Annotated in this window: 93 protein-coding genes, 3 tRNA genes and 7 pseudogenes (2 of these 103 running past the window's edge); 42 read left to right on the forward strand and 61 right to left on the reverse strand. The window is 44.7% G+C overall.

Features of this window, described 5'->3' with window-relative positions; genetic code table 11:
* Positions 1–5, forward strand: partial view of a linear amide C-N hydrolase gene (locus AC6I8Y_RS18455; protein WP_498022583.1) — the final stretch only. 1069 nt of this gene lie to the left of the window's left edge; the window shows 5 of its 1074 coding nt (coding positions 1070–1074); the start codon falls outside the window, past its left edge; it ends in the stop codon at positions 3–5.
* Positions 6–140: 135 nt separating this feature from the next.
* Positions 141–530, forward strand: a complete 390-nt coding sequence (locus AC6I8Y_RS18460; protein ID WP_498018988.1) for a 3D domain-containing protein — start codon at positions 141–143, stop codon at positions 528–530.
* Between the two features lie 84 nt (positions 531–614).
* Here the strand turns inward: AC6I8Y_RS18460 and AC6I8Y_RS18465 are convergent, their stop codons facing one another.
* From AC6I8Y_RS18465 to AC6I8Y_RS18480, 4 genes are all read right to left on the reverse strand, one after another.
* Positions 615–1994, reverse strand: a complete 1380-nt coding sequence (locus AC6I8Y_RS18465; RefSeq protein ID WP_498023054.1) for a TRAP transporter large permease — start codon at positions 1992–1994, stop codon at positions 615–617.
* 26 nt (positions 1995–2020) lie between these two features.
* Positions 2021–2200 (reverse strand): hypothetical protein, encoded by a 180-nt coding sequence (locus AC6I8Y_RS18470; RefSeq protein ID WP_197058689.1) that lies wholly within the window; start codon positions 2198–2200, stop codon positions 2021–2023.
* A gap of 46 nt (positions 2201–2246) precedes the next feature.
* On the reverse strand, positions 2247–2642 hold the full coding sequence (locus AC6I8Y_RS18475; protein ID WP_498022585.1) for a TRAP transporter small permease subunit: 396 nt from the start codon (positions 2640–2642) through the stop codon (positions 2247–2249).
* A gap of 79 nt (positions 2643–2721) precedes the next feature.
* Positions 2722–3732 carry a C4-dicarboxylate TRAP transporter substrate-binding protein gene (locus tag AC6I8Y_RS18480; protein WP_498022586.1) on the reverse strand — a complete coding sequence of 337 codons (1011 nt, stop codon included), beginning with the start codon at positions 3730–3732 and terminating at the stop codon, positions 2722–2724.
* A gap of 411 nt (positions 3733–4143) precedes the next feature.
* On the opposite strand from AC6I8Y_RS18480, the gene AC6I8Y_RS18485 reads away from it, so the two are divergent.
* Positions 4144–4326 carry an ATP-binding protein gene (locus AC6I8Y_RS18485; protein ID WP_498023055.1) on the forward strand — a complete coding sequence of 61 codons (183 nt, stop codon included), beginning with the start codon at positions 4144–4146 and terminating at the stop codon, positions 4324–4326.
* 3 nt (positions 4327–4329) lie between these two features.
* Here AC6I8Y_RS18485 and AC6I8Y_RS18490 read toward each other — a convergent pair whose 3' ends face one another.
* Together AC6I8Y_RS18490 and AC6I8Y_RS18495 are read right to left on the reverse strand one after the other, a co-directional pair.
* A complete protein-coding gene (locus AC6I8Y_RS18490) occupies positions 4330–4572 on the reverse strand; it encodes a hypothetical protein (protein WP_498022587.1) in 243 nt (80 codons plus the stop codon).
* Between the two features lie 127 nt (positions 4573–4699).
* Positions 4700–5530, reverse strand: coding sequence for a hypothetical protein (locus AC6I8Y_RS18495; protein WP_498022589.1), 831 nt, complete (start codon positions 5528–5530; stop codon positions 4700–4702).
* Between the two features lie 235 nt (positions 5531–5765).
* Between AC6I8Y_RS18495 and AC6I8Y_RS18500 the strand changes: the two genes are divergently transcribed.
* Complete coding sequence (locus AC6I8Y_RS18500; RefSeq protein WP_498022590.1) at positions 5766–6602, forward strand: ion transporter; 837 nt, start codon at positions 5766–5768, stop codon at positions 6600–6602.
* 122 nt (positions 6603–6724) lie between these two features.
* On the opposite strand, the gene AC6I8Y_RS18505 is transcribed toward AC6I8Y_RS18500, so the two are convergent.
* A complete protein-coding gene (locus tag AC6I8Y_RS18505; RefSeq protein ID WP_498022591.1) occupies positions 6725–7639 on the reverse strand; it encodes a LysR family transcriptional regulator in 915 nt (304 codons plus the stop codon).
* A gap of 122 nt (positions 7640–7761) precedes the next feature.
* On the opposite strand from AC6I8Y_RS18505, the gene AC6I8Y_RS18510 reads away from it, so the two are divergent.
* Positions 7762–8949: an MFS transporter gene (locus AC6I8Y_RS18510; RefSeq protein WP_498023056.1), complete on the forward strand. Its 1188-nt coding sequence runs from the start codon at positions 7762–7764 to the stop codon at positions 8947–8949.
* A gap of 105 nt (positions 8950–9054) precedes the next feature.
* Here AC6I8Y_RS18510 and AC6I8Y_RS18515 read toward each other — a convergent pair whose 3' ends face one another.
* A complete protein-coding gene (locus AC6I8Y_RS18515) occupies positions 9055–10020 on the reverse strand; it encodes a ParB/Srx family N-terminal domain-containing protein (protein WP_498023057.1) in 966 nt (321 codons plus the stop codon).
* Positions 10021–10023: 3 nt separating this feature from the next.
* The gene (locus tag AC6I8Y_RS18520; protein WP_498022592.1) at positions 10024–10194 is read right to left on the reverse strand and encodes a hypothetical protein; all 171 of its coding nucleotides are present in this window, start codon (positions 10192–10194) and stop codon (positions 10024–10026) included.
* A gap of 911 nt (positions 10195–11105) precedes the next feature.
* On the opposite strand from AC6I8Y_RS18520, the gene AC6I8Y_RS18525 reads away from it, so the two are divergent.
* Entirely contained in the window at positions 11106–12371 is a 1266-nt protein-coding gene (locus AC6I8Y_RS18525; RefSeq protein WP_498022593.1) for a hypothetical protein, read from the forward strand.
* Between the two features lie 270 nt (positions 12372–12641).
* Here AC6I8Y_RS18525 and AC6I8Y_RS18530 read toward each other — a convergent pair whose 3' ends face one another.
* The 5 genes and pseudogenes from AC6I8Y_RS18530 to AC6I8Y_RS18550 all read right to left on the reverse strand — a co-directional run bounded on the left by AC6I8Y_RS18530 (position 12642) and on the right by AC6I8Y_RS18550 (position 18167).
* Positions 12642–13121, reverse strand: coding sequence for a hypothetical protein (locus AC6I8Y_RS18530; RefSeq protein ID WP_498022594.1), 480 nt, complete (start codon positions 13119–13121; stop codon positions 12642–12644).
* 12 nt (positions 13122–13133) lie between these two features.
* On the reverse strand, positions 13134–15527 hold the full coding sequence (locus tag AC6I8Y_RS18535; RefSeq protein ID WP_498022595.1) for an EAL domain-containing protein: 2394 nt from the start codon (positions 15525–15527) through the stop codon (positions 13134–13136).
* A 158-nt stretch (positions 15528–15685) separates the two neighbouring features.
* Positions 15686–15883, reverse strand: a pseudogene (locus AC6I8Y_RS18540) (IS5/IS1182 family transposase); the annotation flags it as partial.
* Between the two features lie 106 nt (positions 15884–15989).
* On the reverse strand, positions 15990–16661 hold the full coding sequence (locus tag AC6I8Y_RS18545) for a DUF3299 domain-containing protein (RefSeq protein WP_498022596.1): 672 nt from the start codon (positions 16659–16661) through the stop codon (positions 15990–15992).
* Between the two features lie 177 nt (positions 16662–16838).
* A complete protein-coding gene (locus AC6I8Y_RS18550) occupies positions 16839–18167 on the reverse strand; it encodes a metal-dependent hydrolase family protein (protein WP_498022597.1) in 1329 nt (442 codons plus the stop codon).
* A gap of 326 nt (positions 18168–18493) precedes the next feature.
* On the opposite strand from AC6I8Y_RS18550, the pseudogene AC6I8Y_RS18555 reads away from it, so the two are divergent.
* Positions 18494–18700: pseudogene (locus AC6I8Y_RS18555) on the forward strand (transposase); the annotation flags it as partial.
* A gap of 117 nt (positions 18701–18817) precedes the next feature.
* Here AC6I8Y_RS18555 and AC6I8Y_RS18560 read toward each other — a convergent pair.
* Positions 18818–19033: a hypothetical protein gene (locus AC6I8Y_RS18560; RefSeq protein ID WP_498022598.1), complete on the reverse strand. Its 216-nt coding sequence runs from the start codon at positions 19031–19033 to the stop codon at positions 18818–18820.
* Positions 19034–19228: 195 nt separating this feature from the next.
* Between AC6I8Y_RS18560 and AC6I8Y_RS18565 the strand changes: the two genes are divergently transcribed.
* On the forward strand, positions 19229–20488 hold the full coding sequence (locus AC6I8Y_RS18565) for a serine hydrolase domain-containing protein (RefSeq protein ID WP_498022599.1): 1260 nt from the start codon (positions 19229–19231) through the stop codon (positions 20486–20488).
* A gap of 973 nt (positions 20489–21461) precedes the next feature.
* Here AC6I8Y_RS18565 and AC6I8Y_RS18570 read toward each other — a convergent pair.
* A protein-coding gene (locus tag AC6I8Y_RS18570; RefSeq protein WP_498022601.1) for an IS3 family transposase occupies positions 21462–22621 on the reverse strand; the annotation gives its coding sequence in 2 pieces (ribosomal slippage) (positions 21462–22357 and positions 22357–22621; 1161 coding nt in all).
* A gap of 87 nt (positions 22622–22708) precedes the next feature.
* Here AC6I8Y_RS18570 and AC6I8Y_RS18575 point away from each other — a divergent pair.
* The 5 genes and pseudogenes from AC6I8Y_RS18575 to AC6I8Y_RS18595 form a co-directional block, all read left to right on the forward strand.
* Entirely contained in the window at positions 22709–23695 is a 987-nt protein-coding gene (locus AC6I8Y_RS18575; RefSeq protein ID WP_498022602.1) for a helix-turn-helix domain-containing protein, read from the forward strand.
* A gap of 216 nt (positions 23696–23911) precedes the next feature.
* Positions 23912–24706 (forward strand): hypothetical protein, encoded by a 795-nt coding sequence (locus AC6I8Y_RS18580; RefSeq protein WP_498022604.1) that lies wholly within the window; start codon positions 23912–23914, stop codon positions 24704–24706.
* Positions 24707–24815: 109 nt separating this feature from the next.
* Positions 24816–26330, forward strand: a complete 1515-nt coding sequence (locus AC6I8Y_RS18585) for a M20 family peptidase (protein WP_498022605.1) — start codon at positions 24816–24818, stop codon at positions 26328–26330.
* Positions 26331–26391: 61 nt separating this feature from the next.
* Positions 26392–27042, forward strand: a complete 651-nt coding sequence (locus tag AC6I8Y_RS18590; RefSeq protein WP_498022606.1) for a DUF3299 domain-containing protein — start codon at positions 26392–26394, stop codon at positions 27040–27042.
* A 161-nt stretch (positions 27043–27203) separates the two neighbouring features.
* A pseudogene (locus AC6I8Y_RS18595) lies at positions 27204–27455 on the forward strand (hypothetical protein); the annotation flags it as partial.
* A gap of 54 nt (positions 27456–27509) precedes the next feature.
* Here the strand turns inward: AC6I8Y_RS18595 and AC6I8Y_RS18600 are convergent.
* From AC6I8Y_RS18600 to AC6I8Y_RS18610, 3 genes and pseudogenes are all read right to left on the reverse strand, one after another.
* Positions 27510–28013 (reverse strand): annotated as a pseudogene (locus tag AC6I8Y_RS18600) (IS5 family transposase); the annotation flags it as partial.
* Between the two features lie 91 nt (positions 28014–28104).
* Positions 28105–29514: pseudogene (locus AC6I8Y_RS18605) on the reverse strand (MFS transporter).
* 72 nt (positions 29515–29586) lie between these two features.
* Complete coding sequence (locus AC6I8Y_RS18610; protein ID WP_498022607.1) at positions 29587–30657, reverse strand: cellulase family glycosylhydrolase; 1071 nt, start codon at positions 30655–30657, stop codon at positions 29587–29589.
* Between the two features lie 211 nt (positions 30658–30868).
* Here AC6I8Y_RS18610 and AC6I8Y_RS18615 point away from each other — a divergent pair.
* Positions 30869–31895: pseudogene (locus AC6I8Y_RS18615) on the forward strand (LacI family DNA-binding transcriptional regulator).
* Between the two features lie 15 nt (positions 31896–31910).
* On the opposite strand, the gene galM reads toward AC6I8Y_RS18615, so the two are convergent.
* The 8 genes from galM to AC6I8Y_RS18655 all read right to left on the reverse strand — a co-directional run bounded on the left by galM (position 31911) and on the right by AC6I8Y_RS18655 (position 40775).
* Positions 31911–32975, reverse strand: coding sequence for a galactose-1-epimerase (gene galM / locus AC6I8Y_RS18620; RefSeq protein ID WP_498022608.1), 1065 nt, complete (start codon positions 32973–32975; stop codon positions 31911–31913).
* Positions 32976–32983: 8 nt separating this feature from the next.
* Positions 32984–34144 (reverse strand): galactokinase, encoded by a 1161-nt coding sequence (gene galK, locus AC6I8Y_RS18625; protein ID WP_498022609.1) that lies wholly within the window; start codon positions 34142–34144, stop codon positions 32984–32986.
* 116 nt (positions 34145–34260) lie between these two features.
* Positions 34261–35313 carry a UDP-glucose--hexose-1-phosphate uridylyltransferase gene (locus AC6I8Y_RS18630; protein ID WP_498022610.1) on the reverse strand — a complete coding sequence of 351 codons (1053 nt, stop codon included), beginning with the start codon at positions 35311–35313 and terminating at the stop codon, positions 34261–34263.
* Positions 35314–35366: 53 nt separating this feature from the next.
* Positions 35367–36377 carry a UDP-glucose 4-epimerase GalE gene (gene galE, locus AC6I8Y_RS18635; RefSeq protein WP_498022611.1) on the reverse strand — a complete coding sequence of 337 codons (1011 nt, stop codon included), beginning with the start codon at positions 36375–36377 and terminating at the stop codon, positions 35367–35369.
* 651 nt (positions 36378–37028) lie between these two features.
* Positions 37029–38018 carry a DUF2955 domain-containing protein gene (locus tag AC6I8Y_RS18640; RefSeq protein WP_498022612.1) on the reverse strand — a complete coding sequence of 330 codons (990 nt, stop codon included), beginning with the start codon at positions 38016–38018 and terminating at the stop codon, positions 37029–37031.
* Complete coding sequence (locus AC6I8Y_RS18645) at positions 38008–39072, reverse strand: HlyD family secretion protein (RefSeq protein WP_498022613.1); 1065 nt, start codon at positions 39070–39072, stop codon at positions 38008–38010. Before AC6I8Y_RS18645 ends, AC6I8Y_RS18640 begins: the two co-directional genes overlap by 11 nt.
* Positions 39073–39579: 507 nt before the next feature.
* A complete protein-coding gene (locus AC6I8Y_RS18650; RefSeq protein WP_498022614.1) occupies positions 39580–40023 on the reverse strand; it encodes a hypothetical protein in 444 nt (147 codons plus the stop codon).
* A gap of 365 nt (positions 40024–40388) precedes the next feature.
* Positions 40389–40775, reverse strand: coding sequence for a hypothetical protein (locus AC6I8Y_RS18655; protein ID WP_498022615.1), 387 nt, complete (start codon positions 40773–40775; stop codon positions 40389–40391).
* 937 nt (positions 40776–41712) lie between these two features.
* On the opposite strand from AC6I8Y_RS18655, the gene AC6I8Y_RS18660 reads away from it, so the two are divergent.
* Positions 41713–42204, forward strand: coding sequence for a hypothetical protein (locus tag AC6I8Y_RS18660; RefSeq protein WP_498022616.1), 492 nt, complete (start codon positions 41713–41715; stop codon positions 42202–42204).
* A 384-nt stretch (positions 42205–42588) separates the two neighbouring features.
* Positions 42589–43491, forward strand: a complete 903-nt coding sequence (locus AC6I8Y_RS18665) for a helix-turn-helix transcriptional regulator (protein ID WP_498022617.1) — start codon at positions 42589–42591, stop codon at positions 43489–43491.
* Positions 43492–43628: 137 nt separating this feature from the next.
* Here AC6I8Y_RS18665 and AC6I8Y_RS18670 read toward each other — a convergent pair whose 3' ends face one another.
* Positions 43629–44066 (reverse strand): AMP-binding enzyme, encoded by a 438-nt coding sequence (locus AC6I8Y_RS18670; protein WP_498022618.1) that lies wholly within the window; start codon positions 44064–44066, stop codon positions 43629–43631.
* 153 nt (positions 44067–44219) lie between these two features.
* Here AC6I8Y_RS18670 and AC6I8Y_RS18675 point away from each other — a divergent pair.
* Positions 44220–45379, forward strand: a protein-coding gene (locus AC6I8Y_RS18675) for an IS3 family transposase (RefSeq protein WP_498022619.1) whose coding sequence is annotated in 2 segments (ribosomal slippage) — positions 44220–44484 and positions 44484–45379 — 1161 coding nt in all. Because the reading frame shifts where the segments join, the coding sequence is not laid out codon by codon here.
* A 284-nt stretch (positions 45380–45663) separates the two neighbouring features.
* Here the strand turns inward: AC6I8Y_RS18675 and tdh are convergent.
* Entirely contained in the window at positions 45664–46695 is a 1032-nt protein-coding gene (gene tdh, locus AC6I8Y_RS18680) for an L-threonine 3-dehydrogenase (protein ID WP_498022620.1), read from the reverse strand.
* 61 nt (positions 46696–46756) lie between these two features.
* Positions 46757–47953 (reverse strand): glycine C-acetyltransferase, encoded by a 1197-nt coding sequence (locus tag AC6I8Y_RS18685; protein ID WP_234496672.1) that lies wholly within the window; start codon positions 47951–47953, stop codon positions 46757–46759.
* A gap of 166 nt (positions 47954–48119) precedes the next feature.
* Between AC6I8Y_RS18685 and AC6I8Y_RS18690 the strand changes: the two genes are divergently transcribed.
* From AC6I8Y_RS18690 to AC6I8Y_RS18710, 5 genes are all read left to right on the forward strand, one after another.
* Positions 48120–49043: a LysR family transcriptional regulator gene (locus tag AC6I8Y_RS18690; RefSeq protein WP_498022621.1), complete on the forward strand. Its 924-nt coding sequence runs from the start codon at positions 48120–48122 to the stop codon at positions 49041–49043.
* Positions 49044–49058: 15 nt separating this feature from the next.
* Positions 49059–49451: an SMU1112c/YaeR family gloxylase I-like metalloprotein gene (gene gloA2, locus AC6I8Y_RS18695; protein WP_498022622.1), complete on the forward strand. Its 393-nt coding sequence runs from the start codon at positions 49059–49061 to the stop codon at positions 49449–49451.
* Between the two features lie 339 nt (positions 49452–49790).
* The gene (gene pdhA / locus AC6I8Y_RS18700; protein WP_498022623.1) at positions 49791–50885 is read left to right on the forward strand and encodes a pyruvate dehydrogenase (acetyl-transferring) E1 component subunit alpha; all 1095 of its coding nucleotides are present in this window, start codon (positions 49791–49793) and stop codon (positions 50883–50885) included.
* The gene (locus tag AC6I8Y_RS18705; protein ID WP_498022624.1) at positions 50878–51906 is read left to right on the forward strand and encodes an alpha-ketoacid dehydrogenase subunit beta; all 1029 of its coding nucleotides are present in this window, start codon (positions 50878–50880) and stop codon (positions 51904–51906) included. The genes pdhA and AC6I8Y_RS18705 overlap by 8 nt, the downstream gene beginning before the upstream one ends.
* Positions 51903–53051 (forward strand): dihydrolipoamide acetyltransferase family protein, encoded by a 1149-nt coding sequence (locus AC6I8Y_RS18710; protein ID WP_498022625.1) that lies wholly within the window; start codon positions 51903–51905, stop codon positions 53049–53051. Before AC6I8Y_RS18705 ends, AC6I8Y_RS18710 begins: the two co-directional genes overlap by 4 nt.
* A 63-nt stretch (positions 53052–53114) precedes the next feature.
* On the opposite strand, the gene AC6I8Y_RS18715 is transcribed toward AC6I8Y_RS18710, so the two are convergent.
* The 4 genes from AC6I8Y_RS18715 to AC6I8Y_RS18730 all read right to left on the reverse strand — a co-directional run bounded on the left by AC6I8Y_RS18715 (position 53115) and on the right by AC6I8Y_RS18730 (position 59835).
* On the reverse strand, positions 53115–56207 hold the full coding sequence (locus tag AC6I8Y_RS18715) for an alpha-amylase family glycosyl hydrolase (RefSeq protein WP_498023058.1): 3093 nt from the start codon (positions 56205–56207) through the stop codon (positions 53115–53117).
* A gap of 116 nt (positions 56208–56323) precedes the next feature.
* Entirely contained in the window at positions 56324–58636 is a 2313-nt protein-coding gene (locus AC6I8Y_RS18720; RefSeq protein WP_498022626.1) for a starch-binding protein, read from the reverse strand.
* A 414-nt stretch (positions 58637–59050) separates the two neighbouring features.
* Positions 59051–59416, reverse strand: a complete 366-nt coding sequence (locus tag AC6I8Y_RS18725; protein WP_394151125.1) for an MmcQ/YjbR family DNA-binding protein — start codon at positions 59414–59416, stop codon at positions 59051–59053.
* 23 nt (positions 59417–59439) lie between these two features.
* Positions 59440–59835 carry an ACT domain-containing protein gene (locus AC6I8Y_RS18730; protein WP_394151126.1) on the reverse strand — a complete coding sequence of 132 codons (396 nt, stop codon included), beginning with the start codon at positions 59833–59835 and terminating at the stop codon, positions 59440–59442.
* A gap of 195 nt (positions 59836–60030) precedes the next feature.
* Between AC6I8Y_RS18730 and AC6I8Y_RS18735 the strand changes: the two genes are divergently transcribed.
* Entirely contained in the window at positions 60031–60240 is a 210-nt protein-coding gene (locus tag AC6I8Y_RS18735; RefSeq protein WP_128650124.1) for a hypothetical protein, read from the forward strand.
* Positions 60241–60285: 45 nt separating this feature from the next.
* Here the strand turns inward: AC6I8Y_RS18735 and AC6I8Y_RS18740 are convergent, their stop codons facing one another.
* Both AC6I8Y_RS18740 and AC6I8Y_RS18745 read right to left on the reverse strand, forming a co-directional pair.
* Complete coding sequence (locus AC6I8Y_RS18740; RefSeq protein WP_394151127.1) at positions 60286–61227, reverse strand: electron transfer flavoprotein subunit alpha/FixB family protein; 942 nt, start codon at positions 61225–61227, stop codon at positions 60286–60288.
* 10 nt (positions 61228–61237) lie between these two features.
* A complete protein-coding gene (locus AC6I8Y_RS18745; RefSeq protein ID WP_498022629.1) occupies positions 61238–61987 on the reverse strand; it encodes an electron transfer flavoprotein subunit beta/FixA family protein in 750 nt (249 codons plus the stop codon).
* Between the two features lie 137 nt (positions 61988–62124).
* Between AC6I8Y_RS18745 and AC6I8Y_RS18750 the strand changes: the two genes are divergently transcribed.
* Positions 62125–63792, forward strand: coding sequence for an electron transfer flavoprotein-ubiquinone oxidoreductase (locus AC6I8Y_RS18750; RefSeq protein ID WP_498022631.1), 1668 nt, complete (start codon positions 62125–62127; stop codon positions 63790–63792).
* A 146-nt stretch (positions 63793–63938) separates the two neighbouring features.
* Here the strand turns inward: AC6I8Y_RS18750 and AC6I8Y_RS18755 are convergent, their stop codons facing one another.
* Positions 63939–65600, reverse strand: coding sequence for a mechanosensitive ion channel family protein (locus tag AC6I8Y_RS18755; RefSeq protein ID WP_394151130.1), 1662 nt, complete (start codon positions 65598–65600; stop codon positions 63939–63941).
* Positions 65601–65943: 343 nt separating this feature from the next.
* Positions 65944–67137, reverse strand: a complete 1194-nt coding sequence (locus AC6I8Y_RS18760; RefSeq protein WP_394151131.1) for a C45 family autoproteolytic acyltransferase/hydrolase — start codon at positions 67135–67137, stop codon at positions 65944–65946.
* Positions 67138–67272: 135 nt separating this feature from the next.
* On the opposite strand from AC6I8Y_RS18760, the gene AC6I8Y_RS18765 reads away from it, so the two are divergent.
* The 3 genes from AC6I8Y_RS18765 (at position 67273) to AC6I8Y_RS18775 (ending at position 68567) form a co-directional block, all read left to right on the forward strand.
* Positions 67273–67686, forward strand: coding sequence for a helix-turn-helix domain-containing protein (locus AC6I8Y_RS18765; protein ID WP_394151132.1), 414 nt, complete (start codon positions 67273–67275; stop codon positions 67684–67686).
* A 133-nt stretch (positions 67687–67819) separates the two neighbouring features.
* Positions 67820–68182, forward strand: a complete 363-nt coding sequence (locus AC6I8Y_RS18770) for a hypothetical protein (RefSeq protein WP_498022633.1) — start codon at positions 67820–67822, stop codon at positions 68180–68182.
* A 28-nt stretch (positions 68183–68210) separates the two neighbouring features.
* The gene (locus AC6I8Y_RS18775) at positions 68211–68567 is read left to right on the forward strand and encodes a hypothetical protein (protein WP_498022635.1); all 357 of its coding nucleotides are present in this window, start codon (positions 68211–68213) and stop codon (positions 68565–68567) included.
* Positions 68568–68690: 123 nt separating this feature from the next.
* Here the strand turns inward: AC6I8Y_RS18775 and AC6I8Y_RS18780 are convergent, their stop codons facing one another.
* The 8 genes and pseudogenes from AC6I8Y_RS18780 to AC6I8Y_RS18815 all read right to left on the reverse strand — a co-directional run bounded on the left by AC6I8Y_RS18780 (position 68691) and on the right by AC6I8Y_RS18815 (position 77138).
* Positions 68691–69326, reverse strand: coding sequence for a hypothetical protein (locus AC6I8Y_RS18780; protein WP_498022637.1), 636 nt, complete (start codon positions 69324–69326; stop codon positions 68691–68693).
* Positions 69327–69537: 211 nt separating this feature from the next.
* Positions 69538–70296 carry an SDR family oxidoreductase gene (locus AC6I8Y_RS18785; RefSeq protein WP_042470355.1) on the reverse strand — a complete coding sequence of 253 codons (759 nt, stop codon included), beginning with the start codon at positions 70294–70296 and terminating at the stop codon, positions 69538–69540.
* A gap of 13 nt (positions 70297–70309) precedes the next feature.
* On the reverse strand, positions 70310–71224 hold the full coding sequence (mmsB, locus tag AC6I8Y_RS18790) for a 3-hydroxyisobutyrate dehydrogenase (RefSeq protein ID WP_498022639.1): 915 nt from the start codon (positions 71222–71224) through the stop codon (positions 70310–70312).
* 33 nt (positions 71225–71257) lie between these two features.
* Positions 71258–72383, reverse strand: a pseudogene (locus AC6I8Y_RS18795) (enoyl-CoA hydratase/isomerase family protein).
* 8 nt (positions 72384–72391) lie between these two features.
* On the reverse strand, positions 72392–73174 hold the full coding sequence (locus tag AC6I8Y_RS18800; RefSeq protein WP_498022640.1) for an enoyl-CoA hydratase: 783 nt from the start codon (positions 73172–73174) through the stop codon (positions 72392–72394).
* A 37-nt stretch (positions 73175–73211) separates the two neighbouring features.
* Positions 73212–74366, reverse strand: a complete 1155-nt coding sequence (locus AC6I8Y_RS18805; protein ID WP_498023059.1) for an acyl-CoA dehydrogenase family protein — start codon at positions 74364–74366, stop codon at positions 73212–73214.
* A gap of 50 nt (positions 74367–74416) precedes the next feature.
* A complete protein-coding gene (locus AC6I8Y_RS18810; protein WP_498022642.1) occupies positions 74417–75910 on the reverse strand; it encodes a CoA-acylating methylmalonate-semialdehyde dehydrogenase in 1494 nt (497 codons plus the stop codon).
* 22 nt (positions 75911–75932) lie between these two features.
* On the reverse strand, positions 75933–77138 hold the full coding sequence (locus tag AC6I8Y_RS18815) for a thiolase family protein (RefSeq protein WP_498022643.1): 1206 nt from the start codon (positions 77136–77138) through the stop codon (positions 75933–75935).
* A 178-nt stretch (positions 77139–77316) separates the two neighbouring features.
* On the opposite strand from AC6I8Y_RS18815, the gene AC6I8Y_RS18820 reads away from it, so the two are divergent.
* From AC6I8Y_RS18820 to AC6I8Y_RS18840, 5 genes are all read left to right on the forward strand, one after another.
* Positions 77317–77685, forward strand: coding sequence for a MerR family transcriptional regulator (locus AC6I8Y_RS18820; protein WP_128650128.1), 369 nt, complete (start codon positions 77317–77319; stop codon positions 77683–77685).
* A gap of 67 nt (positions 77686–77752) precedes the next feature.
* Positions 77753–78922: an isovaleryl-CoA dehydrogenase gene (locus tag AC6I8Y_RS18825; protein ID WP_498022644.1), complete on the forward strand. Its 1170-nt coding sequence runs from the start codon at positions 77753–77755 to the stop codon at positions 78920–78922.
* 9 nt (positions 78923–78931) lie between these two features.
* On the forward strand, positions 78932–80536 hold the full coding sequence (locus tag AC6I8Y_RS18830; protein WP_498022645.1) for a carboxyl transferase domain-containing protein: 1605 nt from the start codon (positions 78932–78934) through the stop codon (positions 80534–80536).
* A gap of 9 nt (positions 80537–80545) precedes the next feature.
* Positions 80546–81334 carry an enoyl-CoA hydratase-related protein gene (locus AC6I8Y_RS18835; RefSeq protein ID WP_498022646.1) on the forward strand — a complete coding sequence of 263 codons (789 nt, stop codon included), beginning with the start codon at positions 80546–80548 and terminating at the stop codon, positions 81332–81334.
* 2 nt (positions 81335–81336) lie between these two features.
* Positions 81337–82269 carry a hydroxymethylglutaryl-CoA lyase gene (locus AC6I8Y_RS18840; RefSeq protein ID WP_498022647.1) on the forward strand — a complete coding sequence of 311 codons (933 nt, stop codon included), beginning with the start codon at positions 81337–81339 and terminating at the stop codon, positions 82267–82269.
* An 8-nt stretch (positions 82270–82277) separates the two neighbouring features.
* Here the strand turns inward: AC6I8Y_RS18840 and AC6I8Y_RS18845 are convergent, their stop codons facing one another.
* From AC6I8Y_RS18845 to AC6I8Y_RS18865, 5 genes are all read right to left on the reverse strand, one after another.
* A complete protein-coding gene (locus AC6I8Y_RS18845; RefSeq protein ID WP_394151146.1) occupies positions 82278–82628 on the reverse strand; it encodes a DUF3147 family protein in 351 nt (116 codons plus the stop codon).
* 43 nt (positions 82629–82671) lie between these two features.
* On the reverse strand, positions 82672–82950 hold the full coding sequence (locus tag AC6I8Y_RS18850) for a putative quinol monooxygenase (protein ID WP_394151147.1): 279 nt from the start codon (positions 82948–82950) through the stop codon (positions 82672–82674).
* Positions 82951–83028: 78 nt separating this feature from the next.
* Positions 83029–83895: a diguanylate cyclase domain-containing protein gene (locus AC6I8Y_RS18855; protein WP_394151148.1), complete on the reverse strand. Its 867-nt coding sequence runs from the start codon at positions 83893–83895 to the stop codon at positions 83029–83031.
* A 203-nt stretch (positions 83896–84098) separates the two neighbouring features.
* Positions 84099–85292 (reverse strand): acetate/propionate family kinase, encoded by a 1194-nt coding sequence (locus tag AC6I8Y_RS18860; protein ID WP_394151149.1) that lies wholly within the window; start codon positions 85290–85292, stop codon positions 84099–84101.
* A gap of 279 nt (positions 85293–85571) precedes the next feature.
* Positions 85572–87479, reverse strand: a complete 1908-nt coding sequence (locus tag AC6I8Y_RS18865; protein ID WP_042470333.1) for a DEAD/DEAH box helicase — start codon at positions 87477–87479, stop codon at positions 85572–85574.
* 432 nt (positions 87480–87911) lie between these two features.
* On the opposite strand from AC6I8Y_RS18865, the gene rnb reads away from it, so the two are divergent.
* Complete coding sequence (gene rnb, locus AC6I8Y_RS18870; RefSeq protein ID WP_498022648.1) at positions 87912–89927, forward strand: exoribonuclease II; 2016 nt, start codon at positions 87912–87914, stop codon at positions 89925–89927.
* A gap of 71 nt (positions 89928–89998) precedes the next feature.
* On the opposite strand, the gene AC6I8Y_RS18875 is transcribed toward rnb, so the two are convergent.
* On the reverse strand, positions 89999–90346 hold the full coding sequence (locus AC6I8Y_RS18875; protein WP_042470331.1) for a DUF3024 domain-containing protein: 348 nt from the start codon (positions 90344–90346) through the stop codon (positions 89999–90001).
* 179 nt (positions 90347–90525) lie between these two features.
* On the opposite strand from AC6I8Y_RS18875, the gene AC6I8Y_RS18880 reads away from it, so the two are divergent.
* Positions 90526–91341, forward strand: coding sequence for a phosphate ABC transporter substrate-binding protein (locus AC6I8Y_RS18880; RefSeq protein ID WP_394151151.1), 816 nt, complete (start codon positions 90526–90528; stop codon positions 91339–91341).
* A 198-nt stretch (positions 91342–91539) separates the two neighbouring features.
* Positions 91540–91860: a heavy metal-binding domain-containing protein gene (locus AC6I8Y_RS18885; RefSeq protein ID WP_042470328.1), complete on the forward strand. Its 321-nt coding sequence runs from the start codon at positions 91540–91542 to the stop codon at positions 91858–91860.
* A gap of 87 nt (positions 91861–91947) precedes the next feature.
* Here the strand turns inward: AC6I8Y_RS18885 and pulA are convergent, their stop codons facing one another.
* Positions 91948–95955, reverse strand: coding sequence for a pullulanase-type alpha-1,6-glucosidase (gene pulA / locus AC6I8Y_RS18890; protein ID WP_498022649.1), 4008 nt, complete (start codon positions 95953–95955; stop codon positions 91948–91950).
* A gap of 1004 nt (positions 95956–96959) precedes the next feature.
* Between pulA and AC6I8Y_RS18895 the strand changes: the two genes are divergently transcribed.
* Positions 96960–99302, forward strand: coding sequence for a hypothetical protein (locus AC6I8Y_RS18895; protein WP_498022650.1), 2343 nt, complete (start codon positions 96960–96962; stop codon positions 99300–99302).
* 120 nt (positions 99303–99422) lie between these two features.
* On the opposite strand, the gene AC6I8Y_RS18900 is transcribed toward AC6I8Y_RS18895, so the two are convergent.
* The 4 genes from AC6I8Y_RS18900 to AC6I8Y_RS18915 all read right to left on the reverse strand — a co-directional run bounded on the left by AC6I8Y_RS18900 (position 99423) and on the right by AC6I8Y_RS18915 (position 104373).
* Complete coding sequence (locus AC6I8Y_RS18900; protein WP_498022651.1) at positions 99423–102140, reverse strand: Ig-like domain-containing protein; 2718 nt, start codon at positions 102138–102140, stop codon at positions 99423–99425.
* Positions 102141–102977: 837 nt separating this feature from the next.
* A complete protein-coding gene (locus AC6I8Y_RS18905; protein WP_498022652.1) occupies positions 102978–103769 on the reverse strand; it encodes a DsbA family protein in 792 nt (263 codons plus the stop codon).
* Positions 103770–104175: 406 nt separating this feature from the next.
* Positions 104176–104249: transfer RNA gene (locus tag AC6I8Y_RS18910), tRNA-Cys, on the reverse strand.
* A 37-nt stretch (positions 104250–104286) separates the two neighbouring features.
* Positions 104287–104373: transfer RNA gene (locus tag AC6I8Y_RS18915), tRNA-Leu, on the reverse strand.
* 324 nt (positions 104374–104697) lie between these two features.
* On the opposite strand from AC6I8Y_RS18915, the gene AC6I8Y_RS18920 reads away from it, so the two are divergent.
* On the forward strand, positions 104698–106152 hold the full coding sequence (locus AC6I8Y_RS18920; RefSeq protein WP_498022654.1) for a cryptochrome/deoxyribodipyrimidine photo-lyase family protein: 1455 nt from the start codon (positions 104698–104700) through the stop codon (positions 106150–106152).
* A gap of 59 nt (positions 106153–106211) precedes the next feature.
* Here the strand turns inward: AC6I8Y_RS18920 and AC6I8Y_RS18925 are convergent.
* The 4 genes from AC6I8Y_RS18925 to viaA (AC6I8Y_RS18940) form a co-directional block, all read right to left on the reverse strand.
* Positions 106212–106285: transfer RNA gene (locus tag AC6I8Y_RS18925), tRNA-Cys, on the reverse strand.
* Between the two features lie 191 nt (positions 106286–106476).
* The gene (gene viaA, locus AC6I8Y_RS18930) at positions 106477–107922 is read right to left on the reverse strand and encodes an ATPase RavA stimulator ViaA (RefSeq protein ID WP_498022656.1); all 1446 of its coding nucleotides are present in this window, start codon (positions 107920–107922) and stop codon (positions 106477–106479) included.
* Positions 107923–108003: 81 nt separating this feature from the next.
* The gene (locus AC6I8Y_RS18935; RefSeq protein WP_498022657.1) at positions 108004–109674 is read right to left on the reverse strand and encodes an ATPase RavA domain-containing protein; all 1671 of its coding nucleotides are present in this window, start codon (positions 109672–109674) and stop codon (positions 108004–108006) included.
* 173 nt (positions 109675–109847) lie between these two features.
* Complete coding sequence (gene viaA / locus AC6I8Y_RS18940) at positions 109848–111371, reverse strand: ATPase RavA stimulator ViaA (protein WP_498022658.1); 1524 nt, start codon at positions 111369–111371, stop codon at positions 109848–109850.
* A gap of 165 nt (positions 111372–111536) precedes the next feature.
* On the opposite strand from viaA (AC6I8Y_RS18940), the gene AC6I8Y_RS18945 reads away from it, so the two are divergent.
* The 5 genes from AC6I8Y_RS18945 to AC6I8Y_RS18965 all read left to right on the forward strand — a co-directional run.
* Positions 111537–112055: an NUDIX hydrolase gene (locus tag AC6I8Y_RS18945; protein WP_498022659.1), complete on the forward strand. Its 519-nt coding sequence runs from the start codon at positions 111537–111539 to the stop codon at positions 112053–112055.
* A gap of 10 nt (positions 112056–112065) precedes the next feature.
* Positions 112066–113070 (forward strand): low-specificity L-threonine aldolase, encoded by a 1005-nt coding sequence (gene ltaE / locus AC6I8Y_RS18950; RefSeq protein WP_498022660.1) that lies wholly within the window; start codon positions 112066–112068, stop codon positions 113068–113070.
* 90 nt (positions 113071–113160) lie between these two features.
* Positions 113161–113475 carry a c-type cytochrome gene (locus AC6I8Y_RS18955; RefSeq protein ID WP_498022661.1) on the forward strand — a complete coding sequence of 105 codons (315 nt, stop codon included), beginning with the start codon at positions 113161–113163 and terminating at the stop codon, positions 113473–113475.
* Between the two features lie 109 nt (positions 113476–113584).
* Positions 113585–114823 carry an L-methionine/branched-chain amino acid transporter gene (gene yjeH / locus AC6I8Y_RS18960; protein ID WP_498022662.1) on the forward strand — a complete coding sequence of 413 codons (1239 nt, stop codon included), beginning with the start codon at positions 113585–113587 and terminating at the stop codon, positions 114821–114823.
* 86 nt (positions 114824–114909) lie between these two features.
* Positions 114910–115343 carry the 5' portion of an MFS transporter gene (locus AC6I8Y_RS18965; RefSeq protein ID WP_498022664.1) on the forward strand. It continues 865 nt past the right edge of the window, so only the first 434 of its 1299 coding nucleotides appear in the window; it begins with the start codon at positions 114910–114912; its stop codon lies off the right edge, out of view.

Raw genomic sequence — 115343 nt, forward strand, 5'->3', positions numbered from 1 at the left:
GATAATCCCTTGATTAGGTGCATAGCGCATGAAGCCGCTATGTGCCTTTCCTCTCCTTCGTCAGACGCTTGCCTGACAGGCACAGCACAATACAAGGCTATACTTAATTCAACCTTCCCATTTTAAGTACACGGTTTTAGATGAAGAAATCGCTTAGCTATCTAGTCCTAACTTTACTTGTTCCTTTAGTGACATTCGCTTCTACTGAGAAAAAGCTCCGAGTCACGGCGAGTGCCTACACCTCTGCCGTCGGTGAAACAGATTCAACCCCAAACATTGGGGCTTGGGGAGACACGCTCAAGCCAGGTATGAGGTCAATTGCGGTATCGAGAGATCTAATTGAGCTTGGCTTAGACCATAATCAAGAAGTCACCATCGAAGGGTTTAAAGGAACCTATCGAGTGCTAGACAAAATGAACAAGCGATGGACTAAAAAGATTGATATCTACATGGGGAATGATGTTGAGAGCGCCAAACAATGGGGTGTTCGTGAAGTCACGATTATTTGGCGAGAAAACAAAGACAATTGATTTATCGCAAGACGAAAAACAAATGCCTCGACTTAATCGAGGCATTACTGTTGTTTAGCGACTAACACTCGAGTCTAGATCGAACTAGGTATACCCCATTAAGCTCGGCAACCATAGAACAATTCCTGGCATCACTAACAACACGGCAATAGTGATCACGTCAGCGACAAAAAACGGTAAGCAACCTCGAAATACATCTTGTACCGAGCATTCAGGTCTAACGCCCGCAACAACAAAGCAGTTCAAGCCAATTGGCGGAGTAATTAGACAAAGTTCAGCCATCTTCACAACGATGATGCCAAACCAAATTGCACATCCTACTCCTGACACACCAAATGCCGAATCTACCGCCGCGACATCTGCGCCACCATTTAGAGCGATGACCGCAGGATAAACAACCGGAAGCGTCAACAAGAGCATTCCAATCGCATCCATGAACATCCCTAAAACGGCATAGGCACAAAGTATGAGTAGAAGCGTGAGCATTGGGCTTTGTTCCAAACTGACAATCCAATCCGAAAACGCTGTGGGAAGATCTGCAAACCCTAAGAAGCGCACGTAGATCAGTACACCCCAAATTATTGCGAAGATCATGGCTGACAACTTAGCCGTTTCCATCAAAGAGCTTTTAATTTCTTTCCAACGACTGCCGTGGAAAATAGCCAAGGCCAGAATCAATGACGCACCTAACGCGCCAGCTTCTGTAGGAGTCCCGACGCCACCATAAATACATACAACGATTATGCCTACTACTGCGAATATAGGTATCGCCCCCGGGAGGGTTTCAAATCGCTCTTTCCATGTAAAACCTCTCACAGGTGGACCAAAGTTTTTACGTGTTAGAGCAAGAAATACAACTAACCCACCATAAATCAGCGCAGAGACAGCGCCTGGTAGAAAGCCAGCCATTAGCAGTGCGCCTACATCCTGTTCAACAATAATCGCGTAGATAACCAATATCGCAGAAGGCGGGATCAACGAAGCCAACGTACCACCAGCAGCAACAACCCCTGCCGCAAAGCGTTTATCGTAGCCAAGTTTGAGCATCTCAGGGACGGCAATTCGGGCAAAAACTGCTGATGTTGCAACAGATGCACCTGATACAGCGGCAAACCCCGCGGTTGAAAACACCGTAGCCACCCCCATACCGCCTGGAAGCCAGCCAACCCAACGTTTTGCGGCCTCAAACAATGAACGTGTCAATCCTGCATGGTAAGCGAGAAATCCGATAACTATAAAGGTCGGGATTAGCGATAAGGCAAGCGATGACACTTTAGAATGCGGAATGGTGCCAGCCATTTTAATCGCAACTAAAAGCCCCCTCTCAAAGCCTAGTTTTGCCGAAAAGATCCACACTAAGCCTAAGAAACCAGCAATCGCAGCAGCAAAAGCGACTCTTACCCCGATGATCACCATGACCAACATAAAACCCGAAACCCACAAGCCGATTTCAATAGAGTCCATGGCACCCATAACTTCAAACAAAGACATCATTTTGAAGCCCCCTCATCGCTGGCACTCACAGTTTCAGCTTCTTTCGCTGCAACTTCGGCAGCAGACTCGATCATGGGAACGGCGACTGGCTTAGTATCACCTCGCTTAATCGCTCGCAAATACGCCCAGATTTGCAAAATCAATCGCAGTGCTAACACCGATAATGCAAATGGCACAACTAACTTTGCAGGCCAGGTGGGCAAATTGATATCAACAGAAGAGTCACCAATAGAATAGGCTCGCCAAAAAGTGAAGGTAAGAGCCGTAAATAAGTAGCAAAGTGACGACTAGCATCAATACACTTGATAGGAACTCAGTGAACCACAACCATCGACCTTTGAAACGTCCGACCAAGATATCCATCCTAATGTGTCCGCCCATACGTTGTGTGTATGCAATCCCTAAAAAGGCGATAAACGCCATCGCCTGTTCTACCCAGTCGATGTAACCGCTGATCGGCATTGAAAACAGCCAGCGCCCTAGGATGTTGGTCGTGGCCAATGCCACAAGTGCAACGATCACGCACCCTGCGGCAAGATTTAATAATGATTCAAGCTTGAAGAATACCTTGTCGACCCGACTTACCGCCGAGCTGTCCTCTAAAACTGACGCAGACATACTCGAAATCCTTTTGGTATTGAAAAAACCAAGCGCTAGTCACGACTAGCGCTTAATAGTTTGAGTGTTGAAATGAGTATTAATTCTGCTGTTTGAATAAGGCTTCTGTGTAGTCAAATAAAGCCTGAGAGTCGAACTGACCTTTGTACTTGTTCACCCAATCTTCACGCACTGAAGCCGCTAAATCATTAAGTTCTGCAGTTTGATCTGCCGTGAAAGTGACTTGTGTGACGCCCTCATCTGCGATTGCTTTATCGAACTTCGCCGTCGTGTTTTGCTCGTAATTCGAAACATAGTAATCCAGTGCTTCTGGCACCGAGCTCAATAACGCTTCTCGATGTTCAGGTTTAAGCATTTCTAACGCTTCTGTGTTAACCACTACCGGGCAGTTCGCTGAGCCTAGGTTCAAGTTGGTCGTCACCCAGTTTGCTACCTTATATGTATTTGTCGCTAGATGGGCGTGCGGGGCAAACGATGCTGCATCGATGACACCGGAGTCCATTGACTGCCTAACCTCAGAAAAGGGTACTGTAGTTTTGACTGCATCGAGCTTTTCTAGCACACTCATAATCCCACCGGGACCGCGAACTCTCAGCCCTTTAAAGTCATCCAAGCTTTCTAAATTGTCACTCTTACTTGCAATGTTGTATTGCGGTAAGGGTGTTGGCATCAGTAACGTTGCGTTCCATCTAGCAAGATCTTTCTTTACTTCTGGGTGGTTAAAGACCTCGGTATAGATTTCACCGACTCTTGCCAAAGATACATCTTGAGAGAAGGGTAATTCCGTTACCGTAATCGTTGGATTCTTGTCTGTATGATAGAAAGAGCAGAACTGCGCCATTTCAAAGGCACCAAATGAGATTCCATCTAAGTTTTCTCGCGCTTTCGATAAACCACCGTAAGACAATACAAGCTTAAATTCACCATTGGTTTTCTGCTCAACTAGCTCCGCCAGTTTTTCCACATTCTCTGTGAAAGCTCTGCGCTTACCCCACAAAGATACATTCCACTCGGTCGCAGCATGTACTTCGGCTGCCATAAACCCAGTTATAATAAGTGATACCGTTAACGCCGTTTTTGTCGCTTTCATGGACAACTTCTCCTGATTTTATTCCTTTTATACAGCGAGTGCTTGCCCCACTAGGTTCCCAGATACCGACTCCATTCTGGGGATAGAGCTAACTCAATGATAAGCATAGATTATTGTTTACATTTCGCTCAAAACGATAACAATTTTGCAAGACAGAACACGTTATTCGACGGAAAGGATATTTTTGACTGCCCCACCTTCTATCTATCGTGAATCAATCACAAGAAAATTGAGGTGTCGCCTTCTTAGACATTACGCGCCACTATGAGAATTCGGTAGCTGAAGGTCTTTAGTGATAGCTTTGACAAGCGTCTCTACCCTATCGGTTAGCTGGGTTGACAGGCGTAAATTAAGGTTGATGACAAGGTCATCATTGATTATCAAGATAATGGTGTTGGAATTGATGACGCAATAGCCCATCAGGTTTTTACCCCCTTCTATACCACAAACAGAAATCAAGGCGGAACGGGATTGGGGCTTTCTATTGTCTACAACTTAGTGACTCAAAAGTTGAAAGGCGATATTCGAATCGTAGAGCAAGATGCCTCCATTGGAGCTCACTTTCAAATCAGACTACCTATCAATGCTATTTGACAACTAGCTCTCTACTGTAAGCTCAAAGGTACCTGAAACACTGTTACCGATAGTACAGATTTTCTTGGCATCTTTGACCAACAATTGAGCGACTTCTATTTCTGGATGAATTTCTCGACTTAACTCGAGCTCATAGCTCGCAAAGTGAGCCGGCAAAGTTAGGCCCTTATGCCCTATCACTCGGATTTGAAATGGATTGATGTCGACTTTTCTTCGCTTCGCCAGTCTTTGGACAGAAATAGCCATACAAGAGCCTATTGAATAGAGGTGGATAACAGCGGGGTCGTTTAACAAAGGAGCATTAGAAAATGGCTCGTTACCCCTCCTAAACTTCAGACCTTCACTTTCGCTGAATGAGACCGTTATTGGCCCTTCACTCGATGGCTTCACTCTCAACGTCATATTCTTGCTCAACAAAGTTAGTTTCTGAAAACACTACTGGATCTTTGGCCTGATGTATATATTCATCGTCAGAGTCTAAATAGGCAACAAACTGCTCGGTAAGTGCTGAGCTGTTTTCATCTAATTGGACTTCTTGCTCATCGACTGCATAGTTTTCTAACCGTCTTTCTAGCTCATCAATCAAATACAAATGAGCAAAGTCTAAAATGGTCCCATTCGGTACTGAGTAGCTTTGGTGAATATCTTGCACTGAGAAGTCCATTACTTGCTGGAACGTCAGTCCGGCTTCATCACGAAAATAGGTTATAACATTACTCGCTAGCATCTCGACAAGTATTGAATGTGGCGATACCGATGGGTCTGGATCACTCGATTTTTGTTGATATTCGTCAGACATAGACTGGCTACGAAGAGCAATCATGGCGGTGATATCATCCTCGTCATAACCAAGGGACAAATAGAAGGTCAGCCAACATGTTTCATCATAATACGCCTCCAGATCCGCGATAGATTCTGATAGTCCTCTCTGATAGGTTCGTAATCTAGTTTCATTTAGTTCTTTTAACTGCGCGCTGATTTGAATCAGCTGTTGATTGCTAGTCACTGGTTTGATGATCTGTGAACGGTTCTCCTTCACAACTTCTTCTGGAACCTTATAGAACGTCGAATTACTCGGCTGTTGATATGCTTTCGTTTCAACTTCTATTTGCATTGCTTTTTGCCTTACGTCTACATTAGGTAGTGCATATATAAGCGCAATTAACACCAGTAGAGGAATCAGTGTCCAGTAGTAACTTCTCATTTCGTCCCCTCTCAAAGTCCCAGCCACAAGCAATAGTTACATGAAACTATCGATGATTAGCGTAATTATCCGCCGCTAATCGTAGGCATAGAAGTAACAAGGGGGACTCGGGAGTATTATACTTTTGACAACAACTTGATTAATGAAATGTCGCAATTCTCCACTGGCGAAAACCAACAAAGTCAACATAACATTTAGATAACAATAAATTCTTCGACACGAGGGAGCGCCATCTATGATCTCCTCTTTGCACCACAAGTTAAACGCAATCAACAACAATAAGTACTTTCAGTCGTTAACTGTCATTGTGATCATACTGGCAGCACTAACAATAGGTGCTAAGACGTTTGAACTACCCGATGCTCTAGTCGAAACTCTTCAATGGTTAGATGCATGTATTTTGCTGTTTTTCTTAGTTGAAATCGTCATCAAATTCTTCTCTTATCGAAACAAACTCGATTTCTTCAAAAGTGGTTGGAATCTATTTGACGCTGCCATCGTCATCGGCAGTTTAATTCCTGCTGCAGGTCAAGGCATCTTAATCGCCCGTTTGCTAAGAGTATTTCGAGTATTGCGACTGGTATCAGCAATCCCACAACTCAAGCTACTCATCAATGCGCTAATTAAAGCGATTCCCAAGATGGGCTACATCGCCGTTCTCATGTTTATCATCTTCTATATCTATGCGGTCATCGGTAGCTTAGTCTTCTCGGACATCAACGATACACTGTGGGGAGATGTGTCAATCTCCATGCTCACCCTGTTCCGCATTGCCACTTTTGAAGATTGGACTGACGTCATGTATGAAACAATGGAAGTCTATCCTATTAGTTGGATTTACTACCTTACCTTCATTTTTCTCACTGCCTTTGTCTTTTTGAACATGATGATTGGTGTCGTGATTGAGACGATGACGGCCGAGCACGCTATTGCAGAGCAAGACAAGGAATCGGAGCTTCCCCTATTAACACCTGATAATAATGGAAGGCAGATATTCGCTACCCACGAACAAGTCCGAGAGATTCATAAGGACATAGAGGAAATTAAAGCCTTGCTGCAATCAAAACAGTAGACGCAACAGCTAAAGAGGTTTTAAAAACTTGGAGTCCAATGACGTCTAGGAGTGGGGACAAGCACCCCCTCGAAAACTCAGCGTTGCTGAATGGATTTTGTAGGCAGCACAATCTAAGTCACCTATATGTCACGAAAGTGATCAATCAAGTGCTCTACAAACAATCGAAGACGTTTCGGTTGATGCTTTCTACTCAGATAAATCACATTCAAATCGGCCCCTGCAGAAGAGGTCGATGAATTGAAATTCTTCACGTAACCATCTAGCACGGTAACTAGGCGTTTTTTCTTAATATCTTCTTGTACATCTAGAAATGATTTCATCGCAATACCAGCATTATCTAGCGCCCATTGACGAATCACCTCACCATCATCTGAAAAACGCTTTGGCATTACCGTTACAACATCATGTTGCCCATGCTCCTGAAAGTGCCAAGTCTTCATTTCTTCACTACTACGAACCATGGCTAAACAATCGTGGTGTTGTAAATCTCTTGGAGTGATTGGCGTACCTTTTCTGGCTAAATACTGAGGAGACGCGCACAGCACTCGATGACTGGAAGCAAGTTTGCGAGAGACAAGACTGCTGTCCGCTAATTCACCGTATCGAACAACAATATCTAGGCCGGACTCCGTCAGGTTGGATAAATTGTCATTCAAAAACAGATAAGGAATCACTTGAGGATATTGCTCAGTGAACTTAGAAAGTAGTGGTGAAATATGTTGCTTACCAACATCTCGAGGTGCTGATATTTTAAGGGTTCCTCGAACCTCTTTTGTGCCTGTTTGAAGCAAGTTTTCCGCCTCTTTGACACTATCGATAATTTCGAGGCAAGCTCGATGATACATTGCTCCGGAATCCGTTAGCGAAATATGCCTTGTGCTGCGGTTAAGCAATTTGACGTCATAGCGCTCTTCTAACGACTGTAATCTTGCAGTCACTGTTGCAGGTGACAATCCCAGCTCTCTACCAGCGGCTGCTAGCCCTTGGTTCTTTACAATACTGACAAACAGCGTCATATCTGAAAACTTGTCCACGGCTTTTCCTCAAATAGCATTGTTCAGTAAATATAAATAATGAATTCGATTATCGCCCAATTATCAAATTTTATTCAACCAATATACTGGCTTCATCGAAACTATGTTTGAAGAGATAAATGATGAAAACAGAAAAAATGCCGCTTCAGGTATGGATTTTAACCCTTGCAGCTTTCGCTATCGGTACCGCGGAATTTGTGATTGCGGGAGTTCTTCCTCAAGTCGCCAACTCGTTATCAATCACTGAAGGACAGGCCGGGTACTTAATCAGTGCCTATGCACTTGCCATTGTGTTTGGCGGTCCACTACTCACGATTTACTTGGCTCGCTTTAACAAGAAGGCTGTCCTTGCTGGGCTAATGATGTTGTTTATCTTCGGAAACATATTGTCAGCCTACTCCCCAAACTATTTTGTATTGATGGTGAGCCGCGTGGTCACTGGCTTAGTTCAAGGGCCTTTCTACGGTATCGGTGCAGTGGTAGCGACCAATTTGGTTTCAGAAAAAATGGCAGGCCGTGCAGTCGGTCAGATGTTCGCAGGGTTAACACTGGCTAATGTTTTAGGTGTGCCCGGCGGTACATGGCTTGGCTTGCAATTCGGCTGGCACATTACTTTTTTGGCTGTTGCTGCTTTTGGCTTAGTCGCCCTACTCTTCATCGCTACAACGATCAAATCGTCTGGTCATGGCGAAACAAAAAATGTAAGAGCACAGCTGGCAGCATTCAAAAACCCAATGTTACTGATCAGCCTTGCTATCACTGTGTTCGCTTGGTCAGGGTTTATGAGTTTGTACGGCTATATCGCCCCAATCGCCATGCACGTCACTGGCTTTGGTGAAAATGCGGTAACTTGGATATTGGTTATCGTTGGTGTAGGTCTAATAGTTGGGAACATCATAGGTGGTCGTTCATCAGACAAAAATCTGCAAAAAGCCTCCATGTTTTGGGCTATAGCAATGGTTGTTTCGCTCGTACTCGTCGGTACAAGCGTTGATAGCAAAGTGTTGTTTATAGCTACTGCTTTTGTGTTTGGTATTGCTTCATTCGCTAACGTACCAGCAATGCAACTTCGAGTCATGAAGCATGGCGGTGAAGGTCAAGAGTTAGCAGCTACAGCAAACATCTCTGCATTCAACCTAGCAAATGCGTTCGGCGGCTTCTTAGGTGGAATGGTACTAGATAGTCAAGTAGGCGCAGGGATGATTCCTTTCGCAGCTATCATTGTCCCTGTGTTTGGTCTGTTATTTATCGCCAAAGCTAACCATGAGGAAAACAAACGGCTTGAATTGGCTCAAAGTTTCAATAGCTAAATTTAGCTCTTAAAACTAGGCTAATCACGGACATTGATTTGCTACAGTTACGGACCTCACGATAGTGAAGGTCCGTAACTGCGCTTAATAAAGATTGCTGATGCGTTAACGAGTTAAATCATATCGATTCTCGTAATCGCGTACGTTGTTACATGGATAAGGGAAATCTTCTATATTGGTGCCGGATTGATAAAACGCCCAGCCTAGCTTTCCAAGTTTCAACTTTCCTTCTGCCGAATTATCCTGGTCCCATTCACAAATGATTTCTTCAATAACGCCTTGTGTATTATTAATCCCTAGCTCAGGCAGTTGACCTAATTCTGCTGTTGTTTTACCGCTATCTCCGAGTAGATAGTAGCTTGGTAAGCTCACCATATATCGCGATGCATCTAGAACAACCTGAACATATTTTTCAATCGTATCAGCATCATCTACGCGGATAGTATCGCGAAGTTCTTCTGCCCAGTAGTACTCAAGAAATGGGATTGACTCTGCGTCTCCTTTATCCCATCCAATATCACGGGTGTAATATACAAGGGTTCGGTAGTCATCGTTTACTAATCCATTGGGGTTCTCGTCATTCGCTTCCCCGAGATCTTTGGGTAGGTCCGCGGGATTGATAGCAACGCCGTTATCGAATAAGTAGACATTCTTCGTTTCTTGCATCTTGTGCCAGAATGCATCCATCGTGAGGCTGTTATTGTCAGCATCAAAAGCATAATTGTCTTCTACGCGCACCAACACCTTTGTCTCTTTTCCACCATTAGCCATATCGTGAAAGCGGCTAAAGGTGTGATGACCGTCGGTCAAGTAAAGCGAACCATCCGGCCCAACAATGACAGTATTGATCCAATCCATGATTCGCTCATCACCATTTTGATCTTCTGAAATTACTCCATCGGATTCTCTTGGGTCTTTACATTTAAAGCTGCCTGGATCATTAAAGTCACTATTGTCATCATAGTAATCAACCGAATCTCTTAGGCCGTAGGTTTCACAAAACACCTCAAAAAGCTTTTCTTCTTCTAACTGCCAGCGACCGAGTTTGTAGTCGTTTTGTAGAAAACCTATTGTTCATTGTGTTGGCATTAGGTCACCAACTGTAACCCAATGCACTTCTCCAGCTGAAAAAGCTAAATGCTCCACTTTTCCTTTCTGACCTAGAGGAGTAACTCCATTATTATTACTGCTGTTACAACCAACCAAGAGACTTGCAAATAGCAATCCTAACGCTGTTTTATTCATCTGTTTTCCATGACTTGTATTAAAATCAGCATGCACTTTAGTTGGTTTGTTTAAAGCTTTTTTACAGAAACACTAATGTTTACAATTAAGTATGGGAAGGGTGTCGTCTCAAGTTGATAGCAGCAAATAAAAGCGAGCGATTCGTTTAAGCGTGTAATGACACAACAGTAAACCACAACACCTTTTGGTTGTCTTATTTGTTGTGATTAATTATCAACTCATCCAACTGCTCTTTTCTACCCATTGTCTATGAACCCTTTCACAAAGCATTTCATCACTTCAAAACCACACAAACCGGAAATCCCCTCTTCTCTGAGCAGTATAGTTCATCTAACCGACCGAACATCGCGAAGTTCGATGACGTGAGCACAGCATTTCAAGCTTCGCACGTTATGACCCAACAAAAACATAAACTAGATATACTCAGAGAATGTGGCCAACAAACGATACATCGTTAGGATATTCCCAAACGCACACTCCGGCGGGATCTATTTTATTGTTCGATAACTCCCTCCGACCCATGTCAACCCAACATATAACATCTTCGATAACACGCTCAAAAGCTCGCTGGTTCAGTACGATACTGGAAGGCGTCGAACTGGAGTTAGCACGAGAAAACCAGATTGAACTGTGCCAAGGCTTCTTGTTTTCTAGAGCAATGCCAAGAAGCCAGACTAAAGACTGGATTGTAAGCAGAAATAGTGCGATCGAGCTGACAAACAAAAGCCACTAGCTTATTTTGCTTTTGATCTGACGCTAGGTGACCAATTTAACCAACATACGGTCCAGCGGTATTTAGCAATGCCCGCTCATTGCCGGTCTCAGTTATGATACTTTGTACAATTCAGGCCAGCATGCTCGCGTAACTCAAGCTGCCTTACTACACTTAAATTTTTGCCGAGAACTATTCCATGCACCCAAAAACCTTAGCACTATCCGCTCTAGCATTGCTTTTGTCTGCTTGCCATGACTCTGAGCCTGATATCAACGAACTGGCACCAAGCATTAAAACAGAAACCGGCGTGTTTATAGACAGTCCCGTTTCCGGTTTAGAGTACCAAACCCTCACTCAAAGCGGCGTAACAGACTCTAATGGACAATTCACCTATGTCGATGGTGAACAAATCACCTTTTCTTTTGGAGACATTATTGTTGGCTCATCGCTAGCCAGAGATGTTATGACCCCCCTCACCCTATCCGGTTCGTTTAGTACCGAAGAGGACCGCACGCTCAATGTCGTTCGATTTCTACTGTCTTTAGACTCTGACGAAGACGCTTCGAATGGCATTTCTTTGACACAAGCGCAGCGAGAAGCGGCAAGTTTCAATATTGATTTCAATGTGCCTGTTGGTGATTTTGAAAACCAGCCAGATTTACAGGCCGCAATCGCAGAATTAGCACCCAGTGGTACGCTGACACCTGCAGATACCGCTAAAGAGCACATCGAGACAACTCTGACAGGGTTATCGTATACATACGGCGGGTTTGTCGGGTCGTGGGAAGTTGCTATTGACGCTCCCGAATACCGTGAAATTTACGCGTTCCTTTCCAATGGCGAGTACATCGCTATTAACCTATTTTTAGGTCAGAATACTGATGCAACAAGCCTCGAATGGGGTAGCTATGGCGTTGACCGATTGGAACGGACCGAGTTTTTTTCTGACACCGTTTTTATTGACCAGAATGGAGAAGATGGGCTATCGAGCACCAGGACAACCGAGCAAATAGGACAAGAAACCGGGGTTCGCCTCGAGTTATCGAATCCAAGCGACAATGAACTTTTATTTGACCTGACACTCATTATAGACGGAATCAAAGCGGGAGAAATCGACTTCATAGCGAGTCGCTTAAATGAAACAGGACTATCTGGTACTTGGCTGAACCCGTCAGTCGACGACGGACAATTGGATATGATTCTGCTAGTAGATAATCACTACTTTCATTTAAATGTAGAGACCTCTTCGGAGATATCGGACGCAGGGACTACAGGAGGCCTAGAGTATGGCTCATTTGCAAACAATGAAGGCAATCTTGAGTTAACCGTTATTTCACAAAACCATGACCGCGAAAGCACCTTTGCCGCAATGGTTAGCGGTTCTACTCTTGTGTTTGGAGATGAATTGTTACTACTTACCATGCCAGATGGTACTGAGCTGAAATATGTAAAACACAGGTAGTTAACAAAGTGCAGCTCAAGAGTGGGACACCCCAGAGCTGAAAAATTCGACTACAGAAGCTCTATTGCTCTGTTCTGATAATCGATAAGGTCTTAGTGCTGTATCCATTTAACAAGCTCCTCGCCAAGACAAACGTCGATACCTGCATCGCACTTCAAACCATGCAATTAAGCTTTAGTGTCATCTTAATATTCAACCTAGATAATAATGGAGTAACGTCCCATTACTTAATACCTTAACCCGCATATATTTGTTGAATATGCACCTAATTTACTCATCGTCAATTACTGGATGAATAACGACCTCTTTTATCCAAAAGACCATCTTGTAATGGTAATGAGCGCGATCTAAGTTCGGGAAAAGGTCAAGGTTAAACACCAACCCGTATGAAACCTTACTGTTGTCAGCTGTTATCTTCTCGTTATTAGCAAAATAAGCCAATAGTGGCCTGAATGTATCGATTTCTTCATTAGTCACATTGGATATGTAGTTATTTTGAGCCACCAACGTAACAGATGAGTACTCACCATCGTAAACAACACCCACAACATCACTCAACAGAAACCCCTCGTACTCTTGTCTGTCAACAAACCACGGTAGATTAGTTGAGAAACCACTAGTTTCAAGTTTCTCAAGTAATGTTTCATGTTCAATGTAAGTGGATGGCTGAGTGCCAACCCTAATCACTAATCCTTCTGCAAAAGAAGCAAGAGGCAATAAAATCATCATTATGGAAAACAGTAATCTCATGGCTACATCACTCTAGTTATTAGTGAAAAGATCGAACACATCATCAATCGGCTTTGGCGCTGAATAGTAGTACCCTTGAATGAGGTCACATCCTAACGCGGACACTAAATCCCGCTGAACTTTGGTTTCAACCCCCTCCACTACAATGAGCAAATTTTTAGATTTCCCGATCGCTACAATGGCTCTTATCAGTGAGATATCTTCATTTTCATCACCCGTTAGATCCTTGACGAACGCTCGGTCGATTTTCAGTTCTGAAATCGGAAGCGTATTGAAGTAACTTAATGATGAATAACCGGTCCCAAAGTCATCCATTGAAACATGTATGCCAGCATTTCTGATCCGCTGCAGAACGGGAATAATGGCTTTTGGCTCTTCGATGAGTATGTTTTCTGTTATCTCTAAAACGACACGATTTTTTCTTATGCCAGCTTCCGTAACCGCATCAATGAATTCGTTCACAAAGTCTTCTAGGAGCAACTCTTGGGGTGATATATTGATCGACACCGTCACATCGGAAGTTTCATTAGGGTATTTCTCTACCACCTGTTTACATGCATTACGAGCAACATAGTCACCAAGTTTGCGTGCGAGGCCAAGCTCCTCCGCAATTTCAACAAACAGATCTGGACGCACAAAGCCCAACTCTGGGTGTGACCACCTCACTAACGCCTCTAGCCCTCGCAGTTGTTCGGTCTGACTGTCCACTTGGGGTTGAAAGAAGATATCTATCTCTCCGTTATCTATCGCGCTACTTAAGTCATCTTCTATTCGTTCTTCCACCTGCATCATTTCTGACAGCTCATCGTTTATAACGAGAATTTGTGAATGCAGTTTCGTTTTGGCGCGGTATAGAACAGAAATCGCCTGATCGATGAGTTGCTCAGCGCTCCCCCCACTCTCAGGATAACCACTGACGCCCATACGACAATCGACGGCACAAACATTATCCTCAATAACAAACGGCTCAGAGAAAACAGCACGAATACTCTCTACTTTGTTATTGAGCTTCCATGGTTGATTACTCGTTTTGAAACAGAATAAGAATTCATCGCCGCCATATCGGCACACAAAGTCTTTTTCGGAAATGATACCTTTGAACTGCTTTGCGATTTCTTTGATCAAGAGGTCACCAATACGGTGAGTGTGTCGGTTATTGATCCGCTTGAGGTCTACGATGTCCACTAGAATAATGAGCACCCTTTCAGAGTTCAGGGCTGCCTCTTTTATGGCGTTATCGATGACCTCCTTCGATTTAAACTGACTCGGCAATCCAGTAAGAGCGTCATAATCAATGGTCCTTTGCAGGCGCTCTTTCGCGTCCATGATCTTAAACATGTCTCTTTTGACACGAAATTGATAACGCTTGAGTCGCTTGTGCACATTGCGACCAAGGAGTAGTGAGGTTACAAAGAGCACAACAGACATAGCAAGTATCACCACACCCATTCGTTTTGCCTGCTCAGCATTCTGAGCACTTGCTTTCTCCTCTCGCTCTGCTAAATCTTGCTCAAATCGAGACAAATAAAACCCACTGCCAATTAGCCAGCCCCATTCTGGTATTGTTGTGATATACGATATTTTAGAGCCCTCGCCCTCCTGCTCCTCAGTGAACTTAAATTGGTAGTGAACAAAACCTTCGTAGTTGACAAAGTTATATAGAGTCGTTTTTAAATCAAAACCCGTTGCCTCATAGAAGGTTTTGGAAAGTAGCTCGGCCCGCGGGTGCAAGATCACTTTGTAGTCTGAATCCAGAACAAAGAGGTAATCCTCGGGAATGTCATTGCTTTCAAAGATCCTCAACTCCGCACTTGTTAGATGTTCCGGTGCTTCCGCAAAAGGCTTCAACCAGTTTAGAACCTGGCGCTGCGTACGCTTGGTGATGATTCTTTTATCGATTGAAACGGTGATTTCCCAACCTAATTCTTCAATACCAATACTTCGTTTGTAAAACTCATGGTCATCATGGCTCCCTCCACTTGATAAGATAACCACACCCGCTCCATCTCTTATTGAAGTACTGAAGCCTCGACTCGATTGCAGGGCTCGCACGTAGCCTTGAATCCGATTCCTGAACAAAGGAGTGTCAATGCTTGAAGACTGTCGATACGTTTCAAGAATTACGTTCTTATACTCTTCGATCTCCCACTCGAGCTCTTTCAGTGTGTTGAGTTCTGCGTTGGATATTTCGCTTCTGACCTTCTTACGAAGCCGGTGTATTTGCTGCCGAACAATATTTCTTTGCTCGTCGATGAGATTATTGTGTAGCTGCGAACGATTTAGATCATGCTGATGCTGATTGTTCTCGTAGAATAGAAACAACATCATCGCAAAACTGACCATAAGGAGAAGTGCGGGGGCGTACTTAATCGTTTTAGTGAGGTTTTCGTCGTCTTTCTTGGACATGGTGGAGCCTAAGCACTGGATATAACTAGCTTAATTGTAGTTTATCTTGTACAAGGAGATTCAATGATTCTCTTTGCTATCTCGAATATGAAACATCTCTTATAGGCTTGTTAGCCCAATTCAGCGAAAAAGTGAACACTAGCCGAATAGTCCGCATTTTAAACAACATACTGAGTTTCGGGCACACCTATCTCAGTTCGCTTATTGAGTGCTTTGATCATGGCGTAAGTCTCACCAACTTGTACGTTGTAACTTCGAAGCGTTAGTGAAGCACCTAGTAGTTGTTTTACTCTATACATAACAGTTTCCGGCAATGAGCGCTTTTGGTAACCATACTTCTGTGTCCACTTTTTGTTTGGTACAACGACGCAAGAAGGGAGTTGCGTCCATCACATCAAAGCCCTTTTCTACTGCCACAATAAGTGAAACACTTTCCTTCGATCTATTCTGCGAAGACCATCATCAGAAGAAGTGAACCGTCTCTGCTCTCATCGAATAAATAGCATCAACCACGCTACTACCATCATAATACTGGATAGACTCGCGAGTAGACTCAGATTTGAGTACACCTTCGACCCAGAATGCATTATGCAAGTCTAGTAGTTCAACGGGGCTTTCTAGTGTGACTAAAACCACTTGGTTCGCTGGTGGTGGAGGGGTGTGAATACAGGCTCCAGCATTTGGAACCATTAGAAAGCTTTTTACTTTTATCCCTTCAAAATCCAATGGCGCCATGAACCCTGCTATCTTCGTTTTAAAGCCCAATACGGCTTTATTCGCAGTATATGCAGCCTTTTTACGCGCCTTAATAATTTCTATTCGTGCTTTGAGTAACGCATCTACATCGTAGCCTTTGTTCGATAGAACAGAGCGAAGGTGGTTGGATTTCTCCATTAGGGTCCTATCTGTGCTACCAGCTGTTAGGTTATTCTGTGCGACAACGAGGTCCTTCAACATTTGTTTAACGGTATTCGGCATGTTTACAAATGGGTCGTTGTCTACCTCAACATCGATAGAAAGAGATTGCCATGTTAAATATTTTTGACCAGAATCATCCGTAAAGTACTCGACAGCGTTAGTGTATATCGAGTAACAAAGTAAAACTGGCAACACTAATAGTTTGAAAAAAGTCAAAACAGTAACCCTTATCAATACAGCCAGAGTTACTGACTATATTTAGCCAATTGAGCGTTTGTACTTCAAAAAGGTGACAATTTTGCTTATCGCCCGCCTAAAGAGAACAATCCCTTTTCCAACACCGTTCCATTTACACGGTGCTGGAAATACACTTTCTGATGCATCGAGTCGAGATTACAACATATTCTTGTAAACAATTCCGTCTTTCATTATTAGTTTGAAGTTATCATCAGGGTTACCCATCAGCTCGAGATTTTCCATTGGGTTGCCATCTATAATTATCAAATCGGCATAAGCGCCCTCCTCGATCTTACCCAACGGTCCTTCTTGATATGGGTGTCGATTGCCACTCAACTCTAATAATCGAGCATTATCGGATGTCACCATTTTAAGCACCTCAAAGTTTGTAAACCACGTTCCCATTCTCACCAAAAGCTCGCTTTGTTGCTTCGCTTTCGAAGCATCAAGCAACTGATCTGTCCCAAAAGCAACGTTCACTCCTATGTCTCTTGCTCGCTTGTAAAGAGTATTCACTGCATCAGTAACTTGCTTGTACTTTTTTGCGCTAACAGGACTAGACCATTGCATATCTTCTTCAAACATCGCCTGTGGACTCAACCATACCCCTTTCTGTTTCATAAGTTTCAACGTATCATCGGATGCAAAAAAACCATGCTCTATGGACATAACTCCCGCTTCAACTGATGTTCTGATCCCTTCATCTGTCATTACATGAGCAATAACATACGTGTTATAGTTTTTCGCTTCTTCGACAACAGCTTTTATCTCATCAACAGAGTACTCACTTACATCTAGTGGGTCATATTGTGATGAAACACCTCCACCCGTTGTAATTTTGATTTGGCTAGCACCATATTTTAAGATTTCTCGTGTACGTTTACGCACTTCGGGTACACCATCCGCCACCATGGCCATCATATTTTTTTCCCAGTAGCTCAACTCAGAGTCTGAATTTCTTGGATTCTCAGAAAAAACATTATGAAAATCAGCGTGCCCTGACGTTTGACTCATGAAGGGTCCAGAAGGCAAAATACGATGACCGGGAAATTCTCCCGAATCTATTAACTTTTTGATTGAAAATGGATTACCTCCGGGATCGCGTACGGTTGTAAAACCACGCATTAGAGTTTCCTCCGCACCTTTCATGCTTCTTATAGCGACTTCAGACATATCTCCGGCATTCATAATAAGTACTCGTGCAGGCGTATAGGCATAAGTAGTATGCCAATGCGCATCAATGAGCCCTGGCATCAGAAACTTTCCTTGCGCATCAATAACCTTCGCGTTGTCCTCAACTAAATCCGAGCCAATTTTCGTGATCAAGTTATTCTCAACTAAAACGTCTACACCTACCTTGATCTCTTGATTCTCTCCATCAAAGACATTAGCGTTTTTAATCAATGTCATTTGGCTCTCTGCGAGACTAGAGTGTCCAAATGCTAGTAGAAGCACCAAAAGCAACGAGTTCACTATTTTTTTCATTGGAATTCCTTAACTATCAAACAATACTTTTTCACATCCTAGGTGAATTTCTTTGATATGCTTACATCCCTAAGATTGCTCAAAAAAACACCAGATACATTAGTGTAATACATCACTCATATTTTGCTGTTGTTTGATTCTGCCAGCGCGAATTCTGATGCATTTTTTTGAGCATCTTCCTTGCTTAAAACTGTTTCTCATCCTTGATGACTTAGCTCGTAGACCTTTTATTAAGACAGATAAAAGCGGCTTTATAGCGAAATTCGAGTGAACTAAATCAAGACATTACGATCAGATCGGTGAGTTCCACTCGTAGACATCGCTTCATCCCTAAACCCTACTTCAAAACTAAAAACTGGCGCCAGTACAACTATTCATTGATTAACAAAGACTCGCTCACATTTTGGTTCGACGAGGAAGCGATAGGAGCCTGGAAGCAGGGAAAGCGCCGTAGGCCTCGTACACTCAGTGATCTCGCTATCACTACTGCTCTGATGGTTAAGCGTGTATTCTCGATGCCCTTGAGAGCACTTTAAGGCTCTATAGACTCGGTGTTTACTTTGGCCTGGCCGTTTACAATTAGTATGCCTGGAACTCAATATATTGCTTGAAACTTTGTCATTTTAGAAACATTTCGCCTTGAACTCGATTTAAGCATCAAAGCCGCTTGAAGGATTCCACACTATCCACGATAGACCGAGCAAGGTAATACCATCATCACTGTTTGGCACCACAGTCTTGATAGATGAAAATATTCGATTCGCCACAACCAAAGCTTCTAAATAGATCAGTACAACATAGATGGTCAAGGCTAGTAGATACGAGTAACTAACCAATGTATTGCTTGAAGTAACTGACTCGGACACATCATTTCGTTTATTCAAAATCAACTAATACGCCTGAAATAGGACAACTATCGATGGATCGCATCCGTCATATTGTAGTTAGTATCAGTTATTCCTGGAGTTAAAGTACAACTATGAAGCACAGCAGTTAACATCAACTCTACCTCGGGATGCTGCTCTCGCAATTTTGATGTTTGTAACTTATGGAAAAATAAAATGAAAGATACTAAGTCTCCTATACAACGGACACCAATCGAAAATTTTCTTAATGGCTTTCCTCTTGAACTCGCAGAGCGAACACTAAAGTCAGACCTTCCCGTGCTTATGGCAGGAGGTGATGAATCGCTCTATTGGTCGATGAGGACATCTGAATGCTTACCAACTGCGGTTTTACCGCAAAGAACACCAACAAAGCCATTTGGTCGGAGACTGATGCCTGAAATTGGTACCGTTCAAGCCGAGACAGAAAACTGGGGCCAGATGACGCTAAATGAGTTTCTAGCCCGACCAGACAGTTACTCACAAGGCTACCTAGTCATTCACAAAGGCGATGTGGTATTTGAATCTTACCCTCGTATGCACTCAACAGATCACCATATTTGGATGTCGACAGCTAAACCAACAGCGGCATTGTTGGTTGAGATCCTAATAGATGAAGGCCATATCGACGAGCACGCACCAATGTCTCGATATATCAAAGAGTTTGAAGGAACTGAGTGGGATAACATCACGGTAAACCATACCTTAAATATGGGCACCGGATTAGATATTGAGGATACCAGCGAGAGCCGCAGTGATCCTGATTCACACCCAACGCGCCTCTACAGAGCGGAGTTCAATATGCCTTACAAAGGCAGAGTTGAACGAGTTGTTGATGTTTTAGCAACTGCAGAAAAAGAGTGTGAGCCAAACAAGAAGTTTGCTTATGCATCAGCTCATACTCAAGCGCTCGTTGTATTAGTTGAAGCAGTCACTGGTGAACGTTGGTCTCAATTATTTGATCGTAAAGTGTGGTCAAAGATAGGGGTTGATGGACCGTTACAAGTTCATACTGCTCCAGATGGAAGCGCGCTGGCACACGGAGTTATCTCCAGTCAACTTTCAGACCTTGCTCGATTTGGTATGTTGTACACACCGAGTTGGCACAGAATTGCATCTGAGCAAGTCGTGACAGACCAAGCACTACAAAGAATTAGAAATGGAGTACAAACACACGAGTTCCTGATGAATGGCTTTGATGGGCCTGTGTTTGCGAAGATGCACGGTGAAGAAAGCAATCCAACATTTATCTCGAACTCACGTCAATGGGATCTTCTATGGCCAGATGGAGATATGTGGAAGGGCGGACTTATGACCCAAGGTTTATACGTGTCTTATGACAAAGATCTAGTGATTGTGTATTTCAGCACAAACAATGAAGATCATTCTGGCCACAGATGGGCTCGCCGCATTGCAAACTCAGGTTTATTTAAGTAAACAAGGATATTATTCTGGATGATAGTCGTGTCGATATTTGCTTACGCCAACAAATACTTTACCGACTATCTGTATAACCAGATGTCCGAAACTGCTCTATGTAAAAATCCGTCTTCTTAGAGGACGGATTTAGTTTTCAGCCCCTTCAAGGGGGCATCGCCGCGCTGTCAATCCATCATAGACTCCGACTTAAACTCATACTCTTGGACTTATTTACCTTTACGTCTAACGTAACGCCGAATTATGTCCTCGTTCACACCTGCCGCATAAACAAAGTATCCCCCTAAAAGACCTAAACAAACAAAAGTTATGTGTAAGTCGGCAAGAGTTCCCACTCAAACGCTCAACCAAGCCTCGGAATTATGTCATATTACTGTAATGCCTATGTAATATGATATGTTTATCATTAGTGCAAATACTTTAAAGTGGGCTCGATTCCTTGCGGAAATATCGGACTTTTACGTTAGAAGACAAAGTAACAAAGAAGTGCCTGTTTGGACTTACAGGGTGTCTTTCAAACTCTTTCGCAAACGCTCCTTGTGTCTGTGCGGTTCAACTGAATGGCATAAAACTCTACAAAGCTTTTGGTGGCACTATTCGACTAGAGGCAATTATCAATCATACTTCACGCAAGCTTGGATTTGTCCAAATTGCAAACCTAAAAGCTCTATACCGTCATGATAACATCTCGTTTATGACGCCAAAAAACTATTGTGTTATCGGCTATGAAATAAATGAATGCTACTACATTGTTCTTCATCATGATGAGCCGATATTTTACAAGCCAACAAGCCCCCAATAAAAACTGCCATAACGAGTTTAAAATGTAACTGTTCACCATGAGACTGTGTCAACATACAAGTTCAAGTTTCTCCTGATTTTTTGGGAGCATAGCTTTTTATGCAATCCCAAGGACGTATCAGATAAAAAAACTTGTATTCTCTTAGGCTGGTAAGTTAAAGGGGTGTTCTGGTCAACTCCAGCCGGACACCTTTTTTAGAGAGTTTTCATAATTAATCGGCGACATATCATTATTCGCCGAGTGTAGCCTTTCGAGGTTGTAGTACCTCATGTAGGCTGAGACATCTTTCTTCATGTGCTCTCGAGTTGGCTGATGAACCTTAAATAGCCAGTCATGCTTTAAGCTTCCGAAGAAGCGTTCAACTACAGCATTATCCCAGCAAGCCCCAACATCACCCATACTGGCTCGCATGCCATATTCTTGTAGCAACTTACGATATTGCTTACTGGTGTATTGAGAGCCTCGGTCACTATGGAACACCAGTCCTTTGCCGGGTTGTCGTAAGTTATAAGCTTTCATCAGAGCCTTACTAACCAAGTCGGTAGTCATTCTCTTATCAACATGCCAACCGACTATTCGCCGAGAGTGCAAGTCCATGACAATCGCCAGATACATCCAGCCTTCACCTGTTTTCAGATAAGTCACATCGCCAGCCCAAACCTGATTTGGAGCAACAGGATTAAAGTTCTGGTTCAGCAAGTTATCGGCAACCGCATCACTGTGTTTTCGCTTGGTTGTAACTTTGTAAGCTACTCGTTGAGTCACTTTCAAACCAAGCTTATTCATCACCGCACGAACTCTGTAGCGGCCAACAGCAAAGCCTTCTTCACGCAGTTTCTTTGTCATTTCCCGATTTCCAAGGCTCTGTCGACTTTGCTTAAATAGCTCCTTTGCTCGACGGTAAAGGCTCAGCGTTTCAGCTGTAACTACCTTGGCTGGCCGTTTAAGCCAAGCATAATAGGCAGAGCGGCTTACTCTCATTGCGAAGCAAAGCCTGATGACTGGAAACCGGAATGACTCAGTTTTGATGAAGTTGAATTTTACTTCATTTCTTTCGCGAAGAAGGCCGAAGCCTTTTTTAAAATATCTTTTTCCATGCGTAACTCTTTGACTTCTTTACGGAGTCGCTTGAGTTTATCACGCTCATCATCTGAAAGCTCAGTACCTTCAAGCTGAGCTTCGAGCTTTTCCTTCCACTTGTAGAGAACGGTTGTTGTAACGCCAACGGCTTCTGCTGCCTGAGCCACGCTATAACCTTGCTCTCGCACTAAAGCCACTGCTTCTTCTTTAAATTCTTTAGGGTAGCGTTTGTAAGCTCTTTTCTGAGTCATTATTCACCTCATTGATCTGACAAGTATTGTCTCTCAATTCAGTGTGCGGCTCTATTAGACCAGTACATCATTAGAAGGTCTAAGTTTGTGAGTCAGTTTGCGTTAAGTTATTCTTCGATTTTACAACCATATTTTTATACTTTTGAGATGTACGGCCACAATCCCCAAGACCTGTATAAGCCTTTAGGTTTAAACAAGTCACACTTTACTGACAGCAAGGCTTACCTGCCTACTTATGCTCTTGGACATATCATTGACTCCGGCGTACATCTGTCAGGCGAGCAGAAGATTAGTTACATGGCAGGACTGTCTGACATCTCAATGGGGTTGCACCCAATAACACAGAGGGTGTTGAATGCTAACAAACAGGATCTACTCGAAACGTTGATCAGCGTTTTGAACCAAAATAGACTCCATGGCACACACTCAAAATTCTCTCTAAAGTACGAAGATGATGAGATGCGGATCTACCACAAAAGTGCCATTCCCAAAGGGTACAGAGGGTTTTCACATGCACAGATATTTACAACAGCAAAAATCATCAATCTTATCAGGTCGTTTGGCGATCCTTTTTGGAGGCCGCGGTACCTCGTATTACAACCTGAATTGATAGTACAAGATTCGCTTCTCTCTGCTACTACACAAAGGGCCGTCTATACTGGAAGGCCTTGCAGTTATGTTCCTTTGGACTTAAAACTCACGGAGTGTCAATCTTCATGTCTTCATACCGATAACAAGATTACTCTGCAGGCTTTAGATTCTGTAAAGACTTGTATTGACCTGTTGTGGCAGCACAAATACTTTGATCTCGAGTTTTTGTCTCATCTGTATGGTAAGTCAGAACGCACTATACAAAGGTTATTCTCCGATACGGGAGAAACATTTCGGAGTTACCTTAACAAAATAAAGATTCAAAAGGCAATCGAGCTGATAGGCGAAGGCAGAAAGGTTACCGAAATTGCCAAGCTACTTCATTACAATGAGCCAGCTAATTTAACCAGAGCAATAACAAAACATACCGGCAAACCACCATCTTTTTTTAAAGTCAATAACGATTACGCTCCTCTTGATTAACAAGTGGGAACAAAATGTGGATTCAAACCCCAAAAAAACACCTCCTTATATACTTGTCGTAATATGATAGGGAACTTATATTCTTAGCTGTTGTACATTGTTGCTCTCGCGAGATTTAGAACGACAAACCATGTGTTCAAATCGTTTTAAGTTGTCAGTTATGCGCTCACAAGGACGTGGTTCATACTCTATTTAATTGCTTCGTTCGAGAGTTATATGACCATTAAAAAATTAATTCCCTTATTAGTTTGTTCTTCTTTTGTTAGCCCTACATTCGCAGATGCCATTGATGAAATCGAAGTTATTGACAGTGAGCACGAGATAGCTGTTGAAGATGATTTTGACGCCTCCGATCTAACACGCGCAGTGACCTCTGGTTATGTTGGCATGAACAGTAAAGGCGACGTAAAAGCGTCGGGCTCTATCGCATACTCTCTTCAAAATGGGCAAATGGCTATGGGAACCATCGAAGCCTCAATTGATGGTGAAGGCAATTATAAAGACAGTCGCGCTCAGTATTTTCATGTATTTAACACGGGGAATAAGACGTCTCCTCGTGTCGCCGCGTCCGTCGACATCATAAATAACAACCAGTTCACAACTGCCGCATTCGGTGCAATCTCACTCGCGCATACACCATATAAACCTTTAACATTCTTTGCTCGAGGTGCCGCTTTAGTTGGTGAGTATGATTCGGACTTTGCCAAAAGCTTTGGCGCATCTGACACCAATATCGTGGGTGGTATGGGAGCCGTCTATGCAGTTTTAAAAACTGGTGATGACGGAACCTTTCTAGCAGCCTTCCCGGAATATACCTATATGGGTGGCGACATTAATATTACTAACTTGAAAACAACAGTTCTAGCGGCAACTCCTATGTCTGCAGATGGAAAGCGTTGGGGTCAAGTGCGCTTTGAATCCACTCAAACAGAAGTAACCGATGCTAGTGGCAACAAGCATAAACCTGGTACAGAAAACGTAGTGTGGTTCAACTACAAAGTGTTCTTCTAGCAACCTCACAACATCATCTAAGTATCATTACTATAATCAACCAGTGGCCTCCACTTTTGCCTTGCTAGAAAGATTGGCCACTTGCTTAAATAAATATAGGATTATCCAAATGGCTAAGTTTAAAATGCTATTGACTAGCTTCGCAGTCACAGCCGGTCTTTCTGCGTTGTCTGTTCAAGCGGAAGAATTCCCTTCAATGCAGATGCAAGGGATTGAGCAGATTAAGGTTGACGTTGACCTAGAAGGTGCAGCTCAGCGTCTTTCTAAGGCAATACAGTATCCCACCATTTCAAATCAAGACCGAAACGACTTCGACACTGAAGCTTTCTCTGGCTATCACGAATTCATTAAGCAGTCATACCCGAATGTACATAAAACTCTTCAACGCGAAGTTTTAGGGGACCCAAGACCCTATAGTTTGTTGTATACGTGGGAAGGCAAAGATCCATCTCTCCCACCAGCAGTTTTCATGGCGCATATGGATGTAGTTCCCATCGCTGAAGACTCAAGAGATGAGTGGCTAGTCGAACCTTTTTCTGGTGAGATAAAAGATGGCTACATTTGGGGCCGTGGTTCTCTGGACGACAAAAACCAAGTGCACGCTATTCTCGAAGCTGCAGAAATGAAAATCAAAGAAGGCTTTCAACCTAACCGAACCATCATGTTTGCATTTGGCCATGATGAAGAGGTAGGCGGCCCTGAGGGCGCAAAACATATTGCTGACGTTGTCGAAGCTCGTGGCTATGAGCGTATTGGGTTTGTGATTGATGAATCAGCCCCTTTAACTCCGGGTATCTTCCCTGGCATTCGTGAGAATACAGCCCTAATTGGTATTGCTCAGAAAGGTTTTGTGAGCCTAGAGCTTTCAACGAGTGGTGTCGGTGGACACTCCTCTATGCCACCAGAGGAGACGCATATCGGTATACTAGCAAAGGCCGTTGCTAAAGTAGAAGACGCAAAATTCCCGTACAAAATTCATGACGCGATCCGCTACCAGTATCAATATATGGGTCCAGAGCTTCCTGAAGAAAACCGAGAGTTATACAAGGCCGTTGCCCATGGTACGAACGATGAAATGACACCTATGGAGGAAAAGTTCATAGAGGTGATGTCCACAAACCCTGTTACTCGGGCCATGCTCCATACAACAACCGCTGTGACAATGTTTAATGCAGGTGTCAAAGACAATGTATTGCCACCAGGCGCAACTGCAGTAGTGAACTTCCGCCCAATGCCTGGTGATACACCTGAAGTTATCATGGCTCACCTAAAAGAAGTGATCAATGATGACAGAATCAGCATTCGTGATATCTCCGCTTCGACACCGGCAACCAACGTTGCAGATCCTCACGGACCGGGATACAAGTTACTGGAAAAAACCATCAGACAAACATGGGGTAATGATCTTATTGTTTCACCATTCTTTGTAATTGGTGGCTCTGACTCGAAGCACTTCCAAGCGCGTGATTTTGCACCTGATGTGTACACAATCACGGCGATTCAACTTGAAAACACGAAGGAATTTGAAGGTTTCCATGGTGTTAACGAACGTATTCTTGTTGAGGAGTATGGCCGCTCCATTGGCTTCTTCTATACTCTCTTGGACAATCTAGAAGAGTTGTAAACTCCACTAACATGACTGAAAAGAGGCTCAAGGATGAGCCATTTTCACCAGGTCAACAGCTATGAACAATTTCAACACCTTATGTTTCGGCACAATGAAAACAGTCTTATTGAGCTTTTTGGTCTTTTCTACAGGGGCTAATGCAAACGAAGCTATTGCTTGGGACGCTTTAAGACCGAGCGTTGTACAGAGTTTCAGTGCGCTTACCGCAGGCGAGCAAGCATTGATAAACGAAATCTATGTCTATCAACTAGCCAAACAGAATAGAAACCTACATCCAATGGAGGTTTCAGGCTATGAGCAGCGTATCGCCCTTGCAACTAGAAAAGGGTTAAACGTCGATGAGTTAATTACGCAAAAGATAAGTGGAGAAAGTGCCGCAAATGCAGTAATCGATAACTTATCTCTTAATGACATAAAACTACCCGGATACTTGGTGCCGCTTGAAATGACAGGGTTACTTGGAACTCAGTTCATACTTGTCCCGACGGCTGGTGCCTGCATACACATGCCGCCCCCCCCAGTAAATCAGACAGTTTTAGTCGACATACCAGAAGGTTATGAATTGCAAGGGTTGTATACGCCTGTTTGGGTTAATGGTGACATAAAAGCCGAATCGATGAAGAAGTCTGTTGCGCTATCAGATGGTAATCAAGCTGTTGAAACAGGCTATAAAATCTCTGCAGATAAGATTGAACTGTACAAGCAGTAGCAACCTGTACCTATTAGTTTAAATTATATCAATCGGCTCATGACGTACGCCAAGTCGAGCCGACGACCTCTCATACTCATCAGGCCGTGATAGTCTCACCTCAAACATATTGAATCTTAATGTGTAAATACGTTAGCATTCGCTGCGCTTATTGTTGCGTTATAACGTTATTCAAAGGAAATTTAAGTGAAAGAAATCTAGTCTCTATAGCTGTTGGCAGTTTATTTGTTTCTCCAGTCTTTGCCGACACGCTTTCAAACCCTTAGATATGAGTTGTACTAGACGGTTATTACCAAGATAGCTAGCGCAATAATTCAGAGCGTGAAGAAGGATTTGGCCTTGGCAACACTGAGCTGAACATGTCCGCAAACAGTGATGACAAGTTCCATGGCGCGCTGACTGCTGTTTTAGAAGGCCTTGTTGCTTAATTCAGATAGAAGACATACCTGTCCCATAGCGCTTGATTCTTAAACGATGTACTGAGTTTCGCGCATACCTAACCCTGTAAGCTTATTCAACGCATTGATCATAGTGTAGGTCTCGCCAACTTGAGCGTTGTAATTTCTAAGGTTTAATTTCCCTCATAACAACTGTTTCACTCGATACAATGCTGTTTCTGATAGCGAGCGCTTGCGATAGCCATACCGCATTTTCCACTTCTTTTGGGAACCGTAGAGCTTCTGACAACCTACTGCTAAGTTGCGAAGGTCCCCTTGCATCCAGAAGGCAGCCCCTTCTCGTGGCGAGCTAAGCGGAACCGCTCGCTTGACTCGTATAGCATCATTGCAATCCCTTGTGTCATAAGCGCCATCGACTGATATCTCAATGATTTTACGATGTGTCTACTAGAGTAAATTGGGGAGCACTTCGGCATCGGTTGCGTTGGATAAGCTTAGTTCAGCTGCGATTATTTCGTAGGTGCTGGTATCGACTGCGATGTACAGCTTACACCAGAATCTGCGCTTCCCATCATAAAGCTTCCGATATCAGCAAGAAAGTGAGCTTCAAGAGCCCACTTCCTTTACGCATGTACAACTGTTAATTAGATCATTTTATGAAGTTCTAAACGGTACTCTTTTCAACGCTTACTTGTAAGTCTTTGTCATTCAGTGAGCTTTCCATAACACCTTCTGCAAATTCTCCACGTTGAAGCTTTTCGCGCAAAATAGCATGCTGATCTTCGGTAAATGTATATCGAGACATAATCAATATTCTCACCAAGGCTCCTAACGCTGGAAGCAACGCTATACAGAAAAACATGCCATTTAGAGCGGTTTCTGTCTGAGCTGCGTTTGGAACATAACCGATCATTGTAAGGATGAGACCCGTTAAGCCACCAGCTACGGCAACAGAAAGTTTGCCCGTGAATGTTTGTCCAGAGAAAGTTATAGCTGCAGTACGTTTTCCACTATGGTAGTACGAATATTCCACTGTATCTGCAATCATCGCTGAGATCAGGGGGTTAGTCATCATAAAGATAGCTGTGATCACGGCTAACCAAACCATGACGGTTGTTGGGTTATCATAGCCTGTCAAGTAGAAACCGATACGAGCGATAATCTCAAGCACACACAATGCAATGAAAATGTCCCTTTTTTTGAAGCGCTTAGTTAATACCGGTGTTGCGAGGCAAGCAATAGCGCTGACTAAAGTGATAGTACCAATTAACGAAACTAAACCTGCATCTCCCATATTATAAGTGAAGAAGAAGATGTATAGCCCATTGACCAGGTTAAAGAATACATTCATGAAGAACGCCGCTAGGATAAAAAATAACGGTTTATTTTTGCGCACAGCTTGGAAGGTTTGTTTGAGTGTTACTTTCTCACATGTGGCGGTAGAGATACGCTCTTTCGTATTGTAGAAACCATTAAGCATGAACAGCAAACCCGCTACCATAAGCACAATAACAGCTGGTAGGTAGCCTTGGTCTGCGCGCCCGTCGGCAAAGTATGCGCTTAATTTAGGGAAGAGTACCAATGTCGCGCCAATACCAGCATTAACACCCAGCATGGCACAGGTAGCGGCTTTGGCTCGCTCTTGAGGCTCATCGGTCATTACCGATGACATCGACAAAACGGTACATCAGAGATCGTATATAGTGTCCCCCACAAGATGTATGTGATACCAGCATAGATAACTTTCGTGGAAGTATCCGCGTCCATGTTATAGAAAGCTGCTACGGTTACCAAAACAATCAAAAAAAGGCGTAAAGAGCATATAAGGACGGAACTTGCCGAAGCGAGATTCTAGCGTGTCCATGTAACCTGCGATCAAAGGATCATTGACAGCATCCCACACCCTAGCTACGAGAAAAATGGTGCTTGCTGCAATTGGCGAAATACCTAAGATATCTGTATAAAAGTAGAGGATAAAAGAGCCCACTAAGCCAAAGCTAAAGCATTGGCCGACTCCGTAGCCGAAGTAAGACATCAGCTCTCTATTTGATAGTTTGTTTTGTAGAGTAGTCATTATTCACGTCTCGATTGTTGTAATTGTAGTTAGAAAACCGACCTTTTCCTTTAAGGCCGGTTTATTTGATCGCTAGTCCACTTCTGCGAGAGTTTGGATTAAACGCACCTCACTTGGGTCATAAGGTTGGCCCTGCTCGTCAAGTAGATCGTGGAACCATTGGCTTGCGTAATTTTCGTCGTTACGTTTGATTTCAGGCCAAGGTAGATGTGTCTGCGTTTTGCCCTTCACAAGTCCCCACTGATAACAACCAATGCTTTTCTCTTTATAAATAGGAAGTTGTTCATGTAGGTAGGATTGAGCATGACGTGCTAACCATTCCGTGCACATCATTGGGCGATTATGAGCTTCTACTACTTTCAAGGCTTCATGGAAGAGGTCTAGTGGCAGGTAGGCATGGAACGTAATGATGTCCGAAAGCTCCATAGCTCGACGATCTGTTGGGTGCTCAAAGATAGGCAAGCTTCGGTCCAGAATACTTGGGCAGTGCCATGCACCTACTGTTAATGGTTGTGTTGGATCAATATCACGAGCCCACTCAAATGCTTTTTCCATCAGTTCATGGCTAAAAGTTTCCATTTCTTCGTCGTAAGCCAGTTCACCTGTTGTAGTGAAAATCATGCGGTTTGTTGGCTCGTTGTACAGATCCCATATCGCGATACGCGGGTCATTTTTGTAAGTAGAAATGATGTCACGCACGTAAGCTTCGACCTCACCCCATTTCGACTTATCCATTACAACATTGCGCCCAGGGCTCGCTGCTGCCTGACTGTTGTGAAGATCTGGAACAGGTGCTTTTTGCTCACCTAGAAACGGATGATCACCAGAGAAACCACAATCATCCATTGGGGTCATCATTACCTTGATACCGTTACGCTCACAGATGTCTAAAAAGCGATCTATGCGCGTGTGTAACCCGTCACGGTCGGCCTGCCAAACGATGAAGGGCAAGTTAGTGCGCAATGTGTTGTAACCGACTTCCTTTGCCCAAGCGAGTTCTTCTTCCATGATTTCTGGTGCGAAGCTATCTGCTTGCCACATCTCGTTCCAGTTAACCGCCGTCCTTGGTAAGTAATTAAATCCACGTAACCAACCGTGCTCTTTTTGCCATTGCCACGCTTTGTCTTCTGACCATCTATTCATCTTACTAACCTTACAAATTAATCATTACTAATAATATTAGCTAATATATTATCCGCTCAAAAAAAGGCCATACGAAAGATAGTCAAACGTGCCATCGCTCACACCTTTCTTACCTTGGTAGAGAAGTTTTGTGATCTTTGACATAAAAAGATGACCTCATTTTCATAATTAGCTAATATCTTTAGTTAATAGAATTATATTGAAGTTCAAGATGGCTAAAAAAATCACTATGAGTGACATCGCAACTGCAGCGGGCGTGTCACAACCAACGGTATCTCTGGTACTTAATGGCTCAACATCAGTAAAAATATCTGACGCTACAAGGCGTAAAGTGCTGAAAACAGCAGAGGATCTCGGTTACCAAAACAAAAAAAGTCGTTCATGCATTAGGTAGACCAAAGAAAATTGCACTGGTTATAAATGGTTTAAGTAGCCATGACCCCTTTATTGACGCTGTTAATGGTGCTCGAGAAGAAGCATGGTCAAACGATTATATTTTGGTCACGTTCAATTACAGCCACGATGAAGTGTTGGCGAGCAAAATAGAGTCAGAAGTGAATTCTGGTGATTACGAGGGGCTGATTTATGCTTCGAGTATGACTCGTGAACTGGAGCAACAACGAGTAAACACCAAGCTTCCTACAGTACTGCTCAACTGCACGAATGTCAGCAAGCCTGAAACGCCAAGTATCCTTCCTGCAGATATGATAGGAGCCTACAAGGCGGTTTCTCATTTAACTGCGCAAGGCTATCGCGCGATTGCAATGTTGTCTGGAGAGAACTGGATGTTAGCCAGCAAGCAGCGTGTGGATGGTTATCGTCAAGCGCTCATTGATTCAGATATAGTCCCAATGCAAGATTACCTCAGGGAGGCTAATTGGTCATTGAAAGAAGCTCATGAACAAACGTTGTCACTACTCAAACTGGATCAGCCACCAGAGGCTATTTTCTGCAGTAGTGATTACATGGCGATGGGGTGTTATCAAGCCGTTGCTGAGCTTGGTTTGAAAATACCGCATGATATCGCGGTAGTCGGTTACGATAATCAGCAAATCGCTTCAGAAAGCTTTCCGGCGTTGACGTCCGTCGAGCTACCGTACTCAGACATGGGTAAGCTTGCGATAGAATCTTTAGTCTCGCTGATAGAAGTTCAACCCTTAGTCTCGAAAAAGCGCAAAGTCGAGGGTGAACTCATTATTCGTGCCTCCTCCACAACCACAAAAAAGGTGGGCATCTAGCCCACCAAATGCTATCTAAAACTCAAACTGATAAATAGTTCGATGTCGATAGACTTCCCCAACATTTAACACCCCACAGTTGGTGCCCCATTCCGGTCTATTAGGGCCATCTGGAAAGTATTGAGTTTCCAAAGCCAGACCGTCATACAACTCATAGTCCTTACTCTTGCCTGGTGTTCCGGCTAAAAAGTTGCCAGAGTAAAACTGTATTGCAGGATTGCTCGTCTTAACCAACATAACCACATCCTTTTGAGGAGCCGTTAATATCGCAGCGACAGACGCGCCATCTGTCACTTCAGGCTGGAATACAAAAGCATGGTCATACCCACCAGCAGATTTCTGATCTTGCTCTGCTAAGAAATCTCTACCTATCCTCTTCGCTTGGGTAAAATCAAAACTCGTTCCTGCAACGGATTTGAGTTCCCCTGTAGGAATCAAGCCGTCGTCTGTAGGTAAATAGTGTGAGGCAAATAACTGCAGTTCATGATCTAAGCTCTTTGTACCTGAGTTTTCACCTGCTAAGTTAAAATAAGCATGATTCGTCAAATTAACCGGACAGGTTTTATCAGTATTGGCCTCATAACCAATTAGAAGTTCATTGCTGTCCGTCAGAGTGTAGATGACTGTCACATCAAGATTACCAGGGTATCCTTGATCACCATCCTCAGAATGGAGCGTGAATACCACTTTTTGAGCGCTGCGTTCAACAATTGTCCAGCGTTTCTTATCTAAACCCTCTATCCCGCCATGCAGTGAGTTTTCGCCATTATTAACTCCCACCTGATAGACTCTTTTATCGATCTCAAACTGACCTTTTGCAATACGGTTAGCAAACCGACCAACGATCGATCCAAAGTAGGCATCTTGCTCTAAGTGCTCAACCATACTAGGTGAGCGAAGTAACACTTCGCGCTGCCCACCATTGACAGGAAGCGTACAACTCAACCACGTGGCACCAATATCCATAAACGAAGCAGTCATGCCATTAGCGTTAGTAAGATGAACCAGTTGGGCGAGTTGACCATCAAACGAGGGCGTCTTGCCCATCGATAGTTCTAATTGTTCAATGTGTTCTCCCATACATCCTCCTAAAGCACTTCAGTCAAGCCAGCGCCGTTTTTCGCTTGGCATACGTAAACTGACTCTTTTAGACCGGTCACAGCCTCGTATCTCGATTCTACCGTCGCTCTTACTTGATCTACCAATGTTGGTGGAACGAGTGCAACAATACAGCCGCCGAAGCCACCACCAGTCATTCGAACACCACCTTGATCACCAATCACTTCTTTTACCATATCAACCAAAACGTCGATTTCTTTCACAGTTATTTCGAAGTCATCTCTCATTGATTTATGAGACTCCGCCATTAACTCTCCCATACGTTTCATGTTATGAGCACTTAAAGCTTGTGCTGCTGCAATGGTACGTTCATTTTCTGTGATCACATGGCGTGCACGTTTTGCGACTATTTCGTCGAGCTCTGAGACTTTGTCGTTGAACTGTTCGATGGTGACATCACGAAGCGCTTGAACACCAAAAATTCGTGCTGCTTCTTCACATTGTTGACGACGAGTATTGTATTCACTGTCAACCAAACCACGTTTCTTGTTAGAGTTGATGATAACTACAGCCATATCTTCTGGCATTGAAACCGCTTTGGTTTCTAGGCTGCGACAATCCAATAACATGGCGTGGTTTTCCTGCCCTTCGGCAGAAATCATCTGATCCATAATGCCGCAGTTACAACCAACAAACTCATTCTCAGCTTGTTGACCTACCAGAGCTATCTCTGCTTGGCTTATTTCTAGGTTGAAAAGCACTTTAAACGTTTGGCCAATCACCACTTCGAGCGCTGCCGATGAGCTTAGCCCTGCACCTTGAGGAACATTGCCACTGACCGAAATATCAACACCTGTAAACTGATACCCTCTCGAACGGAGGGTCTTAACTACGCCGCGAATATAATTCGCCCACATTTTGTTATGCTGAAATGTAATTTCTTCCTTGATATCAAATTCATCCACTGCATTGCCGTAATCCACTGACACTACGCGAACCAAACTGTCGTCTCGCCTTGCTGCCGCGACAACCGTTTGGTAGTTAATTGCGCAGGGAAGAACAAAGCCATCGTTGTAATCAGTATGCTCGCCAATCAGATTCACACGGCCAGGGGCTTGGATAATGTGGCTCGGTGCGTAGCCTAATACTTGTTCAAAAGACGCTTTTACATTTGGAATTAAATCAGACATAGGGACGTTCTCTAAAAATTAAATCAGGTTTTGTATAGCGTGTTGTACTTAATGATTTTAATAAATCATTACGCTATTCCTTAAATCAGCCTCAGTACTCAAATTTCTGAGAATGATCATCGTTCTTTGTAATGCACATCGCTTAAATCACGGAGACGTTGCGCCGCTTGTTCTGCCGTCAAATCGCGTTGGCTTTCCGCTAGCATTTCATAGCCCACCATGAACTTACGAACGCTTGCACTGCGCAAAAGTGGTGGATAAAAAAGTGCATGCAACTGCCAATGATCAATATCAGTGCCCGCTTCAAAAAATGGCGCATAATGCCATCCCATCGAGTAAGGGAAAGAACATTGAAATAAGTTATCGTAGCGACTGGTCAACTTCTTAATAGCAAGCGCTAGATCGTCCCTCTGTTCGTCGTTGAGTTCGCTCATGCGGCGAATATGTGTTTTCGGCAACAACATGGTTTCGAATGGCCAAGCCGCCCAATACGGAACTAGTGCCACCCAATGATTGGTTTCAACAACTAATCGCGAGCGATCCTGTAACTCGGCTTGCACATAATCTACCAGCAGGTTACTGCCATTCTCTTGAAAATAAGCTTTAAGATTCTCTTCTTTACGCTCGATCTCATTCGGTAGAAAGCTGTTCGCCCATATTTGGCCGTGTGGATGAGGCTGTGAACAGCCCATCGTTTCACCTTTATTTTCAAATGCCTGAACCCAAACATAGTCTCTACCCAACTCTTCAATTTGATCGTTCCACGTATCAATCACACCGCGGATTTTATCAACTGAGAGCTCGGGCAGTGTTTTGCTATGATCGGGTGAGAAGCAAATCACTCGGCTCAAGCCACGCACACCTTGAGTTTTAAAGAGTGGGTTGTTTGACTCTGGCGCTTCAGGAGAGTCAACCATCAATGCTGCAAAGTCATTGTTAAACACATATGTGCCTTGATAGTCCGGGTTTGTATCGCCGGAGATGCGTTCATTTGTAGGACAGAGAAAACACTGTTCATCGTAGCTAGGCAGCTCATCGATTGCAGGCTTCTCATCAGCGCCGCTCCAAGGGCGCTTGGCGCGATGTGGGGAAACCAAAATCCATTGACCGGTTAATGGATTAAAACGACGGTGTGGATGATCTACTGGGTTAAATTCAACATTCGACATCTTATTTACTCTATTTTGTTCTTGCTAGCGCAACGCATCGCGCCGATCGATAATTAATAACCTTTAGGATTTTTAGATTGCCAATTCCATGTATCGGCAGTCATTTCCGCGATGCTGCGTGTTGCTTTCCAACCAAGTTCGCGCTCCGCTTTGTCCGTGCTGGCCCAACATTCCGCAATATCACCAAGACGGCGCGGACGCAGCTCATAAGGGACTGGGCGACCACAAGCCACTCCAAACGCTTCAACCATTTCAAGTACACTTGATCCTTTACCTGTACCCAAGTTGTAAATGTGAAGTCCGGCTTTTTCTCCAACCGATGTTAATGCTGCAATATGGCCATCAGCTAAATCCATAACATGAATGTAGTCACGCACTCCAGTTCCATCTCGTGTCGGATAGTCATCACCAAATATTGATAGGCTATCACGACGTCCTACCGCAACCTGTGCAATAAATGGCATTAGATTGTTTGGAGTACCTTTTGGATCCTCTCCCATAGTCCCTGATGGATGCGCACCAACCGGATTGAAATACCGCAATAGAGTAATGCTCCAATTGTTGTCAGCGGTAAACAGATCGCTCAAGCATTCCTCCACCATATATTTACTGCGACCATACGGATTGGTCGTCGAGCCGGTAGGAGAGCTTTCTGTAATAGGAACCGTTTTAGGGTCACCATATACGGTTGCAGATGAGCTAAACACAATACTTTTCACCCCAGCTTTCTGCATACAACGCGCCAACACCAAGGAGCCATTTACATTGTTATCGTAGTACTCCAACGGTTTCGCCACAGACTCGCCTACCGCTTTTAGACCAGCGAAATGAATAACAGCTTGAATGTCATACTTCTCAAATATCGAGTCTAAAAAAGCTTCATCTCGTATATCACCCAGATAAAAGGCAGGTTTCTTATCAGTTAGTGCCTCAATTCGAGATAGCACTTCAACATTAGCGTTGCATAAGTTGTCAACAATGATGGGTTCCATACCAGCATGAATCATCTGTAAACATGTATGACTACCTATGTACCCCAAACCACCCGTTACTAAAACTTTCACTTACTTCTCCAGAATCCAAGCTAATACTATTAACTAATATTATTAGCTAATAGTGTTTATCAAAAGAGGTGATGAACAAAAACAAGTTCACCTTCACATTTAGGTTCTGATTTCACTCACATTGCATGACCCTGATCACACTTGTTACAGTTCTATCATTGGTAGAGCCTGACTGAAGATCCAGTCGTTTTCGGCCAGAAGCCTTTAACTTTGTTTGGTTATAGTGCGGCAAGCTATAAATGACGCTGATGTGAAATGAGATTTTGGTGGTGTAATTTGCCCAACTATATCGAAGACTACTGAAGTAGAAGAGTGGAGAGTAATCGAACCACAGAAGTCCAGAAGAGAGGGGGGAAATGTATCGTTGATGTTATCGCTATAGAGATCTGTTAGTACATCTTAGAGCTAAAACTGTTTAGAGCAACCTTTCAGTTAATGTCATATCGAGGAATCAAAACCAAAAGACTGCAATCAGACTCGTTGACTGAATTATTTGTAGCTATAAGGTTCATAGTTTATGACATTAGATGTTGTAACTAATATATTAGTTCACATCAGCCTCCGATTTTACCCAACTAATACTAAGGTATTAAAAAAAGAAATTGCTCTAAGGCAAAGTCAGAACCCCATAACTTATCAGCCTAGTACTCTCTACACCTTTTTCATTGAGCCGAATAGGTTTAGCAACAGCACGCCAAGGAGGATCGCTACAGAAATAGAAAGTAATCGTGTGATTTGTACCGAAAAAGACTCAATTCCAAGGCTACTAATAATCTGATAGGTAAGAACTGTAAAGTTGGTGAACAACAGTTGGTAAATGGTCAAGTTTGTTTGACGACGTATCGCAAAACAAGCAAGTTGGAGACCACAAAAAATGGTTACCCCAAGCACAACATAAACCGGTGTACCAGATATTACAGTTAGCATACATGGAATTGTGAATAAAATACCTAAACTTGTAGTGATAATCCGATGGCGACCGAAAGAATGACTGTCTTGATTTATCGGGTGCTTAATCATGCAGCCAAACGTAATAGCTATTAGAAGTGTTTGCGAGCTTCCCGATGCTATAAGTGCGTATGTTACTACACAAAGTGCGGTTGCTTTGAACAGAATGGTACCGATATTTACTGACCCACCATAAAGGTTAGCATTGTCTGGTTGTATATCTTTCTCATCCCCAGGAAAGAGCCAGAAGGTGGCGTATGTAGTAATCAATGCAAGAACGAAACTAGTAAATAAAACCCAAGGAACGCCGCCTAATGACAAGCCAGCTTGCTGACTCATCACCATTATTATCAGTACTACGATTAAAGTCAGCGTCGAGACTATGTCTTTCGGATCGCGGTGACTTCGGTAATAGCTCCAACAAATTAGTGACCAAGAAAACAGAACAAAACCCGTAGACGAACTTATGAGAACCTTCGACAAAGAAGCAATACCAAAGCTTAGCAAAGAAAGTATGACCAGCAGTTTCAACATCATGCTTACAGGCGGTTTTGAAGGCATAAGTGTCAGAAAGATAACAATAAATACCGGCGCAATGAATGGTATGGAAGAACCTGAATACTGTAGGTAAAACAGTAAAAATATTGGACCAAATACCAATCTGATGATCGGGTTAGCAGGGCTATGAAACATAAGTTAGAATACTCAGTACTTTCATCCAAATTGTAGCCAACCACTCTCCAAAGGCACTCTGTTCAGTAAAAAAGGCCACGGTCGCTTTGGAGCCATAACGTATATTCTTAGGTATATCTTCACCTTCAAAAACAATATTTACAGGATAGCGCTGTGCATTAAGGGAATTTTTATCTGCAACCAAAAATCCAGTAGTTGGATCGACTTCGTTACTGCCACCCGTCCCCCAACCTATACTTTCTACCCTACCCTCAAATACACGTCCAGGAAGTGCGTCCAAAACGATCTTGGTTTTTTGACCTGCTTGAACATATTCAAGAGAGTTTTCACGAACTAGCGCCGAAACCCAAACCCCTCTTGGATCTATGAACGTTAACAGCGGGGAACCCGTAGTCGCCTTTTGCCCTATCGTTAATTGTAAGTTGGATACAATACCGTTAGATGGAGCAACAACCTTAGTTCTCTGTAAATCCAGCTGCGCCTTTTCTAAACTGGCGATGGCTGATAATATTTGGGGGTTGTCTTGTCCTTCTGGACCAAGATTATGTTTAGCTTGAGCCAAAGCGGCTTCGGCGGCTTCTAAGTTAGCTTGAGCACGCGCTTTTGATTCTTTGGCGTTGTCAAGTTCAGCTTCACTTAATACACCCTTCTCTGCTAACTCTGAAATACGCGCGGTTTGTTCCCTTGCGTTATCTCTAGCAGCCAGAGATTCGATAACTCTAGCTTGTGCCACTTCCACCGCTGCGGTATTTGCCCCAATATTCTGACCTGCAATAGCTAAGTTTGCTTCAGCTGTGCGAAGATTAATTAGATAGTCTCTCGGGTCAATCTCAAAAAGAATGTCACCAGCATTGACTACTTCGTTGTTACGTACATGAATTTCAGTTAAGTTCCCAGAAACTTCCGGCGTTATACGCACAAGATACGAATGGATTCTAGCAGTACTTGTAATCGGCGTTACTCTATCAGCCCACAAACTGTAGAGCCAAACAAGGAGCACAATGCCTATAACAATGAAACTCAACTTTCTGGACGATGACTCCGCTTTAGACATTTTACTTACTCTTTTTGTAATCCTTTTAAGGCTCAATCTTACTATTGTTAAAACGAATAGTGCAATAAAAACGATTAGCTATGATTGCAGTTCTGAAAACGTAATCTCTGATTTTACTCGAAAAAACCATGTTCCTTTTAGCAGATTAATTGACCAGTGATTTCACCTGTTATTCGAATCCTAAAGCTATTGAGATTCAACTTCCTATTCCATTGGTTGTTATCGTTCGTTTTGCACATAACTACTCCTAATAGTTTATTAAGTTACATAACTATTAAGTGCGTAGAGAAGTGGAGCCTGCCAGAGAGTCGACTATACACGTTTGATTCACGAACTTGGACGAGTGCACCTATTTATGGAGCTCCCTTAGCAACTTAACTAAGGGAGGATGTCTAAGGAACTTAATCCTTTTCTTTTGTATAGTTTCGCTGAAGCCTTCTAATGTATAGAGTTGATCAACGCTCAGGCGTTCAGTTTTAGTTGTCACTCAGATCTTCGTCAGTTTACTTAGTTCCCGGTTAGGCAACGTGAATATAATTCAAGAGCCTGCCCGCTCGCACCTAAGTCGTACGCCCCATTACTAACCCGACCTTTACGATCATGAATCTCAACTTGCACCCAATGGCTTCGGGCAACTGAGTTGAGAAATGACGGAGAAATTGGGTGTTGACCAATTGAAGTACTTTGAATGAACTCCATACCATCTGAAAATATCAGTTTGAATGCTCTTACTTCGTGTCCGGAGCTGTAGACAGATACTAACTGTTGACTCTCATCACGCGCGCTACTTATTGTCATTGACGGTTTGGTTGATTGATGTCCGCCGACATTGAATGAGCACCGTGAAGATGTTTGGTAGACATTAATATCATCATTTTTATACAGGTAAGAGTTTGCATTAGCGGTGGCACTAAGGGTTAAAAGTGTTGCCACAAAAATACGGTTTTTCATATCTATATCCACAAGTTTATAAAAGACAATCTCAGGTTTATCTCTTTAGAAATATATGCACTTAATTGAGCATGGCTATGAGTAAAGTCTGAAATAGCACAAAATTTTTCTCTCAACTCACTTTTTGAAACGTGAATTATTTGAAGAAGATGTAGGGGTTCATCAGAAGTGCCTTTTTGGTTCTACTAAACATTCCGCTAGGTCATTCGGCAGCAATGAACATTGTCTAACGTGTTCTTTTTGCAATGCTTAGTTCACGCGCTCTAGAATGATCGTTGGCTCGCTAGCCCCGATTGTTACTCGGTCCTCTTCAGCACATCGAGCGAGTTAAAGTATTGCAAGTTGTATGATTACTCGTTTTTTCATTAGCCGTAAGCCTTGTTGATAGCCTCGTTTAACTCCGCGCATTTATACTTGTTGTACTGTTCTAGAAATGGATAGTCCGAAACTTGCTTTATCATTCGTTCCGCTGTTTCCACTTCATCCAGATATAGCCCGTAGTGATACTCGTCAATAGAAAAGACAAGTTCGTCGGTTACTTCTATTGTATTCCCTACTCGCTCAACGATATCTTGCGGCGTGTCTTCCAAGAGCATCATGTTTACTGCTGTGCATAGCGCCACGCCTCTAGGGTTAAATAGCGTCTCTTTAAGTGTTGGATTCTGCTCCAGGAACGCGCTGTACTCAATGCGTTCCGCCATGGCTGGCATGGTTACCGCCGCTATAAGGGCACCTAGTGTTAGTTTCTTCATTTGCTTTCATCATGCTTAAAAGAGCTTCTTGTACTTAGTTGACGGAGTGTTCTTTTCGTGTAAAGCGTCGATTTCATCTATCTTCATACGAACACCCACGCAAGCGTTAAACCTGCTGAGTCTAAAGCTTCAAAAAGAGCTTTATTGTCTGGTTCAACCTGCGTTACTAACGGTTCATATTGTGATTTCCACGCTTTCTGGAAGTATGCTTTTACCACTATCCCGAACGATTCTAATATCTTTTTTGATGGACGCGATCCATCAAATGGTAAAAATACGTTACAAGCAGTTAGTTTATAATTCGAAGTGAAGATATACCTGTCCCATCTTGCTTAGTTCTTAAATGATGTTCTCAATTTTCGGTATAACCAGCCTTACCTGTATAAGCGCGCTATCGTCATCAAACCTAAGAATCCAGATCTATTTGAAACGCTTACTAACAAATGGATGCGCTCAACAACCATTTGATGCACATGATCCTACATAAAGGATATTGGGTTCCTCCCGCTTAGTGGTATAAGCACATGTACAAAGCATGGAAGTCACAAAATTAACAGTTCGCAACACGAGTAAACCACACAGAAAGAGAGCTACTAAAAGTTTTAGATTCACTAGGTTTGACAATCGACGACCAATTACTCGTCACAAACATAGTGCCAGACTACCGTGCGTTCTCAGCGATACACGAACTCAAAGAAGTCGATAAGGACAACAAAGCTTGACGTCGGCAATTGGGTGTACACCTACTTCTAAGACGTATAACGCAAATTATTCGGTCCACAGGTAGGAGTGCGCATCCGATTAGGTGGCGCGCGCATCCAGCTATCCGAAGATAAGTAGCGATAACGCGCACGAGAGCAAAAGCACAACAACACAAAACTAGAGCTGCGACGTCATAAGAGTAGCCTAGAACAACACTAACTATTAAGGCCATCAGATGACAGATAACGAACTAGTCGCGAAAGAATTTAAGCAACTAAAAAGTATTGCCGAGATCAACCGCGACGTAATGCACGAACTAATATTCACTAACAGGCTAGAGCACTACAACAAACTAAAAGAAAAAGTCCACCGTCCGGACGTCTGGAAGATTGAAGAAGAAGCCGGACATGATTGGATAGAAATGTCCAGGTTTAGGCCGACAACGGCGGACGATTCCGTCCATTTTCGAGAAGATTACACAGCGGAAAATTGGCGCGAGATTCTTAGCTATACGCGTAACAAATACATGGATTTGCACTTCCGATACTACCGCTTGTGCGCGGCTCAAAACATTTTTGACAACGGCGTAACAAGCAAACTAGAAGACGTAGAAAGGTTGGTTAATGGCGCGCTAGCCAAGAAAGACTATGAATCAAAGGGAGTTCATCCAGTGTTAGCTGGTGCAATCGGGTTCGCAATCGCATTAGTTTTAAAAGGCATGTTATGACACTGCCAAACGAACAAGAGCACATTAAACCTCAACTAGCTTAAGCAGAGAAAACAAAATAATTCAACGTCGGAAAACTTCCAATACGCACTACCCGTTACATTTTGCGTTAACTGGAGATTAGTCTAGTTATCGGCGTGGTGGACGGAGAAATAGGCACTCACATAACTCAGGACGTAGGATTAGCCGTTTGGGGCGGTGCTATATTTATTGCCGTTGTTGCTTATATCGTCTAAACCGTTTGGTTCAGACGATAAAGGAGCAAAAACTTTTATGTAAAAATACTCTTAATTGAACCACTTTGTATAAATGAATCGATTTCCAATCTGCTATGCAGCGTATAACAAACCATTTATTGAGTTAGCCCTTGATAAAGACTCAAAGATGTCTCAAATCCTCAAGCAGCTTCATTTAAAAGAGGAGGCCTTGTTAAGGAGTAACTTCTATTTACCGACACATGTGTTTGGTATTATTTCGCATGCGGCCGCCAGGATTACTGAAGAAAAAAGCATTTCATTGATGGCTTCACAAGTTGCAGACTCACCTGTTTTGCATCCTGAACTTTATCGCCGTGTTCATGACAGCAAAAACCTTGCTCAAGCTCTCAACGCCATTTTTGCGTACCAACATAAGCACAACTCCGACGCCAAAATTTGGATAGATTATGTCGAGGGTGAATTGCGTATTTGCCTAAATGGTTCGCTCAAACCATCAAACCGTGGTCATGACTATGCGATAGAATATGGGCTATTTCTACTTTTGAGAATAGTACGCAAGTTTTACGGTTCGGAATGGAAACCAAAATATATAGCCTTTCAACATAAATCCAAGTTTATTCCCAAAATCGCCCAACAGACAGAAAACAACCAAATTATTTATGGTGCTAGTTGTAGTTATATTCCTATTCAGCTTTCTCCAGAAGAGATTAAACCTTTTGAATTGAAACCTGCCGATTCTTCTAAAGAAAGTCTAAGTCAAGTTTGTCATGTGATCGATGCTTTTTGGAATACCGACTTCTTTAGTTTAGACTATGTTGCTCACTTATTCGGAGTATCAGAAAGGACACTTCAACGCTTGTTCGTTCAGCACAATACAACATTCAGAGACTATCTCAATAAAAAGAAAATTGAAAAGTCAGTCGAGCTACTCAAAGCAGGGGTTTCAGTGACGCAGATAGCCGACATGCTTAACTATTCTGATCCTCCAACCTTCGCAAGAGCAGTAAGAAAGCAATTGGGTATGTCACCAACTAAGTATATCAGTTCACTGAATATTGGCAATTTTTAGACAAATCTGGTTCAGCGAGTAATTTACCTCAACTAAAATCGAATAATGATTTTTGTTCACTTTCACAAGCAAAATAGAGACAGTCAGTAATAATACAAGTTTAAGTCTACTTAACCGATAAGTATGATGAGTAGGATTTATGATTCGATTTTTGGCAAGCGATCACGAAGTATTTTTTTAGAAATTCTATCTAATGATGAACGCGGAAAACTTGCGACAATAAATACCTTTCTTGGTACTTTAAAATCAGCCAATTTAGACTTGCAGTTGGATATAATTTCCATTGTGACAAACTCATGTTCTAAACTATTACCTTTTTCGTTAAGAGTTACAAAAGCAACAGGTACTTCACCGAGCATATGGTGTTGTTGACCGACAACAGCACATTCCATCACTAACTCAGAGTCATAAATAGCACTCTCAATTTCAAGTGCTGCTACATTCTCGCCACCGATACGAAGCATATCTTTGTAGCGAGCAACATAAAAAAGCCAGCCATTTTCATCTATACGTATGATATCTCCGGTATCTAAAGCACCACTGGCATCATAGGCATCTGCGGTAGCTTCAGGCATTTGATAGTATTCTTTGAATAGTGTTACACCAGGTTCCCCGTGAACAAACAATAGCCCTTGCTCACCGGGTCTGGCCGGTTGACCATTGTACTGGTCTAATAGAGCCGCACACTGAATTGAGAGACAATACTTGTCAGATCAATGAGGTGAATAATGACTCAGAAAAGAGCTTACAAACGCTACCCTAAAGAATTTAAAGAAGAAGCAGTGGCTTTAGTGCGAGAGCAAGGTTATAGCGTGGCTCAGGCAGCAGAAGCCGTTGGCGTTACAACAACCGTTCTCTACAAGTGGAAGGAAAAGCTCGAAGCTCAGCTTGAAGGTACTGAGCTTTCAGATGATGAGCGTGATGAACTCAAGCGACTCCGTAAAGAAGTCAAAGAGTTACGCATGGAAAAAGATATTTTAAAAAAGGCTTCGGCCTTCTTCGCGAAAGAAATGAAGTAAAATTCAACTTCATCAAAACTGAGTCATTCCGGTTTCCAGTCATCAGGCTTTGCTTCGCAATGAGAGTAAGCCGCTCTGCCTATTATGCTTGGCTTAAACGGCCAGCCAAGGTAGTTACAGCTGAAACGCTGAGCCTTTACCGTCGAGCAAAGGAGCTATTTAAGCAAAGTCGACAGAGCCTTGGAAATCGGGAAATGACAAAGAAACTGCGTGAAGAAGGCTTTGCTGTTGGCCGCTACAGAGTTCGTGCGGTGATGAATAAGCTTGGTTTGAAAGTGACTCAACGAGTAGCTTACAAAGTTACAACCAAGCGAAAACACAGTGATGCGGTTGCCGATAACTTGCTGAACCAGAACTTTAATCCTGTTGCTCCAAATCAGGTTTGGGCTGGCGATGTGACTTATCTGAAAACAGGTGAAGGCTGGATGTATCTGGCGATTGTCATGGACTTGCACTCTCGGCGAATAGTCGGTTGGCATGTTGATAAGAGAATGACTACCGACTTGGTTAGTAAGGCTCTGATGAAAGCTTATAACTTACGACAACCCGGCAAAGGACTGGTGTTCCATAGTGACCGAGGCTCTCAATACACCAGTAAGCAATATCGTAAGTTGCTACAAGAATATGGCATGCGAGCCAGTATGGGTGATGTTGGGGCTTGCTGGGATAATGCTGTAGTTGAACGCTTCTTCGGAAGCTTAAAGCATGACTGGCTATTTAAGGTTCATCAGCCAACTCGAGAGCACATGAAGAAAGATGTCTCAGCCTACATGAGGTACTACAACCTCGAAAGGCTACACTCGGCGAATAATGATATGTCGCCGATTAATTATGAAAACTCTCTAAAAAAGGTGTCCGGCTGGAGTTGACCAGAACACAACAGGAACTGTGCGCTGTGAAAAACAACTGAACGCGAGCGGGGCTCATACCTGCTGTTTTATCTCCAAAGAAAGCGTTGTTGGGTATAACCCACTAAAATATAACACTAAATATCGCCTCTAGCCCCAATATGACTTGGAACTAACCAAGGAGGCGCTTTGGGGCAAAATTGGGGCAAAATCCAAGGCTAAACTGGGCTAAATTCTCCACTATCCTGTCTTAATCAATCGTATAGTGTCGCCAATGATATGACGACACTATACTCAATAACACTCTACTCCCAGTCTAGGATAACTTTGCCCGAAGCCCCGCTACGCATAACGTCAAAGCCTTCTTGGAAGTCATCAACCTTGTAGTGGTGAGTGATGATTGGTGTTAGATCTAGGCCAGATTGAATCAAACTTGCCATCTTGTACCAAGTTTCGAACATTTCACGACCATAGATACCTTTGATCACAAGACCTTTGAAGATAACTTGGTTCCAGTCGATGCCCATGTCTGATGGTGGAATACCTAGAAGTGCAATACGACCACCGTGGTTCATAGTTTCTAGCATTGAGCTGAATGCAGCTTGTACGCCAGACATTTCTAGACCGACATCGAAACCTTCCGTCATGCCTAGTTCAGCCATTACGTCTTTTAGGTTTTCTTTTGCTACGTTTACAGCACGCGTTACGCCCATCTTCTTAGCAAGGTCTAGACGGTATTCGTTTACGTCAGTGATCACCACATGACGAGCACCAACGTGTTTTGCAACCGCTGCTGCCATGATGCCGATTGGACCCGCACCTGTGATCAGTACGTCTTCGCCTACTAGGTCGAAAGAAAGCGCAGTGTGTACCGCGTTACCAAACGGGTCAAAGATTGACGCTAGGTCATCAGAAATACCTTCTGGGATCTTAAACGCGTTGAACGCAGGGATAACAAGGTACTCAGAGAATGCACCAGTACGGTTAACACCCACACCCACTGTGTTACGACATAGGTGAGTACGACCACCACGGCAGTTACGGCAGTGACCACAAGTAATGTGACCTTCGCCAGATACACGATCGCCAATTTCGAAGCCGCGAACTTCTTGACCGATACCAACTACTTCACCCACGTACTCGTGACCAACAACCATAGGCACAGGAATCGTGTTTTGTGACCACTCATCCCAGTTGTAGATGTGAACGTCTGTACCACAGATTGCGGTCTTTTTGATGCGGATAAGGATGTCGTTGTGACCAAGCTCTGGCTTGTCAACTTCAGTCATCCAGATGCCTTGTTCTGGCTTAAGCTTTGAAAGTGCTTTGATTTTCATAATATTTACCAAACTGTGCCCCGAGCTATAAGCTCAGGGCCAAAAATCAATGAGAGAGCGATTACTTGATAAGACCCATGTCTTTACCCACTTCGATGAATGCATCGATAGCGCGGTCTAGTTGCTCACGTGAGTGTGCTGCTGACATTTGAGTACGGATACGTGCTTGACCCTTAGGTACTACTGGGAAAGAGAAACCAATCACGTAGATACCTTTCTCTAGTGCACGCTCAGCGAACTCAGCCGCTACTTTCGCATCACCTAGCATGATTGGGATGATCGCGTGGTCTGCACCACCCATAGTGAAGCCTGCGCCTTCCATACGAGTGCGGAAGTGAGCTGCGTTTTCCCATAGACGGTCACGAAGATCGCCACTTTCTTGTAGCAGGTCTAGAACGCGGATAGACGCGTTAACAATTGCCGGCGCCACAGAGTTAGAGAATAGGTATGGACGAGAACGCTGACGCAACCAATCAATCACTTCTTTCTTACCAGAAGTATAGCCGCCTGACGCGCCACCCATTGCTTTACCTAGCGTACCAGTGATGATGTCGATACGGTCAACCACGTCGTGGAACTCGTGAGTGCCTGCGCCGTTTTTACCCATAAAACCAACAGCGTGAGAATCATCAACCATAACCAGTGCGCCGTACTTGTCAGCAAGGTCACAGATAGCTGGTAGGTTTGCTACAACGCCGTCCATTGAGAAAACACCGTCAGTCACGATAAGCTTGTGGCGAGCACCTGCTTCAGTCGCGGCGATAAGTTGCTGTTCTAGTTCAGCCATATCGTTGTTCGCGTAACGGTAACGCATCGCTTTACATAGACGAACGCCATCGATAATAGATGCGTGGTTTAGTGCATCAGAGATGATTGCATCTTCTTTGCCTAGGATAGTCTCGAACAAACCTGTGTTTGCATCGAAGCAAGACGTGTAAAGAATCGTGTCTTCTTTACCTAGGAATGTAGAAAGCTTCTGCTCAAGCTCTTTGTGAATGTCTTGAGTACCACAGATAAAGCGTACAGACGCCATACCGAAGCCATTTTTATCCATACCCGCTTTACCCGCTTCAATAAGCGCTGGGTGGTTAGCTAGACCAAGATAGTTGTTTGCACAGAAGTTAAGTACTTCTTCACCCGTTGAGATTTCAACAGCCGCTTGTTGTTGAGAAGTGATAACACGCTCAGATTTGTACAAACCTTCCGCTTTTACTTCTTCAATCTGATCTTGGATTTGCTTATAAAACGAAGCAGACATAGTGGATTCCTTTTTCTATCCTATTTCTCAATAGGTTATGTAGGGGATGAGATAGCCAAATTCTATTGATTTGGTGTATCTAACGAATGCAATCATTTTAGTTCATTGTGCTGCAAACGATTATCCCTTAACATGGAAAACCATTAGTGAATCTGAGGCACGAATCATGTTCAGCCAGAAGCTTATCGCGCTCCTACCCGACTTGGCGTCTTATATATTGGTCGTTAACGAAGGCAGTTTTACCGCTGCTGCAAAGAAGTTAGGCGTGACACCTTCAGCCCTATCTAAAACCATCACGCGGCTAGAAAGCGCCCTATCTGTGAAGTTGTTCGAACGAACGACTCGAAAGCTGGTCATCACTCAAGCAGGTCAAAAGGTTTACGATCAAAGTGTACTCATGGTTAACGCTGCTCAACAGGCAGTTGAAGTGTCACAGTCGGACCACGCCGAACCCAGCGGCTCAATAACAGTGGCTGCGCCAGAAGCTTTCCTTAATTCAGTACTACAGCCTTTTATTGCTCCGTTTCTGCAGCTGTACCCTGAGATTCAACTAAAAGTGCGCGCCATTGATGGTGATTACGATCTCTTAAACCTTGGGATAGACGTCGCCTTCAAGCTAACCGACACACCAGATGAAAACCTAGTCATGAAAGAGCTAGGACCAACAAATCTAGTATTGTGCGCGAGCCCAGATTATATCCGAGACAATGGGCTCCCTACTTCACCTAGTGATTTGGAGCATCACGATTGCTTGTATCTGGCGGAAGTCGACAGAGACAACATATGGGATTTTCTCAAAGACGATGATTTCCACACGGTGACCGTTGCCGGTAGGTATGCCATCAACCACTCACAAATGCGACTTAGCGGAGTAAAACAAGGCTTAGGTATCGGTATCTTCCACGACTTCGTGATAAAAGAATCACTTGATGACGGCAGTGTCATTCCCGTATTACCAGATTGGACGATCAAAAGTAATTACCACGGTGCTATTGCACTTCAATACGCGCAAACCAAATATATGCCGGCACGTTTGAGAGTGTTCATCGACTACGTGGCGCGCGAACTGCCATCAAAACTCATCAAATAAAAAAGGACTTGTGACATGCTAATAGGAACACATCATATCGCCGTTATCTGTTCTGATTACCAAATATCAAAGCGCTTCTATACACAAATACTCGGTTTGAAAGTACTAGCAGAAAACTATCGAGAGCATCGCGATTCCTACAAGTTGGATTTGGAGCTACCAGATGGCACACAAATAGAGCTGTTCTCTTTTCCCGAAGCGCCGCCTCGTCCCAGCTTTCCCGAGGCACAAGGATTGAGGCATCTCGCTTTTAGCGTAGATGATATTGATAGCGCAGTATCACAGCTTGTGGAGCAAGGCGTCTCAGTTGAACCGATTCGCGTCGACGAGTACACAGGTAAACGCTATACCTTCTTCCAAGATCCAGATGGTTTGCCACTAGAGCTTTGCGAAGAGGTGACAAGGTAACAAATTCAATAGAAAAAGCCCAAAATCTTGGGCTTAACTCTCCCGTTTTAATAATATTTTGAACAATATCTCGCCAGAATCATATTTCAACTCGAAACAATCCGAGCTTCAAAAAGCAGTCTAAATCACTAACAGGGCAATAATTGATAGTTTTTTCTCTCCCTCATAAGTCACTGTAAGGTTATATTTACTGCCAAACAAAGTATCAATTGAAGCAGAAATTAACAATTTGTTTACACTTATAGTATCCAAGTGTTTGAGACACTGCGTATAAACACGTATCTGATTTCAACCTTATCGACATCACTCTTACCCAGAGTATGTGAAAAGGAGTTCGAGATGAACGTACAAGCATTACCCATGCATCGTTTTATCGACTACCAAGGAAACTTAGTCAACTCACTACCCGACTGGGCTGACAAAGAGACCCTAATCAAGCTGTACCGCGACATGGTAGTCGCACGAACCTACGATGCTAAAGCTGTCGCACTACAACGGACAGGTAAACTCGGTACCTATCCTTCGCACCTCGGCGCTGAAGCAATAGGGATTGCCATCGGTCATGCCCTATCCCATCGAGACGTCTTTATCCCCTACTATCGTGATATGCCAGCCATGTGGGTGCGTGGCATCCCAATGGAAAAAAACCTTCAATACTGGGGTGGCGACGAACGCGGAAGCGATTTTGAGTTTACCAACAGCGACAATCCATGCACTGACTTGCCATTTTGCGTGCCCATTGCCACCCAATGCACTCATGCCGTCGGCGTAGCAGCCGCGCTAAAAATAAAGGGAAACCACGATGTAGCTCTTGTGACATGTGGCGATGGCGCAACATCCAAAGGTGATTTTTTAGAATCGATAAACTGCGCCGGCGCGTGGAACATTCCTCTTGTGTTTGTCGTTAACAACAACCAGTGGGCTATCTCTGTGCCTCGCGCACTTCAATGCGGTGCCGATTTTCTTGCAGATAAAGCACAGGGCGCGGGCATTCCAGGTCTCAAGGTCGACGGCAACGACGTCGTTGCCATGATGGATGCCATTACTAAGTCGATTGCCAACGCTCGCAAAGGCAAAGGAGCGACGCTCATCGAGGCTATAAGCTATCGACTCAGCGACCACACTACAGCCGACGATGCCACTCGATATCGCAGTGACGACGAACTGGATACTGCCTGGGAATATGAGCCGATTGCGCGTTTGAAAACCTTTCTAGAGGCTCAAGGATGGTGGGAAGAATCCAACGAGATAGAACTCGCTGCGGAAAGTAAAAAGCTCGTTGAGGAAGCTGTCGCACGCTATTTGAATACTCCACCACAAGCTCCAGAAACCGCGTTTGATTACCTTTACGAGCAACCGATAAAGGAACTCAGACCTCAACGAGATGAACTCATCAATAAATCGATGCGAATGCAAGGAGGACAACATGGCTGATCAACTGCATATTGAACCTCTCGCGAGCCCGATAGCATCGGTGGAGTCCACCCTCGTCGACGCCGTAAACCTAGCTCTGCATCATGAAATGGCAAGGGACAGACGTGTTGTCCTGTTAGGTGAAGATGTTGGTGATAATGGCGGTGTGTTTCGAGCAACAGTCGGACTAAAAGAGCGCTTCGGTCTTAAGCGAGTGATTGACACGCCCTTAGCAGAAGCGCTTATTGGAGGAGTCGCTGTTGGTATGGCAACTCAGGGGTTGCGACCAATCGCTGAATTTCAGTTTCAAGGATTTGTATTTCCCGCCATGGAACACATCATCTGCCACGCTGCACGGATGAGAAATCGAACTCGAGGACGCTTGTCCTGCCCAATAGTGTTTCGTGCTCCGTTTGGTGGTGGTATCCATGCCCCAGAACATCACTCTGAAAGTGTCGAGGCTTTGTTCGCACACATCCCAGGTTTAAGAGTGGTTATTCCCTCTTCGCCACAACGAGCTTACGGCCTATTGTTATCAGCTGTTCGTTGTAATGATCCCGTAATGTTCTTTGAACCAAAGCGCATCTATCGCACTGTTAAATCCAATGTAGTCGATAACGGCGAAGCTCTACCACTTGATACTTGCTATACGCTACGAAAAGGTCGAGATCTTACCCTAGTTACTTGGGGAGCATGCGTCGTCGAGTCGCTTCAAGCTGCTGATACTTTGTCTCAGTCAGGTATCGAAGTCGAAGTGATTGATCTTGCCAGCATCAAACCTATCGATATGGAGACGATATTGAAGTCGCTCGAGAAAACGGGCCGTTTGCTCGTTGTGCATGAAGCAAGCAGAAGTTGTGGTGTCGGTGCTGAGATTATAAGTCGCACATCAGAGCAAGCTATGTGCATGCTCAAAGCACCTCCGAAGCGTGTGGCTGGTCTTGATACCGTGATGCCGTACTACAAAAACGAGGATTACTTTTTGATTCAAGAAGAAGACATCGTTCAAGCGGCTAAAGAACTCGTGGAGGGCTGGAAATGAAGTCATTTTTATTGCCAGATTTAGGGGAAGGTCTTGCTGAGTCAGAAATTGTAGAGTGGCATGTTAACGTTGGAGATGATGTCGAGCTGGACCAAGTGATATTGACAGTAGAAACTGCGAAAGCCGTGGTTGAAGTCCCTGCCCCTTACAGCGGCAAAATCGTGAAGCGCTACGGTGCGGAAGGTGATGTCATTAGTATCGGCAGTCTACTGATCGAAATAGAAGAAGCTGTAACGGAGACCAACGGCTCACCATCTCAATCCACAGCAAGTGACGCAGCGACCGTGGTTGGTAATGTATCCAACCACACCCACCACATCGAAGTGGACGATTTCTGGGTGGGACCAGCCCATCACACCTCCGACGAAAAATCTATTACTGCCATGCCATCTGCTCGTCTTCTCGCGAAGAAACTGGGTATCGATCTACTTCAAGTTAAAGGTAGTGGGCAAGATGGCGTCATCATAGACAGCGATGTCTACGAGCAAATCGGTAAGCAAGCGCCGGGCACCGAAGTGCTCAAGGGTGCAAGAAGAACCATGGTCGGCACTATGTCGGAATCCCACCACTCTGTAGCCTCTGTGACCATTACCGAAGAAGCGTTGCTTAACAGCTGGGCGGACACAGAGGACATATCTGGACGACTGATTAAAGCCGTCGTTCATGCTTGCCAAGAAGAGCCTGCATTAAACGCTTGGTTTGATGCAGAGACAATGACTCGCTGTGTGCATTCGAAAGTGAATATTGGTATCGCAGTCGACAGCAGTCATGGACTTTACGTACCAGTGCTCAGAGATGCAGACGAATATGATCAGCAAGAGATCCGACAATGGCTCAATCAAACCGTTGAAGGTATTCGTGCACGGCGGATAGGTCGAGAGCAGTTGCAACACGCGACCATTACACTTTCAAATTTCGGTGCAATCGCGGGGATTTTTGCTACACCGGTTGTCACGCCGCCTCAAGTGGCTATTGTGGGTGCGGGTCGCATCATTCAAAAAGTCATATTACGCGACGGACAAGCGGTTGGTGTTAAAGCTCTACCTCTGTCAATTACCTTTGACCATAGAGCCTGCACTGGTGGCGAGGCCGCGAGGTTTGTCAAAGTACTCGTCGAGCACTTACAGCGGGCTTCCGCAAATTAGTTGGAACACCTTTAATACGAAAACGCCCCTATCGAGGGGCGTTTCTATTACTAATCACGTGAATTATTTCAGGTATTTACCGCTACTACCGATCTGTCCGCCGCCATTTAGTACCCAGACTCGTACAGAATGTGCAGGAACATTAAATGTAAAGCTGCCACCACTCACCTGTTTAGTTTCACCCGATACAGCATCGGTATAGGTACCGTTCTGTACGTTGCTAACGTTGATCTGCTGATTACCACCAGCCGCTAATCCAACGACTGCATAGCTACCTTCTGAGCTCAAATCACGAACGAAACTCATACCGGCACCCCATTCGTTTACTTCACTCATCGGAGCCTTTTGTAGCGCTGGCACGGCAGAGCGAATCATATTAAGACGTTTAATATGCTGATAGAGCGGATGTGACTGGGTTGCACCAGCGTTTTCTAAGTGCTCGCCATAGTAAGCACGACCGGTCTGATCAATGGTGTCATTTGCACTCGCAATGTCTTGTGGAAGACCCGCTTGGAACATGATTTCTTCACCATAGTACAACGTAGGTATACCGCGCGCGGTCCACAGTAAGTTGTATACCATTGCAGCGTTCGATTCCTCACCACCGAATCGATATTTGAAATCATTGTCAGGACCCACATCATGATTCTGGAAGAAGGTGACGAGTTTAGTTGCATCGCCATATACCCAATCCATCGAGAATATGCCCCCTACACCACCAAAGTGACCTCGTGTGACATTGTCACGGAACGTGGAAAATAATGAGAAATCAAGTACCGAGAAACCAGAGTCGCCACCACCATTTGGGTTCGATGGATCTTGAGTTGTTCGGGTATACCACCAAGGACGGATGACAGCCGACGCATTATCGTTGGCAATCTCGGAGCCCCAACCGGTGCCCTTCACCAAGTTCTCACCAAACACAAACAAATCCGGTTTGTGGGCTTTCCAGTTATTCACATACTCTAAAAGCTCATCGCGTTCGACATGTTTAACCGTATCCAAACGGATGGCATCAACACCCATATCGAGATACTGACGTATCGCACCATTTATGTAGTCTTTAACGTTTTGGTTGCCAGTGGCTAAATCTATTGTATCGCCCGCCATATGCTTGCGTTGAAGCGCTTCCGGATTTTCCCAGTCACCACCTGACATAAACCCATCCAGATGATACCAATCTGGGTCTAGCCCTTGAGCATCAATGCCGAAGAAGCGATTGGGGTCGTAACCAGCAAGCGGCAGCGTAACGCCCGTTTTCGGGTCGACGATGGGCTGTATCCCCTCGGGGTCCGAATTACATGCCTCGCGATACCACGGTGGTGCCACTGGGTTATCATCATCACATCGATTGACCGTTGAGTAGTCACCCAAGTTTCCTTGATAAGGACCATTATCAATCAGACCTTGAGTTGAACCTTGCGGAACGTAGTACTTGATTGGCATATGATCTATCCAAACATGACCACGCAAACCGTATTGGCTTGAATGGTTAATTACCACATCTTGAATGACCTTAAGTCCTTTAGCATGGGCCGCATTAATGAAGTCTTGATAACTCCCGCCTTCCGATTCTAGCCTAGGATCAACCGTGTAGAAGTCATAAGCATGATAACCGTGATAGTCGAGACCAGAGCGGTTCTCAACGGGTGGCGTCACCCAAATCGCAGTGAAACCAAGGTCTTTAATGTAATCCAATTGCTGAATCAAACCTTTGAAGTCACCACGCCATTGCGGATCACCTTCTTTGTAACGGTCTCGATTGTAGTAATTGTTACTGCTATCACCATCGTAGAATCGTGCCGTCATCAAGAAGTAAATCGTTTCGCTTCTAAAATCTCCCCCACCAATACTTGTATCACCGATACGATATTGAAAAGACTGAAGCTTCCGATTACGCGACGCATCAACAGCCAACGTGCGGATCTCCAAGTCAACGCCAGAAGTAATATCATTGGCTGTAAACACTTGGTTGTTATATTGGCTGCTTTGCTCAGTTGGTTCTGAGCCATCTGTCGTGAAATATAGCTTAGGGGCGCTATCTTGATTGTCATTGACGCTGAGCGTTATTGACTGACTATCGGCATAGCTGCCCGCACTTGGAGATGCAACCACAGAAGGCGGGGTTGTATCCGCGCCACCCTGCTGAGTGACAACTAAACTCTTGTCGACCGCATTAAAGCAAATCTCATAGTCTCCCGCGTTTGCAATACGGTAATCTTCTGCTGGATAGCTTTCGGTCCAATCGCCGTAGTGATCAACTTTGAACCTAGGATCCGCTCCGCCAAAGCTTTGCTCTGTGCAATACAAATCCGCACCAGAGGATGTCATTTTAAGTGCTGCCCAATTGTTTGGGGTTCCACGGAAGTACCATGAGTCGGTACTCGTTGCTCCGACTGATATCATCAAGCTCGCTTGTGCCGAAAGTCCCTGATTATCTTCCACCGTAACGGATACTTCTTGTTGTCCCGCTTGATTAAAAGTCACATCGATCAATTCTGTCGTTTCCCCTGTATTCCACAGGAAAGACGCAATTGAGCCATCAGGATCATAAGAGTTAGCCGCGGAGAAGGTTACCGTCGTACCAACGTCGACTGACGAGCTAGCGGAAGAGTCAATCTGAGCCACAGGAGCTTGATTTCCGTCCCCTGTTTGGATCAAGGTATAAGCAAGTGTTTGATCATCGACCTCAACATCATAGATACCAATAACGCTGGTAATAATGTCATCACCTGAGAAGTCTAGAACTCCGTCGTTATCATTATCACCATAGTTTTGAGTCCAGTCTCCGAGTACATCGAATTTGAACCTTTGGTTGGACTGCCCGTCAAAGTTAACAGAAACACGCCACAAGCTTTCTGATACTCGTGTCATTGGCGTTGAAGCCCAGTTGTTCACCGTACCTCTAAAATAGAGCTGGCTAAAACGCGAATCTGATGCTGATTCACAACTGGAAACCGCTTCGGCCGACACTTGCTTACTGTTGGCATCAAACTGTATAACTAATGTTTGGTCGTTGCCAACCGTAAAGTCACTCGAAGGATAACTCTCTGTCCAATTGCCATCTCGGTCGACCTTAAACCTTGGTCCTCCTGTTTGATCCCCACTGTTAAACACTTGGCAAATCTCATATATATTGCCCCCTTTTGAAGACATTTGTGCTGCCGCCCAATCATTGGACGTACCACGATAGAACCATTCTGCGGACACTGGCGACGTTACCGACGCCACGCCGAGCATGGTCAAAATAAGCTTGCTCATGCTCGTAATCCTTATTGCTTGGTTATAGTGATTTGCTTAGTTGCGCTATTGAAGTCAATCTTATAGCTCGCGTAATCCCCAACTTGGTAGTCACTACTCGGGTAGGCCTCAGTCCAGCTGCCACTATCAATTTTGAAGCGTGCAGGCGTCTCTTCTCCATTAAAACTTTGCTGCGTTGTATAGAGACCAGAGTTAGCATCGTAGGTCAGCTTAGCTAAGCCCCAAGCGTTTGAAGTGCCGCGGAAATACCAGGTTTCATCGCCGCCAACTGCTGTACTTTGACAGTTATCCAGCGACTGCCATTGACCATTCTTGAAGCAAAGTTCGGGAGCTGACGTGCTTAAATCTGCGGATTTATTGTTGCCAGCACTACTAAAGATCGCGTTGAGACTTTGTACACCGACACCAAAATCATGACAGTACAGACCGTTTTCTTCTATCAACGTCACACCAGGCCAGGTTGCATTAGCTACGGACTGATCTGCAACCACACTCCAGTAATACAGCGTTGGCTCTGAATGGTTTTCTGCGTTGTCATAGCAGACCTTACTACCGACTACGGGATCTGGACCGCCGTTATCACCACCGTCACCATTAACTGTGAAACCACAAGCTATTAGTGAGTCCCATTTGCCGTTTGAGAAACATTGACCAGAACTTGCGATTAAATCCTCAGTTTGATTTGCGCCACTATCAGAGAAAATCACATTAACACTGTCTACCACCACACCAAGATCGTGACAGAAATAATCCCCATTAGATATCATTGATACACCTGGCCACGTCGCGTTAGCTATGCTGCCTGCTGGTGTCGCATTCCAGTAATACAAGTTCGGACTATTTAATCCCGCACGATTGTCGATACAAATCGCGGTCGCATTGACTGGACTATCAGGCGTTGGTGTTGGCCCTGGCGTCGGGTCAGTACACCCGGCACACACTTTTGCTCCTACGTGAATCGCCGCTGCATCATGCTTGGCAACCGTAAAGTGAGCATAACCAGACGAATCGACCGAAATAGTAGGTCCGTCACAGGTGCCGGTGGCAGAATCAAAGGTGCCTGCAATCACGTCACAATACTCACCAGAAGGCATTCCGGTTTGAAACCCTTGGTCGATGGATTTATTGTCATCGCGGTTGATCGCTACGAAGCCTAACCCACCTCGTCCAAAGGCAACTTGGTTATAGCCATCATCCCACCAATTAGTGACACGCCACTCTGAAGCAGTATGATTTCGGAACGCGACCATATTGGCAACACCTCGCCATTTGTGTTCGCAAACCCAGTTACCGCCATCGAATCCACAAGCATTCCCCGAGTGGACACCTGATGAAGGTGGTCCAGCATCAAAATCGTTATTGAAGTAGTAACCAGACATAATTTTGGGATAACCATACGGATAAGCTAACGTGAACACGTTTCCTAGCATGTATAAATTGCCAAAATCTTGATGACTCAATACCTGCCCTGGATTGTGCCGCTCTTCATCGTGGTTAGTGACAAAGGTCACCGCCTTATCACTCGATAGCCAACCGCCCCAACTACCAATACCTTGCAGATCTTTAATTCCGCCATGCTTAAACTTAGGCCCGAGCGTTCTTGCAAAATTGAACTCTGTCACATCACCAATATAGGTGTATTCACCTGGCTGAACTGGTTCTCCGCCCGCTCCAATCACTTCTTGGAATATATAAGGATTTCCATTGAGCTTACTTTTAATGGCAGCAATATCGCCTGCTGGCATGTGTTTCGCTGCATCTATCCTAAATCCAGTCACGCCCATGCTTATAGCGTCATTCATATAATCCGCTATTTTCTGACGGACATATTCAGACTCCGTTTTTAAGTCATTTAAACCTACTAAGTCGCAATTCTGTATGGACCAGCGATCACCATAATTTATATCGTCGGTACAATTGTGAAAATCATTGCCACCAAACGGGACCTCTGGGAAATTGCGGTCCCATGCAGCCATATGGTTAATTACTGCATCTACATAAATATCAACCCCTACTGATTTACAGCGGTCTACCATACTCTGAAATTCTTGACGGCTGCCACTTCTACCTTCAAACGAGTAGCTTACTGGCTGATAACGAGACCACCATGCCTGATTATCAACGCTCTTTTGAGGTGGAGATACTTGCACAGCTGAAAAACCTTTAGGGCCCAAGAATGTCTCACATTCTGTCGCAATATCATTCCAGCGCCATTCAAATAGATGCACAAATGTGGTTTTCGGTACCTCTGACGCCGTGCTAATAGGGGGAAAGGCTAGTCCCGCAAGAATTAACCCCGCAGCCAAGCTTAACTTAGGTTTCATTTCTATTCCTTATTTATAGATTTAATTCCAAACAACATAAACAACCAAAAATAAGGTAGGCACTAAATTTACATCTGTAATTGTCTATTTTTTCTAACGTGAGTAGCATCATGAACTGTACAATAAACACACAATCCGATTGAAGCAAAATCACTAAATGTGTATTTTAATTGCATTTCCGCGAATAGAAATTCAGGCAAATATAACTATCACTATATTTACCTGATTTATAAACGATATTTTTTCGTCTTTGATGATGTCACATTTTGTTTAACTACATACAGTGATCAAAATTACGTTTTTTGAATATAACTTTCACTATTTCAACAATGGAACACCGGATATGAAAGGAGAATTAAAGAATAGATTTGAGTGAATCACTCTATTTGCACAGTTTATTTGAACGGTTGAATACTACTCGACATCGATCCCGAGTTCTGCTCTTTTTCGTTTGCTTAATCCCAATGCGACAATACGATATGATTCGCCGATATAGTATCGTAACTCCTCATCGAGATGTCCTTGCGTCTCGGTTTGTTGAATCCATTTCATTCCACGATTAGCGAAATACGGTGCGGGGCGATATCCCTCATGGTCACTGAGAAAATCGAAGTTTAGATCCGAGGTCTTGAAGATATACGCTTCACTGCCCTCTTTGCTCCATCCTCCGATAGCAAAAACCTTTCCTCCAACCTTCCAAACATGCGCATCTCCCCATTGGACCACATGTGATGTCGCCGTAAATGAGCTGCAAAATTCATTAAACTCATCATACTTCATACTGTTTCTTCCCTTTTACGCCTTTATTTCACAAACTCCAGCAGCGCTAAAAGTGCTTCATCTGCCTTAGTAGATTGTACAAAGATATGGTCGTGATAATAGGCAGCGACGACATTTGCACTAATACCTCGCTCGGAAAGCTTGTTAGACACTGCCGCAGTTAAACCGACTGCTTCGAGGCTAGAGTGGACATTTAAGGTGATCATTCTAAAGACACCTTCATACTCAAGGTCTGATTGCCTAGCCTGCGATAAAGGCAGTATCAGGGTGAGTCCTTCTCGCTCTTTAAAAGACCCTATAATGTCGAGTTCAGTGTATTCAGTTAGCGATCCATTGCAGGTGCAAAAGACAAACTCTTCATCGACCAAGCTCGGCTCCATGGAGGCTAGTAGCTGGTCTAAATCGGTAATCCCTGACATTTCGTATCCTTTGAGTTCCCATTTGTGGTTTGAATATGTTGCAGTTCATCGACGCCTACAGCAAGTATCAATAACTTAAAGTTATTAGATCATCACGAAACCAAAGCAATCCCTATGATATAGTCACGACCGTTGCAGTAGTCGGGACGCTAGTTCTGATTCAATAATTTTAATATAGGTAGGAAGCCGTTTGTTTTGAATAGAGAATCCAAGCTACTTGTAGTCGCAATCGCGATTGCCCTTCTCAATATCGTATCGCATCTTTTGTTATCGAAGTTTTTCACTGAGTACTCTTGGGTCGAAATGTCTTTGGCTTCAATTCCGTTTATCATGATGTTGATGTGTGTGTTTGCGGTGCGCTACGCGGCGAGGACTCTGAAGGAAAGCGATAAAGACGAAGGCTAAGGTCGTAGCCTTAGCCTGTATTCAGTCATTGAGCTATGCACTGCTTTATGGAACTTTATCTATCAGTTCAGGCATAATTTCGAACAAATCTCCGACTAAACCATAATCTGCCACCTCAAAGATTGGGGCATCTGGGTCACTGTTGATCGCCACGATGACCTTTGAGTCTTTCATCCCTGCCATATGCTGTATCGCGCCGGAGATTCCAATCGCAATGTAAAGATCTGGGGCCACTATCTTCCCGGTTTGACCGACTTGTAGATCATTAGACACATACCCTGCGTCCACCGCGGCTCTCGATGCGCCTATTGCACCGCCGAGTTTATCTGCAAGCCTCTCTACTAAGGCGAAATTCTCTTTACTCGCTAGGCCTCGTCCACCTGAAATTACCACGTTTGCACTCGACAAATCGGGTCTTTCGCTCACCGTTTGTTCGATACCAATAAACTCACTAATCGAATTTGCTGTCTCTGTCGCATCGAGATTAACGACAGGAGCCGAATCTTGACCCAGCGCACATGCTTGAAACGAAGACCCGCGAACGGTCAACACGATTTTACTATCGTTGGACTGCACCTTCGCGAGCGCATTACCAGCATAGATTGGACGAATGAATGTATTTGCGGACTCAATACTGATCACGTCAGATACCTGCCCGACGTCTAACAACGCGGCAACTCTTGGCAGCAAGTTTTTACCGAAGGTCGTGGCAGCCGCCAACACATGGCTATGGTCTTTCGCTAAACCAAAGACAGCTGGTGTTAACGTTTCTGCTAGTGGATTTTGGTATCTTTCATCGTCTATTTGATAAATCTGAGTTACTCCGGCAGCGCCACTCAGTGTATCGGTAACACTCGAACATTGATGCCCAATGACCAATACTGAGACGGCTCCACCTAACTGTGATGCGGCATTTAATGCCTTCAGCGTATCTGAAGCAATGTTGTTATTGTCATGCTCGGCAATGACCAAAACTCGCGTATCCATAAGACTCTCCCTAAAGCACATTGGCGTCGTTTTTAAGCTTATCCACCAGCTCATCGACCGTGGCAACCATCACCCCTGCGCTTCTAGCAACTGGCGGTGTAACTTCCAGTATTGTTTGATGGCTAATCACATCGACATCGAGGTCTTCTAACTTGATAAGGTCCATCGGCTTTTTCTTAGCTTTCATAATATTAGGAAGTGACGCGTAACGAGGCTCATTTAACCTAAGGTCAGTACTGATGATCGCTGGCATTTCTAGGCGATTGGTCTCTAACCCACCATCCACTTCCCTGGTTACAGTTACGTGTGTATCTGAAGCGACCAGCTTTGATGCGAAAGTACCCTGAGGACGGTCGGTGATCGCAGATAACATCTGAGCGACCTGATTGTTATCGGTATCGATGGACTGTTTACCGAGTAAAACTAATTTGGGCTCTTCTCGTTCCATGATTTGCTTTAGTACTTTGGCAACCGACAACGGCTCTAGCTCAGGTATCGCTTCAATATAGATTGCTCGGTCCGCTCCGAGTGCCAGCGCCCCGCGCAACGTCTCCTGCACGCTACTATCACCAATTGAGACCACTATAACCTCGTCGGCAACACCAACTTCCTTTAATCGAATCGCCTCCTCCACCGCAATTTCACAAAACGGGTTCATCGACATCTTCATATTACTTGTCTCAACCCCGGTTCCATCGCTTTTTACACGGATCTTCGCATAAGGGTCTATTACACGCTTTATCGCTACTAATACCTTCATGTTCACTCCCTAATTCGACGTTCAACGGCTCGGATTGACCATAAACTGAGCTTAGTAAAGTTTACGTTTACGTCAACTGCACTATATTTATACGTAGGCATTTTCAAATCCGATGTTTGGCAACAAAGGTGTACATAATGGAAAGAGAATCAATGGAGTTTGATGTCGTGGTTGTCGGTGCAGGTCCAGCTGGCCTCTCGGCAGCCATTCGGCTAGCTCAGCTTTCTCATGATCAAAACCAAACACTTTCCGTGTGCGTGATTGAGAAAGGGTCGGAGGTTGGCGCACATATTCTTTCTGGTGCCCTATTCGAAACTAAAGCTCTAGATGAACTGCTACCAGACTGGCGTGAGATGAATGCTCCCATAGCCAATCCTATTAGCGACGACGAGTTTATTTATCTAACAACACATTTAAATCATCTTAACGTACCTAACGCAATGGTGCCCAATACATTAAGGAACTCGTCAGATAATCACGCAATAAGTCTCGGCAAACTGTGCCGCTGGCTTGCAGATCAGGCAGAGCAACTGGGGGTTGAGATCTTTCCAGGCTTTGCTGCGAGTAAAGTGTTGTATGATTCTGAGCAACGCGTTATCGGGGTACAAACCACGGATATGGGACTCGATAAACAAGGAGAGAAAAAGCCGACATTCGAGCCCGGTATTAATTTATTAGCCAAGTACACTGTGTTTGCAGAAGGGTCACGAGGACATCTAGGTAAATCACTCATCAGCAAGTTCTCATTGGACAAAAATAAACAGCCACAACACTATGCACTCGGCTTTAAAGAACTTTGGCAATTACCTGACGATCATCCTTACTACTCAAAAGGCAAAGTACTACACGGAGTTGGGTGGCCATTAGCCGAAAGCGGTACCACAGGTGGCAGCTTTCTATACCATCTTGAATCAAACCAAGTTGCGGTAGGTTTGATCGTGGACCTCAACTACTCCAATCCTCACCTGAATCCCTTTGAGGAGTTTCAACGCTTCAAACACCACCGAGCCATTGCCAAATATTTGCAAGGTGGAGAACGCTTGTGTTTTGGGGCTCGCGCTATTACCAAAGGCGGAATACGTTCATTGCCTAAACAACAGTTTCCAGGAGGATTACTGATTGGCTGTGATGCCGGCACATTGAATATGGGAAAAATCAAGGGTAGCCATACAGCAATGAAATCAGGAATGATTGCGGCTGAAGCCATCTTTGAACAATTGTCTGCCGGACAGGTTCATCAGGAAGCCGATTATCAAAGTCGGTTTGAAAGCTCGTGGTTATATAAAGAACTGGCATCGACTCGAAACTTTGGTGCTAACCTACACAAGTTTGGTGAGCCATTGGGTGGCCTACTTAATGTAATTGAACAAAACTGGTGGTCTCGACTCTTTAAGGCTCCTGTCCCTTGGAAAGTGACTGATAACATTGAGGACCATATGATGCTCAAAGCCAAAGACAGTACAACGCCCATAAACTATCAGAAACCAGATGGCGTTTTGAGTTTTGATAGACCCTCTTCATTGTTTTTGTCTGGCACACAGCATGAAGAAAACCAACCCTGTCATTTACACCTGACTGATCCTACTTTAGTGCTGGATATACATATCCCCTTCTATAACGAACCAAGTCAACGCTACTGCCCTGCAGGGGTCTATGAAATCGTTGAGGTTGAGGGCAAGCGGAAACTGCAAATAAACGCAACTAACTGTTTGCATTGTAAAACCTGTGATATTAAAGACCCTTCAGCGAACATCGACTGGACCACGCCCGAAGGTGGTGGTGGTCCGAGCTATAGGGGAATGTAACTTGAGATGATGTCGCTTCCATAGTGACTGACCGCAGTGCGCAATACGTACTGACTATCAAAGTGCGTATCAATTGCCCTAGCTCTAGCTCTAGCTCTAGCTCTAGCTAAATTATAATCTGCAAGTTACAACAAAATGACTTAGGGTTACTCCGTTACTGTGTGAATATGAATGTCTTGCTGTGGGAAAGGGATAGAGATCCCTTCTTGATCAAAACGCAATTTAACTTGCTTGGTGATGTCCCAGTAAACATCCCAGTAGTCACCAGTATCTACCCATGGTCTTACAATAAAATCCACCGACGACGTGTTGAGCGTTTGCACTTTAACGATAGGCTCTGGCGTCGTATGTACGGCTGGGTGAGAGCAAACAATATCGTTGAGTACAGTCTCGGCGTGGTTAAGATCATCGCCATAACCAATCCCAAAAACCATGTCTACACGACGAGACTTTTCATGGGTCACATTCTTAATTACATCGCCCCAAATTTTACCGTTGGGTACGATAATGACTTGGTTGTCAAAGGTACGAATCGTTGTACTCACTAGGCTCATGTGACTCACCTTACCATCCACACCACCAGCAAAAACAAAATCACCAACATCAAACGGCCGATAGATTAGCAGCATCATGCCTGACGCAAAGTTAGACAATGTATCTTGCAACGCAAAACCGACAATGACACCTGCAACTCCAAAGCCCGTCAAGATAGGCGCTAGATTGAGTCCCAGTTGAGACAACCCAACCAGTATCCCGACAACCCATACCGCATTCCCCGAAACAGAGACAAAGAAATGCTGCATTAAGTGCGACAATTTAAGTTTTTGGTTTTTCACCGCCTTTGCTACGATCTTACGAACAACCTTAACCGCTGAACGAGTAATCAGTAGGACGATGAAAAATACACCCAGCTTAAACAGTTGTCTTGGGGCTTGTTCTACCAACCATTCCAGAGCTTGTTCTGACCAATGTGCCAGTATTTCCAGCAATACTTGGCCTTCAAATATTTCGTGTGTGATATTCCCAGATACTTCAAATAATTGCTTTTTATAGATAGCCGTTTTAATACCCAGACTATCAGCGATGGTCACAAGGTAACGTAACCCTTCCGACTCAACCAAAAGCCTTTTATCAATGATAATGTCGTGCAATTGCTGCTTCGCTTGTTCAGAATCCTGCTCATTCAGCAACTGAAAAGAAGCGTGTGAAACTTGATTGCTATAGTAGTCGGTCGCAGACGATGCTAGTCTTAACTGATTTTCTATAGTGTCACGTAAGCGTAACTTACCCACTTCGTCTTTCACATTTAGCTGCTCAAGCCATTTAAAGTTCGTGATTCTTGCTTCATACACCCAGCCAAGATGGTCTTGCACCTCTTTATAATCTTTCAACAATAACAGTTTGGATTCGTCCGCTGCAGCATCAAAATCTTTATTAAGCTCTGAAAGACGACCAATCAAGTACTCTTCTGCATCCAAAGTGTACCGTTGCTGCTGTGTCACTAAGTCGATTAACTCTTGTTCTGGTAACGTTCGTTTCTTCATGGTACGCGCCAGAATAGCGCGTAGCTCTTTGTTCTTATTGAAGATACTAAACTGGGTTACGTATAGGTGCTCACCCTCAATACCGTGCAAAGATTGCGATAACTCTGAGATTTCCTGGCTAATCGCTTCTATTTGGTCACGATAAATTTCATTGTCGTCACTAGATTCTCCTGCAACGATGGCACTTGACCATAAAACCGCAAGTAAAAAGCTAATAATCAACAATAATTTTGAATTAATCACCTTTTTATTTTCAAACAACATTACATACACCTGATACTAAACTATTTGTTTTTGCTCTCAGTTGTGAGCCAAAATCGATTTTTTCACCGCATCCATGTAAATAATGTTTTCCCTAACGAGTAACTAACCTGCAGTGCTCCGCCTCCACCACTTGCTTAGGCTCTGAAAAAGTCACCTTATTGCAAACAACAGAATGGCGCGTTAACTGCTTTACCTCTTGTGCACAACCACTGACTGCGCAAGCCACCAATGAGACGCTATACCACATTAGAGTTGTCTGTTTCATCATCGCTTCCTAAAACGCGCAATCCTAGAAAGGGTTGCTCGTTACGATTTTATTTAGATTTACTAATGGAATTTGGACTTACTTCTCAAGACATACTCGCTGGAAATCATTCCAATCACCTACGCCCGGCGCCACTTCCAAGCAGCCTTCTTTGGCATCCATTACTGCTGTCAGTGTTGAGATGAAATCAGAGCCATAGGCAGCATGCTGCGCGATTGGCTTAGTATTCAGGACATATTTAGCCGCATCGACATTGCCCTCTGGTGTGTTGTCTATGAACTGCTGTGCGAACTCTGCACGCCACTCTGTGTAGGCCGTAGCAACCGTACGTTGCTTACTTTTCTCACCTAATCCAATAGATTCTGCGAAGGCTTGCATTACACCTGGACGCTCAGAATGGTTAGCATGGCCAATACCCGCAGGACGCTTAATCACGTAGTTCTCACCATCAAGCATTTCTACGCCAACGGTATTACCCTTGCTATCAGCAAAGTTAAAATGAGAAGCCACTACTGTGCGGTATTGGTCGAGGATCTTTTCAGCATCATCAACATTCTTAGCATTGCGCACGAGATAGTTTTGAAGTGCACCTAGCTCAATCGCGCTGTCTGCATCAAGCCCAACACCCTTTGAATCGGTGCCTTGGAAGTTAATCACAACGCCGATATCTTTGCCGAGCGTTTGACCTGAGCCGTAAAAGCCAGATGCCATCACCTGAACATAATCGTCCGCTTGTAATACCCAGTAGTTACCCCCTGAAAGTGATGGCGTGTCGTTTACCTGACCAACAACACCTGTGCCAGCGAAACTTACTGTTGTACATCCACTTAACGCAGACTGGGCTGCCGATGCCAATGCGGCATCTAGTTGCGATAGAGTGAACATGGTTTCTAGTGAAATCCGGCCCACTTTGGCCAGCGCTTCAACGATTTCAAAGTATTCTGGGTTTAACTTTCGTGAGTTTTCCAACACCTTCATTGAGCTTTTCTCAAATTCGACCACATCAATCCCTGCTAGCTTATAAACGTATTGCGCTTCCTTAATACCACGTCGAACTTCTTCGCCTACCTGCTTTTCAAATAGCTCAGCGTAGTCTGCTGGTTTTACACCTCGAATATCCACAATAGGAAGACTCTCTTGCTGCACAAATGCTTGTGGTGCGTAGTAAGGTTGATTCACATCCAGCCCTGGAGCAGGCTCAAGTGAAATCGCCTGAGCTGCGCCAGAAAGTGCTAATGCAGTAGCAAGGATTGCGCGTTTAGTCGTTAGCATGGTGTTTACCCTAATGTATTTGGTTAATCAGTTGAGACGGTAGGAGTCTCTGTGTCTGGCTATTAAATTATCATTTCAAATTTCCGAAATTCAGATACCATTAAGGGAGTGATTCCAGAAAAACGGACAAACGCGATGGCAGAAATAGAGACTGAAGGATTCGAGTTTTTTGGCGTTGAAGAGGTGGTATTCCGAAAAATGGTAATAGAACGAATCGAGGCGCTCATGGTTCAAGAAGGGCTATCTAAAAACAGGCTGGCTAAAAAGGCGGACATTGGCCGTTCTGCTCTTTATGAAAAAATGGATCGGGAAGCGAAAAGTCATTTCACCATTTTGGATTTTTTCCGAATCGCCAAAGCGCTCGACGTCAGCTTACTGCAATTATTCCCGATGACTCAGTTAGAACGCATACATGGTGGCCAGCTACCACTTTCTGCCAGTACGCTAAAGTTCCTCGACCTCATGCTAGCTGCCCCTAAAGAGGACATCGAGTTTCTCTCTAACTTCTACGCCTCTTTAAAAAAGCGCGATGATGACAACGAAAGCTAATACCCAAACTTCGCATCCATAATTCGTATAACTCTCCCCATTACTTTCCGAATAATGGAAAGCCCCTCTAGTAATCTAAGTTTCAATCGCTCACAACGAGCTTACTTTGAGCTAAAGATTACCGGAGGTAGCCATGAGAGCCATTCATAGCGTTTTTCTAACCCCTTTACTGACACTTACCATGTGTTCGACAGCCTGGGCTGCTAAATCACCAAAGCCTGAATCAAGAGCAGCGCAGACAGAGCACTATGCGATGGTCATCGCCACAGGAAAAATACTTAGCCTCACCCAATGGAAAGTTGAAGTCGACTTTGGGCAAGAGTTGGAGATAGGGATTAGGAACAAAGATTTATTGCGGGATGAAAGCGGTAAAACACTGACTTTTAACTCTCCTATGGACGCTCTGAACTATATGAACGCTCAAGGATGGACCCTAGTTTCTGCTACTACGTCTGATAATCGTTTTACTGCCATTATTAAACGATCAGTGAAATAGCTACGAATTAACTTACATAGGAGAGGTTATGCGAAGAACTAACGATATCGCTGTGTGCATGAATTATGAGGTTGCCGAGACTGATACTCAGTGTCCACAACCTCTGTGCAAGAAAGCAGCTCAAATCTATCTAAGCGAACTTAAACATAGTTTGGGTAGTACGGATGCTGCTAGCCCGATCGGTGAGAAGATATTGGTCTTAGCCTGTTTGGCGTTAGTGCATAGCCAAACATTTGTCGACTATAGACTGCCGCTTAAAAGAGCACTTAAGGGACAGCCCTTAGTCACAGAACCTGATTGGTCGCTTGACTATGACAAAAAGGATAAAACTGATCCAAATACTTCATCTATTGACAAATATGGTTCAGAGAAAACACCTGAGTAAAAGTACCATTATCGCAGAGGCTTATCGTGCCGCCCTTGAGCTATTTGAAGACATTGAGTGCGGAATGCAAAAGGAAAGCCCCAGCGGTTGCTGAGGCTTTTCGATATATAAACTAATAGCGCATTATTGAGCTTGCAAAGCAAACTCATCAAGACGTACTTCAGTCTGCTTACCGATATCCCCATCCATATTGATGCCTGACGTATCGGTGATACGCATTCTGGTATAAATAACGGCGCTGGTGTTATCACCAGAGTTAAACGAAAGTGACGCTTGGCGGAATGACTTCTTCACCGCACCTTTAGGGCTGTCAGAAAGATCAGTAACATGAATTGATTTCTCTTTGAGTGTCTTTCCGTTTGCACCTAGTACACCAGCAAGTAGTTGGCTCGGTGAGTTATCACCCTTCTTGTCGTTGTAGTAGAACGAAAGCGTATAGTCAGTGTTCGGTTTCAGACCCGCGACTTCTTGACTCACACCCGGAGTAGCTGAGAAATCATCCGTCGCATTTCTAAAGCGAATGCGCACTGAGCCTTCATCATCAAAAGCCGTGTCTTTTGAGCTACCAACATCGCCTTTTCCGTTCTTGTTATCCGCTTCTTTACGCCAAAAATCACTCTTACCTTTGTTGCTTCTAAACTCAGTAAACTGGGGATCTTGTAACAGCTCATTTGAAGAAGAGGTAATCACTTGAGTAGATGCTTGTGCAGCGCCCGCCATTAGGCTCGCAACCGCTAATCCAAGTAAGATTTTTTTCATTGTAGATGTCCTTGTTATCGTTGTAGGGTCTCCAGATGGATAACAAACATACTACAATGCTATTGTATTACTTAATGTGATTGAGCAAGCAATTTTGGACGATGATATAAGTGCAACAAACATATCATCATAAAAACAAAGGCTTATAAAAACAAAGACCCCTACCTTTTCAGGTAGAGGTCAAACGACTCATAACGCTGAAGATAAATAATTAGATAACGAGCCCACCGTCTACCTCAATCACGCGGCCATTCACATACTCGTTTTCAAGAATATAACGAACGGTATGGGCGATTTCTGACGGGTCAGCCATTCGACGCACTGGCACCATATTCTCTAGGCGCTCACGCGCTTCTGGTTTCATGGAAGCTGTCATCGACGTTTCCACAACACCCGGTGCAATCGCTACCGAACGGATACCGTAACGAGCCAGCTCTTTACCCCACACCGATGACATGGTCGCAACGGCTGCCTTAGAAGCTGCGTAGTTGGTTTGCCCCATATTACCCGCTCGTGAGACGCTAGAGATGTTGATGATGACACCGCGAGAGTCTGACTCAATCATCTTCACTGCAGCCTCACGACCGCACAGAAAAGTGCCCGTAAGATTGACATTAATGACCGCATTGAAGTCACCGAGAGACATCTTAGTGATTTCGCCCCCTCTTGCTTTAACGAGCATGCCATCACGGAGAATACCTGCATTGTTGACGAGACCGTTTAGAGCTCCAAATTCAGTGACAATGTCACTAAATACCTGCTCCACTTGTTCTTCATTGGTGACATCAACTTGATAAGTTTGCGCTTTTACCCCAAATGCCTCGCAGAGTTCTTTTGTCTCTGTTAAGGCGTCTTGATTGACATCGAGCAGTGCCAAGCTCGCTCCCTGCGAAGCTAGGCTTGTCGCCATAGTTTGACCTAATCCTTGTCCTGCACCAGTAATAGCGATAACGCTCTGTTCAAGTTCCATTTACTTCTCCCTTCTACTGCTTATTGCTAAAAAACTCAAATAGACTCGAGAAATCTAACTCCGCATTTCCGTTTCGGTTATGGAGTGCGTAGAGACTGTGAGCTAACGCTCCCATGGGCACTGAAGATTGACTCAATTTCGCCGCATCTAACCCAAGCCCCAAATCCTTTGACATCAACTTACACATAAAACCGGGAGTATATTGGTGGCTCGCTGGCGCGTGCTCCAAAACTCCCGGACAAGGGTTATATAGTTCTAAAACCCAGTTTCTTCCAGAACTCTGTAGCATAATATTTGATAACACCTCAGGATTGAGATCGTTATCCACACCAAGATTAAGGGCTTCACATGTCGCTGCCATGACAGAACCCAATAATAAGTTGTTGCATATCTTTGCCATTTGACCGTCGCCCGCTTTCCCAGCGTGAAACACGTTTTTCCCCATATGAGACAAAATGGCTTTCGCCTTACTAAAAGCAGAGTCCGTTCCACCAACAATAAAGGTCAGCGTGCCAGCCGTGGCACCTGCAACACCTCCAGAAACAGGCGCGTCGACAAACTCGATGCCTTTTTCAGAGGCAACGCTAGCGACCGCTCTCGCCGTATCCGGGTCAATCGTCGAGCAATCAATCAAGAACGTGTCGTCTGAGATGAGCTCAAGCACCCCCTCATCAGATTCGGTACCAAGGAACACTGTTTTAACATGCTCACCCGCAGGTAACATGGTTACGACGATATTGGCACTCTCTACGGTATCTCTTAGGCTTGAGCATCCCACCGCACCTTCTTTCTTCAACACGTCAATAAGCGCTGGCACACGGTCATAAACACGAACGGCAAACCCAGCTTTAAGCAGGTTACTCGCCATAGGACTTCCCATGTTTCCAAGCCCGACAAAAGCAATCGTGGTGTTAGCTTGCTCGTTCATAATTATCTCCTTAATTATTCCACCGTAGTTGACTCAATAGTGTCCAAGTTTGGCGAGAGGATGCTCTTCATCGCGCCATAATGAGGTGAATAGCTCATCAATGACGCTTCTATCCACCAAGCTGACATGTTGATACTTCCAGTTCGGCATACCATCCTTATCAACTAAACGAGCGCGCACGCCTTCCTGAAACTCACCGAGAAGAACACTTCTAAGTCCGAGGATTAGCTCAAGTCGGAAGCAGTCGGCTAAAGATAAGTGACTGTAATTCTTGATTTGTCTAAAACAGATGTGTGCTGTAATAGCGCTACCGTCCATAAGGTTTTGCTTAGCAGCCTCCATCCACTTATCGTGACAGGGTAACGCCATGATATTGGCGTACACATCGGTGAGGTTATCTGATTCACATGCTAACGATATATCAGGAAGTAGTGGTTTCAGGTGCGCTTCAGGCTTAGCGATATTCGCCTTGTCGGATAACTCGGTAAGGATTTCAGTAATATAGTCATAGCTGTCTTCAACGCTATCCCACTCAGCGCTTTGAAGTTGTCCTATCAATCTCTGTTTATCAGAAGGCGCGTTTAGATGGTCAGCGAGATGGATATCTAACGCATCGGTGGCATTCATCATAACGCCAGTTAGTCCGAGAAACAGACCAATATTGTCTTCTAGTTGATTTAAAAAATAGGTGGCACCCACATCGGGAAAGAGACCGATATTAATCTCTGGCATCGCGAGTCGTGAGTCTGGCGTTACTACCTTATGGCTCGCACCCATAAACAGTCCCATTCCACCCCCCATGACAATACCTTCTCCCCATGCAACGATGGGTTTGCAATAAGTGTGGATAAGGTAATCGCACTCGTACTCGGTCGCAAAAAACTGCTCGCCATAGGCTTTTGCATCGTCCAAGGGACCTTGTCTCATCTTTTCATGCAGAGCGCGTACATCGCCCCCCAGCACAAAAGGCCTTATCGCCTGAGCCATCCAATAGAACGCAAAGTACGTTGTCATCCTCATGCCACACCTCTAACTGCTGCTTCAACAGCACTAACATGTCGAAGGTCAGTGCGTTGAGTGCTTTCGGATTATTGAGTGTAGCAATACCAATCACATTGCCATTGTCACAGCTAACTTCCTGGAACTGGACTGGTGCCATAAAACCTCCTAACGATTCTTCCATTGAGGTGGACGTTTCTCTAGAAATGCATTCACGCCCTCTGCTTGATCCTCGGTATCGAACAATTGAATAAATAACTCCCGCTCTTTGACTAAACCGTGCGATACAAAATGACCTCGGTTGTTTTGAATAAGCGTTTTACATGCTGCTACTGATGAAGGCGACTGATTGGCGACTTGTTTAGCAAGCTTACTCGCAGCTCCTAAGGCTTGCCCCTTACCTACAACCTCCTCAACCAGCTTAATTTGCAATGCTTGCTGGGCTGAAACTTGCTCACCACACAAGATTATTCGTTTTGCCCAGCCCTCCCCGACTAACGCCGTGAGATTTTGAGTACCACCGGCACAAGGCAATAATCCCACTTTCGCTTCAGGCAAGGCGAGCACAGCGTGTGACTCAGCAATACGAATGTCACAAGCTAGCGCGACTTCTAGGCCTCCTCCCATAGCGTAGCCATTGATGGCGGCGATCGACACTCCACGAAACTGTGATAAGGCTTCGAACGCTTCACCAAAAGCGCGTGACATCAAACAAGCACTCTCTTTATCGCCGCCTGCAAACACATTTAAATCTGCACCAGCAGAAAAAAACTTCTCTCCTTGCCCGGTGATAACTAAAGCATAGACCTCTCTGTTAGCGTTCAGCTCATCGACTAAGCTTTTTAGGTTGTTGAGACTTGCCGCCGTCCAGGTGTTCGCTGGCGGGTTGCTGATCGTGATCGTTGCAACGTGGTCCTGTATCTGATGAGGAATCAATGATGACTCAGACATGAGGCGTTCTCCTTATCCGCTCATTTTGAAGGTGGCACTATTCGATCGGGTAACTGCTATTTAGCAATCGCCTTGCAATGATGAGGCGCATGATTTCGTTGGTCCCCTCAAGGATCTGATGAACACGAACATCGCGGAAGTGACGCTCTAACGAATATTCCTTGATGTAGCCATATCCACCAAAAAGCTGAAGTACACCGTCACATACCTTAAAACCAACGTCGGTCGCGTAGCGTTTCGCCATTGCGCAATATGTCGTGGCATCTGCATGCCCAGCGTCGAGCTTGAACGCTGCCAAGCGCACCATTTGCCTCGCGGCGACCAACTCAGTAGCTAGATCGGCCAACTTAAATTGCAATGCTTGAAAGCTCGCTAGAGATTGACCGAACTGCTTTCTTTCTTGAAGATATTGAGTCGCTTGGTTTAGCGCGTGTTGCGCAGTCCCGACAGAACAAGTGGCGATATTGATACGCCCACCATCCAAACCTTTCATAGCAAAAGTAAAGCCCTCACCTTCACGACCTAACAACTGATTAACTGGTACCTTAACGTTCTCAAAAGTAATGGCTCTTGTGGGTTGGCTATTCCAGCCCATCTTTGGCTCTTTACGGCCGAAGCTGATACCTTCGGAATCTGCATCCAGTACGAATGCAGAAATCCCTTTTGCGCCGCTCTCTCCCGTTCTCGCCATGACCACCAACACTTCAGTATCTCCCGCACCAGAGATAAAGGTTTTGGCGCCATTGAGCACGTAATAGTCGCCCTCAAGACTCGCATTTGTAGTGAGTGACGCTGCATCTGAGCCAGCATTAGGCTCGGTTAAACAGTATGAGCCGAGCCATTCTCCGGAGATAAGCTTAGGCACAAATCGCTGCCGAGCAGCATCGTCTGCAAAGTTGGCGACCATCCACGTCACCATGTTGTGAATCGTCATAAAAGCTGTCGTCGATGTGCATCCCATACTTAACTGCTCAAAAACGATGGAAGCATCTAACCGACTTAACCCCAGCCCACCTTGCTCTTCCGGCGTATACAGACTAAGAAAACCAATATCACCCGCTTGTCTTAGCACGTCTTTGGGGAAGTGGCATTCTTCATCCCACTTTGCAGCATTTGGAAGTAGGCTTTCTGTTGCGAACTGACTCGCCGTGTCCGCGAAGGCTCGCTGGTCTTCGTTAAGTTCAAAATCCATCATTTACCCTCCATTTGCGAAGCTCACCCGTTGCTAAGCTCACCCGTTTTTCAACGAAGCTGAATCGTTAAATTAGGCCCATCTGACACATCTTCTTCAAACCATTTTGCTGTGACGGTTTTGGTCTCAGTATAAAAACGAACGGCTTGTTTACCGTAGGCATGAAGATCGCCATAGAAACTGCCGCGCCAGCCTGTAAATGAAAAAAATGGTAGCGGAACAGGGATCGGAACATTGATCCCTACTTGACCTACGAGCACCTGATGTTGGTATTTGCGTGCAGCGCCACCGCTCGCTGTAAAGATGGACGTACCATTGCCATATGGATTGGCGTTTACCAAAGCAATTGCCTCCTCTAAGCTGTCCACCTCTATGCACACCAATACTGGTCCGAATATCTCTTCTTTATAAATCGCCATTTCTGGTGTCACCCCTTTGAACAAGGTTGGAGAGACCCAGTTTCCGTTCGGATAATCTTTGACAGTACTGCTGGAACCATCTAGCAGGCATTGCGCTCCCTCTGACTTCCCTTTTTCAATCAGATCCAACACACGTTGTTTCGCTTGTTTACTGATTAGTGGCCCATAAGCGGCTGAGGCATCATTCCATGCGCCAGGGTGGATCGCCTTCATTGCATCACTAAGTTCATCAATCCACTCATTTGCGCTACCGACAAACACCGCAACAGAAATAGCCATGCAACGCTGCCCCGCTGCGCCCACCGACGAACCCACCAATTGGTTAATCACCTGCTCTTTATTTGCATCAGGCATGATCACCATATGGTTTTTCGCGCCCGCAAAGGCTTGTACTCGCTTGTGATTTGCCGTTCCCGTTTGATATATGTATTGAGCGGTGGGCACTGAACCAACAAATGAAACCGCGCAAATCTTTGGATGAGTTAGCAAGTAGTCAACCTGGGGCTTCGACCCATGAATAACCTGCAAAATACCTTTTGGCGCACCCGCTTGATGGAATAGCTCAGCGAGTTTCACTGCGGTATAAGGAACTTGCTCTGAAGGCTTAAGAACAAAGGCATTGCCTGCTGCTATGGCAATCGGGAACATCCAAAGCGGTATCATGGCTGGAAAATTAAACGGAGTAATACCACAGCACACACCAAGTGGCTGAATGAGCGAATAGCTATCGATATCTGTCGCCACATTCTCGACGGTTTCGCCCATCATATTTGAGGCTATGTTTGCCGCTTGCTCCACCACCTCGATCCCACGCCACACATCACCCTTGGCATCTGCCAGGGTCTTGCCTGTTTCTTTGGAGAGCACTGCTGCGATATCGTCGTGGTGCTCTTTCAGTAAGTGCTGATAACGAAGCATTAAACGAGCACGCTCTGACACTGCCACCTCACGCCACACTCTTTGAGCCAAAACGGCTTGCTGAATGGCGGCTTCCATCTCATCAATTGGCGTCAGAGGCACCATTCCAATAACATCGTTTGTACTCGGGTCAGTGACGTCAAGCCATTCTGTCGCATTAGAGACGATGGCTTGCCCATCAATAAAATTTCTAACGTTGTTGGTCATGAGTAAGTCCTCATAATGTCCGTTAAATATTCGGTACTTCGATGGCGACCGCGGTTGCCTCACCGCCACCAATACACAAAGTGGCAATTCCTTTGAGCGGTTTATCTGATTTGAGCGCTCTTTCTCTCAGCGCATGTATGAGCGTCACTAGAATTCGTGCGCCACTCGCACCTATTGGGTGCCCTAACGCACAAGCACCACCTTTAACATTGACCCTTTCTGGGTCGAGTTCTAGCTGGTCAATTGCTATTTGAGTGACAACAGCAAAGGCTTCGTTGATCTCCCAAAGATCAACATCGTTTCGATTCCACTGGAGCTGTTTGAGTAGCTTTTGAATGGCATCCAGGGGTGCCAGTGTAAACTCTGAAGGTCTTCTTGCAGCCGTTACCTGTGCCTTAACGACAGCGAGCGGCGCGAGTCCCAAGTCGAGGGCTTTTACTTTGCTTATCAGTACCAATGCCGCAGCCCCGTCGGAAATAGCACTGGAGTTTGCGGCTGTGATCGTACCGCTGTTATCAAAAGCAGGTTTTAGCGACGAGATTTTGCTGACTCGAATTGAACTGGGTAGCTCATCATTTGAAATAAAACTGTTGTTATCTAATTGGATCTTCGCAATTTCTTGTGAAAACGAGGCATTTTCAATGGCACTTTTTGCTCTCATTGCTGAGCGTGCCGCCCATTCATCCATTTGTTCACGGCTATAGCCGAGCGCATCGGCAGTTCTCTGACCGTAAACGCCCATTAGCTCGCCTTCATAGGCATCTTGCAGCCCGTCTAGAAACATATGATCGTAAGTCGTTTTGTGCCCAATGCGCATGCCATTTCGCCCTTGCGGTAACAAGTATGGCGCATTGGTCATACTCTCCATCCCACCCGCTACCGCACACGCAGCTTCCCCTATCCGAATCTGAGTGGTCGCCATCATCACAGCTTTCATCCCCGACCCACACACTTTGTTGACGGTTGTGCAAGGCGTGTTGAGATTGAGATTGGCGTTCAGCGCAGCTTGTCTGGCCGGAGCTTGACCAACGCCTGCAGTCAGCACGCAGCCCATTACGACCTCATCAACGACGTCTGCGTCTAGCCCAGATTCTTTCAACGCCGCGCTAATTGCGATGCCTCCTAAATCCGTCGCACTAAATGAAGCAAGCTCACCCTGAAATTTTCCCATCGGCGTTCGCTTCGCTGCAACTATCCAGACTTCGTTGTCTTCAACATGCTTATCCATCACCTTGCTTCCTCACCCACTTCATTGTTAATGATTAGCTTGACGTTTACGTAAGCATAGCACTAACATTTACGTAAACGTAAAGAAACAAGTTGCTAACTTGTCAATTTATCTTTACTCACTACAGCAGTGGCAGAGTGAAGACTGATGTAAGCCCAGTTAATCGGAGAGCAGTACCGTGGAAACCTATAAGATCAGTGAACTCGCAAAAGAATTTGATATCACGACAAGAAGCATTCGTTTTTATGAAGATGAAGGTCTGATCCAACCGGACCGCAGTGGCAGTATGCGTCTCTACAATCGACGCGACAAAATACGCCTAAAACTCATACTGCGAGGAAAACGCCTAGGTTTCTCGCTCGCAGAGATTAGGGAGTTGTTTGAGCTTTATGATACTCACCAAGAAGGTGACCAACTCACCAAAATGTTGAAGATCATTGACGAGAAAGAAGCCGTTCTCAAAAGACAGCTCGATGACATTAATACACTACTGGAAGACTTGACCGTTGCGCGAAAACGCTGCGAAGACGCATTAGCAAAAGACTAGAACGCTCAGCGCACCTTTGCGCAACAAGGGTACGTGACTAGGTCAATGTCCAGTATGAGGAGGAATTATGCTCACTCAGTATCGCCCCATGGACTTTGGCTTGGATGAATCCATCAACCTACTTCGTGAGCACGTGAGTGGGTTTGCTAAGGAATGTATCGCACCTCTCGCTGCCCAAATCGATGAGCAAAATGCTTTTCCAAATGAATTGTGGTCACAACTAGGAGACATGGGCTTACTCGGCGTTACCGTCGCTGAACAGTATGGCGGCGCAGATATGGGCTACGTTGCTCACGTCGTTGCCTTGGAAGAAATCAGCCGAGCTTCCGCCTCCGTCGCTCTCTCTTATGGCGCGCACTCAAACCTTTGTGTCAATCAAATATACAGAAATGGCAATTCACAGCAACGTGAAAAATACCTGCCAAAGCTCATTGATGGGTCGCACGTTGGCGCGCTCGCAATGAGTGAAGCAAATGCTGGTTCAGATGTGGTGAGTATGCAGTTAAGAGCTGAGCGCCACGAAGACCACTTTTTACTTAACGGCTGCAAAATGTGGATCACCAACGGGCCCGATGCCGATGTGCTAGTAGTCTATGCCAAAACCGATCCGAATGCCGCGCAACACGGCATTACAGCTTTTATCATAGAGAAGCAGTTTGATGGATTCAGCCATGCTCAAAAACTCGACAAACTTGGTATGCGGGGTTCAAACACCTGTGAACTGGTATTCCAAGACTGCAAAGTACCTATTGAGAATGTGTTGGGTGAAGTAAACCAAGGCGTCGAGGTATTGATGAGCGGTCTTGACTACGAACGCGTCGTTCTAGCTGCCGGCCCCGTCGGCATTATGCAAGCCTGCCTTGATCTCGTCGTTCCTTATGTTCATGAACGCAAACAGTTCGGACGCGCCATTGGTGAGTTTCAGTTAGTTCAAGCCAAGCTTGCTGATATGTATACCCGTTGCAACGCTGCCCGCTCTTATCTGTATGCGGTTGCTAACGCATGCGATAGAGGCAAGGTAACCCGCAAAGATTCTGCAGGTGTCATTCTGTACACCGCTGAATTGGCAACGCAAATGGCGCTCGATGCGATTCAATTACTCGGCGGTAACGGTTATATCAACGAATATCCAGCAGGTCGACTATTGAGAGACGCTAAACTCTATGAAATTGGCGCAGGAACCTCAGAAATTCGTCGGATGCTGATAGGTCGAGAGCTGTTTGACGAGTCGCGTTAAGGAGAGGCTATGCCACAAATTATCACCAAAATTAAGCCTGATTCAGAGCTTTTTAAAGATAATACTGCCGCCATGGAGAGCCTAGTCTCAAAGCTGCAAACTAATCTCGCCCAAATTAAACAAGGAGGTGGAGATAAGGCAATTGAGCGTCAACGCAAGAAAGGCAAGTTGCCGGTTCGAGAACGCATTGAAGCACTCATTGACAAGGGCTCCGAGTTTCTTGAGATCGCCCAATTTGCCGCTTGGGAAGTTTACGATGAGTCAGTACCTTGCGCTGGGGTTGTTGCGGGCATCGGCCATGTATCGGGCGTAAGGTGCATGATTGTCGCGAATGACCCAGCGGTTAAAGGCGGGACTTACTATCCTTTAACCGTTAAAAAGCACTTAAGAGCACAGGAAATCGCAGCGAAATGTCACCTACCCTGCATCTACTTGGTAGATTCAGGTGGCGCTAACCTGCCACATCAAGCAGAAGTGTTTCCTGATAAAGAGCATTTCGGGCGGATCTTTTTCAATCAAGCTCGCATGTCTGCAAAGGGTATTCCGCAGATCGCCGTCGTTTTGGGTTTGTGTACTGCTGGTGGAGCCTATGTACCCGCCATGGCTGATGTGTCGATTATGGTGAAGCAGCAAAGCACGATTTTTTTGGCAGGGCCGCCACTAGTCAAGGCTGCAACAGGGGAAGAAGTGACAGATGAGGAGCTTGGCGGCGCTGATGTTCACTGCAAAAAGTCCGGCGTTTCGGACTATTATGCTGATTCAGAAAGTCATGCTATTCAACTCGCTCGAGAAACTGTCTCAAACACCAACCAATCCTTAGATGAAGCAACAGCAGCGACATTCCTTCCCCCCAAATACGACATCACAGACATCTATGGCATCGTCAATCGCGATTTAAGACTCTCATTTGATGTCCGAGAAGTGATAGCTCGATTAGTAGACGGTTCTGATTTCGATGAGTTTAAAGCACTCTATGGCTCAACCCTGGTATGTGGCTTCGCTCGAATTGAAGGTCAGCTAATTGGTATCGTCGCCAACAACGGCATCCTATTCTCTGAGTCTGCTCAAAAAGGGGCGCACTTTATCGAGTTATGTGCCAAGCGCAAGGTTCCCCTGCTCTTCTTGCAAAACATCACCGGATTCATGGTCGGAAAACAGTACGAAGAAGGCGGCATTGCTAAGCACGGAGCCAAACTTGTCATGGCCGTTTCATGTGCAGACGTCCCTAAGTTCACTGTGATCATCGGAGGTTCCTATGGTGCAGGAAACTATGGGATGTGCGGCCGAGCGTATGACCCAACCATGATGTGGATGTGGCCCAATGCTCGTATATCGGTAATGGGTGGGATACAAGCCGCTAATGTCCTCACTCAGGTGAAACATGATGTGAAAAAGCGTCAGGGTGAAGAATGGGAGCCTGCTCAAGCAGAAGCTTACAAACTAAGTATTGTTGAGCGCTACGAGCGAGAAGGTAGCCCCTACTACGCGAGTGCGCGGCTCTGGGATGATGGAATCATCGACCCTAAAACAACACGCAGCGTGTTGAGTCAAGCTCTCAAAGCCTCGCTCAATGCGCCTATACCCGACAGTGAGTTTGGTATCTTTCGAATGTAGGGGAAAGCTATGAGTGACCATATACGTCTTGGTATCACCGCGTCTGGTGTCGCTACCATTACTTTGAATCGCCCTGACAAACGAAATGCGTTCAGCAGCAAAACGATCAGTGAACTCATAGCCGCGCTAGATTCTCTTTCCAACCAACGAAATGTCCGCTGTTTGATCGTGCAAGGAGAAGGCAAACACTTCTCTGCTGGTGCTGATTTAGCATGGATGAAATCAATGGCTAATAACAGTCGTGAAGAGAACGTCCAAGACGCCAAGCGGCTTGCGCTACTATTATCGTCGCTGGATAACATGCCAATGCCAACCATCGCCGTCGTTCAAGGCTGCGCCTTTGGAGGAGCGTTGGGTCTACTATGCTGCTGTGATATCGTCATTGGCGAAGAGTCCAGTCTTTGCTGCTTTAGCGAAGTAAAGATTGGTCTGATACCCGCTACTATAGCCCCCTATGTCGTTCGAGCCATTGGATCTCGCTCGGCAAGACGATACTTGCTGACCGCTGAGACAATCACGGGAAAACAAGCAATTGAAATAGGTCTTTTTCATGAACTGACACAGGACGGCGATTCTGAATTTGTTGCGGCGGACATGGCCAAACAAATCCTATCCTCTAGTCCGTCTGCCATCCGAAACACAAAATCATTAATTAAAAAATGCCATTTTCATATCGAAGATCCTCTCATCAATCACACCGCAGAGCTTATCGCAGACGCAAGAGTCTCTGAAGATGGGCAGCATGGACTGCAATCGTTCTTCTCAAAAACAACGCCAGAGTGGGTTTGGAAGGAATAACAATGATTAGAAACGATGACTATTCAACACGCTTGCACAAGCTTCTACCAAAACAGGTCAACATCGTTGAAGTTGGCGCGAGAGACGGGCTGCAGAATGAAAAAATGGTGCCTCTCGACGTCAAAGTCGCCTTAATTGATAAACTCTCCCAAACTGGTCTCTGTTACATCGAAACAGGCGCGTTTGTTTCTCCAAAACGTATTCCCCAAATGGCGGACTCGGCGGAAGTCTTTGGGGAGATTAACAGAAAACCGAGTATTACCTATTCAGCCCTTACCCCGAACTTGAGAGGTTTAGAGGATGCCATTCAGGCGGGCGCTGACGAAGTTGCCGTGTTTACTTCTGCATCCGAAACGTTCAGTCACAATAATATTCACTGCTCCGTCAACGAAAGCCTAAAGCGCTTCGAGCCCGTTATCGCTCTCGCGGCATCTGAAAATATTAGAGTTCGAGGGTACCTCTCATGCGTCGCCGATTGCCCGTACGAAGGTCCAACTCAGCCCGCTCAAGTAGCGTCTATAGCAAAGGCAATGAGTGATCTCGGGTGCTATCAGGTATCGTTGGGCGACACGATTGGGACAGGAACACCTTTAAGAATTGCTCGAATGATTGAGTCGGTGTCCCATTTATTGCCAACCCACAACCTTGCCGTGCATTTCCACGATACCTACGGCCAAGCCCTCGCCAACATTTTTCAAGCTTTACAAATGGGTATCAACACCATAGATAGCAGTGTGGCTGGACTCGGAGGCTGTCCTTATGCACCTGGCGCCAGCGGTAATGTAGCGACAGAGGATGTTCTGTATCTATGTGAGGGTTTGGGTATCAATACTGGTGTCAACTTGGAGGAAGTAGTTAGAACAGCTCATTTTATCGCCAAGACTTTGGGCAAAGCACCAAATTCAAAGGTGGCACGCTCTCAAATGCCATCTTGACGCTTCCATCAAATCAGTTCGATACCCATACCTTTCGCGACATAGGCAACGGCAAAGAAGCAGCCTATCGACACTAATGCCCCAACACCCAAGGACCACCAAAAAGAATAACGACTTAGCAGAAGTGGAAAGAGAAGAAACATTGGCAACGTCGGCAATACATACCAAAAGGTATAGTAAGCATGATTTGCTAGCTTTTGCTGACTTTGCCCTTCTGCATACATCCAGATTAAAGCAAGAATGGTCACAACGGGTAACGCTGCGATCAAAGCACCAAGCTTGTCACTTCGCTTCGCTACTTCAGAGATCAAGACTACTACGCCAGCTGTGAGCAGGTATTTGGTGATAATCCATAACATATTCCCTGCTCCTTCTACCGACGATTATAGCCCTTGAATACACTTAACTATAAACAACCTCATAGAAGCGCATAACATTCACGGTAACTTTTCCCCAATTTGATTTAGCAACGCGAGCTTGATGAAACTCGAAAGCGGCCGTATCAACAAACTCTTCATAAACATCGAATCGACCAGAAATATCATCATGTGGGGTGACTTTGAAAACGATGCAACCCGACTCTTTGCGAGTAAGTAAAATATGCTCATTCAGAGCTTCAGTTACAACGCTAGTTTCTTCGCTCGGTACTTCTATGTAACCGGTCAGTATAACTTTAGACATGATTATCCCCATCGACCACTAACTCATTGATATGACGATAAACTAAACATGACTTTATAGAAATTTCAACAATTTACTTTACGAGTTCTGGCGCCTAAGGTGCCGTTTTTTGCAGTACATCGCAGTATCGGCGATGGCAATTGTTTTACTCAAGGAGTTTGATTGTTCGTTGATAGGAACAACCCCAACGCTCACACTTACTTTAGTTGAACAACTGCTCGGTGTGATCACTTTGAATGACTCTAAATTTCTGACCATTTCAGTAAGGAGCTTTTGATCACGTACACCTGACAACAGAGTAATAAACTCATCCCCCCCTAAACGGATATGAGTACCTAGATCATTCGTCGCTGAACGTAAGTGTCGCGAAAAATCAATCAGTACCTGATCGCCAAACTGGTGGCCAAATTCATCATTTAGCTGCTTGAATTTATTAATATCGAAATAGAGCATGTAGCTATAGAAGCTAGGACTAAAGATGTGCTCAACAATACTTAGATAGTTGCGGTTGTACAGTCCTGTTAATGCATCACAATACGCCAGCGCATAAAGATCATTTAAGCAGCGCTTCTCACTCGCATAGTTAACCCGTGAGACAAGTACTTTTTGCAAATTCACTTTATCGAAATAGAGCTTCATCTTGAGCTCAGCATTGAGTATGTCACCATTTTTCTTTAAATAGGCCTTATCGATAGATATCTCATCAATGATCTGATCAATCAATGCATCTCTGGCAAGCTTGTTTAAACCGAGGCTATCAGGGTGCGATATAACGACATTTGGAGAGAATAACTCGTTCTGTTTGTAACCCAATACACTAGCGTACGAGTTATCAACGTAAAGTAACTTTCCTTGCAAATCACTGACAATTATCGGAGAGATGTTGGCCGTAACTAGTCTTTTAATAGTGTACCGCTCAGCATGGTTCGCGCTTTCTCGGATCATCAGAGGTTCCTTCCTCCTTTTGATTATTTTATAACTAAGTAAAATAGGTGAATAAATATTAGTCAAATCAAATAAAAGGAATGCTATGCGAAAAAGGTTCTTTTTGTTTTGACTGGATTGAGGGTTTGTGGCGACTTAAAACAAAAAAACCCGGAGTCAGGCACTCCGGGTCGAGGGTCAATAGATATTGGGGTATCTAATGATTAAAGCAGTTCAACTGATTGTTGAGCGATAACGAATTCTTCGTTAGTTGGGATAACCATAGCAACCGCGTTTAGCAGTTCAGATTTACCGATGATGCCAGCATTACCGAAGCGCGCGTCTTCGTTACCTTTCGCATCTTCAACGAAACCTAGTAGTTTTAGGTTGCTCAGGATTTCGCGACGGATGTCTAGAGAGTTCTCACCAATGCCGCCAGTGAAGATTACTGCGTCTAGGCTAGACAGTGGAATCATGTAAGAACCGATGTACTTAGCTACGCGGTATGTGAATACCTCGAACGCTAGTTTCGCGCCTTCATGACCTTCTTCCATCGCTTCTAGGATGCCACGTGCGTCTGACGTTAGACCAGATACACCTAGGAAACCAGATTTCTTGTTAAGCGTTTCGAAAACTTTCTCTTGGCTCCAGCCTTTTTTCATCAAGAACTCAATGATGCCTGGATCAAGGTCACCAGAGCGCGTGCCCATCATAAGACCAGCTAGCGGAGTAAAGCCCATTGACGTATCAACACTTTCGCCGTTGCTGATAGCACATACTGATGCGCCGTTACCTAGGTGAACAGAGATAAAGCTCGATTCTTCAACCGGTTTGTTCAGCATTTTCGCCGCTTCACGGCTTACAAAGTAGTGGCTTGTGCCGTGGAAACCGTAACGACGGATACCGTACTCTTTGTAAAGCTCGTTAGAGATTGCGCCAGTGAATGCTTTTTCAGGCATAGTTTGGTGGAATGCAGTGTCGAACACAGCAAACTGAGGAAGAGAAGGAAACGCTTCCATCGCAGCTCGGATACCGATAGCACCTGCAGGGTTATGTAGTGGAGCAAGATCCGCAAGTTTTTCGATTTCCGCCGTCACTTCTTCGTTAATGCGTACAGTCTTAGTGAATTTCTCACCACCGTGAACGATACGGTGACCAACAGCTACGATGTTCTCTTGTAGACCTAGTTCATCAGTCAGACCTACTAGCTTGCTGATAGCAATTTTGTGGTGGCTGTCATCGCCTTCGATAGCGATTTCAGTTTTTTCACCATTGAATTTCCAGCTCATACGAGACTCAGGAAGGCCAAAGCACTCGCCAAGACCAGAAAGTACTGCTTCACCATTTTGTGAATCAATCACGGCAAACTTCAAAGATGAGCTACCAGAGTTGATTACGAGAACAAACGAATTAGACATGGGGGGATTTATCCTGTTATTGAGCATTGATGGAAGTCGACTTCCAAACATTAGTAGTATTATTCAATATTTTTTGAATGTTTCAACTTTCTTTTAAGAATTCGATTGTATCAAAATGATATTTATTGATGATGATCAACATATTATTTAATTCACGATTTGAATTTAATCGATTGCATCCCTTGATTATAGTAGCTTCGCAGACAGGTTGCATATTCATCATACAAAAAAGCCGAGCTTACGCTCGGCTTTCAACTATTTTTGAGTGCTCAACTATTTTTAAGCTTCATCACGACGGTTGCGTGAGAATGAACGCTCGCCACGGTGGCTACCACGGTGATCGCCACCACGGTTACGATCAAAACGACGCTCGCCATCACGACCACGGCCACGACCGCCTTCACGGTTACCGTCACGGTTGCCACGGTAGCCACCGCCATCACGGTTGCCGTCGCGGTTACCACGGTAGCCGCCACCATCGCGACGACCGCCGTCACGACGACCACGAGGCTCACGGAAGTCGTTGAAGTCAACCACTACTGCACCCGCTTCTTTTTGACGGATACGTAGTTTCTGTAGCTTACCAGCAACATCTGAAGTCATTGCTTTTGGAAGCTGAACGTAAGTTGATTCACGATCTAGCTTGATAGCACCGATAGAACCTTTAGTTAGGCCTAGCTCGTTTGCTAGTGCGCCAACGATGTCTTTAACTTGAACGCCTTGCTCGCGACCCACTTGAAGCTGGTATGTATCCCAGTCTTGAGTGTTGAAGTTGCGACCGCCGTCACGACCACCGTCGCGATCGCGGTTTTCACGGCGCTCTTTGCGACGCTGCTTGTCACGCTCGATAGCAGCGATCATTGGGTCTTCACCAATGTAGAACAGTGGACGTTTACCCTGTTGGCGCTTAAGAAGGATTGCCGCAAGTGTTGCTGCGTCAATCTCTAGAGTTTCTTGTAGCTTCTCAACAAGCTCAGCAAACTTGTCTAGTGACTTGTGCTCAGTTTCTTGAGCTAGTTCTTCACCAAGTTTAACTAGGCGAGCTTCTGCAACCTTGTCACGTAGAGGAAGTTGGATTTCTTCCATTGAAGACTTAGTTACGCGCTCGATAGTGCGAAGCATACGGATTTGGTTAGTGCGAACTAGAAGGATCGCTTTACCTTTACGTCCAGCACGTCCAGTACGGCCGATACGGTGGATGTAAGACTCAACATCGAATGGGATGTCGTAGTTGAATACGTGCGTAATACGTGGAACGTCTAGACCACGTGCAACAACGTCAGTCGCAACTAGGATGTCGATAACACCTTGTTTGATGTGATCAACAGTACGCTCACGTAGAGACTGAGGAATGTCACCGTGCAGTGCCGCTGCCTTGAAGCCGCGTGCTGATAGCCAGTCTGCAAGACGCTCAGTATCTTGACGAGTACGTACGAATACGATTGACGCGTCAGTTTCTTCTGTTTCAAGAAGACGAGACATTGCTTCGTCTTTCTCAACGCCTTTAACAACCCAGAACTGCTGCTCTACTTTGTCAACTGTGTGGTTTTTACCAGCAACGTCGATGTACTCTGGCTCACGAAGGAAACGGTCAACGATCTTCTTAAGCATTGGAGGCATAGTCGCAGAGAAAAGTACGCGTTGTGCTGTTTCTGGAGCGTGCTCCATGATCTCTGTTACGTCGTCAACAAAGCCCATGTTTAGCATTTCATCAGCTTCATCAAGAACAAACGTGTGTACTTCGTCTAGGTGTAGACGGTCACGGTTGATAAGGTCTTGAACACGGCCAGGAGTACCAACAACAATGTGAGCACCAGATTTAAGTGCACGCATTTGATCAACGATAGATGCACCACCGTAGATTTCTAGAACTTTAAGACCAGCAACGTTTTTACCAAGGTTCTTAACTTCAGCAGCAACCTGAATCGCTAGTTCGCGAGTTGGGGCAAGAACGATAGCCTGTGGCTTACGTTGACCAAGGTCTAGCTTGTTAAGTAGAGGAAGAGAGAAAGCAGCTGTTTTACCAGTACCAGTTTGTGCTTTACCTAGCGCGTCTTTACCTTCTAGAAGGTGAGGAATAGCTGCAGCTTGGATAGGCGTTGGAGAAACAAAACCCATTCCGTCAAGAGCAGAAAGGATTGCGTCGTTCAGCGCTAAATCGCTAAACTGGATAGTAGAATCTGTCATTGGGATCCCATTCTTAGATTAATAACTAGGTCCCACGAGCTCTACCAATTCCAAACTGATCCAGATTGTCTCTAAAAACAATCGATTAAGAGCTGATTCCATTCAGATGCGGATAAGTAACAAATCGCATCAAGCCGCTAGGGACGTAAACAAGGAGGCGGATTATTCCCTAAAAGCACAAAAAAAGCTAGAAAAAATTGAAATACATCACAATTTTCTCCTCAATGACAAAAATCTGTATAAACCATAGTCAAACTGACACATTTCTCGGTTAGAAAACAAACATTCATGCTTTTAGTGACTTAGCAACTTAACTATTGCTGCGACTGTCCTGTCTCGATTTACTTCAACTTGTGTGTGACGCCATATCAATCCAATGGTAGAATCCACCGCAATAATCGCTTCTCTCAAGCAAAGGTATATAAACGCTACATGTTTCAAGACAATCCGTTACTCGCTCAACTTAAGCAGCAAATTCAAGAAAACCTTCCTAAAAAAGAAGGGACCATCAAAGCGACTGAGAAAGGTTTTGGTTTCCTAGAAGTGGACGCTAAAAATAGTTTCTTTATTCCGCCTCCGTACATGAAGAAGTGTATGCATGGCGATAAAGTTGTCGCGATCATTCGTACGGAAAAAGAGCGTGAAGTAGCAGAACCTCAAGAGCTTGTAGAGCAAGGCGTAACCCGCTTTATTGGTCGCGTTAAGTTGTTTAAAGGCAAACTGAACGTTACACCCGATCATCCGCAACTAAAGAAGCTGACGTTGAAAGCTAAGACCATCAAAGGTCTTAAGTCAGACGAGCTAAAAGAAGGTGACTGGGTCGTTGCTCAGCTTATTCGACACCCTCTTAAAGGTGACAATGGCTTCTTTGTCGAGATTACTGAGAAGATCACTGACGCCGACGACAAAATTGCACCTTGGTGGGTAACCCTGGCGCAAAACGATTTGCCAAACACTGAGCCAGAAGGTCTTGATACTTGGGAAATTAAAGATGACGCAGCACTAGAGCGCATTGACCTAACTGACATGCCTTTCGTCACTATCGATGGTGAATCCACCAAAGATATGGACGATGCACTGTATGCGAAAAAGAGAGAAGATGGCCAGTTCGAACTTACGATTGCTATCGCTGACCCAACTGCATACATCACTCCAGAAGATAATATGGATAAAGTAGCGCGCGAGCGTGGCTTTACTATCTACCTACCTGGTCGAAACATTCCGATGCTACCTCGCGACCTTGCTGATGACCTTTGCTCTCTCATTGAGAATGAAGTACGCCCAGCAATCTGCTGCCAAGTGACCGTTGATGCCGATGGTGTTATTGCAGATGACATCAAATTCTTCGCTGCCAACATAAAGTCACATGCTCGTTTAGCGTATGACCATGTGTCGGATTGGCTTGAAACAGGCAGTTGTGAAAAATGGCAACCGACAGAAGAGATCGCCAAAGTTGTGACTGACCTGAGCGAGTTTGCCAAAGCTCGTGCCAATTGGCGTGAAACTCACGCAGTTGTATTCCCAGATCGTCCAGACTATCGTTTTGAACTAAGTGACGACAACGACGTCGTCGCTATTCACGCGGATATGCGCCGCACAGCTAATCGACTAGTTGAAGAATCGATGATCACGGCTAATATCTGTGCGGGTCGTGCAATTAGCAAAGCATTTGGCTACGGCGTGTTCAACACCCACCTAGGCTTTAAAGCTGACAAATTAAAAGACGTGGTTGAACTTGTAAACCAAGATAAGGAAGAAGCGACGTATACCGCTGAATCTCTATCGACACTCGAAGGCTTTGCAGCGCTTCGTCGCGACCTTGGTGCGCTTGAGTCAAGCTACCTAGACAACCGTATTCGCAAGTACCAAGCCTACAGCGAAATCAGCAACCAGCCTGATGCGCACTTCGCGATGGGACTGGATGTTTACGCGACTTGGACCTCTCCGATTCGTAAATACGGCGACATGGTTAACCACCGTCTTCTCAAAGCGTTGATTCTTGGTAATGAACCAATTCAGAAGCCAGATGATGCGCTAGGCGAAGAGCTCGCGATTCACCGTAAGCACCATAAGATCGCTGAAAGAACAGTCGGTGATTGGCTGTACGCTCGTACTCTTGAAAACGAACCAAAAGCTGGGACAGAGTTCACCGCTGAGATCTTCGACATCAACCGTGCAGGCATGCGTGCTCGTCTTCTAGAAAATGGCGCTGGTGTGTTTATCCCTAACCCGCTAATCGTTGCCAACAAAGAGCGTATCGAAAGCAACAACGAAACAGGCACAGTGTCGATCGATAAAGAAGTGGTTTATCGCTTAGGCGACACGCTGAAAGTCGTACTTTCAGATGTAAACCAAGAGACGCGTAGCCTAGTTGCTCAACCTGTTGAGGTATTTGCTGAGTTACCTGCTGAGGTAGAGACGGCGACAGAGACCGAAGAACAGAAGTAATTCTCCATTCGCAAAAATGGGAGCCTAGGCTCCCATTTTTTGTATCTCTTAATACATAACTCTCAAACGCTTTACCAGAAGTAAGCTTTCGGGTCTTTTTCGATTTCTCGCATAACGGCGGTGAGATCTGAGCTTTTGCCAAGAAACGGATAAGGTATCCAAGTTTCGCCGTCTTCTTCATCGGGAACAAACACCAACCAATTCTGATCATTTGGATCCAGTTCGACTTTGGCTACTGCACTGGTGTAACTCGAAGAAGTGGAATCAAGCAGATAGTGTGCTTTAGAAAATACTACGCCCTGCTCTAGCATTTCAAATAGAGACTTTCCGAGTTCAACGGGCATACTGCGATTACGGTTACTGCAAACAATCTCCGCACACCGCTCTAAACGGCACTGTGACATTTGAATAAGCGTCATACACCACACCTCTAGTTAGATACATTTAATATAACTGCTTTTTGGGTAGTTTGTTAGCGTTGCATAGTCCAAAAGAATGTTTTTGGGAGCCAGCCCAACAGCGAGCTTTGCCAATTCACAAAAGTGTCACACTAACGAAATATGATGTGGCAAATTCTTACTTTATTTGGAGTTTTCCTATGCTTCGCATCGCGCTAGCCACCCTACTCTCTATTACCAGCATTGCCCATGTTCAAGCAGAAGAAGTGAACGTTTCAGGTTCAACCTCTGTTGCGCGAGTAATGGATGTTTTAGCAGAACAATACAACAACCAAAACTCGAACACATTCATTGCAGTGCAAGGCGTGGGTTCAACTGCAGGCATCACTCTTTTGGAAAAAGGCGCGACTGACATTGGCATGAGCAGCCGCTATCTCACAGTCCAAGAAAATAATGAGTCTCTAGAAGTCTTTCCAATCGCCTATGACGGTCTTGCGGTTGTCGTTAACCTTGCAAACCCAGTTCAAAACGTAACTCGTGAACAGCTGTTCAATATCTATAAAGGTAAGATCTCCAACTGGAAGCAACTTGGTGGTCCAGATCAAAAGATCGCAGTGGTGACTCGCGAAGCCTCATCAGGTACTCGCGCAAGCTTTGAAAACCTATTGGGTCTAACTCGCGTTATTAACGACAGAACTGTTTCGGATATTAACCCAACCAACTTGGTCGTTAACAGCAACAGCATGGTAAAAACCATTGTGAACCACAACCCACACGCGATTGGTTTTATCTCTGAAGGCTCAGTTGACCGCTCAGTTAAAGCGATTCAGTTCGAAGGCATTGACGCTTCAACCAAAAATATCTCGGAAGGCAAATACAAACTGGCTCGCCCATTCTTGCTGCTGCACAAGAAAGACGATATCGATGACGATGCAGACAAGTTCATCAAATATGTGCTTTCAGCCGAAGGGCAGATGTTGATCGAAGAGTACGGTTACACCCCAGTTAAGAAATAATCTTTGAGAAGGAGAGCGTTGCTCTCCTTCTCTATATCTCATGTCCCCTAACCCCACCTCTAGAAAACACTTCACAAGACACTGTGATGCACCCTTTGATTCCATAATTGATACTTTTCTCTAATCCAACCAAGCTGCTATGGTGAATAACACACCATCTCTTTCTTCATTAAGGAACTCTTCATTAAGGAACAAAGCATGATAGTAACAACAACACAAACCGTTGAAGGAAAAAGAATTGTTAACTACAAAGGCGTGATTGCCGGCGAAGCAATATTGGGTGCTAACGTCTTTAAAGACATGTTTGCAGGACTGCGCGACATCGTCGGAGGTCGCTCTGGTACTTATGAGCGTGAACTACAAAGAGCCCGTGAGATTGCTTTGAAAGAACTCGAACAGAAAGCCAGCGACATGGGCGCTAACGCAGTGGTTGGCGTGGATTTGGATTATGAAGTACTGGGGACTGGGAATGGCATGTTGATGGTATCGGCGAGTGGTACCGCGGTGGTAGTCGACTAACGCGAGTTGCCTAGCTCCAATTAAATATCGGCACAATGAGAAAAGGCAGCGAATGTTCGCTGCCTTTTTATTTAAGTTACAAAAACCTTATAGCTGTGTAACGGTAAGCACTGGTGCACTCTTATCAGCAAAACTAACCTCGAAGCGGTAATCACCTGCACTCGGGATGGCAATGCCTAAGTTCTTAGTCGCTGGACCAACACCAAGTGTTAGTGGCGTACCGAACTCAACAGATACACCTTCCGCATCCGGTGCAAAGATAGTTGCATCTGACCAACCAGAATCTGCCACTTTCATGTCGAAGTTACCCGCACTCAAAGCTACTTCAAGTGCGTACACGTCGTTAGCTACATAAGTGAACTTAGCAGAATCAATCGCAGCCCAACCAGAATCAGTGACATCGCCACGTAGGTATAGTGCTGTATCACCCCAAGTTGGCGCATCTGGTGCTGCAACGACTGAAACAACTGGTTTGTCTGCTGTATCGTTTTGCATGTAAGACGCATCAACAGTGAACGTGTACTTGCCCGCTGTTTCAACCGATAGCTTACAGTTACCTTCTGTACCAAGGTCGATAGAGCCGCTCGCTTGTTCAGCCCAGTTACATCCGATGTTCGTGCCATCAGACCAGTCTGCATCCGCGAACTTAAACTCATGATTACCTGCATCCAAACCAACTGTTAGGCTGTAGATGCCGTTACCAACGAAGCTCATTTTGAACTCATCAATCGCAGGCCAGCTATCACCCGTTAAGCTACCACGCACGTAAATATCTGTTTCACCGTAAGGAGGTAGGTTTGATACATCCTTGTTCGACATGTCTACCGGTAGACCAGCACCTTGTGCGCCGTTCTGTGGCAGAACAAATACTGCTGTCGTTAGTGCTGGAACAGTGAACGTGCTATCCGCAAACTCTGCCGTCTTCACGATATCATCAGCAGAAGCTTTCTGAACATCGTGCAGAACAAACCCTGCAGTATCTTCGATAGTGAAGTCTTGAGTTGTAGCCGTTGAGTTAATCACAACCACAATCGCATCGTACTTGCTATCTAAATCAGCACCAGCGCTTGTACCATCATCAATCGTCATCACAATCAGACCTTGAGTTTGGTCTGCGCCAACGTTACGGAAGTCTACGCGGTTCTTAACTTCAGCTGCAGTCGCAAGGCGGAACAGCTCGCTGTCGTTACGGATAGTAAGTAGCTCCATGAACTGCTGTTTGGACAGCTCGATATCGTCTGCATCTGGCTTAGCCGTCGAATCTGCGATGATCTCCTTGATCAAGTTCCAGTTTGAACCGTCTTTGTCTTCACGAGGTAGACCAACGTTCCAGTTGTTGTCTGAACCATCGAAACGTACACGGTTATACCAGTCACCAGAATCGTAAGAGTCACGTTGCATTGACTTAGAACGAAGTAACTCAGAGCCCATGTGGATGAATGGAATACCTTGACCCATCATCACAGTAGACAGAGAGACCGTTTGCATGCGCGCACGCTCTGCAGACGATGTACCTGACGCAATCTTATAGGCATTGTTATCCCAAAGCGTTTGGTTATCGTGCTTAGAAACATAAGAGATGTTCTCTGAAGGTTGCTCTGTGTAACCAGCAGGTGCACCATTGTAATCTACGTTTTTGCCGAGCTTAGTCTCACCTTGTGAGTCAAGCAGTACATAAGTCGCGAGGTTACCCGCCATACCTAGACGAACTAGGTCTTGGTTATGAAGCATCGCCTTAGTTGTTGCAGCAGAGTCTTCAACCTCATCGTTCATGTAAGCAGCGTTACCAAAACCTTGGTTGTACTTAAGTGAACGGCGACCATCTGTGTCTTCGCCACCGTCGAACGGGCTACCGCCACGAACAGCGTCACGTAGACGATCTGAGAATGTACCGATACCTGTACCAGCCATTGCGATCTGGGTTGCTTGCTCGAAACGAGCGTGGTTCGCAACTTCACCGAAGTCCCAACCTTCGCCGTAGAAGATAGTATCAGGATCAATCTTCTTAACTTCTGCTAGCGCTTCTACCATTAGGTCTTTAGGTTGGTGGCCCATCAAGTCAAAGCGGAAACCGTCAACGTTATAATCGTTCGCCCACACTTTTAGTGAGTCGACCATCAGTTTACCCATCATTAGGTTTTCAGTTGCTGTGTTATCACAGCACGTAGACATTTCTACGTCACCCGTGTTGATGTTTAGACGGTGGTAGTATCCTGGGACAATCTTATCCAGTACTGACTTATCATTCACGCCCGATGCATTAGTATGGTTGTACACCACATCCATAACGAACTTGAGTCCCATGTCATGAGTTGCTTGAACCATTTCACGGAATTCTTTGATACGTGCAGAACCGTCAGCGTCACTTGCATAGCTACCTTCAGGCACTGTGTAGTGGAACGGGTCATAACCCCAGTTGAAGCTATCGAGCATACGAAGGTCATTCATCAGCGCCTGAGCATCACCAGTTGAGCTATCAAAGCCTTCAAGCACGGATTCAATGGTGTCACCCATATTGCCCGTCGCACAAATAGCTGCGTCTGACTTAGCTTCACATAGGTCACCAACAGTGTCTGTGATATCTACGCGGTTCACTTCATCGACAGTTGCAATATCAAATGCTGGCAGCACGTGCAGAGTTGTCATACCTGCGTCTTTTAGCGCTTGTAGATGTTTTACTGACTCACGCTCTGACTCAGTAAATGCAAGGTACTTGCCATTGTTTGCAGTAGTACCGTTAGTGTCGCTAAAACTAAAGTCACGAATGTGTGACTCGTAAAGTACGTGGTCAATATCTTTCGTTGTTGGGCTAGTAAAGTCAGCACCCCAGTTTTGCGGAGCTAGATCAGGGTCATCAAGATCAACAACATGAGAATAGAGAGAGTTTGCAGATACGCTCAAAGAATACGGGTCAGTCACTAGACGCTCTTCGACCTTACCTGTTGTTGGATGATAAACCGTCACTTTATAGCGATAGAACTTACCAACCGCACCAGAAACTGGATCACTAGACCAAACACCATTGTCGGTGTTTTCATTCATAGTAATCGTTTCTTCTAGACCTTTATCGTTATCATAGATTTCAAGAGACACAGACTGAGCCGTTGGCGCCCAAAGTTTGAAGGTTGCAGAGCTACCTTCAACGATCGCACCTAGCTCTTCAGACATTGCGTCACCTGCATCTTCTGAAGCGTAGACAGAGTCTAGTACACCCGCTGACTGAACTTCAGTTGCAGAGATGATTTCGTCGTTAGCGTTGTACGCAACAAGAACAATTTGTCCTTTGAGAAGGTCATGAACCTCAGCCGCGGTAAAGTTATTCGTTACAGCTTTTAGGCTTGCTAGGTGTCTGAAGCGCTCTTTCTGCGAATCATTTAGATCGCCACCAATGGATAGCTCAAGCTTTTCACCACCAGAGATGTTTTTGTCTTCATCAAGTTCGATGCCACCCGTTTTGCTGTGGTAAAGCGCTACTTTGCTCGCAGAACCTGCTGATTCCCAAGCAATAGTATCTGCATCAATCCAGTGTGCAGAACGACCATCAATCACTACCGGGCGCTCTTCAATAGGTGCGTAATAAAGTTTGCTGCTGCCATGGAAGCCGAAGATACCTTTGTTTTCATCTAAGTTGCGAAGTTCAACTTTAAGGTTGTTGCCACCAAACGCCTTTTCGTCACCTTTATGCAGAATGAAGTTCATACACTCATGAGGATCTGACGCATTTGGGTTAACTTTAAGTACGTAATAAGCACCATAAGTATCACTGATACCAGAGTGAGCGTATGGGCTATCCCATGATGTGCCGCCAGATCCAATGCTCATCGCTTCTAAATCCGTACTTTCACACCCTTCGCCATTCCAAAGGTGCAAGCCCCAGCCATCATATGTCCCGCCAGATTGCGCAGCTACATCACGTTTGTAGTAGATTACAACTTCGTTTTCACCCGCCTGATATAGACCTTCAATATTACCCGTGTCTCCGCCAACATCCGTACCAGAATCACTACTCGAGTTACAACCTGCTAATACAGCTGCTGAGAGCAGAGGTATTAGGGTTTTAGCAACCACTGTCATGTTTAGTTTTTTATTGTCCACTTTCTAAACCTTTTGTTATAGAGGGAAAAGAGGCGTCTTACATCAAAGACTTGACCTGTCTCTATCCTAAAAAAGGTCCTGCCGAACAAAATGTGAAACAGATACGTAAAGTTAGTTAATACAAATAAATAACAAAGGGATTGACGTAAGGTCACAGAATGAATGCCGTTTTCTCATACAGAACGCATGACAGCGCACATTTAATAACAGGATAGAGCGAGGGCGTAGGCGTCTAGGATGAGAAGGAAAGGCGTAGTTTTCAACCTTCAATTAGAGACGCAGATCAACATAATCTTCATATGTTATTTTTTGATGCGTATTATGTTGGCGAGATAGTGAATTAATCAATCTAAAGAACAAGCAAAAAAGAGTTATTATATACAAAACGACTCTCACAGTATTCAAAAGGGGCACTATCTCGCCCCCTTTAATTACTTCTTCAGTGTGTCTCAAATCAATTGATGATATCTATCTGTAACTGCCACTGCGAATGCAGCGCCATCATAACCCAAATGGCACTGGGCACAACTTTCGTTAGTCACCATCCTATCCAGACACCCGCTGTCTTTGCAAGACAAACCAACCTAAATCATAAATCAGACTGATGGATAGTTGTAGCTACGTTGTAGAGTGTTAGCGCTTGCCTTTATGTAATGCACCTTTACACCGTAGGTACATACATTCGGCACCCTTCTTACTCTCTGATTTCACTAAATTAAGCATAACCATTTCATTGAACCCGTCCGCCAGAATTAACACATTGTAAACCTACAGTGTTACACACGCTTTCAGAGGGAGCGTAAAAGTACGTGAAATCATAAAGATAGCGTTTGGTCTACTTCTTGCTCATGGGTTGGCTATCCGAGAAGACTTCGAAGCTTATGTTCTAGGAGTCTTGAAGCATCGGGAAAAGAGTTGGTGTGTTCAATGATACCGAAGTGCAGCATTGGCATCATTGGGCATTCACATCGCACTTTTATCACTTTCAAAGAAAAAGAAGGTAGATGATGAAACATTTAAGACATTGCCAACACAAAAAGTTGTTCAGCTGTATGTTAATAGGTGCCTCGGCTCTATATGGACAAACAGCATTCACAGCTGAAGACGACGCCAAATTCTATCCGCAGTTAAACAATCAAGAGTGTTTAGCGGATTATTCCGACATGGGTTTAAACTGTACAGCAAACGATGTCCGTGTCAGTCAAGTAGTCAATATCAAAGGAGTTAAACCTGATACATTTCCACCAGAACCTGATATGTCAGGCGATCCCGTATCTTGTCGACCAGGTGAACCTGTCACCTTTTTCGCGGATGTTGAAGTTGTAACTACCGCCAATCAACGTTACGACTACGCAGTCTGGTTACCTGGAGGGTCATATAGCCCCCAAGAACCGAGCACTCCGGAACAAGAAAAGGTTTGTTCAGTCTTGATTGGTGATAACCGCGATCCTAACAGCGCATCGGGTTGGATAGACGGACTCAGTTTTGAGTTTGATGTCGATAAGAAATCAGGGACTCAAACACCTTTAGATTATTGTACTGACATCAGTAAAGCTTCTCCTTACAGTGGCGTTCATACGTACTATGAGCAGCTTATCACCATGACCTGTTTGGATGATGATGGTTCTGGTAAAGCAGACTTTAACTACTGTATGTCTTGGAACCAAAGAGCTGAAGCGGGGTGTGATGCTAACACACCATCACCTGCTGGTGCCCCATCTAAATGTCGTTGTGATAATTTTGACGTCGACATTTTAATTGACCCACCTGCATTAGTGAAAACACTTGAAAGCAGTACTCCATTAGATGAGCCCGGTGGTAACTTTATCTTCAAAGTATCCATTGAAAACATCAACCCTAACTCTTCATTGTTTATAACTTCGTTAACTGACTACCTCGATTTCAACAAAGCAGGTACTTATGGTGAAGTGATAGACTTGTGGGGGGCGACTGAAACACCGTCAGGTGACGGCGTCTATCTGATAGAAAATAGTGCAGCCTGTCCTAAACCAGCGCCAGGAGGAACTTATGAAATTCTGGCAAAACAAACCTACTCCTGTCAATTTACACTGAAAGTAGTCGCTGACGACTTGCCAGATCTACCGATTGGATACCTAGAAATTGATGATGTGGTTAAAGCATCCATTGAAAACCAGTTTGGCGTCCCAGTCCTTGATGGTGATTCATGCCCAGCAGTACTATCCGCTGTAGATGGCGACCACTGTAGTGCCATTAAAACCGTCAAAGTCAATAACGTATCGCCTGATATAGACGTGACAAAAACCGTTTCACCTACTCAGTTAGCGGAAACCGCACCAGGCGTTCCAGCTTCCGTGACTTACACCGTCACCGTGAAAAACACATCGACCAAAGATGCCTTGATCATCTCTGAAAGTGATATTTCCGATAACCCTTATGCTCTAACTTCTGCTGAAAAAGCACCATGTGTGGGTACATTAGCTATCGGTGCATCATGTGTAATGACGTACACTAGAGGCGGCCTAGTGGGTAACTCAGGCGACTCCATCGTTAATACTGCTACAGTATACGCAGTGGATAATGAAAATGATTCGACCAATGACTCCGGCACAGCAACAGTCGTCTTTACTGATGTACCAGGAGCACTTGACTTAACTAAAACACCGAACAAAAATTCGGTTCTAGAATCAGGTGAAAACGTCGACTTTACATTTGTTATCACGAATGAATCCCCAACCGATAGAGTGCAACTCAAATCCATGGTTGATACCGTTTTCGGTACAATTTTTGACGGCGGTGGTTCTCAGGGTACCTGTTCGTTTTACAATACTTGGCTAGAACCGGCCGGAGATAGTGTCAGTTGTACAATCACTAAGTTCCTTATTGGTGAACCTAGTGATCCAGACCATGAAAACTGGGCCACTGTTACAGGTATCAGTGACGACAATGAAACATTGACCGCTACGGATAATGCTATCGTAAGTTATGAAGACGTACCTACTGACTTCACCTTGAACGTAGGCCTATTGTTCGAGTTCTCTATCAATATTTCAAACAATTCTGATTTTGAACCAATAACATTGGATGAATTCACTCTTGGAGGAGTACCATTTGAAGGTGGACTAACCGGTGGTGGCTTCGAAGTCATTAATATCGATTGTCCAGAGCATACTGAATTGCCGTATGAAATTGGTGTCCTCGGCAATCTAAATTGCTCATTCAGAGTTAATGTGCTCAACCCAGCGGCAAGTGTATTTAGCTTATCGGATGGCGGAGATGATGTAGGGCTTGTTATTAGCGATAATGATGGCAATACAGCGGCACAACCTTCATACAATATTAAGGTTCAGGCAGTACCTAACCTTTAAAAGACCCCACTAGTTCCATAGAAACATAGTGAGTCTTAGAATAATGGTGGAAGCGAAAGTGAACTTTTTCTTCCACCATAGTTTTCATACAGCCAGGCAACCAAATACCTCAGCAATCATTTACTTTTTACCCTTACCACCATTGCCATTAGTACTTGCCAGTCCAATCGTTACGACTGCCGAGCTGGTTTCGTATCCATCTGTAATACTGTAGGAAAAGCTGTCATTACCCTTAAAGCTCTTGGCTGGAGTGTACAGTACCTGACCATCAGAAAGAATTTGGACGGTTCCTTTCGAACCTTGCGTTACGGAACTAATGTTCAAACTATCACCGTCTGGGTCGCGATCGTTGACAAGTACATCTACAACAACCGGATCTTTCGCTGACAAAATAACATCATCATTGACCGCAACTGGTGCGCTATTGGGTACAACTGCAGCTTCAATCACAACGCTCTCTACTTCACTAGCACTAAAGCCTGGCTCTACAGTGTGCTGAGCTAAAAACGTCAAATCGTAATGACCATCCGGTGCGTCAGGGGTTGAAACAACGTCCATATACAGCGTGTTACTTTCATCTGGTGCCAATGTCACTGTAGCAGTGTCTGCGCTCCAGCCATCAGGCACACTGACCACTAAATCAAGCATCGTAGGTTCACAATCTCCACTATCCTGACTGGTGACAGTCACTGTATAACTCATCGTACTGCCCGGTTCAAACACCCCGGTTTGGTTTGCTGCCACTGTCAATAATGGGGCGCTTAATTGGCATACCTCGACAGGCGTTGCGACCAAGTAACTGGACGTAGCGCTAGCGTTGAAATTACTGTCACTACTGTTGAACACATTGAAAGAAATGTCATACGAACCATCTGCTGCCGTTTCATCTGAAGCGATATCAAGTGTTACAGTATCGCTGGCACCAGGAACCAAATTTAAAGACGCTACAATTGCCGTCCAGCTTGAAGGCACAAGCGCTTCAATCGAAAAATCAGACGATAAACAGTCACTACTATCGTTATTTGTCACTGTTACCTCATAGCTCAGAGTACTGCCAGCAACCACACCCGAATTCTGAACTGGAACAACCGCAATAGACGGATCATTCGATGTACATGTTGCTTCCGCGAAGCTCACATAAACACTTGCCCCAGTGCTATCTGCCCATTCGGTCGTTACTGTAATACCAGCATTTAAATCCGTATAACTGTGGCCCGGTGGCAAAGACGAATCATTCCAATCCGCACTAGCACTGTTTGGTGTCATATCCAATAGTTGACTGGTATTCCTATCACCTTCTCTTCCTAAATGAAAAGTAACACCGGAAATAAGCGATGGTGTATTAACGAGAAAACGATCGAAACCTACTGCTTGACGATATTCCAAATAGTACCAAAGCTTTTCACCCGTTGAAGGGTCAACACCTCGTTGTATTTTAAGGGCTTTGCTATGGCCACCTGGTAAGGTCTCATAAGGTTCTAAGAAGTAGCTACCATCACTCTTGATTTCAACAATACTGTCAGGGTGAGACTCTGTAGCGGTGTTTAACCAGCCCAATATGTCTTTGCTAAACGAATTAAAATGGCCGGTAAAGTTGGGCGCCCCCATAATATCTAGACTGTCACCATACTCGACGCTGTAGCAATTTCCCTCCACAACGCCTGCCTCACATTCAAGCTTCTCAGCGTGATGCAAACCCAGGTTATGTCCAAGTTCATGAGCTACAGTTCTAAGTGTCAAGGAACCGTTTATCCAAGTTCTCGAAGGATTCCCACCAACGGTTCCACGACCAGTCCAGCCACATTGGCTACTTTTCGGGAATACATACATCAACCTGCTGTAGCTGGTAACATCAATGCCACTGTCAGTAGCCGCTTGATTCGCATAGCTGCTAATAGTCCCTAAATCACAAACTTCATCAATGGGTAAAGTGAAATAGCCTTGTACATCTCCAGAAAACAATGTCTGTCCATAAGACACTTCTTTAAAATACTCGTTGACAGAACCAAACACCACTTCCTCTACTTCTCCGACCGTCCAAGGCTGCTGAGAGTTGTCTTGAAAGTTAACCAACATCACTAATGTTTTTTGGTCACCCAAAGTGTTATTCAATGCTGAAGAAGTCGTGCTAATTTCTGTGGCCGATACGTTACCATCTGCTAATACGGTTAGTTTCTGTAGGGAGTCATTTAAAATCAAAGAAGCAGGTTCATCTTCGTGAGCCTCAAACCTCCAGCCACTCGCACGAACCTTCATACCTGTATGAACAATTTCCGACTGACCACGATCTGTCATATGCACCTTAATAGGTCCTTCATTGGTTTTCAGGACATGGTATAGACGGCTCTTACTATGATCTTCATAGTCTTCGTAATAGACCTCAAGCTCTCCATCCAGTACTTGTTCTTGTTCCAGAAGACCCCGAACTTGCTCAGGTAAACCTTGGCGTTCTGCTGAAGTAAGCACTAGGCTAGCGATCTCTGCTGGAGCGACTTCAATGAGTGTGGATAACAACCGCTGGCGCTCTTCCGCTAGCGACATCATCTGGCTTAGATAATGACTTTTATCTTTCTCGGTTGCCTCGCGGTAATGAGATAATGCCTTGGCTAAACCTTCTGTATTCGCTTTAGCATTTTGGCGCATTTCTATCGCGAGATCTGTGGCACTCTGTGAATGAGTATGGTGTTGTTCTATATGATGTCGTTCATTCGTAACGATATCACCACCGGCTAAAGCAGATGCATTGATTAGTAGCGAAGAAGTACATAGAAGAGTTATTATTGAAGGTTTAAAAGCGTTGGACGCCAATACATTTGAATTAAATAAAAAATTAGACATACGTGTGATTTTCAGGTCCATTTGGTTTTGAGATGTAAATAACTCCCTAGGTAAAGTGACATCCACACTAAACCCATCGGATAGTTTCCATAAAGAGATTTCTATTTAGTTTTCTTTGTTTACCTTTGAATTAGAAAAGTTATTAAGTAATTAAAGATATTCCCAGTTCAAAATTATCACTTATAGAAAACTGAACAAGTATGAACCACGAGGCTTAAAGTTAAAATAACATATAGAAAACTTCCAACACTGCTTATTAGAAACGCAAAGAAGTCAATGTAACTCTGACATTCAATTGAATCGCACTGGAATTATTTCAAAGGTGTTAAATAAAATCATTCATTCTGCCAGAACCAGTACTCCCTACTTACAGTTGCAAACATCTTCTTACGTTTTAAGTTTCGAAATACTAGCAAAAACCCAGGTCAAAATTCAACCGCATAGATAACAAAAAACACAAACAAAGAGGCAAATCCATTTAACTCATGAATATATAAGGTAATTATTTTTCATTAAAACAACTTTACCAACCTTATGAAACTACTATTATACTTTCAAAAATAGGGCGAAAAAATTGCACTTTATCCTTTCAAAATTAGTCACTTGCCATACCCCTGACTTTATATTACACAGCCATGACATTTAAAGGCGAGGTCTACATTTAAAAATTCTCAAAAAACATAGCGTGACATAGCTATTCAAATACACTCATATTACATACTCTGTGAACATAGATGCATTCAAAAAAGCGAAACCAAACAAACCGATATTAACTATGTGCATATCAAATAAAAAAGCAGCTAAATGTAGCTGCTTTTTTAAGATCATCCCTATCTCTTACTCTGGTTCGCCTTCACTTTTCTCTAACTCGTTTATCAACGATTCAAAAACTGGATACTGCTGAGCGCCAACAATGATTTGGGGTTCAATCAATAGGTCGTTCTCTACGCGGCCAATAAGAAACGTAGGCGTACCTCGTATCCCAAGTGATTGGCCTAATGCCAAATCCTGTGCGACTTTATCGGCAACTGACTGATCCTTTAAGCAATCAGTAAAAACATCCATATTCAACGATAAGTCCATGGCAGATTTTCGATACAAGTCACTACCCAACTGCTGTACGTTACTAAATAGCATGTCTCGCATTGGCCAATATGACTTTTGTTTAAAACTGCATTTTGCCGCGACCGCAGCCGGGATTGCTTCGGGATGGAAGTCTAGAGGAAAATCTCGAGCAACATATTGTACTCGACCAGTATCGATATAGTTTTTCTTTAAGTCTTTGAATGTAAAGTCAGCAAATCTTTTACAGAAAGGACATTGAAAATCAGAAAATTCTATAATAGCGACCTTTGCATTAGCACTCCCTAGTGTTGGAAGATTTCCGCCATCAGAAAAATTGGGTTGGTCTGGTAGAGTTCTGGGTTGCTTTTTTGGTTTTTTAAATGCTAAATCATGTATTTCCGATACTTTATCTCCGATATCACCCACCTCTTGGGAAAGCTGACCTACCTCCTGCTTCAATGATTCAATTTCCGATTTTAACTGCTTCGTTTCTCCCGACTCACAACCCGATATAGCTTGCACTAAAACCAACGTGATAACGAGTCTAGCCATATGTATAATCATCTCAAACCCTTACTTTGAAATAGCACAAAACTGAGTTCATACCTTACTCTTACCGACTAAAAGAATTGCTGCATCAGGTTATTACTAGTTAAACCTTATTAAATTACGAGTAATAACATGAAGCTACAGAATTCTGCTCACCTTTCATATCATGTTTTTCATCATCACGTAAGATGAGTCAGAAATATCTTTCAAATTGATAAAAAGTATTGTAGAGGAGTTGCTATAAGTCAATTTACACTAAACGATAAAGATGTTGCCACGGATAATTCACTGATTGGCAAATCATACTTTAATTAACACGCTGTAATTAAGACAGTTTTAGTTAATTCGCTAAAAATAGGGAGATGGTTTGAACTGTATTTCTTGTACGAAAAAGCCCGTCATTTGACGGGCTTTAAAATAATGGAGGCGCCTCCCGGAGTCGAACCGAGGTCCACGGATTTGCAATCCGCTGCATAGCCACTCTGCCAAGGCGCCTTTAAATTGTGTACTAATTGAATAGCAAAATGAGAGATGGTGCCCCGGGCCGGACTTGAACCGGCACGACGCGAACGTCGAGGGATTTTAAATCCCTTGTGTCTACCAATTCCACCACCAGGGCACACAAATTTCTTTGTGATGCCGTTTAGATTGTATAAACACCATCTTTTCAATTCTGTTTCTAACGGGCTTTCCCGTGAGAACGAGGTGTACTTTAGCGGATTCAGGATTTCCGTCAACAGGTATTTTTCACTTTATGAATCAAGTGATTAAATAGCGAACTTTACGGTATGAAGCACGAACAATTCGCCGAAAATTACAGCAAGCTAGAGGTAGGCAATCAACCTGACTAGCTACGACACGCTGCTGTGCTCTCACTCTCAATCTCAGTCAACTGAACTAATGAAGGCGCCTCTCGTAACACGTTAAGTAACGAGGAAATTGTATGAAAAACATTAATGTTGTTTGGTTTAAAAGAGATTTGCGGCTTACCGACCATCAACCATTGAACCTAGCAATAACGAATGGCGCCCCTACGCTACTGCTCTATCTTTTTGAGCCTGAACTACTCAACGATGGTCACTATGACGAGAGACATTGGCGATTCGTGTGGCAATCACTGAATGACATGAATCAACGCCTCAAGGACAGCAATACGAAAGTTCTGATACTTTTTAGTTCAGCAGCAAAGGCGTTTAGAATGCTCGATACTAAGTTTGGCATCGAAAACGTCTTTTCATATCAAGAAATAGGGCTAGAGGTTTCGTTTGCAAGAGACAGAGAACTTACACAGCGGTTTCAGGACGCAAATATTAACTGGCATGAAAGCCCTTATGGTGCAGTGGTTCGAGGTGCACGCGACAGAATCGACTGGGACACTCATTGGAAGTCAGTAATGAGAGCACCGATAGAATCAACGGACCTCAAGCACGGCTCGTTCGTTCCACTAGAATTACTCGATTTCGATGAGGAAAAGTACGCTCCAGATTCTTGGACAACAAAGCAAAAAGGAATGCAGACCGGTGGAACGACTTTAGCTTGGCAGACACTCGAAAGTTTTTTCCAAGAGCGGGGACGACATTATTACTATCAAATATCCGAACCGCTAGAGAGTCGAAGCGCCTGCACCCGCCTCTCTCCTTACCTAGCGTGGGGCAATATTTCGCTCAGAGAAGTTTACCAAGCACTGCTCGCTCACTGGAATGTCAAAGGGTTCAGACGTAGCCTGGTGGCACTCTCATCCCGCCTACATTGGCATTGCCACTTTATTCAAAAGTTTGAGTCTGAAGCGGAAATGGAATTTAGACCAGTTAATCGCGCTTATAAACACCTGGAGTACGAAAACGACCTCAATAAGCTTGATGCGTGGAAATCTGGGAATACTGGTTATCCACTGGTGGACGCGTGTATGCGCTGCCTGCAAGCAACGGGATACATCAACTTTAGAATGCGCGCCATGCTGGTAAGCTTTTTAACTCATCATCTGAATATTCACTGGGAGCATGGAGTGAAACACCTAGCACAGCTGTTTCTAGACTTCGAACCTGGTATTCATTACCCGCAATTTCAAATGCAAGCGGGCGTGACTGGCACTAACACGATTCGAATCTACAACCCCACCAAACAAGCCATTGAACATGACCCCGACGGACACTTTATTCATCTTTGGATACCAGAACTCGCGTCGGTTCCCCCTCCGCTGCTATTTGAGCCTTGGAAGCTGACTAGCCTTGAAGCGCAGATGTACCAACTGTCAGAAGGCAGTCCATATCTTGACCCAATCATCAATCTAGAAGAATCAGGTAAAGCGGCGCGTGAAAGACTTTGGGGCTTTAAGCGACGTTTGGATGTAAAGCAGGAATCTAAACGGATACTCGCAAGACACGTAAGGCCCGATTAACCAAGAATTCTGAGCCAGAAACGACGAAGCCCCGACGTAATGTCGGGGCTTCTGAATAATGGAGGCGCCTCCCGGAGTCGAACCGAGGTCCACGGATTTGCAATCCGCTGCATAGCCACTCTGCCAAGGCGCCTTTCTTTTCAACACGTTAGAGAAGCTCTCTCGCCGTGTTCGAGGCATACTTTACGGATATGAGAAAATTAGTCAAACAAAAACTCGAAAAAAATGTTTGTTCGCTGACTTTCCAACCAAGATGAGTGTAAATGCGTCAGCACTGCACAACGATTAAACAAATCCGCCTTCAATTAAAGACGTGTTCATGCATTACCATTTTTTCATCAAACGACCTACAAGCGTCGGATGATAGGACCAGCAGTGATCAAACATACTCATCAATGATGGGTTACCATACTTGGACAAATTAATCGCATGAAAACGATTCTTGCGCGCTTTAAGATCGGCAACTTTTTCAATCATCTCATGCGATTGCTCTGGCGCAATAAAATCCGAAATGACCACCATGTCAGCGTTCTTGTAGGTATCGGATTGCATCAGATCAATCGATTTATTAAGGACCGGCTCAAGATCAGTGCCGCCATGGAATGAATAACTTAGGAAGTCTGCCGCTTCTCGCAAGCCATCCTGTTTGGTTAGCTCATACGTAATGTGAGTCGTCGAGAATAGAATCACATAGCATTCGCGCTCTTCCGCTAGCGCTATCTGCATCAATGCATACGCCATCGCCTTCGCACACTGCTCTGGAAATCCACTCATCGAGCCCGATGCATCGATACATACGATAAACGGTCCCTTCTCGATATCCACCGTACTATTATCTGGAGCACTGGTACGAACTTTCTTCAGCGTTCGAGCTTTACCCTGCGTTTTGTAATTCATAAGGCGTTTGTCGGCAAGATGCTTGTAAAAGACAACTTCAAGCTCAGGGTATGCTAGGAACATGGTTTCGTTAGGAAGGAGTTTGTTCAAGTCGTCAGATTCGTGAATACCGACAATATCGTCTGTCGCTTCGTCGCTCTGCTCCTCGACCATTTCAACATTGTCAGCTTGTGCTTTGTTTAACTCAGGGTCGTCTTGCTCACTCGCCATACGGCCTAACTGCGCCGCTATTTGTTTAAGTGCATCGTTCTTTTTCAAAAACTCTGCATGGCTGTGCATGGTTTTAAGGTCTGTCTTAGTCAGTTTCGCAGCGGCCATGTCCCACAAGCGCCCCATCGTCGCTTCATCACCTTGCTGAGTAACCGTATCCATATCCTTGATGGTTTCCATGCGTTGATAGAGATCTGCAAGAAACTTCTCCTTGCTAGCTTCTAGTTCTGACACTTCCGCTTGCTTAATAGCATCAGCTAGACTCTTGTACCAAAGATCGCAAAAATAGCGCGGGAACATGGGATTATTTACGGACTTGTTTTTCTCGAGTAAACGACGAGCTTGTAGGTAAAAAGCAGAGTGCCATTCTAGCTTTTTCACCACACCTGGGATTCGTTCAAAGAAAGTCGCTTCATCCCAATGAATCACTTCTTGGTATAGCGCGAGTTCTTGTTGGAAACGCTCAGTTTCACACACGCGCGTCATGCGCTTTTTCACTGAGCCACGCCATTTGAGCAGATGATTCTTCACCGAGCTTCTCATGCCACGGTTTTCGCTGATCGCCAAAACCTGAGAGCGAGCCATCAAATCGTTGACTGCAGAATCAATTAAGCCTGATTCTGCCACCATTAATGCGAGGTTTAATCCATCTGCTCCGAGCATCCTTGTCTCCGTTTCTCACCTTTACATGGTTTTGCGTATTGCACAGCCCGCTCTCAATCTTGTTTGTCTCTTATCAAAGTGTCACTTCATCAAGCAAAAAAAGGTTTGTAGTCCTTTTATTCTTGCCACTGCTTTTTCGGCTTCTGCTGTTGTCGATTCTAATGTTTGAGTCACTGTTTGCAGACTGACTTCCATTTCTGTTGGTATGTCTGGTTGAATGAAGCCGTGTGGCAGAGCACCGTGGAATTTTGAACGTACCGAGCGAAGGTGATGCTCGGCATGTTTTAACTGAGTAAGAACTTGATCGGACTTAGTCACCCACTCTTGAAGCATGCTCTCGTCAATACCATTGGTAGTCACTAAAGTCGTCAGGACGGAACGATTTGCAATGTCTTTTACAACTAGGTGACTTGAGGCGTTGATATCGAGTCTTAAACGACATAGGTGAGTATTTTGGTTCACATAACCATAAACCTCACTACCCCCCTCTTTGATAGCGCGGCTGAGTTCATCTTTTGCGATATAGACCCAACGACTGTCGCCTTTTTCACTTTCAGATACCGACATATTACTCTGCAGTAGGACCAGTTTCACCAAGTCTGTAGCCGGCCCGACTTTGTAAGATTTAGCATTACTGATGTCGTACTGATAAACATCTTTGCGAAGCAGCCCTGTTGTGGTTTCCATTGATAGTGGCATAGCAAACTCAGCCTCGATCTCCTCCTGGATTTCTTCAAGCTGCTCTTTGCCCTCTTCGATCTGTTGAAACACTTCTTGCTGATCAAATGCATGATTTAAAGCGAAGTCTTTTATCACCGTTCGCACAATCTCTAATGATTCAGGGCTGTTCCATAAGCAGTCTTGAAGTAACAGAAGATCCAACGGGTTAACGCTGTCACGACCATTAAAGAACGCACTTGCTTTGAGAAGCTTAACGGCCTTCTTCCAACGTCTATCAGAGACATACAGATCAGCCTCGGAAAGTGTTGCCCTATGCTCGTCCGCAGACGCTTCTAGCATAGTTTTTAACTGATAGAGTTTCTCAAATACGTCATCACTGAGCGCGACATCGTTTAGCTCTCGCTGCCATTGATGGTATTCAGCATCAGTAATTGCAAGCCCCTCAGGGATCTTCGCTTCCTCTGAAGTGCCAACCGTCAACATTGACTTGAAGTTCTGCTTGTTTTGAATACGGTTAACAAAAATGCGTACAAGCATACGATCGTAAAGTGCTTCTAGACCGCTATCTTCATCAGGCAGTTCATTCGATGCAGACACGAGTAGACGCATTGGCACCTTCTCGATATCACTGCCATTTTTGAAGGTCTTTTCATTCACAACGGTCAATAACGTATTTAGAATCGCTGGACCTGCTTTCCAGATCTCGTCGAGAAACACAACTTGGGCAGTAGGCAAATAGCCATCGGTAAGACGCAGGTAGCGTCCATTATCTTTTAACTCTTGAATACTCAATGGACCAAACACCTCTTCAGGCGTCGAGAAACGAGTCATTAGGTACTCAAAATAGCTACTGTTATCAAATGCTTGAATAAGGCGCTTGGCAATCAAGCTTTTGGCGATACCTGGAGGACCCAATAAGAAAACACTCTCTCCAGCAAGCGCAGCTAAAAGACAGAGTTTGATGGTCTCTTCACGCTCATACACTCCGTCGGAAAGTGCTGAGGCAAGTTTTGTAATTCGTTCTGATAGCAACGCTTTATCAGCGTGTGAGACAACTGTGGGCTTAATCATGCCAATACCTCTGTGCACAAAATTGGAATGCATAATTAATTTTATACATTTGTTATCATTATGTTACAAGATCTTTCAATCCTGCGTATTTTAAGCATGCGCATCAACGCAAAATTATCAAGTTGATTTAATTAGAATTTTACTAAAAAAAACGGCGATATACGCCGTTTATATTAGCCAAAAGTATGAGAAAACACTTGTCGAGCTCTTTGTAAACCCGCAGTTGGCTTCTTGACAATTCTACCAACTAAGCTTGGATGATATCGCCACTGGGTGTCGAATAACGATAAGACCTCTGGGTTACCGTACTTTGATAAGCACAATGAATGGAATCGGTTATAGCTTCCTTTCAACGACATTACTTTTTCAATGATATTTTCTTCCTGTTTTGGCGCAATAAAATCGGAAATCACCAAGAGGTCAGCGTTTTTGTACTGTTCGCCCTTCATCACATCCACTGCATAATCTAGGACCTTACTTAGGTCGGTACCACCTTTGAATGTGTAAGAGAGAAAATCACACGCCTCTTTTAGTCCCTTTGATCCAGATAAGTCATAGGTAATAAAGGTCGATGAGAAAAGAATCACATGGCACTCACGAGACTGCTCTGCTGCCATTTTCATCAGCGCGTAAGCCATAGCCTTCACCGACTTTTCAGGAGCACCCTGCATGGAGCCCGAAACATCCACCGCGACAACCATGGGACCTTTTTCCTTTATCGCTTCTCCATGTGACTGCGACGGGTTATGTAGCTGGCGAATCGTTCGCTGTTTGCCTTCAGATTTGTAAGTCAATAAGCGCTTCTCAACAAGATGCTGGTAAAACACGGTTTCTAGCTCTGGATAAGCAAGATACATGGTCTCGTTTGGTAGCAGCTTATTAATATCATTGCTGGTGTGGATACCAACAATATCGTCTGTGGCAAAATCAGACTTTTCTTCAACCACCACATCATCATGCGTCTCAACTTTATTTAGCTCAGGCGCATCGACTTCATCAGCCATACGACCTAGCTTGTCTGCTATTGTGTTTAGTTCGCTATGCTTTGATAGATATTCTGCTGTGCGCTCTATGGATTTCCAATCTTGCTTAGTAAGCTCGGCACCTGCTAGATCCCATAAACGACCAAGCTTAGCGTTTTCGCCCGTCTGGTTAAGATTCTCGATATCCTTGAGCGTGTCTATGCGCTGGTACAGCTGTTTTAGAAAGCGGGACTTTTGCTCGTCAAGGGTATCTTGCTGTTTAGACTGAACAGCAGTGGTTAAACTCTCATACCACTGGCGACAAAACTGTCTTGCAAATAGACAGCTAGGGTAACTTTGCTTCGAAGCAATCAATTTTTGCGATTTTTCGATAAACAGCGAGTCTTCAGGTAACTGTGCAACGAGAGTACAGAGGTTGTCGTCAAACTCAGACTCAGTCATATACACCGCTTGTTGATAAAGGTTTAACTCAACTTGAATCGAGTCTTCATCTTGGGTTTTTACTAGTTTGCGCTTAACGCTCTTCGACCACTTGGCCATAGATGCAGTGAGGCTCTGCTTAACGCTATCCTCATTGCCAAGCGCCATAAGATCAGTGTGCTGCATGATTTCTCGTACTGCGGAGTCAATCATGCCTGATTCCGCTACCATCAATGCTAAATTTAACCCATCTGCCCCTAACACGCTGTCGCTACCTTTTTTAAAGAAACACACCTGAAGCCTTTGATATACCTAATCTCTCGATATCAAAATAGTGCAGAAAACACTGTTTCCATTTTCGGAAGGCAATCAACACTTTTATCACTGCAGACTAATCATCGACATTTGATCCTTTGTGTGGTGATATTATCGCTTCAACATCGCAGTCACGGATGATTTATGACCTACAAAACCATTCATCAATGGAAATCTATTTCTCTCATCGAAGAAGAAGTCACCCTACCGAATGATCAATCAGTGACACATACCACTATCAAGCATCCTGGTGCCGCCGTAATTCTGCCAATCAACGACAATGGTGAAATCCTACTACTCAATCAGTTTCGCCCATCGCTAAAGAAATGGCTGTTAGAGCTACCTGCAGGCACAATGGAGCCAAATGAGGATCCCACGCAATGCGCGTCTCGGGAGCTGATTGAAGAAACCGGTTATGCCGCTGGTGAGATGATTTCGCTTGGTCAGGTAACGCCATTGGCGGGTTTTTGCGATGAGATTCAACACCTGTTTATCGCAAAGTCCTTATCGCCTAGCGATAAATATTCGTGTGACGACGATGAAGTCATCGAAGTTGTGACAATGTCACATAGACAACTACAACAATATATTATCGACGGTAAAATCACCGACGCCAAAACCATAGCTTGCCTTAGCAAGGCGGCGCTATGCGGATACATTTAGGAGATATTCAATGGATTTTCGCTCAGATACGGTCACCAAACCAACTCAAGCTATGCGCGAAGCAATGGCAAACGCTCCTGTGGGCGATGATGTTTACGGTGATGACCCAACGGTTAATGAGCTAGAGGCGTGGGCAGCAGAGCGACATGGTTTTGAAGCTGCCATGTTTACCACATCAGGCACACAAGCAAACCTTTTGGGTTTGATGGCGCATTGTCAGCGCGGTGATGAGTACTTATGTGGTCAACAAGCGCACAACTACAAATACGAAGCAGGTGGCGCGGCGGTCTTAGGTTCTATCCAGCCGCAACCTATCGAAAACAACCCAGATGGCACACTTGATTTTGGTAAACTAAAAGCTGCAATTAAGCCTGACGACAGTCATTTTGCTCGCACCAAACTGCTAAGCCTAGAGAACACTATCAACGGAAAGGTACTCCCTCTCACCTACTTGGCGGAAGCGCGACAGTTCGTTGATGAACACGGATTGAGCCTCCACCTTGATGGTGCTCGAGTATACAACGCAGCAGTCGCTCTTGATGTAGATGTCATTGAAATAGCCAAGCACTTCGACTCAATGACTATCTGCCTATCGAAAGGCTTATCTGCTCCGATTGGCTCACTACTTCTAGGCTCTAAATCCTTTATCGAACGCGCTCGTCGTTTACGTAAGATGGTTGGTGGCGGTATGCGTCAAGCGGGTATTTTAGCCGCGGCAGGTAAGCTGGCTCTTACCGAGCAAGTGGCTCAACTTGCGACTGACCACGCGAACGCGAAGAAACTGGCCGAGGGACTTAACGCTGTTGCTGGATTTAGCGTTAACGCCGATTTTGTCCAAACCAATATCGTTTTCGCTAAGCTCGATGAAAGTGTCGATATCAACCGCATTACCGAACAGCTCGCTCAAGATGGCATTACGATCTCACCAAGCAACCCAGTTCGCTTTGTGACTCATAAAGATGTTTCCAGCAACGATATTGATGTCTTGCTTGAGAAATTAAAGACGCTAGTGTAATGCAAGTCACACCACACTTAAAATAGAGTTGAGCTTAACCTAGGGGTAAGGTTTATCTTATTGCCTAGGTTACGTTTTTTGAGTATTGATATGAAATTCCTTCCTGCTGTCTCCGTACTATCGATTCTATTCTCGAGCACTGTACTCGCCAGCAACTTTGGTGATGCTGGACTTGGAAAGCTTAAGTCCCCCAGTTGCGTGTTTTGCCATAACCCGAACGGACCCACCAGCCAGCCGAGCTACCCAGACCTTAACGGACAAGATCCACTTTACTTATATAACGCGATGAGAGCCTATATCAACGACGAGCGTTCAGGCCCCATGGCTGCATTGATGAAAGCTCAGCTGCAAAACTTATCAGATGAAGATCTAAAGGATGTTGCGGCGTTTTATTCTGAGCAATAAATTACGTTCTCCACACTTTCTCGACTAGGTTATCTTTATAGATAAGTTGTTAATTTAAAGTCTAAATACTAAGCTAGACAGCTTTACACAGTACGACCGATGTAACGCGATGTCACAACTTAAACAAGAAATTACCCTACTCGGCGGCATTGGCCAGATGTCTACCACGCTTCTTGGTACTGGTTTATTCATGGTGCCCGCTATCGCCGCCAGTATTGCCGGCGAGCAGATCCTTTGGGCTTGGTTTGCCCTGCTTCTTGCGATCTGCCCGATCGCAATTACATTCGCATCGCTTGGAAAGCGCTACCCTAACGCGGGAGGAGCATCGTACTTTGTGCGCCAAGCATTCGGTCCGCGACTGGAAAAAGCCATTGCCCTGCTATTTATTAGCGTCATACCCGTCGGTGTTCCCGCTGCCATTGCAATTGCTGGTGGCTTTGCACAGCAGTTCTTGCCAAGCTTTATGTCTCACCCACTATCTGCACAGCTATTTGTGGTCGCCCTGCTCATGGCAGTGAACTTTTCAGGCAGCAAATCTTCAAGTCGACTTCAAACCCTCATAGCGGTGGGCATTATTGTATTAGTGGCGAGTTTTGTGTGGAGTAGTGATGTACACGCGACGAACTTTGCTCCGACTGCCTCGTCAATTGCTGATATGGGTTCTATTGCTCAAGCTATCGCAGTTATGTTTTGGTGCTTCGTAGGAATCGAGGCGTTTGCTCATATGGGCGAAGAGTTCAAAAGACCTGAGCGTGACTACCCTATCGCCATTTTGGTCGGGTGCCTCCTCGCTGGCGCTGTTTATTACGTATTCTCGGTTGTGGTCTTAGAACATCACGCGTACGGTACTCAAGCTTTAAACACCACCTCAGTCCCCTTCATTGCTGATAAATTATTTGGTCCTCAAGCCACTTGGGTCATCAGTATTGTTGGCTTTTTAGCATGCTTTGCAACTATAAACCTCTACACCCAAAGCCTTGCTCGTATGATCTGGTCGCTGGCTCGAGAGTATCGTCCAGAGAGTCCTGTTGCTCGCGTGTCCGTGAAAGGCGTTCCTACTATCGCCACCTTAACGGTTGGAGCAACACTTGCTGTCTCATGCGTATTTGGTTATTTGTCGGGTATCGACATTGATATCTTTCTAACGCTCGCAAATGGGATCTTTGTGGTGATATACCTTTTCGCGATGTGGAGTGCGGTGAAACTGCTTAACGGGTGGCAAAAAAGTCTCGCAATATTATCAGTGACCTTGTGTGTTTTAGTGCTGTTCTCGATTGGTTTGGCTATGGTATATGCCGTCGTCGTATTAGCTGTGATTTGGGCACTATTAGGTCGGGTTAGTAAGTGAGTGTAGGTCCGACTTAAACATGCCACTGAGTGTGTCTTTGAACTTATGTTCTGCCTCCCTCGTAAAGAACGTTTCGGGAGGACAAAATGAAACTAAATAGTACGACGCTCTACAAGCGACTCTCGAACGAAGAGGATGCGAGAGCATGTAGCGGCATTTCGGATAAAGCATGTCGAGAGGTGCCTGGTAATTTTCTAAAAATCTTGTTTGCTCAGTTGAGCACAAAGCTAGCAGATTCATTTAGTAGCAGCAAAGTTGTTCTACCGTGGCTTCTTGCCTCAGCTGGCGCACCGGCTTTCTTCACAGCGCTCTTGGTTCCTATTCGAGAATCTGGTTCACTTATCCCACAACTGTTGCTCGGTGGCATCGTTCGACAATTTCAGCAACGCAAGCAATTTTATGTGATTGGCTCTTTATTACAGGGTACCATGGCCGCCTTAATGGCTATTTCCGCTTTGCAACTTGAAGGGGCTCAACTAGGCTGGACTATCACTGTCCTACTCGTCTTCTTTTCGCTAAG

The organism is Vibrio sp. KUL78, assembly GCF_059725505.1.

What these genes read in the sequence shown, in the direction of transcription:
- AC6I8Y_RS18585 (WP_498022605.1), top strand. Translation starts at nt 24,816, where the DNA reads ATGGCTAAGTTTAAAATGCTATTGACTAGCTTCGCAGTCACAGCCGGT.
- AC6I8Y_RS18945 (WP_498022659.1), top strand. Translation starts at nt 111,537, where the DNA reads ATGACCTACAAAACCATTCATCAATGGAAATCTATTTCTCTCATCGAA.
- AC6I8Y_RS18900 (WP_498022651.1), bottom strand. Translation starts at nt 102,140, where the DNA reads ATGTCTAATTTTTTATTTAATTCAAATGTATTGGCGTCCAACGCTTTT.
- AC6I8Y_RS18815 (WP_498022643.1), bottom strand. Translation starts at nt 77,138, where the DNA reads ATGGATAAGCATGTTGAAGACAACGAAGTCTGGATAGTTGCAGCGAAG.
- AC6I8Y_RS18770 (WP_498022633.1), top strand. Translation starts at nt 67,820, where the DNA reads ATGAGAGCCATTCATAGCGTTTTTCTAACCCCTTTACTGACACTTACC.
- AC6I8Y_RS18855 (WP_394151148.1), bottom strand. Translation starts at nt 83,895, where the DNA reads ATGATCCGAGAAAGCGCGAACCATGCTGAGCGGTACACTATTAAAAGA.
- AC6I8Y_RS18490 (WP_498022587.1), bottom strand. Translation starts at nt 4,572, where the DNA reads ATGGCTATTTCTGTCCAAAGACTGGCGAAGCGAAGAAAAGTCGACATC.
- AC6I8Y_RS18580 (WP_498022604.1), top strand. Translation starts at nt 23,912, where the DNA reads ATGACCATTAAAAAATTAATTCCCTTATTAGTTTGTTCTTCTTTTGTT.
- AC6I8Y_RS18800 (WP_498022640.1), bottom strand. Translation starts at nt 73,174, where the DNA reads ATGTCTGAGTCATCATTGATTCCTCATCAGATACAGGACCACGTTGCA.
- ltaE (WP_498022660.1), top strand. Translation starts at nt 112,066, where the DNA reads ATGGATTTTCGCTCAGATACGGTCACCAAACCAACTCAAGCTATGCGC.
- AC6I8Y_RS18690 (WP_498022621.1), top strand. Translation starts at nt 48,120, where the DNA reads ATGTTCAGCCAGAAGCTTATCGCGCTCCTACCCGACTTGGCGTCTTAT.
- AC6I8Y_RS18845 (WP_394151146.1), bottom strand. Translation starts at nt 82,628, where the DNA reads ATGTTATGGATTATCACCAAATACCTGCTCACAGCTGGCGTAGTAGTC.
- pdhA (WP_498022623.1), top strand. Translation starts at nt 49,791, where the DNA reads ATGAACGTACAAGCATTACCCATGCATCGTTTTATCGACTACCAAGGA.
- AC6I8Y_RS18850 (WP_394151147.1), bottom strand. Translation starts at nt 82,950, where the DNA reads ATGTCTAAAGTTATACTGACCGGTTACATAGAAGTACCGAGCGAAGAA.
- AC6I8Y_RS18535 (WP_498022595.1), bottom strand. Translation starts at nt 15,527, where the DNA reads ATGTCCAAGAAAGACGACGAAAACCTCACTAAAACGATTAAGTACGCC.
- AC6I8Y_RS18550 (WP_498022597.1), bottom strand. Translation starts at nt 18,167, where the DNA reads ATGAAAAAAATAGTGAACTCGTTGCTTTTGGTGCTTCTACTAGCATTT.
- AC6I8Y_RS18520 (WP_498022592.1), bottom strand. Translation starts at nt 10,194, where the DNA reads ATGAATAAAACAGCGTTAGGATTGCTATTTGCAAGTCTCTTGGTTGGT.
- AC6I8Y_RS18655 (WP_498022615.1), bottom strand. Translation starts at nt 40,775, where the DNA reads ATGAAGAAACTAACACTAGGTGCCCTTATAGCGGCGGTAACCATGCCA.
- AC6I8Y_RS18745 (WP_498022629.1), bottom strand. Translation starts at nt 61,987, where the DNA reads ATGAAGGTATTAGTAGCGATAAAGCGTGTAATAGACCCTTATGCGAAG.
- AC6I8Y_RS18775 (WP_498022635.1), top strand. Translation starts at nt 68,211, where the DNA reads ATGCGAAGAACTAACGATATCGCTGTGTGCATGAATTATGAGGTTGCC.
- AC6I8Y_RS18715 (WP_498023058.1), bottom strand. Translation starts at nt 56,207, where the DNA reads ATGTCTTCAAAAGGGGGCAATATATATGAGATTTGCCAAGTGTTTAAC.
- AC6I8Y_RS18645 (WP_498022613.1), bottom strand. Translation starts at nt 39,072, where the DNA reads ATGTCTAAAGCGGAGTCATCGTCCAGAAAGTTGAGTTTCATTGTTATA.
- AC6I8Y_RS18710 (WP_498022625.1), top strand. Translation starts at nt 51,903, where the DNA reads ATGAAGTCATTTTTATTGCCAGATTTAGGGGAAGGTCTTGCTGAGTCA.
- AC6I8Y_RS18685 (WP_234496672.1), bottom strand. Translation starts at nt 47,953, where the DNA reads ATGTCTGCTTCGTTTTATAAGCAAATCCAAGATCAGATTGAAGAAGTA.
- AC6I8Y_RS18730 (WP_394151126.1), bottom strand. Translation starts at nt 59,835, where the DNA reads ATGTCAGGGATTACCGATTTAGACCAGCTACTAGCCTCCATGGAGCCG.
- rnb (WP_498022648.1), top strand. Translation starts at nt 87,912, where the DNA reads ATGTTTCAAGACAATCCGTTACTCGCTCAACTTAAGCAGCAAATTCAA.
- mmsB (WP_498022639.1), bottom strand. Translation starts at nt 71,224, where the DNA reads ATGAACGAGCAAGCTAACACCACGATTGCTTTTGTCGGGCTTGGAAAC.
- tdh (WP_498022620.1), bottom strand. Translation starts at nt 46,695, where the DNA reads ATGAAAATCAAAGCACTTTCAAAGCTTAAGCCAGAACAAGGCATCTGG.
- AC6I8Y_RS18705 (WP_498022624.1), top strand. Translation starts at nt 50,878, where the DNA reads ATGGCTGATCAACTGCATATTGAACCTCTCGCGAGCCCGATAGCATCG.
- AC6I8Y_RS18650 (WP_498022614.1), bottom strand. Translation starts at nt 40,023, where the DNA reads ATGAAAAACCGTATTTTTGTGGCAACACTTTTAACCCTTAGTGCCACC.
- yjeH (WP_498022662.1), top strand. Translation starts at nt 113,585, where the DNA reads ATGTCACAACTTAAACAAGAAATTACCCTACTCGGCGGCATTGGCCAG.
- AC6I8Y_RS18460 (WP_498018988.1), top strand. Translation starts at nt 141, where the DNA reads ATGAAGAAATCGCTTAGCTATCTAGTCCTAACTTTACTTGTTCCTTTA.
- AC6I8Y_RS18905 (WP_498022652.1), bottom strand. Translation starts at nt 103,769, where the DNA reads ATGATTATACATATGGCTAGACTCGTTATCACGTTGGTTTTAGTGCAA.
- AC6I8Y_RS18590 (WP_498022606.1), top strand. Translation starts at nt 26,392, where the DNA reads ATGAACAATTTCAACACCTTATGTTTCGGCACAATGAAAACAGTCTTA.
- AC6I8Y_RS18670 (WP_498022618.1), bottom strand. Translation starts at nt 44,066, where the DNA reads ATGCCTGAAGCTACCGCAGATGCCTATGATGCCAGTGGTGCTTTAGAT.
- AC6I8Y_RS18475 (WP_498022585.1), bottom strand. Translation starts at nt 2,642, where the DNA reads ATGTCTGCGTCAGTTTTAGAGGACAGCTCGGCGGTAAGTCGGGTCGAC.
- AC6I8Y_RS18565 (WP_498022599.1), top strand. Translation starts at nt 19,229, where the DNA reads ATGAAAGATACTAAGTCTCCTATACAACGGACACCAATCGAAAATTTT.
- AC6I8Y_RS18875 (WP_042470331.1), bottom strand. Translation starts at nt 90,346, where the DNA reads ATGACGCTTATTCAAATGTCACAGTGCCGTTTAGAGCGGTGTGCGGAG.
- AC6I8Y_RS18830 (WP_498022645.1), top strand. Translation starts at nt 78,932, where the DNA reads ATGCCACAAATTATCACCAAAATTAAGCCTGATTCAGAGCTTTTTAAA.
- AC6I8Y_RS18780 (WP_498022637.1), bottom strand. Translation starts at nt 69,326, where the DNA reads ATGAAAAAAATCTTACTTGGATTAGCGGTTGCGAGCCTAATGGCGGGC.
- AC6I8Y_RS18765 (WP_394151132.1), top strand. Translation starts at nt 67,273, where the DNA reads ATGGCAGAAATAGAGACTGAAGGATTCGAGTTTTTTGGCGTTGAAGAG.
- AC6I8Y_RS18720 (WP_498022626.1), bottom strand. Translation starts at nt 58,636, where the DNA reads ATGAAACCTAAGTTAAGCTTGGCTGCGGGGTTAATTCTTGCGGGACTA.
- AC6I8Y_RS18760 (WP_394151131.1), bottom strand. Translation starts at nt 67,137, where the DNA reads ATGCTAACGACTAAACGCGCAATCCTTGCTACTGCATTAGCACTTTCT.
- AC6I8Y_RS18665 (WP_498022617.1), top strand. Translation starts at nt 42,589, where the DNA reads ATGTCTCAAATCCTCAAGCAGCTTCATTTAAAAGAGGAGGCCTTGTTA.
- AC6I8Y_RS18750 (WP_498022631.1), top strand. Translation starts at nt 62,125, where the DNA reads ATGGAAAGAGAATCAATGGAGTTTGATGTCGTGGTTGTCGGTGCAGGT.
- AC6I8Y_RS18935 (WP_498022657.1), bottom strand. Translation starts at nt 109,674, where the DNA reads ATGATTAAGCCCACAGTTGTCTCACACGCTGATAAAGCGTTGCTATCA.
- viaA (WP_498022656.1), bottom strand. Translation starts at nt 107,922, where the DNA reads ATGCTCGGAGCAGATGGATTAAACCTCGCATTAATGGTGGCAGAATCA.
- AC6I8Y_RS18865 (WP_042470333.1), bottom strand. Translation starts at nt 87,479, where the DNA reads ATGACAGATTCTACTATCCAGTTTAGCGATTTAGCGCTGAACGACGCA.
- AC6I8Y_RS18740 (WP_394151127.1), bottom strand. Translation starts at nt 61,227, where the DNA reads ATGGATACGCGAGTTTTGGTCATTGCCGAGCATGACAATAACAACATT.
- AC6I8Y_RS18660 (WP_498022616.1), top strand. Translation starts at nt 41,713, where the DNA reads ATGACAGATAACGAACTAGTCGCGAAAGAATTTAAGCAACTAAAAAGT.
- AC6I8Y_RS18755 (WP_394151130.1), bottom strand. Translation starts at nt 65,600, where the DNA reads ATGTTGTTTGAAAATAAAAAGGTGATTAATTCAAAATTATTGTTGATT.
- AC6I8Y_RS18955 (WP_498022661.1), top strand. Translation starts at nt 113,161, where the DNA reads ATGAAATTCCTTCCTGCTGTCTCCGTACTATCGATTCTATTCTCGAGC.
- AC6I8Y_RS18630 (WP_498022610.1), bottom strand. Translation starts at nt 35,313, where the DNA reads ATGTCGAATGTTGAATTTAACCCAGTAGATCATCCACACCGTCGTTTT.
- AC6I8Y_RS18500 (WP_498022590.1), top strand. Translation starts at nt 5,766, where the DNA reads ATGATCTCCTCTTTGCACCACAAGTTAAACGCAATCAACAACAATAAG.
- AC6I8Y_RS18510 (WP_498023056.1), top strand. Translation starts at nt 7,762, where the DNA reads ATGAAAACAGAAAAAATGCCGCTTCAGGTATGGATTTTAACCCTTGCA.
- AC6I8Y_RS18785 (WP_042470355.1), bottom strand. Translation starts at nt 70,296, where the DNA reads ATGGAACTTGAACAGAGCGTTATCGCTATTACTGGTGCAGGACAAGGA.
- AC6I8Y_RS18640 (WP_498022612.1), bottom strand. Translation starts at nt 38,018, where the DNA reads ATGTTTCATAGCCCTGCTAACCCGATCATCAGATTGGTATTTGGTCCA.
- AC6I8Y_RS18610 (WP_498022607.1), bottom strand. Translation starts at nt 30,657, where the DNA reads ATGAATAGATGGTCAGAAGACAAAGCGTGGCAATGGCAAAAAGAGCAC.
- AC6I8Y_RS18880 (WP_394151151.1), top strand. Translation starts at nt 90,526, where the DNA reads ATGCTTCGCATCGCGCTAGCCACCCTACTCTCTATTACCAGCATTGCC.
- AC6I8Y_RS18495 (WP_498022589.1), bottom strand. Translation starts at nt 5,530, where the DNA reads ATGAGAAGTTACTACTGGACACTGATTCCTCTACTGGTGTTAATTGCG.
- AC6I8Y_RS18480 (WP_498022586.1), bottom strand. Translation starts at nt 3,732, where the DNA reads ATGAAAGCGACAAAAACGGCGTTAACGGTATCACTTATTATAACTGGG.
- AC6I8Y_RS18895 (WP_498022650.1), top strand. Translation starts at nt 96,960, where the DNA reads ATGATGAAACATTTAAGACATTGCCAACACAAAAAGTTGTTCAGCTGT.
- AC6I8Y_RS18885 (WP_042470328.1), top strand. Translation starts at nt 91,540, where the DNA reads ATGATAGTAACAACAACACAAACCGTTGAAGGAAAAAGAATTGTTAAC.
- AC6I8Y_RS18810 (WP_498022642.1), bottom strand. Translation starts at nt 75,910, where the DNA reads ATGACCAACAACGTTAGAAATTTTATTGATGGGCAAGCCATCGTCTCT.
- AC6I8Y_RS18825 (WP_498022644.1), top strand. Translation starts at nt 77,753, where the DNA reads ATGCTCACTCAGTATCGCCCCATGGACTTTGGCTTGGATGAATCCATC.
- gloA2 (WP_498022622.1), top strand. Translation starts at nt 49,059, where the DNA reads ATGCTAATAGGAACACATCATATCGCCGTTATCTGTTCTGATTACCAA.
- galM (WP_498022608.1), bottom strand. Translation starts at nt 32,975, where the DNA reads ATGGGAGAACACATTGAACAATTAGAACTATCGATGGGCAAGACGCCC.
- AC6I8Y_RS18860 (WP_394151149.1), bottom strand. Translation starts at nt 85,292, where the DNA reads ATGTCTAATTCGTTTGTTCTCGTAATCAACTCTGGTAGCTCATCTTTG.
- AC6I8Y_RS18725 (WP_394151125.1), bottom strand. Translation starts at nt 59,416, where the DNA reads ATGAAGTATGATGAGTTTAATGAATTTTGCAGCTCATTTACGGCGACA.
- AC6I8Y_RS18525 (WP_498022593.1), top strand. Translation starts at nt 11,106, where the DNA reads ATGCACCCAAAAACCTTAGCACTATCCGCTCTAGCATTGCTTTTGTCT.
- AC6I8Y_RS18530 (WP_498022594.1), bottom strand. Translation starts at nt 13,121, where the DNA reads ATGAGATTACTGTTTTCCATAATGATGATTTTATTGCCTCTTGCTTCT.
- AC6I8Y_RS18920 (WP_498022654.1), top strand. Translation starts at nt 104,698, where the DNA reads ATGAAAAACATTAATGTTGTTTGGTTTAAAAGAGATTTGCGGCTTACC.
- AC6I8Y_RS18840 (WP_498022647.1), top strand. Translation starts at nt 81,337, where the DNA reads ATGATTAGAAACGATGACTATTCAACACGCTTGCACAAGCTTCTACCA.
- AC6I8Y_RS18465 (WP_498023054.1), bottom strand. Translation starts at nt 1,994, where the DNA reads ATGGACTCTATTGAAATCGGCTTGTGGGTTTCGGGTTTTATGTTGGTC.
- AC6I8Y_RS18805 (WP_498023059.1), bottom strand. Translation starts at nt 74,366, where the DNA reads ATGGATTTTGAACTTAACGAAGACCAGCGAGCCTTCGCGGACACGGCG.
- AC6I8Y_RS18835 (WP_498022646.1), top strand. Translation starts at nt 80,546, where the DNA reads ATGAGTGACCATATACGTCTTGGTATCACCGCGTCTGGTGTCGCTACC.
- galK (WP_498022609.1), bottom strand. Translation starts at nt 34,144, where the DNA reads ATGTCTGATTTAATTCCAAATGTAAAAGCGTCTTTTGAACAAGTATTA.